102 protein-coding genes (2 of these 102 only partly in view) are annotated in these 115343 nt (G+C 52.2%); 57 read left to right on the top strand and 45 right to left on the bottom strand.

Going from position 1 to position 115343, the window contains the following annotated elements:
- Positions 1-1262, top strand: partial view of a fatty acid--CoA ligase gene (locus tag CPA45_RS10665; RefSeq protein ID WP_096651525.1) — the 3' portion only. The gene continues 391 nt to the left of window position 1, outside the view; only the last 1262 of its 1653 coding nucleotides appear in the window; its start codon lies off the left edge, out of view; it ends in the stop codon at positions 1260-1262.
- Positions 1263-1265: 3 nt separating this feature from the next.
- Here CPA45_RS10665 and CPA45_RS10660 read toward each other — a convergent pair whose 3' ends face one another.
- Positions 1266-2279, bottom strand: coding sequence for an AraC family transcriptional regulator (locus tag CPA45_RS10660; RefSeq protein ID WP_244287582.1), 1014 nt, complete (start codon positions 2277-2279; stop codon positions 1266-1268).
- A 154-nt stretch (positions 2280-2433) separates the two neighbouring features.
- Here CPA45_RS10660 and CPA45_RS10655 point away from each other — a divergent pair, with 154 nt between their 5' ends.
- Positions 2434-4350, top strand: coding sequence for an ATP-binding cassette domain-containing protein (locus CPA45_RS10655; RefSeq protein WP_096651523.1), 1917 nt, complete (start codon positions 2434-2436; stop codon positions 4348-4350).
- Positions 4351-4461: 111 nt separating this feature from the next.
- Here the strand turns inward: CPA45_RS10655 and CPA45_RS10650 are convergent, their stop codons facing one another.
- Positions 4462-4914 carry a universal stress protein gene (locus CPA45_RS10650; protein WP_078088068.1) on the bottom strand — a complete coding sequence of 151 codons (453 nt, stop codon included), beginning with the start codon at positions 4912-4914 and terminating at the stop codon, positions 4462-4464.
- Between the two features lie 147 nt (positions 4915-5061).
- Between CPA45_RS10650 and CPA45_RS10645 the strand changes: the two genes are divergently transcribed.
- The gene (locus tag CPA45_RS10645) at positions 5062-5604 is read left to right on the top strand and encodes a preprotein translocase subunit YajC (RefSeq protein ID WP_096651522.1); all 543 of its coding nucleotides are present in this window, start codon (positions 5062-5064) and stop codon (positions 5602-5604) included.
- Positions 5605-5674: 70 nt separating this feature from the next.
- Here the strand turns inward: CPA45_RS10645 and slyA are convergent, their stop codons facing one another.
- Both slyA and CPA45_RS10635 read right to left on the bottom strand, forming a co-directional pair.
- Positions 5675-6127, bottom strand: coding sequence for a transcriptional regulator SlyA (gene slyA, locus CPA45_RS10640; protein ID WP_096651521.1), 453 nt, complete (start codon positions 6125-6127; stop codon positions 5675-5677).
- 74 nt (positions 6128-6201) lie between these two features.
- A complete protein-coding gene (locus tag CPA45_RS10635; protein WP_096651520.1) occupies positions 6202-7356 on the bottom strand; it encodes a DUF5924 family protein in 1155 nt (384 codons plus the stop codon).
- 262 nt (positions 7357-7618) lie between these two features.
- Between CPA45_RS10635 and fadB the strand changes: the two genes are divergently transcribed.
- Together fadB and fadA are read left to right on the top strand one after the other, a co-directional pair.
- Positions 7619-9793 carry a fatty acid oxidation complex subunit alpha FadB gene (gene fadB, locus CPA45_RS10630; protein ID WP_096651519.1) on the top strand — a complete coding sequence of 725 codons (2175 nt, stop codon included), beginning with the start codon at positions 7619-7621 and terminating at the stop codon, positions 9791-9793.
- A gap of 23 nt (positions 9794-9816) precedes the next feature.
- Complete coding sequence (gene fadA / locus CPA45_RS10625) at positions 9817-10995, top strand: acetyl-CoA C-acyltransferase FadA (RefSeq protein ID WP_096651518.1); 1179 nt, start codon at positions 9817-9819, stop codon at positions 10993-10995.
- A gap of 56 nt (positions 10996-11051) precedes the next feature.
- Here the strand turns inward: fadA and CPA45_RS10620 are convergent, their stop codons facing one another.
- Complete coding sequence (locus CPA45_RS10620) at positions 11052-11513, bottom strand: flavodoxin family protein (protein ID WP_096651517.1); 462 nt, start codon at positions 11511-11513, stop codon at positions 11052-11054.
- A gap of 72 nt (positions 11514-11585) precedes the next feature.
- Here CPA45_RS10620 and CPA45_RS10615 point away from each other — a divergent pair, with 72 nt between their 5' ends.
- From CPA45_RS10615 to CPA45_RS10565, 11 genes are all read left to right on the top strand, one after another.
- Entirely contained in the window at positions 11586-11960 is a 375-nt protein-coding gene (locus CPA45_RS10615; RefSeq protein ID WP_078088058.1) for a thiol-disulfide oxidoreductase DCC family protein, read from the top strand.
- Positions 11961-11984: 24 nt separating this feature from the next.
- Complete coding sequence (locus CPA45_RS10610) at positions 11985-12566, top strand: hypothetical protein (protein WP_244287581.1); 582 nt, start codon at positions 11985-11987, stop codon at positions 12564-12566.
- A gap of 63 nt (positions 12567-12629) precedes the next feature.
- On the top strand, positions 12630-13106 hold the full coding sequence (locus tag CPA45_RS10605) for a YbhB/YbcL family Raf kinase inhibitor-like protein (RefSeq protein ID WP_096651515.1): 477 nt from the start codon (positions 12630-12632) through the stop codon (positions 13104-13106).
- Between the two features lie 78 nt (positions 13107-13184).
- Positions 13185-13526, top strand: coding sequence for a zinc ribbon domain-containing protein YjdM (locus CPA45_RS10600; RefSeq protein ID WP_096651514.1), 342 nt, complete (start codon positions 13185-13187; stop codon positions 13524-13526).
- 427 nt (positions 13527-13953) lie between these two features.
- The gene (locus CPA45_RS10595; protein ID WP_096651513.1) at positions 13954-14418 is read left to right on the top strand and encodes an SUF system Fe-S cluster assembly regulator; all 465 of its coding nucleotides are present in this window, start codon (positions 13954-13956) and stop codon (positions 14416-14418) included.
- Positions 14419-14487: 69 nt separating this feature from the next.
- Positions 14488-15930, top strand: a complete 1443-nt coding sequence (sufB, locus tag CPA45_RS10590; RefSeq protein ID WP_096651512.1) for a Fe-S cluster assembly protein SufB — start codon at positions 14488-14490, stop codon at positions 15928-15930.
- A gap of 74 nt (positions 15931-16004) precedes the next feature.
- Positions 16005-16754, top strand: a complete 750-nt coding sequence (gene sufC, locus CPA45_RS10585; RefSeq protein WP_078088052.1) for a Fe-S cluster assembly ATPase SufC — start codon at positions 16005-16007, stop codon at positions 16752-16754.
- Positions 16751-18091, top strand: coding sequence for a Fe-S cluster assembly protein SufD (gene sufD, locus CPA45_RS10580; protein WP_096651511.1), 1341 nt, complete (start codon positions 16751-16753; stop codon positions 18089-18091). The genes sufC and sufD overlap by 4 nt, the downstream gene beginning before the upstream one ends.
- Before the next feature lie 14 nt (positions 18092-18105).
- On the top strand, positions 18106-19371 hold the full coding sequence (locus CPA45_RS10575) for an aminotransferase class V-fold PLP-dependent enzyme (RefSeq protein WP_096651510.1): 1266 nt from the start codon (positions 18106-18108) through the stop codon (positions 19369-19371).
- A gap of 22 nt (positions 19372-19393) precedes the next feature.
- Positions 19394-19963, top strand: a complete 570-nt coding sequence (gene sufT / locus CPA45_RS10570) for a putative Fe-S cluster assembly protein SufT (RefSeq protein WP_096651509.1) — start codon at positions 19394-19396, stop codon at positions 19961-19963.
- Between the two features lie 18 nt (positions 19964-19981).
- Complete coding sequence (locus tag CPA45_RS10565) at positions 19982-20764, top strand: SanA/YdcF family protein (RefSeq protein WP_096651508.1); 783 nt, start codon at positions 19982-19984, stop codon at positions 20762-20764.
- A gap of 5 nt (positions 20765-20769) precedes the next feature.
- Here the strand turns inward: CPA45_RS10565 and CPA45_RS10560 are convergent, their stop codons facing one another.
- From CPA45_RS10560 to CPA45_RS10545, 4 genes are all read right to left on the bottom strand, one after another.
- Complete coding sequence (locus CPA45_RS10560) at positions 20770-21216, bottom strand: hypothetical protein (RefSeq protein WP_096651507.1); 447 nt, start codon at positions 21214-21216, stop codon at positions 20770-20772.
- An 88-nt stretch (positions 21217-21304) separates the two neighbouring features.
- Positions 21305-22213, bottom strand: a complete 909-nt coding sequence (rimK, locus tag CPA45_RS10555; protein WP_078088046.1) for a 30S ribosomal protein S6--L-glutamate ligase — start codon at positions 22211-22213, stop codon at positions 21305-21307.
- A 41-nt stretch (positions 22214-22254) separates the two neighbouring features.
- Entirely contained in the window at positions 22255-22695 is a 441-nt protein-coding gene (locus CPA45_RS10550; protein WP_078088045.1) for an ATP-dependent zinc protease family protein, read from the bottom strand.
- 42 nt (positions 22696-22737) lie between these two features.
- Positions 22738-23784: a DUF3549 family protein gene (locus tag CPA45_RS10545; RefSeq protein WP_096651506.1), complete on the bottom strand. Its 1047-nt coding sequence runs from the start codon at positions 23782-23784 to the stop codon at positions 22738-22740.
- Between the two features lie 285 nt (positions 23785-24069).
- Between CPA45_RS10545 and CPA45_RS10540 the strand changes: the two genes are divergently transcribed.
- On the top strand, positions 24070-24402 hold the full coding sequence (locus CPA45_RS10540; protein ID WP_078088043.1) for a YqcC family protein: 333 nt from the start codon (positions 24070-24072) through the stop codon (positions 24400-24402).
- A 136-nt stretch (positions 24403-24538) separates the two neighbouring features.
- Here the strand turns inward: CPA45_RS10540 and CPA45_RS10535 are convergent, their stop codons facing one another.
- The 7 genes from CPA45_RS10535 to CPA45_RS10505 all read right to left on the bottom strand — a co-directional run bounded on the left by CPA45_RS10535 (position 24539) and on the right by CPA45_RS10505 (position 36738).
- Complete coding sequence (locus CPA45_RS10535) at positions 24539-25165, bottom strand: OmpW/AlkL family protein (protein WP_096651505.1); 627 nt, start codon at positions 25163-25165, stop codon at positions 24539-24541.
- A gap of 528 nt (positions 25166-25693) precedes the next feature.
- Positions 25694-29359, bottom strand: coding sequence for a bifunctional proline dehydrogenase/L-glutamate gamma-semialdehyde dehydrogenase PutA (putA, locus tag CPA45_RS10530; RefSeq protein ID WP_096651504.1), 3666 nt, complete (start codon positions 29357-29359; stop codon positions 25694-25696).
- A 258-nt stretch (positions 29360-29617) separates the two neighbouring features.
- Positions 29618-31108 carry a sodium/proline symporter PutP gene (gene putP, locus CPA45_RS10525; protein ID WP_096651503.1) on the bottom strand — a complete coding sequence of 497 codons (1491 nt, stop codon included), beginning with the start codon at positions 31106-31108 and terminating at the stop codon, positions 29618-29620.
- A gap of 337 nt (positions 31109-31445) precedes the next feature.
- On the bottom strand, positions 31446-34637 hold the full coding sequence (gene putA, locus CPA45_RS10520) for a bifunctional proline dehydrogenase/L-glutamate gamma-semialdehyde dehydrogenase PutA (RefSeq protein ID WP_096651502.1): 3192 nt from the start codon (positions 34635-34637) through the stop codon (positions 31446-31448).
- A 191-nt stretch (positions 34638-34828) separates the two neighbouring features.
- Entirely contained in the window at positions 34829-35662 is an 834-nt protein-coding gene (locus CPA45_RS10515) for an AraC family transcriptional regulator (protein WP_244287580.1), read from the bottom strand.
- A 36-nt stretch (positions 35663-35698) separates the two neighbouring features.
- Positions 35699-36067: a hypothetical protein gene (locus CPA45_RS10510; RefSeq protein WP_096651501.1), complete on the bottom strand. Its 369-nt coding sequence runs from the start codon at positions 36065-36067 to the stop codon at positions 35699-35701.
- A 263-nt stretch (positions 36068-36330) separates the two neighbouring features.
- Positions 36331-36738: a CBS domain-containing protein gene (locus tag CPA45_RS10505; protein WP_096651500.1), complete on the bottom strand. Its 408-nt coding sequence runs from the start codon at positions 36736-36738 to the stop codon at positions 36331-36333.
- Between the two features lie 178 nt (positions 36739-36916).
- Between CPA45_RS10505 and CPA45_RS10500 the strand changes: the two genes are divergently transcribed.
- From CPA45_RS10500 to CPA45_RS10465, 8 genes are all read left to right on the top strand, one after another.
- Positions 36917-37432, top strand: coding sequence for a YqaE/Pmp3 family membrane protein (locus tag CPA45_RS10500; protein ID WP_096651499.1), 516 nt, complete (start codon positions 36917-36919; stop codon positions 37430-37432).
- 89 nt (positions 37433-37521) lie between these two features.
- On the top strand, positions 37522-38391 hold the full coding sequence (locus CPA45_RS10495; RefSeq protein WP_096651498.1) for a carboxylate/amino acid/amine transporter: 870 nt from the start codon (positions 37522-37524) through the stop codon (positions 38389-38391).
- Positions 38392-38451: 60 nt separating this feature from the next.
- Entirely contained in the window at positions 38452-39384 is a 933-nt protein-coding gene (locus CPA45_RS10490; RefSeq protein WP_078088033.1) for an NAD(+) kinase, read from the top strand.
- Positions 39385-39386: 2 nt separating this feature from the next.
- Complete coding sequence (locus CPA45_RS10485) at positions 39387-40373, top strand: metallophosphoesterase (protein WP_096651497.1); 987 nt, start codon at positions 39387-39389, stop codon at positions 40371-40373.
- A 208-nt stretch (positions 40374-40581) separates the two neighbouring features.
- A complete protein-coding gene (locus tag CPA45_RS10480; RefSeq protein ID WP_096651496.1) occupies positions 40582-41430 on the top strand; it encodes a rhomboid family intramembrane serine protease in 849 nt (282 codons plus the stop codon).
- Positions 41431-41444: 14 nt separating this feature from the next.
- Entirely contained in the window at positions 41445-41729 is a 285-nt protein-coding gene (locus CPA45_RS10475) for a YeaC family protein (RefSeq protein WP_096651495.1), read from the top strand.
- Positions 41713-42594, top strand: a complete 882-nt coding sequence (locus CPA45_RS10470) for a DUF2797 domain-containing protein (RefSeq protein WP_096651494.1) — start codon at positions 41713-41715, stop codon at positions 42592-42594. Before CPA45_RS10475 ends, CPA45_RS10470 begins: the two co-directional genes overlap by 17 nt.
- Before the next feature lie 76 nt (positions 42595-42670).
- Positions 42671-43096, top strand: coding sequence for a CopD family protein (locus CPA45_RS10465; RefSeq protein ID WP_096651493.1), 426 nt, complete (start codon positions 42671-42673; stop codon positions 43094-43096).
- Between the two features lie 36 nt (positions 43097-43132).
- Here the strand turns inward: CPA45_RS10465 and CPA45_RS10460 are convergent, their stop codons facing one another.
- On the bottom strand, positions 43133-43591 hold the full coding sequence (locus CPA45_RS10460; protein ID WP_096651492.1) for a DUF2231 domain-containing protein: 459 nt from the start codon (positions 43589-43591) through the stop codon (positions 43133-43135).
- 36 nt (positions 43592-43627) lie between these two features.
- On the opposite strand from CPA45_RS10460, the gene coxB reads away from it, so the two are divergent.
- From coxB to CPA45_RS10440, 4 genes are read left to right on the top strand one after another with little or no spacing between them, the layout of a single operon-like run.
- On the top strand, positions 43628-44689 hold the full coding sequence (coxB, locus tag CPA45_RS10455) for a cytochrome c oxidase subunit II (protein ID WP_096651491.1): 1062 nt from the start codon (positions 43628-43630) through the stop codon (positions 44687-44689).
- A complete protein-coding gene (gene ctaD, locus CPA45_RS10450; RefSeq protein WP_096651490.1) occupies positions 44686-47226 on the top strand; it encodes a cytochrome c oxidase subunit I in 2541 nt (846 codons plus the stop codon). The genes coxB and ctaD overlap by 4 nt, the downstream gene beginning before the upstream one ends.
- Before the next feature lie 5 nt (positions 47227-47231).
- Positions 47232-47588, top strand: coding sequence for a hypothetical protein (locus CPA45_RS10445; RefSeq protein ID WP_096651489.1), 357 nt, complete (start codon positions 47232-47234; stop codon positions 47586-47588).
- Between the two features lie 15 nt (positions 47589-47603).
- The gene (locus CPA45_RS10440; RefSeq protein WP_165771537.1) at positions 47604-49844 is read left to right on the top strand and encodes a heavy metal translocating P-type ATPase; all 2241 of its coding nucleotides are present in this window, start codon (positions 47604-47606) and stop codon (positions 49842-49844) included.
- On the opposite strand, the gene CPA45_RS10435 is transcribed toward CPA45_RS10440, so the two are convergent.
- Positions 49841-50143: a winged helix-turn-helix domain-containing protein gene (locus CPA45_RS10435; protein WP_096651488.1), complete on the bottom strand. Its 303-nt coding sequence runs from the start codon at positions 50141-50143 to the stop codon at positions 49841-49843. The two genes, CPA45_RS10440 and CPA45_RS10435, sit on opposite strands and share 4 nt — an antisense overlap.
- 71 nt (positions 50144-50214) lie before the next feature.
- On the opposite strand from CPA45_RS10435, the gene CPA45_RS10430 reads away from it, so the two are divergent.
- Positions 50215-51060 carry a LuxR C-terminal-related transcriptional regulator gene (locus CPA45_RS10430; RefSeq protein ID WP_096651487.1) on the top strand — a complete coding sequence of 282 codons (846 nt, stop codon included), beginning with the start codon at positions 50215-50217 and terminating at the stop codon, positions 51058-51060.
- A 90-nt stretch (positions 51061-51150) separates the two neighbouring features.
- Positions 51151-52419: a tyrosine--tRNA ligase gene (tyrS, locus tag CPA45_RS10425; protein WP_096651486.1), complete on the top strand. Its 1269-nt coding sequence runs from the start codon at positions 51151-51153 to the stop codon at positions 52417-52419.
- Between the two features lie 11 nt (positions 52420-52430).
- Here tyrS and CPA45_RS10420 read toward each other — a convergent pair whose 3' ends face one another.
- Positions 52431-53513, bottom strand: coding sequence for a PA0069 family radical SAM protein (locus CPA45_RS10420; protein ID WP_096651485.1), 1083 nt, complete (start codon positions 53511-53513; stop codon positions 52431-52433).
- 171 nt (positions 53514-53684) lie between these two features.
- Here CPA45_RS10420 and CPA45_RS10415 point away from each other — a divergent pair, with 171 nt between their 5' ends.
- Together CPA45_RS10415 and CPA45_RS10410 are read left to right on the top strand one after the other, a co-directional pair.
- A complete protein-coding gene (locus CPA45_RS10415; RefSeq protein WP_096651484.1) occupies positions 53685-54416 on the top strand; it encodes a glucose 1-dehydrogenase in 732 nt (243 codons plus the stop codon).
- A gap of 28 nt (positions 54417-54444) precedes the next feature.
- A complete protein-coding gene (locus CPA45_RS10410) occupies positions 54445-55011 on the top strand; it encodes a cysteine hydrolase family protein (RefSeq protein WP_096651483.1) in 567 nt (188 codons plus the stop codon).
- Between the two features lie 39 nt (positions 55012-55050).
- Here the strand turns inward: CPA45_RS10410 and CPA45_RS10405 are convergent, their stop codons facing one another.
- Positions 55051-55416, bottom strand: a complete 366-nt coding sequence (locus CPA45_RS10405) for an antibiotic biosynthesis monooxygenase family protein (RefSeq protein WP_096651482.1) — start codon at positions 55414-55416, stop codon at positions 55051-55053.
- Between the two features lie 27 nt (positions 55417-55443).
- Positions 55444-55794 carry an NIPSNAP family protein gene (locus CPA45_RS10400; RefSeq protein ID WP_096651481.1) on the bottom strand — a complete coding sequence of 117 codons (351 nt, stop codon included), beginning with the start codon at positions 55792-55794 and terminating at the stop codon, positions 55444-55446.
- A 75-nt stretch (positions 55795-55869) separates the two neighbouring features.
- Here CPA45_RS10400 and CPA45_RS10395 point away from each other — a divergent pair, with 75 nt between their 5' ends.
- The 4 genes from CPA45_RS10395 (at position 55870) to CPA45_RS10380 (ending at position 58801) form a co-directional block, all read left to right on the top strand.
- Positions 55870-56595, top strand: coding sequence for an ArsR/SmtB family transcription factor (locus CPA45_RS10395; protein WP_096651480.1), 726 nt, complete (start codon positions 55870-55872; stop codon positions 56593-56595).
- A 291-nt stretch (positions 56596-56886) separates the two neighbouring features.
- Positions 56887-57147 (top strand): DUF4282 domain-containing protein, encoded by a 261-nt coding sequence (locus CPA45_RS10390; RefSeq protein ID WP_078088013.1) that lies wholly within the window; start codon positions 56887-56889, stop codon positions 57145-57147.
- A gap of 82 nt (positions 57148-57229) precedes the next feature.
- Positions 57230-57466, top strand: a complete 237-nt coding sequence (locus CPA45_RS10385) for a hypothetical protein (protein WP_096651479.1) — start codon at positions 57230-57232, stop codon at positions 57464-57466.
- A 432-nt stretch (positions 57467-57898) separates the two neighbouring features.
- Positions 57899-58801, top strand: coding sequence for a LysR family transcriptional regulator (locus CPA45_RS10380; protein WP_096651478.1), 903 nt, complete (start codon positions 57899-57901; stop codon positions 58799-58801).
- Here CPA45_RS10380 and CPA45_RS10375 read toward each other — a convergent pair.
- The 6 genes from CPA45_RS10375 to CPA45_RS10350 are packed head-to-tail and all read right to left on the bottom strand — an operon-like array spanning position 58794 to position 66197.
- The gene (locus CPA45_RS10375; protein ID WP_096651477.1) at positions 58794-59441 is read right to left on the bottom strand and encodes an HAD family hydrolase; all 648 of its coding nucleotides are present in this window, start codon (positions 59439-59441) and stop codon (positions 58794-58796) included. The two genes, CPA45_RS10380 and CPA45_RS10375, sit on opposite strands and share 8 nt — an antisense overlap.
- Positions 59442-59451: 10 nt before the next feature.
- Entirely contained in the window at positions 59452-60741 is a 1290-nt protein-coding gene (locus CPA45_RS10370) for a DUF1302 domain-containing protein (protein ID WP_096651476.1), read from the bottom strand.
- 54 nt (positions 60742-60795) lie between these two features.
- Complete coding sequence (locus tag CPA45_RS10365) at positions 60796-61614, bottom strand: outer membrane lipoprotein-sorting protein (protein ID WP_096651475.1); 819 nt, start codon at positions 61612-61614, stop codon at positions 60796-60798.
- Positions 61601-63913 carry an efflux RND transporter permease subunit gene (locus CPA45_RS10360; protein WP_096651474.1) on the bottom strand — a complete coding sequence of 771 codons (2313 nt, stop codon included), beginning with the start codon at positions 63911-63913 and terminating at the stop codon, positions 61601-61603. The genes CPA45_RS10365 and CPA45_RS10360 overlap by 14 nt, the downstream gene beginning before the upstream one ends.
- Entirely contained in the window at positions 63910-65472 is a 1563-nt protein-coding gene (locus tag CPA45_RS10355) for an FAD-dependent monooxygenase (protein WP_096651473.1), read from the bottom strand. The genes CPA45_RS10360 and CPA45_RS10355 overlap by 4 nt, the downstream gene beginning before the upstream one ends.
- The gene (locus CPA45_RS10350; protein ID WP_165771536.1) at positions 65469-66197 is read right to left on the bottom strand and encodes an AfsA-related hotdog domain-containing protein; all 729 of its coding nucleotides are present in this window, start codon (positions 66195-66197) and stop codon (positions 65469-65471) included. Before CPA45_RS10350 ends, CPA45_RS10355 begins: the two co-directional genes overlap by 4 nt.
- Positions 66198-66615: 418 nt before the next feature.
- Between CPA45_RS10350 and CPA45_RS10345 the strand changes: the two genes are divergently transcribed.
- The gene (locus CPA45_RS10345; protein WP_096651471.1) at positions 66616-67071 is read left to right on the top strand and encodes a hypothetical protein; all 456 of its coding nucleotides are present in this window, start codon (positions 66616-66618) and stop codon (positions 67069-67071) included.
- Between the two features lie 100 nt (positions 67072-67171).
- Here the strand turns inward: CPA45_RS10345 and CPA45_RS10340 are convergent, their stop codons facing one another.
- Entirely contained in the window at positions 67172-67654 is a 483-nt protein-coding gene (locus CPA45_RS10340) for an HPP family protein (protein WP_096651470.1), read from the bottom strand.
- Between the two features lie 125 nt (positions 67655-67779).
- On the opposite strand from CPA45_RS10340, the gene CPA45_RS10335 reads away from it, so the two are divergent.
- The 3 genes from CPA45_RS10335 to CPA45_RS10325 are packed head-to-tail and all read left to right on the top strand — an operon-like array spanning position 67780 to position 69211.
- The gene (locus CPA45_RS10335) at positions 67780-68379 is read left to right on the top strand and encodes a TetR/AcrR family transcriptional regulator (protein WP_096651469.1); all 600 of its coding nucleotides are present in this window, start codon (positions 67780-67782) and stop codon (positions 68377-68379) included.
- 13 nt (positions 68380-68392) lie between these two features.
- On the top strand, positions 68393-68758 hold the full coding sequence (locus CPA45_RS10330; protein WP_096651468.1) for a glyoxalase superfamily protein: 366 nt from the start codon (positions 68393-68395) through the stop codon (positions 68756-68758).
- 57 nt (positions 68759-68815) lie between these two features.
- Complete coding sequence (locus CPA45_RS10325) at positions 68816-69211, top strand: GFA family protein (RefSeq protein ID WP_096651467.1); 396 nt, start codon at positions 68816-68818, stop codon at positions 69209-69211.
- Positions 69212-69363: 152 nt separating this feature from the next.
- On the opposite strand, the gene pgi is transcribed toward CPA45_RS10325, so the two are convergent.
- The 4 genes from pgi to ptsP all read right to left on the bottom strand — a co-directional run bounded on the left by pgi (position 69364) and on the right by ptsP (position 76879).
- Entirely contained in the window at positions 69364-71028 is a 1665-nt protein-coding gene (gene pgi, locus CPA45_RS10320; protein ID WP_096651466.1) for a glucose-6-phosphate isomerase, read from the bottom strand.
- 261 nt (positions 71029-71289) lie between these two features.
- A complete protein-coding gene (locus CPA45_RS10315) occupies positions 71290-73026 on the bottom strand; it encodes a PTS fructose-like transporter subunit IIB (RefSeq protein WP_096651465.1) in 1737 nt (578 codons plus the stop codon).
- Positions 73023-73994, bottom strand: coding sequence for a 1-phosphofructokinase (pfkB, locus tag CPA45_RS10310; RefSeq protein ID WP_096651464.1), 972 nt, complete (start codon positions 73992-73994; stop codon positions 73023-73025). The genes CPA45_RS10315 and pfkB overlap by 4 nt, the downstream gene beginning before the upstream one ends.
- Positions 73994-76879, bottom strand: a complete 2886-nt coding sequence (gene ptsP, locus CPA45_RS10305) for a phosphoenolpyruvate--protein phosphotransferase (RefSeq protein ID WP_096651463.1) — start codon at positions 76877-76879, stop codon at positions 73994-73996. The genes pfkB and ptsP overlap by 1 nt, the downstream gene beginning before the upstream one ends.
- 237 nt (positions 76880-77116) lie before the next feature.
- Between ptsP and cra the strand changes: the two genes are divergently transcribed.
- Positions 77117-78094: a catabolite repressor/activator gene (cra, locus tag CPA45_RS10300; RefSeq protein WP_096651462.1), complete on the top strand. Its 978-nt coding sequence runs from the start codon at positions 77117-77119 to the stop codon at positions 78092-78094.
- Positions 78095-78253: 159 nt separating this feature from the next.
- Here the strand turns inward: cra and CPA45_RS10295 are convergent, their stop codons facing one another.
- Positions 78254-78730, bottom strand: a complete 477-nt coding sequence (locus CPA45_RS10295) for a methylglyoxal synthase (protein WP_096651461.1) — start codon at positions 78728-78730, stop codon at positions 78254-78256.
- A 45-nt stretch (positions 78731-78775) separates the two neighbouring features.
- Positions 78776-80242, bottom strand: a complete 1467-nt coding sequence (gene pyk / locus CPA45_RS10290) for a pyruvate kinase (protein ID WP_096651460.1) — start codon at positions 80240-80242, stop codon at positions 78776-78778.
- A gap of 234 nt (positions 80243-80476) precedes the next feature.
- Here pyk and gap point away from each other — a divergent pair, with 234 nt between their 5' ends.
- Positions 80477-81481: a type I glyceraldehyde-3-phosphate dehydrogenase gene (gene gap / locus CPA45_RS10285; protein WP_096651459.1), complete on the top strand. Its 1005-nt coding sequence runs from the start codon at positions 80477-80479 to the stop codon at positions 81479-81481.
- A 103-nt stretch (positions 81482-81584) separates the two neighbouring features.
- On the opposite strand, the gene CPA45_RS10280 is transcribed toward gap, so the two are convergent.
- From CPA45_RS10280 to CPA45_RS10255, 6 genes are all read right to left on the bottom strand, one after another.
- The gene (locus tag CPA45_RS10280; protein WP_096651458.1) at positions 81585-82616 is read right to left on the bottom strand and encodes a LacI family DNA-binding transcriptional regulator; all 1032 of its coding nucleotides are present in this window, start codon (positions 82614-82616) and stop codon (positions 81585-81587) included.
- A 205-nt stretch (positions 82617-82821) separates the two neighbouring features.
- Complete coding sequence (locus CPA45_RS10275; RefSeq protein WP_096651457.1) at positions 82822-83928, bottom strand: ABC transporter ATP-binding protein; 1107 nt, start codon at positions 83926-83928, stop codon at positions 82822-82824.
- Between the two features lie 76 nt (positions 83929-84004).
- Positions 84005-85663: an alpha-glucosidase gene (locus tag CPA45_RS10270; RefSeq protein ID WP_244287584.1), complete on the bottom strand. Its 1659-nt coding sequence runs from the start codon at positions 85661-85663 to the stop codon at positions 84005-84007.
- A gap of 19 nt (positions 85664-85682) precedes the next feature.
- Positions 85683-86525: a carbohydrate ABC transporter permease gene (locus CPA45_RS10265; RefSeq protein ID WP_078088000.1), complete on the bottom strand. Its 843-nt coding sequence runs from the start codon at positions 86523-86525 to the stop codon at positions 85683-85685.
- Positions 86525-87508 (bottom strand): carbohydrate ABC transporter permease, encoded by a 984-nt coding sequence (locus tag CPA45_RS10260; RefSeq protein WP_096651456.1) that lies wholly within the window; start codon positions 87506-87508, stop codon positions 86525-86527. The genes CPA45_RS10265 and CPA45_RS10260 overlap by 1 nt, the downstream gene beginning before the upstream one ends.
- A gap of 16 nt (positions 87509-87524) precedes the next feature.
- Positions 87525-88796, bottom strand: coding sequence for an ABC transporter substrate-binding protein (locus tag CPA45_RS10255; protein ID WP_096651455.1), 1272 nt, complete (start codon positions 88794-88796; stop codon positions 87525-87527).
- 552 nt (positions 88797-89348) lie between these two features.
- On the opposite strand from CPA45_RS10255, the gene CPA45_RS10250 reads away from it, so the two are divergent.
- From CPA45_RS10250 to CPA45_RS10220, 7 genes are all read left to right on the top strand, one after another.
- Positions 89349-90896 (top strand): carbohydrate porin, encoded by a 1548-nt coding sequence (locus tag CPA45_RS10250; protein WP_096651454.1) that lies wholly within the window; start codon positions 89349-89351, stop codon positions 90894-90896.
- 131 nt (positions 90897-91027) lie between these two features.
- Positions 91028-93733: an HTH-type transcriptional regulator MalT gene (malT, locus tag CPA45_RS10245; protein ID WP_096651453.1), complete on the top strand. Its 2706-nt coding sequence runs from the start codon at positions 91028-91030 to the stop codon at positions 93731-93733.
- A 120-nt stretch (positions 93734-93853) separates the two neighbouring features.
- Complete coding sequence (locus CPA45_RS10240; RefSeq protein ID WP_096651543.1) at positions 93854-95533, top strand: alpha-amylase family glycosyl hydrolase; 1680 nt, start codon at positions 93854-93856, stop codon at positions 95531-95533.
- A complete protein-coding gene (ugpC, locus tag CPA45_RS10235; RefSeq protein WP_096651452.1) occupies positions 95521-96636 on the top strand; it encodes a sn-glycerol-3-phosphate ABC transporter ATP-binding protein UgpC in 1116 nt (371 codons plus the stop codon). Before CPA45_RS10240 ends, ugpC begins: the two co-directional genes overlap by 13 nt.
- A 159-nt stretch (positions 96637-96795) precedes the next feature.
- Complete coding sequence (locus tag CPA45_RS10230) at positions 96796-97320, top strand: DUF3455 domain-containing protein (RefSeq protein ID WP_096651451.1); 525 nt, start codon at positions 96796-96798, stop codon at positions 97318-97320.
- A gap of 169 nt (positions 97321-97489) precedes the next feature.
- Entirely contained in the window at positions 97490-98071 is a 582-nt protein-coding gene (locus tag CPA45_RS10225; RefSeq protein WP_096651450.1) for a sigma-70 family RNA polymerase sigma factor, read from the top strand.
- Positions 98068-98790, top strand: coding sequence for an anti-sigma factor (locus tag CPA45_RS10220; protein ID WP_096651449.1), 723 nt, complete (start codon positions 98068-98070; stop codon positions 98788-98790). The genes CPA45_RS10225 and CPA45_RS10220 overlap by 4 nt, the downstream gene beginning before the upstream one ends.
- Positions 98791-98842: 52 nt before the next feature.
- On the opposite strand, the gene trkA is transcribed toward CPA45_RS10220, so the two are convergent.
- Positions 98843-100216 carry a Trk system potassium transporter TrkA gene (trkA, locus tag CPA45_RS10215; RefSeq protein WP_096651448.1) on the bottom strand — a complete coding sequence of 458 codons (1374 nt, stop codon included), beginning with the start codon at positions 100214-100216 and terminating at the stop codon, positions 98843-98845.
- Between the two features lie 207 nt (positions 100217-100423).
- Between trkA and kdpF the strand changes: the two genes are divergently transcribed.
- The 6 genes from kdpF to CPA45_RS10185 are packed head-to-tail and all read left to right on the top strand — an operon-like array spanning position 100424 to position 108359.
- On the top strand, positions 100424-100504 hold the full coding sequence (gene kdpF, locus CPA45_RS23265) for a K(+)-transporting ATPase subunit F (protein WP_096651447.1): 81 nt from the start codon (positions 100424-100426) through the stop codon (positions 100502-100504).
- Positions 100505-100513: 9 nt separating this feature from the next.
- Positions 100514-102205: a potassium-transporting ATPase subunit KdpA gene (gene kdpA, locus CPA45_RS10205; protein WP_096651446.1), complete on the top strand. Its 1692-nt coding sequence runs from the start codon at positions 100514-100516 to the stop codon at positions 102203-102205.
- 10 nt (positions 102206-102215) lie between these two features.
- Positions 102216-104252: a potassium-transporting ATPase subunit KdpB gene (gene kdpB, locus CPA45_RS10200; RefSeq protein WP_096651445.1), complete on the top strand. Its 2037-nt coding sequence runs from the start codon at positions 102216-102218 to the stop codon at positions 104250-104252.
- A gap of 10 nt (positions 104253-104262) precedes the next feature.
- Entirely contained in the window at positions 104263-104943 is a 681-nt protein-coding gene (gene kdpC / locus CPA45_RS10195; protein WP_244287578.1) for a potassium-transporting ATPase subunit KdpC, read from the top strand.
- A 4-nt stretch (positions 104944-104947) separates the two neighbouring features.
- Complete coding sequence (locus CPA45_RS10190; RefSeq protein ID WP_096651444.1) at positions 104948-107632, top strand: sensor histidine kinase; 2685 nt, start codon at positions 104948-104950, stop codon at positions 107630-107632.
- Positions 107622-108359 carry a response regulator gene (locus CPA45_RS10185; protein ID WP_096651443.1) on the top strand — a complete coding sequence of 246 codons (738 nt, stop codon included), beginning with the start codon at positions 107622-107624 and terminating at the stop codon, positions 108357-108359. Before CPA45_RS10190 ends, CPA45_RS10185 begins: the two co-directional genes overlap by 11 nt.
- Positions 108360-108375: 16 nt before the next feature.
- Here CPA45_RS10185 and CPA45_RS10180 read toward each other — a convergent pair whose 3' ends face one another.
- From CPA45_RS10180 to malE, 4 genes are all read right to left on the bottom strand, one after another.
- Positions 108376-109863, bottom strand: a complete 1488-nt coding sequence (locus CPA45_RS10180) for a TrkH family potassium uptake protein (protein WP_096651442.1) — start codon at positions 109861-109863, stop codon at positions 108376-108378.
- A gap of 200 nt (positions 109864-110063) precedes the next feature.
- Positions 110064-110954, bottom strand: coding sequence for a maltose ABC transporter permease MalG (malG, locus tag CPA45_RS10175; protein WP_096651441.1), 891 nt, complete (start codon positions 110952-110954; stop codon positions 110064-110066).
- Positions 110955-110964: 10 nt separating this feature from the next.
- Complete coding sequence (malF, locus tag CPA45_RS10170) at positions 110965-112521, bottom strand: maltose ABC transporter permease MalF (protein WP_096651440.1); 1557 nt, start codon at positions 112519-112521, stop codon at positions 110965-110967.
- Positions 112522-112588: 67 nt separating this feature from the next.
- The gene (gene malE, locus CPA45_RS10165; RefSeq protein WP_096651439.1) at positions 112589-113776 is read right to left on the bottom strand and encodes a maltose/maltodextrin ABC transporter substrate-binding protein MalE; all 1188 of its coding nucleotides are present in this window, start codon (positions 113774-113776) and stop codon (positions 112589-112591) included.
- A gap of 345 nt (positions 113777-114121) precedes the next feature.
- Here malE and zwf point away from each other — a divergent pair, with 345 nt between their 5' ends.
- Positions 114122-115343, top strand: partial view of a glucose-6-phosphate dehydrogenase gene (gene zwf, locus CPA45_RS10160; RefSeq protein ID WP_096651438.1) — the 5' portion only. Its footprint extends 272 nt past the window's final position; 1222 of the gene's 1494 nt are visible here — the first part of the coding sequence; the start codon lies at positions 114122-114124; the stop codon falls past the right edge of the window.

Genomic DNA, 115343 nt, shown 5'->3' with positions numbered 1-115343 from the left:
TTGAGCCACTAGCAGACAAATTACCCAACATACGCGGCTACTTGCTGTGCCAGGAAGAGGCGAAAGATGTCAGTACCTCTCTACCTTTGGTTGGAGAATTTGAAGCGTTATTAAGTGAGCAGCCTGATTATTACAATTTCCCCACATTTGATGAAAACGCCGTAGCAACGTTGTTTTACACCACAGGCACCACCGGTAATCCGAAAGGCGTGTTTTTTACCCATCGGCAGTTGGTGCTACATACCCTGGGCGAAGCCAGCACTTTTCAAGCGCCGGGTTGTGAGCTGCTCAATCGCGATAAGGTGTACATGCCCATCACACCGATGTTCCATGTGCATGCCTGGGGAGTGCCCTATACTGCTACGCTTATGGGGGCTACCCAGGTCTATCCTGGCCGTTACGAGCCAGAAATGTTGGTCAAGCTTTTGGTAAGTGAAAAGGTCGACTTTTCCCACTGTGTGCCTACGCTGCTAAATATGGTGGTAAGTGCCGATGCCGTTGCTTCAAAGCAAGTGGATCTAAGCGGTTGGAAGGTGCTGGTAGGTGGGAGTGCGCTTACCCAGGCGCTGGCCAGTCGTGCTTGGTCGCTGGGGATTGATACCCGAAGCGCTTACGGCATGTCGGAAACCTGCCCGCTACTAACGGCGGATATTCTACCGCGGGATGTTGGAAAGGCCGATTTCGATACCCAGCTTCCTTGGCGTTGTAAGGCAGGGTTACCGGTGCCGTTGGTGAAGTTGCAAGTGGTAGATGTCGATGGCAAGCCGCTACCTCATGACGGTAAAAGTGTTGGTGAAGTACGCGCCCAAGCGCCTTGGCTTACCCAGGCTTATTACAAAGAAGAACAGCGTAGCGAAGAGTTATGGCGCGACGGTTGGCTACACACCGGTGATGTAGGTTCCATTGATGAGCATGGCTTCTTGACCATTAGTGATCGCATCAAAGATGTTATTAAAACCGGGGGAGAATGGCTCTCATCGCTTGAGTTGGAAAGTTACATCAGCCAATGTCCAGGAGTCGCTGAAGTAGCTGTGATAGGAATCGCGGATGATAAATGGGGCGAACGGCCAGCAGCGTTGGTAGTGCCCAGTGATCTGAGCAACCCGCCCACGGCAGAGGATGTACAGGCGTTCATGGAGCAGTTCGTTAAGCAGGGAGCTATCAACCGTTGGGGCATCCCATCGCTTATTCGGGTGGTTGATGAAATCCCTAAAACCAGCGTGGGTAAATTAGATAAAAAGCGTATCCGTACTGAGGTATAGCGGCTATCTCCTAGCGCCCGCCGTACGCGCTTTGCGATAGGCGGCGGGCGAGTTTCCTGTCCACTGCTTGAATGCTCGGCTAAAACAGGCTAAGTCTTCAAAGCCGAGCGTGTCGGCAATAGAAGCCAGAGGCTGAGCGCTGCGGGTTAATGCTTGCACCGCATAATCACGCCGAAACTCATCTTTCACTGCTTGGAAATGCGTACCTTCTTGGTTTAAGCGGCGGGACAGCGTGCGGACTGACATATGCAGTGCATCGGCAACATGGGAAACGCTGGCAGCTGTAGGTAAATGGCGCCTTAAGTGCTCGCGTACCCGGTGGGTTAAAAGCTGTTCCTCAAACGAAACATAAAACCAGTCAGCAGGTGCGCGCTGTAAAAACGCACCTAAATGCTGCTTAGTTTGGCGAATAGGGTGGTTCAATAATGATTGATCAAACGACATTGCAGTTTGTGGCTGGTTAAAGAGTACCTTGCCTGGGTAAAAATAGAGGTAGTCAGCATTATAAGAGGGTGGTGCGTAATTACACTCCATTAGTACCGGCGGTATTTTGCGGGCAATCATCCATGATGCAATGCCGTGAAACAGTTTTAGCATCAGCTCGTGAATGAGAATGCGGCTGCCAGGCAACGGGGCATGCTCAACCAACGCCATGCGTGCTACGCCATCATTGACAGAAAAAGCGTAGCTAAAGTCGTCCAGAATGATTCTGAAAAACTGCGTATAGCGGTGCAGGGCGACGTGCAAAGTGGGCGCATCAAGCAAGCTTAAGCAGAGTAGCTTTAAGGTTCCGCAGCGCAGAGGGCGTGAAAAAAAACGTGGCGTTTCATCATCTATTTCAAGCGCAATAAGCCGATAAAGCTCGGCAAACTGCTCAACGGTAACCCGGCCATTGGGCGCGCTAAGCAAAAAGGGAGAAATACTCGCCTGCTCCAGATAGCGATTATGCGATTGAGCGTAATCAGATAAGCCACATAACAGCTCGTTTACGAAGTGCATTGAAACAGTCACGGTCACAGCACACCTGCCCCAATAACGTCCCAGACGCTACATAATGTTTATCGAATTATCCCATGACGTTAGCACGATGTAGCGCAGGCCTCTATAAGGTTGCCCCTCTTGTGCAGTGCATGCGTTACACTGTGCGCCTCACGACGAAGGAGGACACTGCGTGACCTTGTTACGACTCGAACAGCTGCAACTCGCCTATGGCACCCAAGTACTGCTTAACCGCGCCGACCTTACGGTTGAAAAAGGCGAGCGGCTGGCGCTGGTCGGGCGCAACGGCACCGGTAAATCAACGCTATTAAAATTAGTGGTAGGCGATATTCAAGCCGATGATGGCTCAATTTGGCGTGCGCCAGGATTAAAAATCGGCGTGCTGGCCCAGGAGTTGCCAGAGTCCTCAGGTATGACCATTTTTGATATGGTTGCCCAGGGGCTGCCAGAAGCAGGTGAGTTGCTGTCTGAATATCAACATTTGATCAACGATTCAGACCCTGACATGCAGCGCATGGCGACGCTACAAACGCGCATCGAAGCCATCGATGGCTGGTCGTTCCACCAGCGAATTGATGTTGTCCTCACCCGTTTAGGGCTGCCGCCTGAAGCGGAAATGAATGCACTTTCCGGTGGCTGGCGTCGCCGCGTTGCGTTGGCGCGTGCATTGGTGTCAGAACCTGACCTGCTGCTCCTTGACGAACCCACCAACCATCTGGACTTAGACACTATTGCATGGTTGGAGGAGCAGCTGCTAGCGTTCAATGGCGCGGTATTACTGATTACCCACGACCGTGCCTTCTTATCAAAGCTGGCGACCAATATTCTTGAATTGGACCGAGGAAAACTGGGTCGATACCCTGGTAACTACGCCGAGTATCAAGAGCGTAAGCAACATGAGCTGGAAGTAGAAGCCCGTGAGCATGCGCTTTTTGACAAGAAGCTGGCCCAGGAAGAGGTCTGGATTCGTCAAGGTGTTAAGGCGCGGCGTACCCGTAACGAAGGTCGTGTGCGGGAGCTTGAGCAGATGCGCGTGGAGCGCAGCCAGCGCCGTGAGCGCCAAGGTACAGCCAATCTCACCGTAGATAGCGGCGAGCGTACTGGCAAGCGGGTGGTCGAGCTTAAAGGCGTGACTCAGCGCTTCGGGGATGAAGTCATTCTACGTGACGTGAATCTTGAGGTGATGCGCGGTGACCGTATTGGCTTCCTTGGCCGCAACGGTGCAGGTAAAACAACGTTATTGAAAATTTTGCTTGGCGAGCTTGCGCCAACCGAAGGTAGCGTTCAGCTGGGTACCAATTTGAAGGTAGCTTACTTCGATCAGTTGCGTGCTGGCCTGGAGCTGGAAAAAACCGTCTACGATAACGTGGCCCAAGGCAGTGATCGCGTCAGCGTTGGTGGTAAAGATCGCCATGTGATGAGTTATCTTCAGGATTTCCTGTTCACTCCAGACCGCGTACGCCAGCCGGTAAAAGCGCTTTCTGGTGGCGAATCCAACCGGCTACTGTTAGCTAAGCTGTTTACCCAGCCTGCCAATGTGTTGGTGTTGGATGAGCCGACCAATGACTTAGATATGGAAACCCTGGAGCTGCTCGAAGAACTGCTGCTGGACTTCGATGGCACGCTACTGCTGGTTTCCCACGACCGTACCTTTATGGATAACGTTGTCACCAGTATGCTGGCCTTCGAAGGGGAAGGCTGTGTGCGTGAGTATGTAGGTGGCTACACTGACTGGATTCGCCAAGGCGGCAAGTTGCCACCAGCACCCTGGGAAGGAGCTGCGCGTCAGCAAACTGAACCGACTAGCATAGCGGTGGAAAAAAAGCCTGAACCTCCGGCGGAATCTATTAAGAAAACCGTTAAGCTCTCCTACAAACTGCAGCGTGAATTAGATGCGTTGCCAGGTGAAATAGAGCAGTTGGAAAATGAGATTGAGGCGCTAGAGCAAGAGATAGGCGATCCTGCTTTTTATCAGCAAGAGGCCAGCAAGGTGACAGCTAAGCTGCAGCAGTTAGAAGGTGTTCAGCAACGGTTGGAAGTTGCCATGGAGCGCTGGATGGAGCTGGAGGCGATGGCGAACGGCGAATAGTCCTTCTGGATAGTCCTTCTGGATAGCACTTTCGCGAATAGCACTTCCCGCGCCAAGGGCGCCCTTAGTGGGCGCCTGCTTATGCTTTATTAACGACCAAGCGTTAAAAGATCACTCGTCGCTTTTTTCGCCTTTTTTGCCTACTCGCACCGCAAGGACATCGCATTGGGCACCGTGTAAGACGCCGGTAGACGTAGAGCCAAGCAGTAGGGCAAAGCCGTGACGGCCGTGGGAACCTACCACGATCAAGTCAACATTATGCTCTTCTGCAAACCGGTGTATCTCAGTGTCTGGCATGCCTACCAAAACGTGCTGGTCGGTTTGTGCAATATGGGGGGCTGCAATCTCAGCAAGGCGCTTCTTAGCGTGGTCGTCTAGCTGATCTTGGATGCTGGTAAGGTCCATAGGGATATCGCCGCCGTAGGCAAACCCTAATGGTTCAAGTGTATGCATAATAGATAGCTTGGCGCCGTTATTACGTTCGGCGATGGCAACCGCACGCTCTAAGATCTTGTGCGAGTCCTTCGTTAAGTCAACGGCTACCAGAATGTGGTGATAGCTCATGGCTTTTCTCCCTAGTGATAATTAACAAAGAAGAAGCTTTGTTATATGCCCTTTACTTTAGGCTTTACGCGCCACCTTAACAACGATCTATATCATGGTTTTTTCAAGTAGCTAACGCAGTTTGTCCGCAATAGGGTGAGAGACAGAATGGAATGGTTAATCATTGTGTTGATATTGATGTTTGTTATTACGCCAGTGATGTGGCTTAAGCCAAGCCCCCAGCAGAAGCGGCAGATGGCCCTGCGTGAGAGTGCTCGGAAACAAGGGGTAGCCATTAAAATGGATAAGCCCCCGCTGCACCATTTTAGGGGCGCTATGCCCGCGTACCGCTGGTACTATCCGCAGGATGCGCCAGGGCCAACTTTTGTTCTGCTAAGAGAGGGAAGCGCCAGTGCTGCACTTGAGCTTTATCATGCTGGGTGGCGGTGGCGTATCGCGCCGTTACGAGAGCTGCCTGATAACGCTACCGATCCTTTCAAGGCTCTTCTGGAACGTTTGCCTCAAGATGCGTTAGTGATCGAATCCACCCCCCACTCGCTCACCTTGTGGTGGTGGGAGTCCCAAAACGCCGAGCGCTTTACGACTTACCTGGATGATTTTAATCAGCTAAGAAGCGCGCTCGGCGGGTTATCAGATAGACCTGTTAGCAAACCCTTAGGCGCTCAAAACGCAGGGCGCCACATTTTTTAGCTAGGTTTTAACCACGCCTTAGCTAGATTTAACGAGGTTTTAACGGAGCTTTAACTGCGCGGTTAACCCTTCAGGCGCTGGGGCTGTCTTGGTCCCGCGCTTGCATGGCTAGCCCGTTAGCCTCGATTACGCCAAGCCACTTATCCAGTTTGTCGAGCTCATCTTCACTAAGCCCTGCCATCATCTGTTTGCGTGCCTCGAGCACCACGCTGTCTATTTGCTCTAGCAGAGGCATGGCCGCAGGTGTCAGGTAAATGCGTTTGCTGCGGCGATCATTATCGCAGGCTCGGCGCTCGACTAAGCCTTGCTCCTCCAGTTGGCCAAGCGTGCGCACTAGTGAAGGGGCTTCGACCCCAATAGCGCGGGCAAGATCGCACTGAGGATTGCCTTCCCCCAGTTTCCAAAGGTGGTAGAGCGTCACCCAGCGGGTTTGTGTTAACCCCAGAGGGGCCAGTCTACGGTCAATGATAGAGCGCCACAGATGTGGCAAGCGTGCAATTCGAAAACCAATTGATGAAGCCATAGATCTAGCTACCAGTAAGTGTGAGTAAACGAATTGTCATTAGCTGTACCGATGAATGCAAGGCGTTCTAGCATTCAGTTACTGCTTGACGGCTCAGTATCGCTGTTTCTACCAGGAAGAAATCGGCGTAAATTGAGTCCGCTTAGCCCGCTGGAGCTAATGGTGCTGTCGGCAATTGAAGCCTCGATTGGATCGTCTGACACCGTAAAGCGGATTAGTCCTAACCGCTGACCACCATCTGTCATGATGTCGACCCGCCAATCCCCCGAGGGAGCTGCGGGAAAGTTTCGTTTGTAGCTCCACGCCCGGTAGCCTTGCTCTCGTCCACCATGAATTGATAACGCTACGGTATCCACCAGTGTTCCGTTGTGGTGCCACGCATGATAAATCGTTTCGCTTAAACCGCGGGGAGCCCGTATAGCGGTATAGATGTATAGGCCATTAGCTTGTAAGGCCAGTGGGGTGAGCGAAATAGCACCCTGAGGTTCCCGTTGTTGAACGTTGAAAGCAGGTGAAAGTGCGCTGCTGGTCATCCATAAGCTTGCCGGTGGAACCCAAATACGGCCCAGCCAAGCCGCATATGCCAGTATTATCGCTAATCCAAAAAATAGGCACCAACGCTTTAACGAGCGCTTTTTCAGTAAATTCCAAAAGCTAGGCAACGCAACTAGCACGGTTAATACGAGTGCTAGCTGTAGGCTTTGACGCGTGGTGAGATGCAGCATGATTGGTAAGATCACCAGCATGACTAAAAAAACACACTGGGCATGGAAAAAAAAGTAGAGACTACGCCAGCGTCCAGCTAGCTTGTAGTAGAGCGGGTCGATAATTGATAGCGCCGCCATGCCCACTACCAAAGCGGCAAATAGCGTTTGGCCGCTATTCCAAACGGTAGTGATCAAAATAAACGGCAGGGTAAAGAAAAGCGTTTCTTGGTGGATCATCTGGGCGATAAACGTAGCGACACCCCTTGGCAGTGCGGGGTGACCTCGGCTCTCAAGCCAACGACTAATCAGGCCTTCAGATATTAGCAGTAACCAAGCGAAGAGCAGCCCAAGCGCTAACACCGCGCCGAGCCACTGTTGGCGGTCAACCAGGAAAAAACTGCCCAGGCCAGCAGCAAACGCCATCGGCGGCCACATCCAGCTCCACGGTTTAAGGCGCTCGACTAAGCGTTCAATGCGCTTTTGCAGTGATGAAATACGCGAAGGGGTAAGTAGGTCGCTCATGGAAAATAACCCACAATAAAACAACATCATCGTTGGGTTTGAAGCGAAAGTCGATGCATGGCAGTCCATCTCTGTTTAAAAGAGCAGTGTGCTACTGAACGGAGCTTCTTGGGTTTAGTCATAGCCACTAGAGCGTATTAGCCAAAAGTAAGGGGTTGACGTTCTTCAGCAACTCAACCAAGCTTACGCAATCAAACGACCGTATGAAATGCGTGGCGGGTGCAATATAAAGTGCCAGCCCGAACTTGTGGAGAGAGCGCGGATGATCTATCAAGGCAATGCCATCACGGTGGAGCGTCGTGATACCCAAGGTGGCAATGACATCGCAATGCTCACTTTTGATTTGAAAGGTGAGTCCGTCAATAAACTTTCCAGCGCTGTAGTCGCTGAATTGGGTGATGCTGTCAAAGTGCTGCAAGCCGAAAGCGGTTTGCAGGGCTTGGTTATCAGCAGTGGCAAAGAAGCGTTTATCGTCGGTGCCGATATTACTGAGTTTCACTCTCTCTTCGACAAGGGGGAAGAATACTTGGTTGAGATGAATCTCAAGGTACACGATATCTTCAATGCTATTGAAGATCTGTCTTTCCCCACAGTAACGGCTATTAATGGCTTAGCATTAGGCGGTGGCTGTGAAGTGTTGCTGACCACTGATTTTCGTGTGATGAGCGAAAAAGCTAAAATTGGCTTACCTGAAACCAAGCTGGGTATTTTGCCAGGTTGGGGTGGTTGTGTCCGTTTGCCGCGCCTGATTGGTGCTGATAATGCCATTGAGTGGATTGCTGGAGGCACTGAAAACCGTGCTAACGCAGCACTTAAAGTAGGCGCAGTTGATGCTGTTGTAAGCCACGAGCTTCTTGAAGAAGCCGCGCTGGACATGCTTGACCGCGCCAATGCCGGTGAGCTTGATTACCAGGCACGTCGTGAAGAGAAGAAAGCGCCGCTAAACCTCAATGCGATTGAGCAAATGATGGCGTTTGAAACCGCCAAAGGGTTTGTGGCGGGTAAGGCTGGCCCACACTACCCGGCGCCGGTAGAGTCAATCAAGGTGATCCAAAAAGGCGCAGGGGAAACCCGTGCTCGCGCTCAAGCCATTGAGGCAAAAGCATTTGCCAAGTTGGCGCTGAGTAGCGTTGCCTTTAACTTGGTTGGTTTATTCCTCAATGACCAAGTAGTGAAGAAAAAAGGTAGTAAATACGAGAAGCAGTCACAGCCGGTTAAGCAAACCGCTGTACTGGGCGCGGGAATTATGGGTGGTGGTATCGCCTATCAAAGTGCAAGTAAAGGCACGCCCATCGTAATGAAAGATATTAACGATGATGCCATTGAGCTTGGCCTGAAAGAGGCACGCAAGCTCTTCTCTAAGCAGGTCGAGCGTAAAAAGCTGACCACTGAGCAGATGGCCGAAAAACTGACCAATATTCGTCCTACGCTCTCTTACGGTGATTTCGGCAACGTTGATTTAGTCGTCGAAGCGGTGGTGGAAAATCCCAAGGTTAAAGATGCTGTACTTACTGAAGTAGAAGGAATGGTTAGCGAAAACACCATCCTTACCTCTAACACTTCGACAATCTCTATTAACCGTTTGGCACAAAACCTCAAGCGCCCTGAAAACTTCTGCGGTATGCACTTTTTTAACCCGGTACACCGTATGCCGTTGGTGGAAGTTATTCGTGGCGAGAAGACCTCAGATGCTGCAGTGGCTGCGACAGTCGCCTACGCACGCGCTATGGGCAAAACCCCTATCGTAGTAAATGATTGCCCAGGTTTCTTAGTCAACCGTGTACTGTTCCCTTATTTTGGCGGCTTTAGCTTCTTGGTAGAGCAGGGCGCTGATTTTCAGCGTGTTGACAAGGTAATGGAGAAATTTGGCTGGCCTATGGGCCCTGCCTACTTGCTGGACGTAGTGGGTCTAGATACTGCTGTGCATGCGAATGAAGTGATGGCAGAAGGCTTCCCAGATCGTATGGCGCGGGACGGTAAGACTGCTATTCAGGTGATGTACGATAACAAACGCCTGGGCCAGAAGAACGATAAAGGCTTCTATGCCTATGAAGAAGACAAGAAGGGTAAGCCCAAGAAAGTTACCGACGAGCAAGCCTATGCGCTGGTTAAAGAGGTAGTTAAAGAGCAGAAAGAGTTTTCTGACGAAGACATTATTGCTCGCATGATGGTACCGCTTTGCCTGGAAACCGTTCGTTGCCTTGAAGATGGTATCGTTGAGACTCCCGCTGAGGCAGATATGGCGCTGATCTACGGTATTGGTTTCCCTCCCTTCCGCGGTGGTGCACTGCGCTACATTGACGCAATGGGTGTTGCCGAATTTGTGAAACTGGCCGAAAACCTGGCGGATGAGTTAGGCCCGCTTTATGCGCCCACTGAGAAACTGCGTCAGATGGCTCAAAATAACGAGCAGTTTTATTCTGGCTCTCAGGCTTAACCACCACGCATAGGAGATATAAGATGAGTTTGAACCCAAGAGATATCGTGGTGGTTGACGGTGTACGTACCGCCATGGCAAAAGCTAAAAACGGTGCATTCCGCAATGTGCGCGCTGAAAACTTATCTGCTGCGGTGATGCAGGCGCTGTTTGATCGTAATGCTAACCTGGATCCATCCGAAGTAGATGATGTGATCTGGGGATGTGTTAACCAAACCCTTGAGCAGTCAATGAACATCGCCCGTAACGCGGCGATTATGACCGGCATTCCCCGCTCGGTACCTGCGCAAACAGTTAACCGTTTGTGTGGTTCCTCAATGACCGCGTTGCATATTGCTGCGGCCAACATTAAAGCAGGCATGGGTGACTTTTACGTGATCGGTGGGGTCGAGCACATGGAGCATGTACCCATGGCTCACGGCGTTGATGTTAACCCTGCTGCCAGTAAGTACGCCGCCAAAGCGGCGATGATGATGGGGCTTACTGCTGAGCTACTGGGTAAAATGCATGGCATTTCCCGTGAAGACCAGGATAAGTTTGGGGTGCGTTCTCATCAGCGTGCTCAGGCAGCCATGGAGAAAGGCTACTTCGATAACGAAATTATCGGTGTGGAAGGTCACGATCAGCGCGGCTTTAAAATTCTGTTTAAGAACGATGAAGTGATTCGCCCCGAGGCGAGTCTTGAGTCTATGGCAAACCTTAAACCAGTATTTGACCCACGCAACGGCACCGTTACTGCTGGTACCTCGTCCGCACTGTCGGTAGGCGCTTCGGCAATGGCCGTAATGAGCTACGAGCGTGCCCAGGCGCTGGGGCTTGAGCCAATTGCTAAAGTGCTCTCAACGGGTGTTGCGGGCTGTGACGCTTCTATCATGGGTTACGGTCCGGTACCTGCGTCTAAAAAAGCACTGAAAGCTGCTGGCTTATCTGCCGCAGATATCCAAACCGTTGAGCTTAACGAAGCGTTCGCGGCTCAAGGTCTACCGGTGTTAAAAGACCTTGGCTTCCTGGATGCCATGGATGAAAAAGTAAACCTTAATGGTGGTGCTATTGCACTCGGCCACCCGCTGGGTTGTTCGGGGTCGCGCATTTGTACAACGCTACTTAACGTTATGCAGCAGCGCGATACTACTCTTGGCCTTGCCACTATGTGTATCGGTATGGGACAAGGGGTTGCGACGGTGTTTGAGCGGCTTAGATAAACACAGCGCTTACCAACAAAACGGCACCCACGGTGCCGTTTTTTTATCGACTCATTTCAGATAATGCCTGCTTCCAGGCTGGCAGCCATCGATAGTCCTAGCTCTTCACACTGGTCAAGAAACTCGGTTTGAAAATCACCCTTGCAGATAAGTGGGGCTTGTACCAACCTCCAGCGTAATCCCGTAGTGATGCTCTCAATCGCGCGTTGGGTGCCCGTACCATCGTGGCCTGCTCGTACATAAAAAGTGAATGGAAGTCCCTCATTTTTATCCAGACACGGGTAGTAGCATCGGTCGAAGAGGTCCTTCGTCAAACCTGCCATGTATCCCAAATTTTCAGTCGTGCCCACAATGATGGCGTCGGCGGAATTAATGTCTTCTGGGTGTGTTTCAAGTGGGGCAAGAGAGAACACTTCCACATTTTCTATTTCGGGGTGAGAAGCGCCATTAATAATAGCCTGGAGCATTTTTTGGGTGTTGGCGGAAGGCGCGTGGGCAATGATTAATAGACGTTTCATAGTAAAGCCTGCTGAGTTGCGTCGCTTGGCGGAAGTGCCACACTAGTAGGAGCATCCTAAATGAGAGTCTATATGCCTGATAATGCGTCTATCTATGTCTTTTACGATGCGGTTTGCCCTATCTGCCGAAATGACCGTGCCCGATTTGAGCGCTGGGCTGGCAAGCGTGCTGGCGATGTACAGTGGTGTGATGCCACTGAGCATCAGCAGGTACTGCGTGAAAAAGGAGTAGCGCTAGAAGCAGCGCTGCGTTCGCTGCATATTGAAAAGGAGGATGGCCATATTATCGAAGGGATAGAGGCCTACCAGCTGCTGATGATGCGTATTCCTGTATTGCGCCCTGTTGCTTGGTTAATTGGTCTACCTGGCATAAAAAGGGCGCTGCGCTGGTATTATGATCGATGGGTGCAGCGGCGCCTCAAGCGAGAAGGGCGCTGGTCTGATTAAGCTTAGTATTTAACAGGGAATTTAATGATGCAGCGACAGGCCAAAGGGGTGCAGGTTATTGGGGCGTGTCTTTTAGTTGGATGGTTATCAGGGTGTGCGGGACAGTCGACGCCACCTCAGCCGCCTACAGCTACGCCACAGGTTGCACCACAAACCGCGCAGGAGCAGTCTAGTACTGTTACAGGCACAGGCACTATTATAGGTACAGGTACGGTCTCCTCCACAGATTGGGTGCCGCCACTCTTTATTAGTCCCGAAGAAGAAGCCGCCTACTATGTGAGTCGGTTGGCGGACAAACGCTTCGTCTCTAGTTATGGCGGGCACGATAATCCCAGGGTTTGGTACATTGCCGCTGAGCGACTGGGGGAAATTGGTTTACCTGCCGTTCATTTACTACTTGCACGGCTTAATACTCAAGATGAGTATGAGCTGATGCTAACGCTTTATGCTCTTCAGTTAGCTACGCAAGACCCCCTGTTAATGGCTAGAACTCGTGGTGAATATATTCAGCTTACCGCTCCACTAAACCCTGCGATGAACGCACAAAATTTGCGCATTGCCAAGCAGTGGCGGCAACAGCACGCCGCTTTACTGGATTCACTCTAGTACCTTAACTACCTTCAATAAGGCTAGCTAGGTATATGACATTCGCAGATTAGGAGAGCAAAAATGGCTTTTGCACTATCCTCAATGCAGGTCACAAGTAGTGCGTTTGGAAATCACCAGCCAATTCCTGGAAAATATACAGGTGAGGGTGACGATGTTTCGCCTCCGCTTGCTTGGCAGAGCGGGCCAGATGGTACGCAAGGGTATGCCGTGATTTGCCACGACCCTGACGCACCATTGGTAAAAGAGGGCAGCTATGGATTTGTCCATTGGGTGCTTTACAACTTACCAGGGGATTTAGCTGAACTAACTGAAAAAACGGCGCTGGGTACAACGGGTGCCAATGACTTTGGCAAGCAAGGCTATGTTGGGCCGATGCCGCCAGAAGGGCATGGCCCACATTTATATTATTTTTGGGTACTGGCGCTGGATCATCAAACCAACCTGCCTGAAGGTTTAACGCTCGCAGAGTTATTAAAAGAGGTCGAGCCCCACCTGCTAGGTATGAACCGCTTAGTGGGAACTTATCAACGCGCCTGATGATATCTTAGGCTGGACATTTCGTTTTAGCCGTGTAGGCTCCTTCGCTTTCTTTGCCCTGTTGCGTTGGAGCTTTACATGAGTGATTTACCTAACTGTCCTGCCTGTGCCTCAGAATTTACCTACGATGATGGCCTGCAATATGTTTGCCCTGAGTGTGGTAACGAATGGTCGAAGGAAGTAGAGGAGGGTGCAGCACAGGAGAGCTCTGGGATTCGCGACGCCAATGGCAATATGCTTGCTGATGGCGATACGGTTACTGTGATTAAAGATTTAAAAGTCAAAGGGAGCTCGCTGGTCGTAAAAGTGGGTACTAAGGTAAAAAACATTCGTTTAGTCGAGGGTGATCACGATATCGACTGTAAAGTTGACGGCATAGGCCCTATGAAATTGAAATCGGAGTTTGTCAAAAAAGCCTAAAGCTAAAATAGCTAACCTGAGCGCTGCGAGCCTGAAAGTAGATAGCTGGAAAATAGTTACCAAAAAAATAGCCCCTTGACTTCAATGGGCTATTTTTTCGTGCTTCGCTTCTGGCTACCACATGAGAGCCCTGTCCTGCACGTCTTTAAAAACGCTGAGTTATCCTGCTGTGCGACTTGCATCTGCTGCTCGTCGACACTCTCAGACGAATCTTGCCCGTGTAAACCGATGGGTGAAGGTTGCGCATAAGTAATAGTTTTTTTAAATGATAATGATTGTTGTTTTTGATGCTATCGGAGCCGAACGTGCTGTTATTTTGCATAAATTGATAACGATTTTGCTCTAGGGCTTCACATCAAATTTATACAGGACTAAAATGGTACCCAATTAACGGCGAAGCCCAAAATGACGGCAAACGGGAGTTCCCATGCTCAAGCTTTCTCGGCTGACAGACTATGCAGCAGTGGTAATGGCGCAAATTGCCCGCCATCCCAGTGCATCGCATACGGCGGCTGATTTGGCTGGGGCGGTGCAGTTACCCCATCCAACAGTTAGCAAAACGCTCAAAATGTTGGTTAAAGCTGGTTTATTGGATTCCCAGCGCGGTGCACAAGGGGGGTATCGATTAGCGCGCCCGGCATCGCATATTACGGCAGCTGATATTATCTCAGCGATTGAGGGGCCGGTCGCGATGACTGAGTGTAGTCAAGCAGAAGGCGAGTGCGAGCTAGCGGCGACCTGTGGGGTTGCAGATAACTGGCAGCGTGTCTCGCTTGCCATTCGAACCCTACTTGAAAGCGTAACGCTTGCGCATTTGGCGGACACCACGCCCATTAAGCTGCCCGTCCAGCTGCCTATTCAAACTATTAATCTATCGGCTGCCTCTGCTTAAGCAGCGCAGCGATCTATCTAAATTGACGGCGAGCTAGCCTCGCCATCCAACTGCCCGGAGGGTATCACCATGGCAAGCGAAGAAATGGAACAGTTGGTGCGTCGCGATTACAAAGAAGGCTTTGTAACAGATATTGAGAGCGACACCCTGCCACCTGGCCTGGATGAAAACACCATCGCCTTTATCTCAAATAAGAAGGGCGAACCGGAGTGGATGCTTGAGTGGCGTTTGGATGCGTATCGTCAGTGGCTTAAGATGGAGTCACCTTCCTGGGCGCACCTAGATTACCCACCTATTGATTACCAGTCGATTTCCTATTTTAGCGCCCCTAAACGTCCTGAAGATCGCCCTCAAAGCCTAGACGAAGTCGACCCCAAACTGCTTGAAACTTACGAGAAACTGGGGATCCCGCTACATGAGCGTGCTGCCCTTGCGGGGGTTGCAGTAGATGCGGTGTTCGATTCGGTTTCGGTGACGACTACGTTCAAAAAAGAGCTGGCTGAAGCAGGCGTAATTTTCTGCTCTATCTCAGAAGCGATTCGTGACTATCCTGAGCTGATCAAGCAGTACCTGGGTACGGTTGTCCCGGTAGCGGATAACTACTTTGCTGCGTTGAATTCTGCCGTATTCACCGATGGTTCGTTTGTGTTCGTGCCTGAAGGCGTAAAATGCCCGATGGAGCTATCTACCTACTTCCGTATTAATGCTGCCAATACTGGCCAGTTCGAACGCACCTTGATTATCTGCGAGAGCCGCGCCCAGGTTTCTTATCTGGAAGGCTGTACCGCGCCGATGCGCGATGAAAACCAGCTGCACGCGGCGGTGGTAGAATTAGTGGCTCTCGATGATGCCTACATTAAGTACTCCACTGTTCAGAACTGGTACCCCGGTGATGAAGAGGGTAAAGGCGGCATCTATAACTTTGTGACCAAACGTGGCGACTGCCGCGGCGCGCGCTCACGTATCAGTTGGACCCAGGTAGAAACTGGCTCGGCGATCACCTGGAAGTACCCCTCTTGCATACTGCGGGGCAAAGATAGCATTGGCGAGTTTTACTCAGTCGCGGTAACTAATGGCCGCCAGCAGGCGGATACCGGCACCAAAATGATCCACATTGGTGAAGGCACCCGTTCTTACATTGTTTCCAAAGGCATTTCGGCAGGTAAAAGTAACCAGTCCTATCGAGGTCTGGTCAAAATTGGTCCCCGTGCCAAGGGGGCACGTAACTTTACCCAGTGTGATTCGTTGCTGATTGGCGATAAGTGTGGCGCGCACACCTTCCCTTATCAGGAAATTGGGAACAGCACTGCTACCATCGAGCATGAGGCGACCACCTCTAAAATCGGCGAAGATCAGCTGTTTTACTGCCAGAGCCGCGGCATCTCTGAAGAAGACGCAGTCAGCATGATTGTTAACGGTTTCTGTAAAGATGTATTCCAGGAGCTGCCAATGGAATTCGCCGTTGAGGCCGAAGCGCTACTCAATGTAACGCTGGAAGGTGCTGTAGGCTAACCGCATCTGGTTCGTTGCTAATTGTTTTAAGAGCGTCGCATTGGCGACCCGAAAGAATTTAAAAGGCTTTTACTATGTTGCAAGTTAACGATTTACACGTCACCGTCGAAGGCAAAGAAATTCTGAAAGGCCTTACGCTCACCATTAATGCGGGTGAAGTACACGCTATTATGGGGCCTAACGGCGCAGGTAAATCTACGCTATCGGCAGTGATTGCCGGCAAAGATGGCTACGAAGTTACCCAAGGTACGGTTACCTTTGAAGGCCAGGATGTATTGGAAATGGAAATTGAAGAGCGCGCCCAGGCAGGGCTGTTGCTCGGCTTCCAATATCCGGTAGAAATTCCTGGGGTTAAAAATATTTACCTGCTCAAATCTGCGCTTAATGCTCAACGCGTAGCACGCGGTGAAGGCGAGATGCCGGCCCCTGAGTTTATGAAGCTGGTGAAAGAGAAGCTTGGCTTTATGAAGATGGATGCCAGCTTCTTGCAGCGCGCCGTTAATGAAGGTTTCTCCGGCGGCGAAAAAAAGCGTAATGAAATCCTGCAAATGCTAGTGCTGCAGCCAAAACTAGCGATGCTGGACGAAATCGACTCGGGTCTTGATATCGATGCCATGAAAGTCGTCGCCGACGGTGTTAATAGCCTACGCGCCGACGAGCGCGCTATTTTGCTGGTTACCCATTATCAGCGCCTGCTCGACTACATAGTGCCCGACAAAGTGCATGTCCTGGTTGATGGTCGTATTGTTAAAACCGGCGACGCTGAACTTGCCAAAGAGCTTGAGGCCAATGGTTATGAAGGCATTGAGGAGTTTGTGGCATGAGCAATACGCAAACGTTTTTGGACACGCTAAACGCGCGTAGCCAACAGCGCGGCGCAGAGCCCACATGGATTGCGGCGCGTCGCCAAGCGGGTGCTGCACGCTTTGAAGCCATGGGGTTTCCTACTCGCCGTGATGAGGAGTGGAAGTACACCGATGTCCGTGCGATTGCTCAGGGAAACTTTGCTCTTGCCGACAATGCTGATTTTTCCCAGGCTCAAGCGGCAGCCCTTACGTTGCCGCTGGATGCTTACCGGCTAACCTTTGTTGATGGTGTGTTCTCGACGGCATTGTCGGATGTTGATGCACTGCCGAGTAGTGTTCAGGTGTTGCCGCTTTCCAGGGCGCTTAGTGAGAACCATGAAGCTGTTGGAGGCCCGCTGGGGCGTTTAACAGGCGTTGAGTTTTCTCCATTTTCAGCGCTTAACACTGCGTTTATGGAAGAAGGCGTTGTTGTTCGTATTGCGCCGGGCACCGTCGTTGAAAAGCCCATTCTGCTGCAGTTTCTATCCCGTTCAGGCTCACCAGTGATGTGTCATCCGCGCATTTTGGTAGAGGCGGCAGGGCGTAGTGAGGCAACGCTGATCGAGCACTACACCGGTGAAGCTGATGCGGCTAATTTCACTAACGTTGTCGCTGAGTTGATGCTGGATCGCGGGGCGATTTTGCACCACTACAAGCTCCAAGAAGCACCTTTAGGTGATATGCATGTTGCAAGCATTCACGTGGAGCAGAGCCGCGATAGCCGCTATAGCTCTTACAACTTGAACTTGGGTGGCGCACTGGTGCGCAACGATCTTATCAGCGACCTAAATGGCCAGGGAGCGGAAACCAATTTCTACGGCCTGTTCTTTGGCCAGGGCCGCCAGCACGTGGATAACCACACCAAGGTTAACCATAACGCCCCACTGACGTTCTCTAACGAAAACTATAAAGGCATCCTGGACGATCGCGCCCATGGTGTGTTTAACGGCAAAGTGTACGTTAAGCGTGATAGCCAAAAAATTGAAGGCTTCCAAAGCAATCAGAATCTACTGCTTTCAGACCGTGCGCATATTGACGCTAAGCCTGAGCTTGAGATCTATGCCGACGACGTAAAGTGCTCTCACGGCACTACTACCGGCCAACTGGATGAAGAGGCGATCTACGCACTGCGTACGCGTGGTATTGATGAAGCGACAGCCCGTGGCTTGCTAACCTTAGCATTTGCTGGGGAAGTGCTTGAGAAAGTGGCACTGGATGTGATTGCCGAGCGGGTTGAATTAGCTGTGGCAGGTAAGCTTCCAGAGCGCTTCAATTTGGCCGGGTTAGTGGAAGCCGCCGTTTCGCTCAACGACTAATTAAGGAGCTATCGATGTCCCATTCCGTAATTGAGAAGCCGTTAGCTCGTGCAAATGCCCCCTTTGATGTGGTCGCGTTGCGTGAAGAATTCCCGGTGCTAAGTCGAGAAGTACATGGCAAACCGTTGGTTTATTTAGACAATGCAGCGACTAGCCAGACTCCTCGGCAAGTCATCGAGGTCTTTGGCGATTATTACTCACGCTACAACGCCAATATACATCGTGGCCTGCATACCTTAGCGGATGAAGCCACGGCAGCGTTTGAAGGTGCGCGCCACCGGGTGAAGGCATTTCTCAATGCGGAAGATGCGCGTCAGGTTATTTTTACCCGGGGCACGACTGAAGCTATTAATCTGGTAGCGCAAAGCTGGGGGCGTAGCCAATTAGCGGCAGGTGATGAAGTGCTGATTTCAATGTTGGAGCACCACTCCAACATTGTGCCCTGGCAGCTTTTGGCAGCTGAGCGTGGGTTTACAATTAAGGTGATCCCTGTCGATTCTCAGGGAGCGCTGGATATGACAGCGTACCGCGCCCTGCTAAGTGAGCGTACTAAGCTTGTGGCGGTTAATCACGTCTCTAATGCGTTGGGTACCATTAATCCGGTAAAAGAGATGGCTACCCTGGCACATCAGTACGGAGCGCTGATTTTGATTGATGGCGCCCAGGCTGCACCTCACCTAAAGGTAGACGTGCAAGCAATTGATGCTGATTTCTATGCGTTTTCTGGGCACAAAGTGTATGGGCCTACCGGTGTTGGTGTGTTGTACGGTAAAAAGTCTTTACTAGATGCAATGCCACCATGGCAGGGTGGCGGAGAGATGATCAAAACCGTCTCTTTTGATTTAGGTACGACTTACGCAGAGATCCCGCATAAATTTGAAGCGGGTACACCCGCCATCGCGGAAGTAATTGCTTTAGGGCGCGCCATTGAGTGGATGGAATCGGTTGGTGTTGGCGCGATAGGTGCTTGGGAGGGGGTGTTGCTGGACCATGCTACCCAGGCCGTTAGCCAAATAGAAGGCTTGCGTATTTTGGGTACAGCCCCCCATAAAGCGGGCGTGCTCTCCTTTGTAGTCGAGGGGGCTCACTCTCAAGATATTGGTCTGCTAATTGATCAATTGGGAGTCGCTATTCGTACCGGCCATCATTGTGCCCAGCCGCTTTTACACCATTTTGGTGTGGATGCTACCTGCCGTGCATCGTTTGCTGCGTATAATACCCTCGAAGAAGTGGATAGCTTTATTGAAGCACTCCAGCGTGTCATCGGTATGGTGCGTTAAGGGCAGTTATTTAAGGACGGTTATGGATATCGAGCAAGTCGCCAGCCTCGAACGAGGTCAGAAGCTGCCGCTCCAGCGCGATGTTGAAGCTATTGCTATTCCGTTTGGTAAAACGGATATACTAGCGGAAGACAGTATAGTGAGTGTCATGCAAGCCAAAGGCAGCTCGGTGAGTGTTGGCTTTGAGGGTCGCCTCTATCTTATAGAGGGGCGGAACTTAGATGCCCTGGGGCTAGAACCCTTGCCGCGCCCTACGCTGCCTGAAAGTGCCAGCGAAGAGGAGATTGAGCAATTTGTATGGGAGCAGCTTCGTACCTGTTTCGATCCTGAAATACCGGTCAATATTGTCGATCTTGGCTTAGTGTATGGCTGTCGCATAGAGCGATTGATTAGCGGTGAGCGAATGGTCACCATCCGCATGACACTTACCGCCCCAGGATGTGGCATGGGGGATGTCATTGCCGCTGATGCACGCAACAAAATTTTGGGCGCGCCACAAATCAGCAAGGTGCATACTGAGATTGTCTTCAGTCCTCCCTGGAGTCGTGACATGATGAGCGATGAGGCCAAGCTTGAGCTCGGCATGTTCTAACCCCGGCTAGGGAGTAGGATGCATAGCACGTTGTTAGTTTTTCTAAAGCGTTTATTGATGTCGCTAGCCGCATTTTTGCTGCTGGCGACATTACTATTTATGATTGGTAATATTTGGGTGCTGGCCAGTACGGCGCGCTATATTGACAGTCGTGTGGAGGAGTGTCGTCCAAGCAATATAGCGATTGTGTTTGGCACTTCCCACTGGACGCGTAGTGGACTACGCAACCCCCACTTTCACGCCCGTATGCGTACGTCTGCGCGTTTGATCGAAGAGCAGCGGGTAAGCCATCTTCTGCTCTCTGGTGATAATCGTACTCAGGCCTATAATGAACCCCGCGCCATGTGGCGTGAACTTTCTCGTCGTGGTGTTCTGCCTCACCAAATGACAATGGACTTTGCTGGCTTTAGTACCTATGACACTCTGGCTCGCTCCCGTGATGTATTTCAACTCAATGAAGCGCTCTTGGTTACCCAAAGTTGGCACTTGCCACGGGCAGTGTTTATTGCCCGAGAGTTGGGTATGGAAGTAACAGGGTGTGTCGCTGAGGATGAGCGTACTGCAGGGGAGTGGCGATTAATCGTGCGCGAATGGGTGGCACGAGTGGCCACCCTGGGAGATCTATACGTTTGGGGTCGAGAACCCTATTTCCTAGGTCCGGCAGAGCCCATAGAACTGCAGCATGAAGATAATAGCCGCACAGAAGACAGTGATCGTGCCGACATTGTTGCTGAAACTGTCGCTGAGACTGTTGCTGAGATTATACACCGTTACTACCAGCAGCCTCTTAGAGGCCATTAGCCTTGTTAACGGCGGGTCTTGCGCTTCTGCAAGCTATACAGCTCACGAATTAACTTCCGGCAACCTTGCATGCACTCTTCCACAACCGGTTCGATTGGGTCGGGAAGCGGATGTGTGAACAGTGTGGAAAGCGCCTGCATCAGTACGCGTTCTTGCTCCAGCAGCTCATTGATTAATACTTGGCTATCGTTGCCGACAAAGCTTTTTAGGCGGCTCCACAGCCACAAAAAATCATCGCGCTCTACGTCTGCATCTCTGGGCAGCATTTTTAAATGCGCTCGTGCAAGTTCTTGCAGCGTACGCATCTGTTTTAGCCGCGCAGTATAGTGCGGTTTTAATGCGTCGCGCAGCGAGGGGCGCAGGCGTTCGATATTATCCTGGAAATAATCAATACTATCAGCCAGCGCTTCCAGCACGCTGTCCATCGCCACTTGGCGATTGTCGAGAAACATGAGCGTCTACCTCCTTCGGTGACGCAGATTGTGGGGGTGGCAGCACTGATTTGCCACCCCTAAGGACGATTATTTTTGCATTTTACCCTTAGCCTTTAGGCTTGGGCGGTGCTTTACGTGCGGGGGTGGCATTTTTTTCGATATGTTCAATGATCATACCTGCAATATCTTTACCTGTGGCGCTTTCAATACCTTGCAAGCCGGGCGAGGAGTTAACCTCCATAATCACAGGGCCGTGGTTGGAGCGTAACAGATCAACACCGGCAACTCTTAAGCCCATTGCCTTTGCTGCTCGAATGGCAGTTGAGCGCTCCTCCGGGGTAATGCGAATCACGCTAGCGGTGCCACCCCGGTGGAGGTTGGAGCGAAACTCCCCCTCCGCTGCCTGACGCTTCATGGAAGCGACTACCTTATCGCCAATCACAAAGCAGCGAATGTCGGCGCCACGGGCTTCTTTAATATACTCCTGCACCATAATGTTAGCCTTCATACCCATAAAGGCTTGAACCACCGATTCGGCAGCTTGGTTGGTTTCGGCTAATACTACACCGATTCCTTGGGTGCCTTCTAACAGCTTGATAACCAGCGGGGCGCCTTTCACCATAGTGATTAAGTCGGGAATATCATCAGGCGAGTGCGCAAACCCTGTAATTGGTAAGCCTAGCCCTTTGCGGGAGAGTAGCTGCAAGGAGCGCAGTTTATCCCGAGAGCGGGTAATGGCGACCGAGTCATTGATAACATAGGTGCCCATCATTTCAAACTGACGCAGCACAGCGCAGCCATAAAAAGTCACTGAAGCGCCGATACGGGGGATAACCGCATCAAATGGCTCAATTTCAGCGCCTTTATAGTGAATGGATGGATGATGCGAGGTAATGCTCATATAGCAGCGCAGCGTATCAACAACGCGCGCAGTATGCCCCCGCTGCTCGGCAGCCTCGATAAGGCGGCGAGTTGAGTATAGGTTGCGGTTACGCGAAAGCAGGGCAATATGCATGCAGGGCTCCGGGGCAAGAGGGTAGGCTATTCATCATTAGTTTAGGGCTCGCCGTGCAAAAATGCAGCGCCGGGGGCTACTAGTAAGCGACGCATGGCGCGTCTACCTAGCAGCATGGCGTGGCGCATGTTGCTACGGTCGGTTAGCGTTAGCTCAACCGGAAAGTTTAATTCGCCCAGTTGCATTGGCGTGCGGATAACATAGCGCCATTCACTGTGGCCATTAGAGCTTGTTACCCGGCGCCTATCATGTAGGTGAAGGCTATAGCGGTGAGCTGGGGTATCTGGGCCACCGCTGTGAGTAATAAAGCTTACCCATAACTGACCTTGGGCATCTTCGTGAGTTTCGATCTCTTCGGCATGTAGCGCAGAGGTGCGCGCGCCGGTATCGGCTTTGCAGCAGAGGTGAAGCCCTAGCTCAGGTAACGTCACCATTTCTCGGCGGCCGATGACTGCTTTGGCCTGATAGGGTAATTCCTTCACGACTCACTCCTTGCTAGTAATTCTAAAAAAGTTACGCATGCGTTAAGCACGGGGCAGCATGCCAGTTAAGCGCTGCTGAATAGCTGACCCCGCCGGGGCATCACGAAGAGCCATCATTACGGGTAAGCGTAGGCGAGGTATCAAGGCGATATCGCGTACGACCGCTGCAAAGTTGCTGCGCTCATCTTCTGCTAGGCGCCGCAAAAAGAGAGGCAAACGTTCGGCATCTTCTAAAAATGGCCAGCCACGCCCTGCAATTGCCGCCAATAGATCAGGTCCACAGGCCTCTCTGTCTCTGAGTAGGCTGGTGTACCAATCGCCAGCTTTAGTGCTTGAGGTGCTGCCAACGGCACGAACGCAGGCGCATACTGTTTCCAGATCGCCGTCACTCGCCGCCTGCTCGCCGCGCTCATAAAGTGCATTCACCAGCGTCTCGATAAATGGCCGATGTTCCAAGCAATAGCATAGCGAATGAATAACGCTAGCGGGTAAATGAGGGATTCTCTGTGCCAGGGCATTGGCCATGGTGTCGTCGAGGCGCACGCTGAAATCTGCAATGCCTTGGAAGCCCAGTGCTTGCCAGTCAATCTTTTGCTGACCGGTCAGATAGGCTTCTACAGGCTCTAGGTGCTGACTGGCTGGTAAACCCAGCGAGAGCGTGGCTTGAGCGTTTAGCATGGCCTGAAAATTTGTATTAGGCGTGAAGGCGAGGGGATTATCCTTCATTAAATGATCTACGTCTGCCGTTTCTTGATGCTCTGTCTCATCAGCGCCCATATTGGCAACGTTGCGGCCTAAAGTGTCTAGCAATCGGTTAATAAAGCCATCGCGTGGGGCTGGCGAAAGCATGCCTTGTTCATCTAGCGGTAGTGCCAAGAACCAGATAGCTGGCTCCGGCATGTCACCTAACCGGAATACGATTCCAAGTCGCGCCTGGTGTTGCCAGGGTTCAGGCCAGGCATGTTCGCCGCTTTCAAAAGTTCGCAGCGTTTCACGAGGGCAGGGGGCAACACGCCTCCCCATGTGATATAGAGAAACATCTGCACCGCTGCGTGTAAAAAACTCATCAAGGGACTGAATTGGTTGCATAACACCCTTCCGTATTTCAAGCCTGCACTCTACCTTGCTGGTGTAGCAGTGTCAGCCGTAATAGCTGATAAATCACAGCTTTATTCATCGTTTGGTTAAAAAATGATCAACTTCGCTCAGGCCACATGGGAGTAGAGGCTGCGGCACCTTTCCATAGTTTATCCACAGCCTCTTGCAGGTTTTCTGTGAATCTGTGAATAACCTTTTTTCATCACAGTCTGAGTGGCAAGTTGTTCACTGAGTTGGGATAATATGCACATATCCATGACGACTTTTAAGGTGCCTATGAGCGTCCATCAACAGCTACAAACCGCACTTCTTGAACTTGAAGCCGCCATGAAGGCCGCTAATCTATGGCGCACGCCTACGCCTGATGCAGAGGCATTTGCCAGCCAGGAGCCTTTTTGTATCGATACGATGACGCTGCCTCAGTGGATACGCTACGTATTTATCGTTCGTTTAAATGCATTAATTGAAGCCAATGCTGCCATGCCAACTAAATGTGAGATAGCGCCTGCAGTGGCTGCGTATTTAATGCAGGAGAAAGTGCGTGTCAGTGATCAGGTGCTGGTCGTGCGAGCCGTGGAGAGGGTTGATCAACTCGTCACGGATAATTGATTTGAACGTTGGTAATTGGCCTTAAGTGTACGGCCTGCTCAAAGCAAAACGCCCAGCTCACGAAAACGTGGTCTGGGCATTTTTTTACAGCTGTTACATGGCAACTAAGTGACTGCAAGCGCGCTAAATGGCGCCTTTAAAAACGGTAGCTGATCCCTGCCATTACAACAACAGGGTCAATTTCTACAGTGCCAGCAGCTTGGCCATTAATTTTCGCATCTGTATCAATATCGATATACCAAGCAGCAGCGTTAAGCGCCCAATTATCATCAATGAGTAAGTCGACGCCTAGCTGGCCAGCGATGCCCCAGGAGTTGTCTAAGTCTAAGTCGCCAATTGCTAGGCTCTCGTTAGAGAAGCGCGTGTAGTTAATACCTACACCAGCATAAGGCTGTACTCGTGAGTCAGTGCCACCCATTGGATAGTACTGCAGGGTAAGGGTGGGAGGTAAGTGCTTGGTGGAGGCTAGGTTGTCGCCATTTAGCTCGATATCGTGTTTGAACGGTAGAGCCGCCAGTAGCTCGATGCCGACTTTATCGTGAAAGCGGTATCCCAAGGTAAAGGCGAAGTCGGTTTTGTTCTGGACATCGACCGAGAAGGCTCCATCCGCCAATGAACCGTTATTACTTTTCGGGGATACCTGCGCTACACCCACGCGGGTGAAAAAGTCACCGGCGCCATAAGCGAAGGCTTGGCTGCTGGTAGCAAGCGTAGCTGCTGCGAGGCCAGCGGCAAGTAGGGTAGGTACAGTACGATGGCGCATAGCGTTGCTCCTGGCGATTTAAGTCATTTAATTAAAAGGTCAAATCATGATGGGGAGTTTATCGAGTCGTAGAAGAGCAGTTATTGACCTAGGGCAAAGAGCGCTAAGAAGTACTGTAAATAAGGATGGCTAATATATGTTTTTAACCGACTATTGTTAGCAAAGAGCTTGGATGCAACGTAGACAGTTTTTCCAACTGCGAACTGAACTGGGCGAGGCTGCTCGGAGGGGCTAAAGCAAGTGATGATGCCGCAGAAACGAATAAGACCTTCCCGAACAGTCGGGAAGGTCTCATGGCCAACGATTGTTTGACTATGTCGAGTGCGTCAACCGCACGCGTTTACCGATCGATATGCTTATATTCACCCGCGTCAGCAGCCATATTGCTCACCAAATATTGCGCTAGGTAGGCCCAATAGCAACCCAACCAGTCACGTCACTCATATCAGAGGCGCCAGTGCTGGCCGCCTCCCGGCAATATGAGGTCACTGCCTTGGCGAAATTGATACGTCAACAAAGCTGGCGAGCCTATTCGGCCGTTGCCAGTAGGCTGGCGTTACCACCCGCCGCAGTCGTATCGATGCACAGATGGCGTTCCACCACGTAGCGGTCTGGCGAAATAGTCTGGGTCTCGAGCGGTATAATGGCTCCGTCGCGCTTAGCCAGCGCAATTCGCAGCTCACGCGTCCAGTCGCTGGCACCAGCCGCGGCTACCGCCGCAATGCCTTTGATCTCGCTGAGCGTCGAGGCGGAGACACTTCCATCAAGCCCGGCCACTGGTACGCTGGCATCAATCAATGGTTGAACTGCTTGAACCGCGCCTGGCGCGATGACAACCGCTGCACAGCCGGTGCCGAGGGCCTGAGCAGCCTGGGCAATAGCGATATCCAGGGTTGGTCCTAGGCACAAAATCACTCCCTTGGGATACATCGCCAAACGGTTGCTTTCCCCCGTCGGCCCCGGCAATGTCTGGGACGTCATATCCAAGGCTGCTGTTTCGGCAAGCGCCTTGCGGATCACGCCGCCTTTGCCGGAGAGCGCTTTGCGCAGCACCTCGATCCGATTAGGGCGTACCGCCCAGTTACGCGAATCCAAGCCGTCGAAGGCCGACTCCAGCTCTTGGAGTGTCACTGCATTTCCCTGCGGCGCGTCGCTGTGCTCAGCGGTGGCAGTTCGGCGGAAGCGAGTGGTATAGAGTGGTCCGCCAGCTTTGGGCCCGGTGCCAGAGAGGCCTTCGCCGCCGAACGGCTGAGAGCCGACAATGGCACCGATCTGGTTGCGGTTGACGTAGACGTTGCCAACATGAATGCGCTCAACGATCTGCTGCACGCGGTCATCAATGCGGGTATGCAGGCCGAAGGTCAGCCCGTAGCCCTTACCATTGATATCGTCGACGACCTTGTCGATATCTCGCGCCTTGAAGGTGGCCACGTGTAGAACAGGGCCGAAGATTTCACGTTCGAGATCTTCAATTCCCCCAACCTCGATCACCGCCGGGGTAACGAAGGTGCCGGTGGTTGGCGCGGAGAGCTTCTTCAGCACCTTGCCCGCTTTCTCGTGGGTGGCTACGTAGTCGCTAATCTCGGCCTGGGCATCGGCGTCGATTACGGGTGATACGTCGGTGTCGGTGTTCCAGGGGTCGCCAATGGTGAGCGCGTCCATGGCGCCATAGAGCATGTTGAGCAGCCGGTCGCGAGCCTCTTCCTGGACATACAGCATGCGTAGCGCCGAACAGCGCTGGCCAGCCGACTGGAAAGAGGAGATCAGAATATCGCGCACCGCCTGTTCGGTCAGCGCCGTGGAGTCCACAATCATGGAGTTAAGACCACCAGTCTCGGCGATCAGCACCGCGTCGGGACCCGCATTCTCCGCCAGGGCTTTGTGGATGATCTGTGCGACCGGGGTCGAGCCAGTGAAGCAGACACCCGCGATACGCGGATCGCTAGTCAGCGGGCCACCCACCGTTGGACCATCGCCAGGCAGCAACTGTAGTGCTGCTTCCGGCAGGCCCGCTTCACGCATTAGCTCTACCGCACGGGCGGCGATCAGCGGTGTTTGCTCAGCGGGCTTGGCAAGTACCGCATTGCCAGCTACCAAGGCTGCCGCAATTTGGCCGGTAGTAATCGCCAGCGGGAAGTTCCACGGGCTGATACAAACGAAGATGCCGCGGGCGCTGCCGGGCTCTTCTGCTTCCAGACGCTCGCCTTCGTTAGCGTAGTAGCGCAGGAAATCCACAGCCTCACGCACTTCAGCGATGCCGTCAAACATCATCTTGCCAGCTTCTCGCGTGGTGATCACGGTCAGCTCGGCGATGTGCTCCTCGTAGAGGTCGGCAGTACGACGCAATACCTCTGCACGCTCGGCCACGGGGCGCGCCGACCATTCGCGGAAACCTGCCTCGGCGGCGTCAAGGGCAGTGGCTACCTCCTCTGGGGTGGCCTCATGTACCTTGCCAATCACGCGCTTGCCGTCGGCGGGGGACAGGGCATCACGCGCCGGGCCTTGGGGGGCGGGGTTACCCACCAACATGGGGCCTGCTGTCCAGGTAGTATCTGCAAACGCTTCGCGGGCGTTGAGCAGCGGCAGGATAGAGGCCGGTTCGTTGATGCGGTAACCCTTGGAGTTCTTGCGGTCGGGTGCGAACAGTTCGCCGGGTTGGCGGATCAGTGGGCTTGATACGTCGTTGCCGAGCTGCTTGAATCCTTCAATCGGATCCTTTGAGACTTCACTGGGCGGAATAGAGCTATCCACCACCTGGTTGACGAACGAAGAATTTGCACCGTTCTCTAGCAGGCGGCGTACCAAGTAGGCCAGCAGGTCGCGGTGTGCACCAACCGGGGCGTAAATGCGGCAGTGCGTGCCTTCTGTCTCTTTAACGATGTGGTGCAGCGACTCGCCCATGCCATGCAGGCGCTGAAACTCGTAGCTGTCCTTGTCGCTGCCCGCCATCTCAACGATAGAGGCACAGGTATGGGCGTTGTGAGTGGCGAACTGCGGGTAGATGCGGTCGCGACGGTCGAGCAGCATCTGGGCGCAGGCCATGTAGCTGACGTCAGTATTAACCTTGCGCGTGAAGACCGGGAACGTCTTCACACCCATCTCTTGAGACAGCTTGATCTCGGTATCCCAGTAAGCGCCTTTCACCAGACGCACCATGATCTTGCGGTTAAAGCGCTCGGCCAGTTCGTAGAGTGCTTCAATCACTGGCGCGGCGCGGCGACCATAGGCCTGCACCACGACGCCAAAGCCGTCCCATCCATCCAAGCTGGGGTCGGACATCAGTGCCTCAATCACGTCGAGGGAGAGATCCAGACGGTCTTGCTCTTCGGCGTCGATATTGAAACCGATATTGGCCTTGGCTGCTTGCTGCACCAACTCTTTGGCGCGCGGCACCAGCTCTGCCATCACCGTTTCGCGGTGGGTGTACTCATAGCGCGGATGCAGCGCGGAGAGCTTCACCGAGATGCCGGGGCTGCCACGCACATCACCTCTGGCCTGCTCGGCAATTGCAGTGATCGCTTTGGCATAGGCCTGGTGATAGCGGACGGCGTCCTCATCGGTACGTGCTGCTTCGCCTAGCATATCGTAGGAATAGGTATAGCCCTGTTTCTCCAATTCGCGGGCATTCTTCATGCCTTCTTCGATGGTTTGACCTAGCACGAATTGGCGGCCAAGGATTTTCATCGACTGACCAACGGCTTTACGCACCACTGGCTCGCCCATGCGGCGTACCAGGCCGCGTAGCGCCCGCGTCGGACCTTTAGGGTCTTCTGCTAGTACCTTGCCGGTGAGTAGCAACGCCCAGGTCGAGGCGTTGACCATCGATGAGGAGGACTTGCCCAAGTGCGCGCCCCAGTCAGAGGGCTCAATCTTGTCGTGGATCAGGTCGTCGATGGTTTCTGCGTCGGGCACGCGCAGCAGCGCTTCTGCAAGACACATGAGGCCGACGCCCTCGGTGGTCGAGAGTCCGTACTCGGCCAGGAATGCCTCCATCATTGAGGGAGACCTTTCCTTGCGCACGCGCTCTACGTACTTGGCACCAATGGCAGCAACCTTTTTGCGGTCATCCTCCGAGAGCTTGATACGCTCGATAAGCCCGTGCAGCACATCTGCCTCATTGGCGTCGTAGTTGCTGCGAATACGTAAGCGTAGTTCACTCACGTCGCTATGCAGATGAGGATTGGCTTCGTTCATATTGAGTCTCTCCTTGCTAGTCGACACGTAGCGTTGGTGCGTCGATTTAGATGCCGTCTTTCCATGACCTTGAATAGCCACATTCTGGGGTGGCCTATGGTCATGGGCGATGAATATTGGATGACACAGAGGGTTAATAGTGGATAGTAAAGTGGACTATTACCCCGTTAAGCGATCCCACCGTTGGTTAGGTCTGTTCTTCATGTCGCATGCATAAGGGCTCCCTCGGGAGCCCTTCAATGCTTTTAATGCATGTTACTAGCGAGTGATGTGCTGATATTCACCAGAATCGGCAGTCGCATTACTCACCACCATGATGGCGATGAAGGAGGCGATGAAGCCAGGAATGATCTCGTAGATACCAGGGCCACCCATAAATTCACCGTTCCAGCCTAACGCAATCCAGATCATGACGGTGGCCGCACCTACTATCATGCCCGCGATGGCGCCATTACCGTTCGTACGCGGCCACATCAGCGACAGAATAATCAGCGGACCGAACGCAGCACCGAAGCCTGCCCAGGCATTACTAACCAGCCCAAGCACTTGGGAATCTTCGTTAGATGCAATTACCGCGGCAACGACACCTACCAGCACTACACAGACACGGCCTACTGCCACACACTGCTGTTCGGTTGCGTTCTTGTGCAGGAACAGACGGTAGAAGTCTTCAGTAAGTGATGACGATGCCACCAGAAGCTGACTGGAAACGGTGCTCATAACCGCTGCAAGCAGGGCGGCATAGAGGAAACCCGTGATCAGCGGATGGAACAGCAAATTAGCGAGGACAATAAAGATCGTTTCCGGATCCTGAATATCCAGGCCGTTACGGATTGCATAGGCGCGGCCAAAGATGCCCAGCGAAACGGCACCGATCAGGGAAATAAGCATCCAACCCATGCCAATGTTGCGGGCAATAGGTACATCCTTCAGCGTTCTGATAGCCATGAAGCGCACAATAATGTGCGGCTGGCCGAAATAGCCCAAGCCCCAGGTAACCGCAGACAGCCAGCCGATAAAGGTCAGTCCCGATGTCCAGGATAGTAGCGTGGGATCGACGCTATTGAGTGTCTCTGACGCTTGGGAGAAGCCACCACCACCTTCACCAAATAGCACGACCGCTGGCATGATGACCAATGCTAGCATCATGATGCAGCCTTGCACGAAGTCAGTCATGCTCACCGCTAGGAAACCGCCGACAACGGTGTAAATAAGCACTACACCGAGGGTGATCATCACGCCCATGGCGTAGTTGCTCATATCACCGAAGTTGTAAATGCCGGAAAACGCGCTTTCAAACAGCTTACCGCCGGCCACTAGGCCTGATGCCGTATAAACCGCGAAAAAGATAACGATAACAATCGCGGAGACGGTTCTCAGCGACATAGACCGGGTCGGAAACCGGTTGGCCAGAAACGCTGGAATGGTAATCGCGTTACCATAGTGAACGGTTTGTTCACGAAGGCGCGGTGCAACGAGAAGCCAGTTGAAGAAAGCACCTACAAGCAGGCCGATACCAATCCAGGCTGAGCCTAAGCCAGATACAAACATTGCACCGGGTAAACCTAGCAGCAACCAACCGCTCATGTCCGAAGCGCCCGCCGACAGGGCTGCGACTTTTGGGCTGAGGGTACGGCCACCCAGCATATAATCTTCAGATGAAGAGGTGGATTTGCGCATCGCATAAATACCAATGGCGATCATGAGCGCAAAGTACGCGATTAGACTGATCCAAACACCTATAGCCATGAAACTTCTCCAGTTCGTCAGAACGGGGCTAGATTTTGTACGAAAAATGCCTGCATTAGCCGACTTTTCGTACAACCCTAACTCCGACAGGTTCAGCGCACTTACCGTGCATAATCGGATCGTATGCAGACTTCGGTAGAGACGCGGCTTTTTTTGTTAGCCCTTTATCTTCACGTTACTGGCTCCGGAGAGCGCCCGCTAAGAAGGCAGCTAGAAAGGTGGCTGCCACGTATTCGCAGCCGATCAGCTGCGAAGGTAATGGCAATCCCTGTATTATTTTCCGCCATAAGGTAGTTTCCTGTTCAGAACTTCAGGTTAGTAATGCTCGATGAGCTGATTACTCATCGCCAAGCGCCAACAGTGACGCATTCCCGCCTAACGCTGCGGTGTTATTAGTAATCGTTTTCTCTGTCACAAAGCGCGTCAAGTAATGAGGGCCACCGGCTTTAGGGCCTGTGCCTGAAAGACCTTGGCCACCAAACGGCTGAACGCCCACCACCGCACCGATAATGTTGCGGTTAATGTATACATTGCCCACCCGCATCTTCTGTGCTATTTCAGCGGCAAAGGATTCGTTGCGGCTGTGTACCCCAAACGTCAGGCCGTAGTTGCGACCGTTGATGTCATTAATGACTTTATCGAGCTCTTTGGCTTTGTAGCGCACTATGTGCAGTACCGGACCGAATTGCTCGCGGGTAAGTGCGTCAATGCTGTCGATCGTAAAGGCGACAGGGGCAACAAAAGTACCGTTTTGAGTGTGCTCTGCGGCCATGGCGGTTTCTGCCACTAAGCGGTTTTCACCCTTTAATGTGTCGATATGAGCCAATAGACCTTTACGAGCATCTTCGTCGATAACGGGCCCCACATCGGTACCTAGGTCGCGCGGGTCGCCAACGCGTAGTTCATTCATGGCGCCTTTGAGGATTGCAATGACGCGATCAGCAACATCATCCTGAAGGTAAAGAACTCGCAGCGCGGAACAGCGCTGCCCGGCGCTCTGGAATGCAGATTGAATTACATCCACGACGACTTGTTCTGGCAGGGCAGTCGAGTCCACAATCATGGCGTTCATGCCGCCCGTTTCAGCGATGAGCGTGGGAAGAGGAGCATTTTCCCGCGCCGCCAATGCGCGGTTAATAATCTGCGCAGTATCGGTGCCGCCGGTAAATACCACGCCGGTAATCCGCGGGTCAGAGGTCAGTACACTGCCCACGGTAGGGCCATCACCTGGTAACAGCTGAACAACATCGCGGGGCATGCCTGCTTCGTAGAGCAGTTCAATGACGCGATGAGCAACAATTGAAGTCTGTTCTGCAGGCTTAGCTAGCACCGTGTTGCCAGCGACGGCGGCTGCAACTACCTGACCGCAGAAAATGGCAACGGGGAAGTTCCAGGGGCTAATCGCAGCGAATACGCCTTTGCCGCCAAAGATCAAGCGATTAGACTCCCCAGTAGGGCCAGGAAGCGTCACAGCTTCGCCAAAATCTTCTTCCGCGCGCATGGCATAGAAACGGCAGAAATCAACCGCTTCTTTGATCTCATCAACGCCATCGGTGAGCAGCTTGCCGCCTTCCCGGGAGCATAATGCCATCAGTTCTGGCATGTGCTCTTCCATCAAATCACCAAGACGACGCACGATCGCGGCACGTTCGGCCACAGGCGTCGCATCCCAGCGGGGAAACGCTGCCCAGGCGGCGTCCAGTGCTTTGGTCGCTTGCTCTTTGCTGGTCCACTGCACGCTGCCCACGATTTGACGGCGATCAAATGGGCTAGTCACGCTATGGGTAGTGGCAGCGTCGTCAGCCACATCAAAGGCGAGTAGCGGTTTAGCGGGGTATTGCTTATCCATAAACGCGGCCATCTTTTCCATCAGCGGATAGTAGTGGCTGCGAATATTGAGATTCACCCCGCGGGAATTACGTCGTTTTGGCCCGTAAATGTCTTTAGGCAATGGAATGTTCTGGTTAGCCAGGTTTTTCTGCTGGCGAAGCGTTTCTATTGGGTGCTTGCACAGCCACTCTACCGGCACGTCCGGATCTACTAGCTGGTGAACGAACGATGAATTTGCGCCGTTTTCCAGTAGGCGGCGAACCAAGTAGGGCAGCAGATCTTTATGAGCGCCCACTGGGGCGTAAATGCGGCAGTAGGTGCCTTTAGGTGCACGTTCAAGTGCGGCGTCGTATAGGGCTTCACCCATGCCGTGCAGACGCTGGAACTCAAACGGACGGCTGTCACGGTTGGCAAATTCTAGAATCGTAGTGATCGTGTGGGCGTTGTGGGTAGCGAACTGTGGAAAAATGCGCCCTTTGGTATCGTCAGAAAGTAGGAATTGCGCGCAGGCAAGGTAAGCCACATCGGTGCCCGCTTTGCGGGTAAATACCGGGTAGCCGTCAACGCCAAGCTGCTGAGACTCTTTAATTTCGGTATCCCAATAGGCACCTTTCACCAGGCGTAGGGGAATTTCGTCTCCCTGCTGGTCGGCTAGCCGGTTAATGTAATGCAATACTGGTAGTGCACGTTTTGAATAGGCCTGGATGACTAAACCGAAATGCCCCCAGCCTTTGGCTGCCGTACTTTCGTAGATGGCCCGGAATACTTCCAATGAAAGCTCAAGCCGATCCACTTCTTCGGCGTCAATAGTCACTGCCACACCCAGTGCACGGGCCTGGGTGACAAGTTTGATAACGGTGTCGACCAGTTCAGCAAGTACCTGTTCACGGCGACCAAACTCATAGCGAGGGTGCAACGCAGATAGCTTGATGGAAACAGACGGCGCAGGTGTCTTATCGCCAAGGGTTTTGCAGGTTTTGCCTACTTGTTCGATAGCGCGCGCGTAATCATCAAAATAGCGCTTAGCATCGTCACGGGTGCGGGCCGCTTCACCCAGCATATCGTAGGAGTAGGTGTAGCCTTTATTAAACAGTGGCTTTGAGCGTTTGAGTGCTTCGTTAATGTCGCGCCCTAATACAAACTGCTTACCCATGATCTTCATCGCTTCGTACATGGCGCGGCGAATAACCGGTTCGCCCATGCGGTTAACCATGCGATTAATGAAGCTGGCAGGCTGCCCCTCTTTGGGGTGATCCATCTTGAGTACGCGGCCGGTCATCAATAAACCCCAGGTAGAGGCATTGACCAACCAGGACTCGCTTTTACCCACGTGGGACTGCCAGTCGGCGGGCCCGAGTTTATCTTCAATCAGCGCGTCGGCGGTTTCTTTGTCGGGAATGCGCAGCATAGCTTCTGCTAAACACATCAGCATTAGCCCTTCATGGGTATCCAGGCTGTATTGCTGCAGCAGTTCGTCGATAGTGTCGACGGCGGTGTCCATTTTGCGTACGTCGCGTACCAGGGCAGCAGTATTTGCCTCAATGCGAGCGAAGTCTTCGCGATCAGCATCCAGCAGCTTGATTAGTTCGCTTACGTAGGTGTGTTCGTCCACGATGTAGTGGTCACTAACACGCTGCATAAGTGCATCAAGGTCGGCTTGCCAGATGGCAGAGTCACGCATTTTCTTGGCATTGAGCATTGAGGCCCCCGCGAGTCTGAGCTAATACAGTTAATGGCAGGGCATAGTGCCCAAGCTAGCGCTCGAATGTAGAGCGCTCCGCTCTCAAGTGCATGTCGTTTTCATGGCAAAACGTGTCAATTTCACGGCAAGATTAGTCACATTAAGACTTTAGTTTAATTTTTTTCGGCTTTCCAACTGGTTCTGGCACGTTAATGTGCAGAGGTTGGTAAGTTGACTGAGTATGATGACGGAGTGTTTTTAGGGGTTATTGTGGCGGTGGAACCCTGGCGCAATTTTCGTGGCGACAGGCCGTAACTACGACGGATGGCGTGGGAGAGAGCGCTTTGGTTGGCAAAGCCTGTTTGAATGGCAATGTCAGTGAGTGGGAGACGGCTTTGTAAAATAAGCTGTCGGGCGGCATGTAAGCGCTGTCGTCTGACATACTGCCATGGTGATAAGCCTGTCTGGGCGCGAAAGCGCTCTGAAAAATGAGCTTCGCTGAGGCAGGCAATCTTGGCCAGATCTCCGACACGGAATTCATCAGCCAAGTGCCGACGAATAAAACGATCAATTTGATCAAGATCAAGGCGCCGTTGAGCTGCGGTAGGTAATGTGCCTAGACGTGCTTTTAGAGAACCCAGCAACGTTGCTGCTAAGCGGTCTTGCTGGAAAGAGGTTGCTGCCGTGTCAAATCCTTGGGTCAGTTCGCTCTCCACGAAGGCCAAATAGTGACGAAGCGGATTGTCTAGTGCAAAAAAACGCGGAGCATCGAACAGGGCAACAAGTTCACGATGCTCGCCAGTAAGGGCAGGAGCATCTTCGGGTAAATCAAGAATTAGCTGACGGTTATGGCCATTGCCAGAGTAATAATGTTCATGGTTAGCAGGCACTATGCAGCCAGAGAATGCGTTAACCCGCCCACCTAGCCCTTCAATTTCAAACTCAGAGGAGCCGCATAGCGTAATCACTATTTGATGGAAATCATGGGCATGGTGCTGTGTGGCACTTTCCAAAGGAATATGACGAATAGTGCTACTAGGCATAGTGATCTCCTCATCGGTGTTGCGTGGAGGCCTACATCAGCGTTGTTGAGTCTGGCGCAACGCTGTATGGGCTGCCAGATGGTCACGCAACACACTGAGCTCTGCATGGCCTTCCTGATTAAGCAGCGGTTTACCCTGGGCAATCTGCCAGCGCCGTCCATGTGCGTCCATCAAATGCATGGCTCGGCGTCGGATGCTGTCCAAATACTCATCATGACGTATCGGGTAACCAATTATAGTGTTCCACTCCGTTTCGCTGACTTGGCTGTTGAGAGCTTTATCGAATAGCGCGATTAAATCGTTAGCCTCGGTGCGATAACGAGGTGTGCCTGCAGTGACAAGCGCTAGAAAAACGCAGCCTATTACCAGTAAGCAGACTCCCAGTACCAGCAAATAAAGCGCCATGTGTAGTTCCCTATGCATTCGGGTGGCATGAGCTAATTAGTATACGCCCGTGCTTGGGAAGACGAAAATTTTGCTGTTTTGCGAACTTTTCATGATCAGAGTGTCAGAGTGTGTACAGGCAACATAGTGATAGCAGTCGCTAATAGTGTTGCTCTGGCTATTGTTTTCGATCCCTTGCTTCCGCTGCTTATTAAATTAAGCAGCGGTTTTTTTTGTTTTGCACTCCCATGCAGCCAGGGCGTTTGTCCTGGATTATCCAGCGTTTAATGGCGCCGAATGGTCAGTAAAGCGATCAAAATATCTCGACGGGTAACAATACCAACCAAACGCTGCTGCTCTACTACCGGGTAAATTTTAGGCTTTGCGCCTAGCATTTCCTGGGCTAGGTCAGTGATGCTTTTGTTAGGTGTAGTGGTTAAAACTTCCTGGCGCATTAGCTCGCGAACCAGAGGCGCTTCATCATCATGGTAAACGCTATCTAGCACGCGGCCTAGCACATCCTGCTCCGAGATAAAGCCAATCAAACGGTCAGAGGCATCGACAACCGGGGCGCCGGGCAGACGATGAAGGGCTAACCCCTGTGCCAGGGTAGTAATGGAGGTCTCGGGCGAGACACGGTAGCAGTCACGGGACATAATATCGCGTACGGTATCCGGGATTTTATTGTTCATGGGAGCACTCCATAGCGTAATGCGCACAGTTATTCTGAAATAAAACGAAAATCGACGACTATTGTCGATTCTATTAATGTAGAAGATTTAACTAGACCTGCGCTGCTCTCATTCTTTGTACATTCAACGCTTTGTCCTCTTTCCCAGCCTTGTCTTTTAAAACATGTGAGGAGTCTTTATGGACGCACGTGAATATCTAAATCGCCAAGGTGTTGGTCTTGATCGTGATCAAGAGCGGCCTAATACGCTAGAAGAGAAAGCGTGGGAGCGTGCGCGTGGCTCGGGTAATCAGCGGCCCAACTCAGGCACGCCCCACGACTGGGAGGATTGGGAGCACTACCATGCTGATTTAGCGGAGGGTGCTGAAACACTTGAGCAAAAAATCGATAAAGAGGCTCATCGGAAAGCGCTTGCCCATGAAAAAGAGCAAGCTGAACACGCTCAAACAGCGGTAGGGCACTTTACTCCTCCGGCCCATAATGAGCCATCAGGACAGTCGCCCCCATCGTCTGCAACTGTCACGGAGTCAAGTACTCTACTGTTTGCCTACCGTGCCCTTGCAGTGTTGTTGCCTCCAATGGCAGTGGGCTTAACGGAAGGGGGGGCAGTTCGAGTAGCCATTAGTTCTGTTTTAACCTTAATGGGCTGGCTGCCAGGCGTGGTTTACGCCTTTATATGGCTAAATAAGCGTTAAACGTTGTGTCATCCCTTTATTAGACCATTGGCAGGCGTCGCGAAGCGCGTATAATCGCCGTTAACCACTCTTTAATCTAAGGTTTACTAATGGGCTATCTTCTCGGGGTGACGGCGCTTTGGGCGTTCTCGTTTTCGTTGATTGGTGTTTACCTAGCTGGTCAGGTAGACAGCTATTTTGCCGTATTGGTAAGAGTCACTCTGGCCATGCTGGTATTTCTTCCCTTTCTGCGCCCCAGTTTGCTGCGTGGCAAGCAGCGCTTGGCGCTAATGGCACTTGGTGCCGTGCAGTTGGGCGTTATGTATGTTTTCTTTTATCAATCGTTTCTGTTGCTTTCGGTACCTGAGGTGCTGCTATTTACGATTTTTACACCCATTTATATCGCGCTACTAGACGATTTAATGTTTGGGCGTTTCACGCCCATTTATTTAGTTACCGCCCTGTTAGCTGTGATTGGTGCAGGGGTAATTCGTTACGATGGTGTAGACAGCGGTTTTTGGTTAGGGTTTTTAGTAGTACAGGGCGCTAACCTCTGTTTTGCGATTGGCCAAGTCGGCTATCGCCGTCTAGCCGCTGACCTGCCTCCAACACTGCCATGGCATAGTGTGTTTGGCTGGTTCTTTGTGGGCGCTATGGCGGTTGCGCTACCGGCGTTTCTGCTGTTTGGCAATACTGCTGGTTTGCCGACTACCTCCGTGCAGTGGGGCGTGCTGGCTTGGCTTGGTTTAGTAGCCTCTGGAGTGGGCTATTTCGCTTGGAACCAGGGAGCCACTAAAGTTGATGCTGGGACCTTGGCGATTATGAATAACGCGCTGGTGCCTGCTGGTTTGGTGGTCAATCTTGTGATCTGGAACCGCGATGCGGATATTACCCGGCTGATATTAGGAGCGGTGATTATGGTTGCTTCATTATGGCTTAACCAGTCGTGGTTAAAGCGCCGTGCTATAGCTACTGTGTGATTATTTGCTCGATACTACGCGACTCTCCATAATGTCGGCTGATGCTTGCGAGAGGCGCCCATGCCTAACACCCCGACAATAAATACTGCACCAATAGCGCCTGCACATAGTGATAAACCGTTTAACACCATTGGTTTAATCGGGCGCTTGGGAAGCGATAAGGTAGTTGACTCGCTAAGGCGCTTAGTTAATTACTTGGTGTCAAACGGCTACAAAGTAATCGTTGAAGATCGTACGGCAACGGTAGTGCCTGATCATGGTCAGCCAGAAGCTAGCCGCCGTATGTTGGGTGAGCTTTGTGATTTGGTCATCGTAATTGGCGGTGATGGCAGCCTGTTAGGCGCCGCCCGAACACTTTGTCGCAGCGGCACACTGATTTTAGGTGTAAATAGAGGGCGCTTGGGCTTTCTGACTGATATTTCACCTGCCGAGCTTGAAACCCGAGTAGGCGAGGTGCTAGCTGGAGAATTTGAGATTGAAGAGCGCTTTTTGCTTGATGCTGTGCTCTATCGTAACGGTGTGGCGGTGGGTAATGGGGATGCGCTAAACGAAGTGGTTGTGCACCCTGGCAAGGCAGTGCGCATGATTGAGTTTGAGCTGTTTATTGATGGTCAGTTTGTCTATAGCCAGCGCAGTGATGGCCTGATAATCGCTACTCCTACCGGCTCCACTGCTTATGCGCTCTCTGGTGGTGGGCCTATTATGCACCCTAAGCTGGATGTGGTTACGCTGGTGCCGATGTTCCCTCATACGCTTTCCAGCCGCCCGATTGTGATTGATGCCGCAAGCGAAATACGCATCCATATTGGTGAAACCAATCACTCCTACCCGCATATTAGCTGCGATGGGCAAACCCGTGCTGTTGCAAAGCCCGATGATGTGCTGGTGATCAAGCGCAAGCCTGAGCGTGTTCAGCTGGTGCACCCCATTGGGCACAACTTCTATGAAGTACTGCGCAGCAAACTTGGCTGGAGCCACCGGTTAGGGGATTAGGCATGGAGGGATACGACTTAATAGGCGATGTGCATGGCTGTGGAGCTACCCTGGCAGCTTTGTTAGAGAAGTTAGGTTATCACCAGCGTGGCGGTGTATACCGGCACTCACGCCGTAAGGTCATTTTCCTGGGCGACTTGATTGATCGCGGGCCGCGTATTCGTTTAGCAGTAACAATCGCTAGGCGGATGGTAGAGGAGGGTGAAGCGCATATCGTGATGGGGAATCATGAGTACAACGCTCTTGCCTACACCTGCCCCGCGCCGCTTGGCAGCAATAAACGGTGGCTGCGTGAACATACCCCAAGGCATAACCGTATTATTGAAGATACTTTGGCCCAGTACCGTGATTACACTAACGAGTGGGAAGATACCCTGGCGTGGTTTAGAACCATTCCTTTATGCCTTGAACTAGATGGTATTCGCGTAGTGCATGCCTGTTGGGATGAAACGTTAATCCGCGAGTTAAGGAGCCGTGCGCCCGATGCTTGTATGGATAACCGCTTCTTAATTGAATCCACTGATCCTTCTACTCAAGCGTTTCGTATTCTTGATCGCCTGACCCGTGGCACCTATATCCCGCTACCACCGGGGATTGCTATCCACTCTGGAGACGGTTTCACGCGGCAGAGCTTCCGCACCCACTTTTGGTCAGCTAATCCGCAGCAGTGGGGAGATGTGGTTTTCCAGCCGGATAATTTGCCCGGCAATTTGGAGGCTCGAAGCTTGACGCCCCAAGAGCGACAGCGCCTGAGCTACTATAGCCCCGAGCAACCCCCTCTATTTATTGGCCACTACTGGTGTGAGGGAATTCCAGCGCTACCGACTAATAACATCGCCTGCCTAGACTATAGCGCAGTAAAATATGGTCGTTTAGTCGCTTACCGTTGGAGTGGTGAAGAAAAACTGAATGCTGATCATTTTGTTTGGATTCAAGTGCCTAGAGAAGAACGATCGCAGCTAAAGCCATGGGAAATCGATTTTGATTAAACAAAATTACATTAATATGCATTTGGTTACATAATTTTTGCAAAACTGCTGAACTAACCTAGTTGCCGGCTATCAGAGTAAGTGTTCCCTTGAATGATCCCTTGCTTTTACCCGGCGGCCCCCTCCGCCGGTTTTTTTTGTTTACACGCTGGCTAAACCGACGACTGCAGACGCTTGGAATAAGTAATATGCAAATAAGGAAGACGCCATGCATCCAGTAACGCTTTTACCGATTGATGCAGACACCAGTGAGCTGCGCAAAGCGTTATGGCATTACCGCATTGGGCACCGCATTACCAATGAAGCCGATGGGCAGCTACTCTGGGTGGCTGATCCACGTCAACACGCCGAGCTCTCTAGGCTTTTAGCTCGTTGGGAGCGAGGAGAACCGCTGATTATTGATCCCCCTAAGGCACGCCTGCCAGCATCGCGCAGTGTTTTCGCCATTGCCCGACAGCTGCCAGTTACCGCGTTGATGATTGGTGTAAGCTTAATCATCTTTGCTTTAATGGGTGTTTTTGGCGACCTACTCGTGGTGGCATTGACTATCGTGCCGATTGGCATCGCGGGTGGGCAGCTGGTCTATGGCTCCCTTGGCGATACACTGGCATCAGGTCAGGTTTGGCGTCTACTGTCTCCTGCATTTCTTCATTTTGGTTGGATGCATCTGATATTTAACCTGATGTGGGTATGGTATTTCGGTCGCCAAGTTGAGCAACTGCAAGGCAGCCGCACTATGTTGTGGTTGCTCCTGTTTGCCGGTATCGGAGCCAATTTGGCGCAATATGCTACAGGTACCGTCCTATTTGGCGGAATGTCAGGTGTTGTCTATGCACTGCTAGCCCACGTATGGCTGATGTCTCGGCGTGTTCCACAAAGTGGTTTTTTTGTCCCCCAAATGCTGGTGGTTTTTATGCTGGGGTGGATGGTGTTCACTATGACTGATGTCGCTGGTAGCGTTGGTTTTGGCAACGTGGCCAATGAAGCACACCTGGGCGGGCTGCTCGTGGGGCTAGCAACAGGATGGTATTATTCATCTAAACGAAGCAAGCGCTGAGCGAGGAGCTTACGATGAGCGATATGACCTTTGATCGAATGATCAATCAAATGACCCCAGCGATCTATGAAAGCCTCAAGCAAGCGGTATCGCTGCGCAAATGGCCTGATGGGCGTCGGCTAACACCTGAGCAAACAGAACTCTGTTTAGAGGCGGTAATACGCTACGAAGTTGAAAATAACGTGCCTGAGGAGAACCGCGTAGGCTACCTGGAACAGCGTACCTGTGGTGCTAGTGCTACGGGCGTTGGCGTGACACCAGAAATGGCGGGCTTGGCTCGGGATGCCACTCGTGACTGATAGTCTGTTTGCTGACCAGTCTCCGATTACCCCGTCATCAACTGCCCAGGGCTGTTTAAGCAAAATGGCAGCAGCATTGCCAGCTAACCCTGATGAGGCGGTGATTTACCATCTGCGCGCAGGTGAGCAGCGTATTTTACTTAACGAGCGTATTGGTGACCGATTTAGCCTTGCTTGGAGCGGAGCTATTGCTTGTACGCACTGTGGTCGGGCAACTAAAAAAAGCTTTGCCCAAGGTTATTGCTACCCCTGTTTTAAGCGCTTAGCCCAGTGCGACACTTGTATCATGAAGCCAGAAACTTGCCACTACCACCTGGGGACCTGTCGCGAACCTGAGTGGGGCGAAAAACACTGCTTTCAGCCGCATATTGTCTATTTGGCGAACTCATCAGGGCTGAAGGTTGGTATTACACGGAAAAAACAGATGCCAACCCGCTGGCTTGACCAGGGTGCTATTCAGGCTCTTCCTATTCTGGAGGTGGATACTCGCCAACAGTCTGGCCTTGTAGAGATGCTGTTTAAAGAGCGAGTAGCTGATCGCACCAACTGGCGCACCATGCTTAAAGGTGAAGTGGAATTGTTGGACTTAGCTGCAGAGCGCGACCGGCTTTTCACAGAACTAGCCGATGGATTAGCTCAGCTGCGAGAGGCACATGGCGCTGACGCCATTCGTACGTTGCATGATCAGCCATTCTATTTTAACTATCCCGTCGAGACGTTCCCAAGCAAGGTAGTCTCGCATAACTTTGATAAAAACCCCCAAGTCGAAGGCGTTTTACAAGGTGTTAAAGGGCAATACCTCATGTTTGATACAGGTGTTATTAACCTTCGTAAATTCACAGGTTACGAGGTTTTGGTAAGTTAAACGGCTAGCCAGAGCGATGTACGTTGACTAAGGTTAAGGGGAGTAGACCACCCCAACGCAACGCAAGGAAGCCGCAATGCCCTGGCTAAAACTGCTCCATATAGCCGCGCTAGTGATCTGGTGCGGTGCCTTGCTGTATTTACCAGCTCTGCTTAGTCATGCCTTGCAGCTTCGCAAAGACTCTGGCTTTGCCCAGGGCACGCCACCCATGCCGCGCTTCTTCTACAACTCGATTGCCACTCCCGCAGCGCTCGCAGCGATTGCATCGGGTACCTTACTATTTTTGTTAAACGGTCTTTTAGGTGGCTGGTTAATTTTCAAGCTTGTTGCCGTGGTGTTGATGGTGGCTGCTCACGGTTGCTTTGGCTGGTTAATTTTGCGTTTGGAAATGGGCATTTATAAAGGTGTGAAAGCTGCCATGTTGCTTGCTTTATTGTTGGCTGTGGCGGGTATTTTAGGCGTGCTGGGGTTTGTGCTAGCCAAACCACTGGACTGGAGCTAAATGGTTATGAAGAGCTTCGTTTACCAAGTGGCGCCATTAATCCACATCTACCCCTACAGCGTGCTCATAAACCAACTGTCCGCCGAGCCAGCCCGCCAGCGCGATAAGCGCAGCAGTGAGCAACGATATTGCAAACCCCCAGGGCAGAATGGCACTTGGCTCATTAAGGCGCAGCAGCCAGTTAAGCGACGCCAGCGAGAGCATTACAACGGCCACAATCGCATGGCTCCAACCAGTGATCAGGCGGCGGATACGCGAGACGGTGACCAGGTCAATGATCCCGGCGATGGACGCAATCCAGCCACCAAAAGCCCCCACACCAGCCAACCAAAGGCCGCTGCGCAGCCAGAAGGGGTCGCTGGTGTACCAGTAAGCCAAGTCACTGGCAACCAGCGCCATCAAGGCGGCCACAGGAAAGTGGATCATTACTGGATGCAGTGGATGGCCAGCCAGAGAGGCTCGGCTTTTGATTGATCGTTGGGGAGTAGGTGTCATAGTCACTTCCTGTGGGCAGACAAAGGGAAATAGCAAATGAGGGAACGCAACAGCTACACGATCTTGTCGAATATTCAACGCGTATCGAGCCGGAGGGTCAACCTAATCGCCCTTATAGCGGTGATTGTCATTGCCGGGTTTACCGCAGGGTGCTCGGGTGATAAGTCTATTTTAGACCCTGCTGGGCAAGCTGCGCGTGATGTGACGTTAATTTGGTGGATCATGCTCAGTTTTAGTGCGGTTGTACTTATCGTGGTCACCGTATTATGGCTGTATGCCTTTAAGCCAAGAGAGGTCACACGAACAGCTGCTCAGGAGCGCGGTATTGCTCGCCGTTGGATTATAGGCGGTGGCATTGTGTTGCCTGTAGCCAGCATCACTGCATTATTAGCTTTTGGTGTACCTGCTGGACAGCGCATGTTGCCGCTGGGGGAGCCAGCGGAAGTCATTGAGGTAATTGGCCACCAGTGGTGGTTTGAGGTGCGCTACCCCAACGCCGAAGGGGGAGAAGTGGTGACCGCAAATCATTTGGTCATGCCCGTGGGCGAGCCGGTTGATTTTAATGTTAGTGGTGCAGATGTGATTCATGGATTCTGGATACCACGCTTAGGAGGGAAAATCGATATGATCCCTGGGCGTGTCAACAGGATTCGTTTAGAAGCAGATATACCTGCTGTTTTTGGTGCGCAGTGTGCGGAGCTTTGCGGTGTTGGTCATGCCCACATGCATCTGCATGTTGAGTCGCTCCCCAGAGAGGAGTACGACGCTTGGCTAGGTGCTCGGCAAGATGAGCAGCTGAGCGCTCTAGCCACGGCTGATGCCGACCAGGAGGAGGTGCGTGACGCCTTCAGGACGCACTGTGCCAGCTGTCATCAAGTGGCAGGAGTAAGTAGTGGCAATATTGGCCCAGATTTATCCGATATCGGTAGCCGTGCCACTTTAGGAGCAGGGGTGATGGTGATGGAGGAGGGTGCTGTGAGTCAGTGGCTTAAGCACCATCAAACGCTCAAGCCTGGGAATAGAATGCCATCGCATGGCGATATGGACACGGACACCCTGGATGCCCTGGGTGCTTGGTTGGAGACTTTGAGCCCATGAGTACAGACTCCACAAATACAGTAAATCAAGCCGCTGCCAAGCAAGATCCTCAACAGTTGCATGATGATCTGCATGAGATTTGGGGGAATCCAAAAGGACTTAAAGCCCTTACGATTGTCAATCACACCACGCTGGGCCTGCGCTTTATGGTCACTGGGATGGTGTTTTTCTTGATTGGCGGCATTCTTGCCATGCTGGTGCGCACCCAACTGGCGATGCCCGATCAAGACTTCATGTCGCCGGACATCTATAACCAAGTTACCACCATGCATGGCACGGTGATGATGTTTCTATTCGCGATACCCATGTTGGAAGGGTTAGCGATCTACATGATCCCCAAGATGATCGGCGCTCGAGATTTGGTCTGCCCCAGACTGACCTCGCTGGGCTATTGGTGCTACCTATTTGGCGGCATCATTCTGACCTCTAGTCTGATTTTAGAAATGGCGCCGTCCAGCGGTTGGTTTATGTATACGCCGCTAAGTAGCAGTGAATTTTCACCCGATTTGGGCTCAGACTTCTGGCTACTGGGCATTACCTTTGTGGAAATCTCTGCACTATCGGCAGGCGTTGAAATTGTAGTCTCTATCTTACGTACTCGCACCCAGGGCATGGCACTGCATAAGATGCCTCTATTTGCCTGGTACATCCTCGCTATGGCGCTAATGATTGTGGTGGGGTTTCCTCCTTTGATTTTGGGCAGCATTTTGCTCGAACTCGAGCGTGCTGTTGGGATGCCATTTTTTGAGGTGGCCGGCGGCGGTGACCCTATCTTATGGCAACACTTGTTTTGGCTTTTTGGCCACCCAGAGGTGTACATCATTTTCCTGCCTGCTGCGGGCATTATTTCTACGCTGATACCCGTATTTGCTGGGCGTCCCATTGTTGGCTATGGCTGGGTGGTATTCGCCATTATAGTGACGGGATTTATTAGCTTCGGCTTATGGGTGCACCATATGTTCACCGTTGGCATACCCCAGCTTGCTCAAGCATTTTTCTCAGCAGCCAGTATGTTGGTGGCTGTGCCTACTGCTATTCAAGTATTCGTTTGGCTTGCCACACTATGGCTTGGCAAGCCAAAAATGAAGCTGCCAATGCTCTGGGTAATGGGCTTTTTAATTATCTTCGTGTGTGGCGGTTTAACCGGCGTGATGCTGGCGCTGGTACCGTTTAATTGGCAAGTGCATGATACCCATTTTGTTGTAGCGCACATGCATTACGTGTTGGTCGGCGGTATGTTCTTCCCGCTAATTGCCGGGCTTTACTACTGGCTGCCGCTATTCTCTGGGCGTATGCCATCCGAAAATTTAGGCCGCTGGGGGTTTTGGCTTACCTTCCTAGGATTCAATGGCACCTTCCTGATCATGCACTGGACAGGGCTGTTGGGCATGCCACGCCGCATTTATACCTACGATACCGGTATGGGGTGGGATATTTATAATTTGCTCTCATCGGTAAGCAGCTTCGTTATGTCGGCAGGTATAGCGATGGTTTTGCTGGATATAGCGCTGCACTTCCGCTTTGGCAAGCCTGCCAAACAGAACCCTTGGAATGCCGATACGCTTGAATGGGCAAATAGCATGCCGCCAAGTGCTTATAACTTTGTCAGCCTGCCGAAAGTTGAGACACGTCACCCCCTCTGGGATGACCCGAATCTTCCCTACACTATGGCTGAGGGCAAACATTCGTTGGCGGTTGCCTCTCATGGCCGGAGGGAAATGTGGGGAACTGATCCAATTACTGGCAAGGTGCGCGAAATTATTCACCTGCCGGGTAACTCATGGTGGCCACTGTTTGCTGCTTTAGCCTTGGCCGTGGTGTGTATTAGCCTCCTTGTGCGTGTATATGCATTGGCAGGTATCTTTGTCCTGATTGCGGGTGTTTTTCTACTGCGTTGGTCGTGGGAAAATGGCACGCATCCCAAAGCTGCGCCGGAAGCGGCTGTAACCCCTGGCGATCCGCCGCTGCACTCACGCACAATGGATGGCCCTGGGGTATGGGCGATGGCCATCTTCTTGATTGCCAACGGCTCGTTTTTCCTCTCCTACCTCTTTGGCTGGTTCTATCTCTGGACCGTGTCGCCCGAGTGGCGTATGCCCGATATTTCACCGCTCTCCTTAAGCTTGTTGGTGGCGGCAGGACTTGCCGTATCGGCAGGGTGCGGTGTGATGGAAAAGCTGATACGTGGCCTTCGCCATAAAAGTGATGTGGGCTTGGGGGCTGGTTTGTACTTGGTTGGTGGACTAGGCGCTGTGCAGGTAGTGTTCACTGGCTGGGCGCTCTATGGAGCCAACTTATCACCCACTGAAACCAGCCATGATGCAGTAATGTTGTTCGGGCTTATATACGCCCTGTTTCACGGTGGTTTGGCAGTTATTCTGACGGTACTGCAAGGGCTACGCGTAGGCTATGGTTACGTGGGTGCCTATGCGCCTTTTGAACCAGTGGTAGTAGCACAACTATGGCGCTATAACGTGGTTACTTTCTGGGTACTGGTGGGTGCGCTAGCTGTGCTGCCCCGTGTAATAGGAAGCTGAACACTATGGTATCAATGATGGAGCGTTTGCGTTTAACTCACCCCTTCCACTTTGTGATTGGTTTAACACTATGGTGTATCTGGTTTGTCGCGGTTTATGGCGGGCATGCGGTAGCCTGTGAAGCTGCGGCGCCCGCGTCTGAACAGGGCGTATTTACCCTACTGAGTGGGGGATTGCTGCTGGTTAGCGTTTTGACCATTGCCTTGCTGGCAGCACTCGCCTTGTGGTGTTGTCAGGCAGCGAAACAGCACCAGGGACGACGGCGGTTCAATGCGGCAATTTCAGCGGGGTTATATCTATTTTCCGCACTTGGCGTTGTGTTCGTCGCGCTGCCTATTATTGGAGTGCCCCCTTGCCTGTAAAGGTATTGTTGCACCATGCATAAAGAAGTCGCTGAGCACGAAAGGGGGAGTGAGGCACCGCTCTATACCCTCCACGGTATGTGGTGTACCAGCTGCGCGTTGGCTGTGGAGGGAGTGCTTAAACGTCTTTCAGGAGTTATAGAGGTTAGCGTTCACTACCCAACCGCCACGGTATGGGTGAAAGGCGATCCTGACGCCATCCAGCTAGTTGCGCTGGCCCCTCATGTAGCTAGTATCGGCTACCAATTAACCGAGCTTGAAGCCGTTAGCGATGCCCATGCACGCCTTGAGCAAGAGAGTCGCTACCTTACGCTCCGGTTAGTTGTAGGAGCAGTGTTTGGTATGTGGACCATGCTGGCATCGCTGTTGATATATGCCGGTGCGCTGCCTAGCCATCAGGTGGAAAGTGTAGTGGCGTGGGCCTCTGGGGCGTTTTCATTACCCGTGGTGCTTTACTCAGGATTGCCGTTTTACCGTGCGGGTTGGCGTACGCTTCACGCCAAGCGCCCAGGTATGGACGTGCTCGTAAGTTTAGGCGTTATTGGTGCGGTGGTAGTTTCTGTTGGGCTGCTATGGCGTGGTTCGGCGGAGGTCTACTTCGACACTGCCGTGATGCTGATTGTGCTGCTACTCGTTGGCCGTCTAGTAGAAACCCTGTGCAGACAGCGGGGCTTGAGAGCCTTTGATTCGCTGGCGCTACCCAGCGTCGATGTGGTTGTTTGCCAACACAGTCAGCGAGAAACTTTGCCCGTTGAAAAGATTCCCCTGGGTGCACAAATAGAAGTGGCATCAGGTGAAACTATACCGCTGGATGGCACGCTGGAAACACCAGGATGGATAGATAGTGCGATGCTATCCGGAGAAAGTGTGCCGCGCTTTTATGCTAGTGGGCAGAAAGTATATGCAGGCTGCCGCTATTTAGGTGTGGAAACTCCCCTTATGCTTCGGGTCACTGCACCCGCTGGGCAGCGGCGACTCGATAAGCTGTGTGAGCAAATGCGCCGCTTTCAGGCACAAAAGGGCGAATTGCAAACCATGGCTGAGCGGTTCGCTGCGTGGTTAAGCCCCGCTGCGCTTGTGCTGGGGGGATTAACGCTGCCTGTTGCGATATTGTTCGGCGTAGGTTGGGAAGATGCCATAGTGCGCGCACTGTCGGTGTTAGTAGTGGCTTGCCCCTGTGCGGTGGGGCTTGCGGTACCCTTGGCCAGTCTGGCAGGCAGCGGCCAAGCTATGCAACAAGGGATTGCCCTACGTGACCCCGCAGCACTGGAAACCCTCGCCAAAGTGCATGTGATCGTATTCGATAAAACCGGCACATTAACTCGTGGGCAGCACCGCATGCTGCATGTCGCCCTGCGCAATTCCAAAGACAAGGCCGTTTTTCGGCAAATGCTATATAGCGCTGTGGGACATAGCGAGCATCCGCTAGCGTATGGACTACTGCACTGGGCAAAACCATCAGGGGAGCATGGGGGGCAACCTGACCCTGCCGAGATAGTAGAGATCCCGGGAGAAGGCCAGCGTATTACCTTCAGCAACGGTGAGCAGTGGTGGCTAGGCAGTGCCGTTTGGGTTGAGCACCAGCTGCAACAACAGGGTCAAGTATTGCCTATAAACGCCCAGGATCCAGCTTACGGTTTTGCTTCTCAAGTAGTGGTGGCCGATGGTCAGGGGTGGTTAGCCACTCTCTATCTGGCCGATCAGCCGGTAACCGATGCCCAAGTAACAATACGGCAGCTGCAAATGTCGGGCTATGGGCTGGCGATGATTAGCGGGGACCGTCAAGGGCCAGTGAACTGGGTGAGCCAGCAGGTGGGCTTGCCGAAAGAAGCGTGCTACTCACAGCGCTCGCCAGAAGCCAAGGCAAAACTGCTAGCCGCGCTACCATCTCCCACGCTTTATGTTGGGGATGGTGTCAACGATACACTCAGCTTAGCCGCAGCAGGGGTTGGCGTTGTTCCTATGCAGGCAAGCGAAGCCGCTAGGGAGGGCGCAGCAGCTCAGCTGCTAACCCCTGGGGTCAGTGGCGTGGTGCGGCTGCTTGGAATTGCTAAACGCACGCGCCGAGTGATGGTGCAAAATCTTATTTTCTCAGCACTTTATAACACCCTGGCCCTGGGGTTGGTGGTGGTGATGGCGATACCACCGCTGGTGGCTGTGCTGGCCATGGCGGCAAGCTCATTAAGCGTAACGCTTAACGCTGCGCGATTGGCATGGTCTGAGCCGGAAGGCAATGGTTCAGATAAGTTGAATTAAGGCGAATAGCCAAGCGTTTGTTTAAGTCGTTCAGCATTTGTAGCGACCCAGCGAGGATCTATCGCACCCCAGTCACGTATCTGGTAGTGACCAATATTATGGCGTTCGCCTTCGTCTTTCTCGAAAACGCACTCGATATCCAGCTCCGCAAGCGAGGAGATAGTGTCTTGCGCTGTACGGCGAGGCATGCCGGTGGCTTCAATTAATGCGGGCACGTTCGCGATACCTTGCTCAATTAAGTACGCTATATATAGACGGCGGTAAAAACTCGACTTGGTTTTGCTTAAAGCGGTGGTCATGCAATCTCCTGTTGAAGCGCAAAATAGCGGTAAAACGATGAAGCCAGCATAGCGGCGGGGTGGAGATGGTAATGGCAAATGATAGCTCGGTGCGTAGTCAGGAAATAACGTTTTCGAACGAACTTAACCAAGCGCTCGCAGGTGCCATCAGTACGTTGCGCACTATCCACTTTACCTCACATTTTACCAAGCTTCTGCGTACATTAGTTACCTTCGACTGTACTGTTATAGTGGGCTACCGGCCCGCTAAACACCCTATTTATCTGTTCGACTCCCTACAGGAGCAGCGCGAACTACTGTTCCAGCGTTATTTGATGGATGCTTATCAGGAAGACCCATTTTTGCTACTGCTTGCCCAGCAACAAGAGCAAGGCGTTTTTAGCATCGAAGACACCTCTCCATTTAAGCGCGTTAGCGATACTTATCAGCAGGGTTTTAATCAGCAAACGGGCTGGCAGGATGAGGTATGCATTATCTTGCAACTGGGTGGTGAGGATTGGTTGGTGATATACCTGGGGAAATTAAGTGGTCCGGAAACTCAGCACGCAGGTTTTACATGTGCCGATCGTGATCGGCTAACCGGTTACCTGGGTGTACTCTCCGCACTTTGCAAGCAGCATTGGCAAGTACCGTTTCATCTTGCTAGCACGACAGTAAATAGTGACATAGCGGCAACGCTGCGCCAATCCGCCGAAAGCTTTGGGAAAGCACTATTAACTCCAAGGGAGCAGCAGGTTGCCGCACTTTTAGTGCAGGGTATGGATAGCCATGAAATAGCCGAGCATTTAGCAATAGGCCACGGCACAGTGAAAAACCATCGCAAGCGTATTTATGCGCAATTAGGTATTACGTCTCTGAGTGAGCTATTTGGTCTGTTTCTTAACCATACCGTTGCAGCGTCAACACCGCCACGCTAATCGATGCCTTTATCCCTTTAGGGATATCGTGCTAATTCAAAATGTCTCTTAGCCTTAGTGTACGGATGAAACAACCTAAAGGGCGACAACGTGGGCACCTCATTACTACTAAGCGATTTACATAGGCGTGGTTTAATTGCTCAAGCAACCCATGAGCAAGCGCTAAGCGAACTACTGAGTTCGCCGCAAACGGTTTACTGCGGTTTTGACCCCACTGCGGGCAGTTTGCACATTGGTCATCTGGTGCCGCTATTAATGCTAAAGCGGTTTCAGGATGCTGGTCATCATGGTGTAGCGCTGGTAGGCGGTGCCACAGGCATGATTGGTGATCCCAGTTTTAAGGCTACCGAGCGCTCACTTAATTCCCCTGAAACGGTGAAGGGGTGGGTAAAGGCGCTAAATGAGCAGATTTACTGGCTGATGGCACCCCATCTGGAAGCACCGTTTAAGGTGGTAGATAACGCCGAGTGGATTGGCGAGATCAACGTGATTGATTTCTTTCGTGATGTGGGCAAACACTTTTCGATGAATGCCATGATCAATCGAGAGTCTGTCAGACAGCGCCTTGAGCGGCCAGATCAAGGGATGTCTTTTACTGAATTTAGCTACGCATTGTTGCAATCCTACGATTTTGCCCATTTAAATCGCACACTAGGTTGCCGTTTGCAGATAGGTGGTAACGACCAGTGGGGGAATATTGTTAGTGGTGTTGATTTAACCCGGCGCTTGAACAGTGAGCAGGTAATGGGGATGACGCTACCACTCATCACCAAAGCCGATGGTACCAAGTTTGGCAAAACGGAATCAGGTACGGTTTGGCTCGACCCTAAGCAAACATCTCCTTACCACTTCTACCAGTTTTGGTTAGGCACCGACGACCGCGACGTGTACCGCTTCTTACGTTACTACACCTTTTTAAGCTGTGATGCGATTGATGAAATTGAGGCCAATGATCGACTAGCGGCAGGAAAGCCCCAAGCACAGCGAATCCTGGCTGAAACAGTGACCCGCTTTGTGCATGGTGAGGAAGGGCTTGAGACTGCTCGGCGTATTTCCCTGGCACTATTTAGCGGTGACGTTGCAACGCTGGCGTTACATGAGCTTGAGCAGTTAGCACTGGATGGCTTGCCTTGTTTTCAAGTATCACCGGAAGAGCCACTAGAGAGCGCATTGGTAAAAGGTGGCCTAGCAAGCTCTAAACGTCAGGCTAGAGAGCTAATTGAACAAGGTGCCGTGCGCATAAACGGAGAGCGTGCTGGCAAAGCTTGCCTGGGCGAGAATTTCGCACTGTTTGATACCTATTGGGTGGTACAAAAAGGTAAAAAGCATTTCTGTTTATTGACCCGTGCTATTCAGTAAAACAAGTCTCCTCAATAAAACAAGTCTCCTTGTGCCTGCGGTGGCCGAAAATCGCGGGTGTTTAGGCCTTGTTCGGTGCGAGGCTGTAACTTCCACTGGCGGCTGGCACGATTAAATCGCTGCGCTATCAAATCGGCAAACACCCCTTCACCGCGAAAGCGTTTGCCAAACTGTGCATCGTAGGTTTGGCCGCCACGGCACTGACGCATTAGGCTCATTACTTTCGCTGCACGCTCTGGGTAATGAGCTTCCAGCCATGCTTCAAACAGTGGGGCAACTTCATGGGGCAAGCGCAGTAGCATCCACGTTGCCGTGCGGGCACCTGCACGGCTAGCAGCTTCCAGCAGCCTTTCAATTTCATGATCGGTTAGGCCCGGTATAACCGGCGAAATTAGTGTGCCTACTGGAATACCAGCGGTATTCAGCTCGCGAATTGTCCGTAAGCGAGCCTGAGGTGATGCAGCCCGTGGTTCTAAAGTACGTTTTAGCTTGGTATCCAGGCTCGTCAGGCTGACAAACACCCTTACTAGGCGGTACTCTGCCATTTCCGCGAGAAGCTCTAAATCACGTAGCACTAAGGTGCTTTTCGTCACTAGCGTGACTGGGTGGCGGCATTCTAATAGCAGTTCCAGCAAGCGCCGTGTGGTTTGATAAGTTGCCTCTAATGGCTGGTAGCAGTCAGTGTTGCCGGATAGGTTGAGGGGGCGACACACGTAGCTTGGGTGGCAAAGCTCCTCCGTTAAACGCTCCACCAAACCACTGCGGGCGATTAGCTTGGTTTCAAAATCTAGCCCAGGTGACAAATCCCAGTAGGCGTGAGAAGGGCGCGCATAGCAGTAAACACAACCGTGCTCACAGCCACGATATGGGTTCAGTGAGCGATCAAAAGGTAAATCCGGTGAGCGATTCCACGACAACGCGCTTTTGCTCACTTCCTCACGCACCTCTGTGGCGATAGTGGTGGATACTTCTTCTCGCCACCAACCGTCGTCTCCCGCCACGCTACGGTTAGGCGAAAAGCGGTTGTGCGGGTTGTAGGTCGCTCCGCGCCCTTTGTAAAACGTTGTTTGATCCGGCTGGCCAAGAGATGCCATGAAACCACCTCTTTTATATGATTTTATATACAGTAGTTGCAAAGCTAAAAGAAATCAACTGTAGGTAAATGACTGAGCCTGACTGGTGGTTAAAAGGAAGCTACCCAAGTAACTGCCTCGGGTTTAATCTGCTCAGTGGGGTTGTGACCAAAGCGCTAGCGAGGAGGGGTTATGTCGAAAGTGGTTATTGTGACAGGGGGAGGTAGAGGTATCGGAGCAGCAACGGCAAAATTACTGGGCGCTAAAGGCTATGCCGTGTGTGTTAACTATCTTGCCAATAGAGAACGGGCGGATGAGGTGGTTGAGTGCATTATCCGTGATGGTGGTCGAGCGTTTGCCCACCAAGCGGATGTTAGTAGTGAAGCTGATGCGATCCGCCTGTTTGATTCAACAGAGGAGCGCTTTGGCAGTGTGACGCATTTGGTTAATAATGCAGGCATTCTGTTCACTCAATCTAAACTGGTTGATATCGACCTTGAGCGCTTTAATCAAGTACTGAAGAGCAATGTGGTGAGCTGTTTTCTATGTTCAAGAGAAGCCGTCAGGCGCTTTAAATCAGGTGGTGCCATTGTTAACGTCTCCTCGCTTGCCTCTCAAACAGGTTCGCCATTTGAGTATGTTGATTACGCTGCATCGAAAGGTGCCATGGATACCCTGACCAAGGGGCTATCTCGCGAAGTTGCCGCCTCGGGGATTCGTGTTAATGCCGTTCGTCCCGGCTTTATCTACACTGATATGCATGCCGATGGTGGTGAGCCGAAGCGGGTGGATCGTTTAGCACCGCAAATTCCTATGCAGCGTGGTGGTTCCGTTGAGGAAGTGGCCAATACCATCGTTTGGTTGCTTTCGGATGAAGCTTCATACGTCACGGGGTCATTTATTGATGTAGCAGGGGGGCGGTAATACTGTTAGCTAAAAGGAATACAATCGCGTGAGTTGCTCAGCACTAATTATTATCGATATGCAGCGTGGCATGAGTGAAACTTCTGTGGGTGAGCGCAACAACCCTGATGCCGAAGGTAATATTTATCGTCTACTAACCGTATGGCGTAAAGTGCGCTGGCCGGTAGTGCATGTACGGCATATTTCTCGCACGCCCGGCTCACCTTTTTGGCCAGGGCAGAGCGGTTCTGAGTTCCAACCCGCGCTGGCGCCGTTACCTTCAGAGCATGTGGTAGAGAAAAATGTACCAGATGCGTTTGTTCACTCTGGCTTAGAGCGCTGGCTACAGGTGCGCGGTATCCAGCAATTAGTCATCGTGGGCGTAAGCACCAGCAACTCTGTTGAAGCTAGCGCACGTATGGCAGGCAACTTAGGGTTTGCTACCCAAGTAATAAGCGATGCCACCTTTACCTTTGCCAAACACGATTACGCTGGTACTTACCGCACCGCAGATGAGGTACACGCTATGTCGCTAGCGAATTTAGCAGGGGAGTACGCCACTATCCTCACAACCTGCGATGCGTTGTCTTTGATTGATTTTTCACCACAAGTTTAAGTCCTGACCCACTCCATAAGTCAAAAGTTGGGGCTTGTGTTAGATCCCAAGTTTTCTATTGGGCTGATGTACTTGACGTGAATCCTCTGGTGCCTCGCGCCGATCATTTAGCCCGTAGTCTCGGATGACGGCGGCAACGCGGAGTCGGTAGTCAGCAAAAATACCCTGCCGACCATCTTTCTGGGCAGACCGGTGAGGTCTTAACGTTCTCCACTGTCTCACAGCTTCTTCATCCTGCCAGAAGGATAGCGAGAGAATTTTTCCAGGATGCGTGAGACTTTCGAAGCGCTCTATAGATATAAAGCCGTCGATGCCTTCCAAATGGCGGTGCAATGCGCTAGCAGTATCCAGGTAGTCTTGTTTCCGCTCAGCATGTGGGAGAACCTCAAAAATTACGGCAATCATGCAGTGCTCCTTGTATTGATAGGTTTATTACACTGATATGTTCATTGTATTGATAGGTTTTACAGCCAGGGTGCCAGACACTGCTTCGACGAAACTGCGCTCCTCCTTGAGAATAAAGCGGTGTTTTTGGGCCATGGCAAAATTTGCGAGGGCTCCTTCGTCAGACTGCAGCCGAATGCGGTAGGCCTCATAGGATGCCAAGTCGGCGAACGCGATCAGGCCCCAGGCGACATTATTCGTACCCTCATGGGGAAGGAAGTAGCCGATGAGATGGCCGCCGCACCAAGGTATTATTTTCCCCCAGTTTTCAGCGTACGTTTTGAATGCATTACGCTGGAAGGGATCAATCTCGTAACGGATGACGCAGGTAATGCTCATGTGGCTATCTCCTTTGAATGCTAGTGGGAACAATAGCGTATTGCCGACCCTTAATGGTTCGACTAGGATCGAACTATGAGTGAAGGCCCTAACATTGTGCGCGTCGCCGCACTTATCGCAGATAACGCTCGGGTAGAGGTTCTCAGCGCCCTAATGTCAGGTCGTGCCCTGACCGCTACCGAGTTGGCAACCATGGCGGGTGTCACTAAGCAGACCATGAGCTTTCACCTTGGGAAACTACGAGACGAAGGCCTTATCACGGTCGATAAACAGGGTCGCCATCGCTATTTCAGGCTTGCGGGGCCACAGGTTGCTAATCTTTTAGAGTCGCTGATGGGCCTCGCTTTTCAAGGCGCAGGAGCTCACATCTCTACCGGCCCACGCGACCCAGCCCTGCGTAAGGCTCGCGTCTGTTACGACCACCTTGCTGGGGAATTGGGTGTTTTCGTATATGAGCAGATGCTCCATACGGGTGTCCTGCAGCAGCACCCAGGAGGGCTAAGGCTTACTGAGCATGGGCGAGAGTGGTTTAACCACTTGGGCATCGATACAGATGTGCTTACTTCTTCAAGACGATCGTTTTGCCGAGCGTGTCTCGATTGGAGCGAGCGTAGGCATCATCTAGCTGGCGCACTCGGGACCGCGCTGCTTGCCCGGATTCAGGAGCTAGGCTGGGCGAAGCAGGAGAATGGTTCCCGTGTCATGGTGTTTAGCTCCCAGGGGGAGAGGGCGTTGCGAGCAATGTTAGTAGCGCAAAGTGAACCATCAGCCACTGCCCAACAAGCTGCGGTCGCGTTCTAAGGCAGTGTGGCTACCAGAGTGAGGTGAGCTTCCCACTCCCACGATTGACTTGGCTTGGCCAGGCAACATTCATATCAAACTACATAGCAGCATCGTTTCACAGCAACATAGTTTCACAGCAACATAGTTTCTGGCTATTTTTCCAAACTATGCTTTGCCTGCAATGGGGGCAATAGGGTAGAGTTAAAACGGGTGGCTGCTTAGTCATGATGAATGTACGGAATGTTTATTGGATTCTGTAGTTGGCCGTGTAATCACTGTTATTTATTAATGAAAAACCAAGGACGTCATATGAAAGAGGTTTTCTTTTTTAATTCGATGCTCACCCCAAAGATCATCACGTTTGTATATTGGCTGCTTCTGTTTTTTGCTGTTGTATCAGGTCTAAGCGCTATGTTTGCAGGATATGGTGGCATTACTTTTAGCAAGTTTCTTGTCGGGCTTGGAATAATTATCGGTGGTGGAGTAGGCGCCAGAATATGGTGCGAGCTATTGATGGTGTTGTTCAAAATTCACGAAAACATCAAAAAAATCGCTGATAAGCCGCTATAAATAGTGTTATCAATGCAACCAGCCAAAGGTGCTACTTTTGGTTGGTTGTTATGGTGACTAAATACACGAGAGGAGATACATAGTGGCATTTTCTGAGGCTGAAAAGGCTGCCTTGTTAGAGCTGAAAGGTGTCGGTCCCACGGTTGTTAAGCGATTCGAGGACATTGGCATCGACTCTTTTAGTAAACTATCTACTTACGATGCCAAAGATATTGCTGAAACGGTAGCCTCAATGCTGAGGACCACTTGTTGGAAGAATAGCCCCCAAGCCTTGTCAGCAGTTGAGACTGCTATCCTCAGAGCCAAAAAAGGACTTTAAAATTAGTAGTGTTACGGTCAAGGTAAAGCCGTTAGCATCAAAGTATGTGTGCTGGGGCACCTCGCTACTTGTGGTGGCGGCACTTCAACGACTTGGCGTCGTGAAGATGAGTGCCTTGCTTTTCGAGTTGGCGTAAAATTTGACCATAGCAGCAAAGACGTCAACGTTGCACCCCTCGGCACACAACGTTATTTGGGGCGTGTTAATCCAGCTACGATGCAAGCCAGCCGCGCCCATTTCGAGCGGGTGGTCCACCGGCTTCTCTTCTACTTCGCTAAACTGGCTGAAGTCTGCATACGATATGGCAGGAATGCTAGCGCCCCGCTCGCTACAGGGGCAAAAGTACCTGCAACCTTATAAAAAAACCGACAGGCTGCTAGTAGCGAGCATACCGTTGTAGCAAACAATTAACTTGCCACTTAAAGAAGAAGCATGCGAAATCTCGAAAACCTAAAATCATTCATCGCTATTTATGAAAGCAATAGCATCACTAAAGCCGCTAGGCAGCTGAACGTGTCACCAGCGTCCATCAGTAAGCGGCTCTCTAAACTTGAAAGCGAGCTTGATGTTCAGCTGATTGAGCGCTCGACCCATAGCTTGTGCCCCACAAGTATGGGGAGAGTTTTTTATCAGAAGATAAAAATTATAATGAGGGATCTGGAAGACTGCGAATCCTGGATTCAAAGTGTTAATAAAGAAGCGGCAGGGGCCGTCCGCATTTCTCTACCTGAGATGCTTGTGACGCAGCGAACTTTCGCTTTCTTACAGTGCTTTGCAGAAAGCTACGAGAATATTATGCTTGAGTTCGATGTATCCAACGATGTGAAGGACCTGATTGCCGCTAATGTGGACTTTAGCTTCCGCACTGGGAAGTTGGATGATTCCCGACTTGTGGCTATACCCTTCACCAGCACTGAACATGTTTTTTGTGCTAGTCAGAGCTATATTGATAACCACAAGCTTCCCGAGAGCCACGAACATTTGTTGGAAGTTAGCAAGCTGATCACGCCGAGCTTTATCAACATTTCACAAACGGCGCGCATTCTGCTGCCAGAGCCAGAGGTAAAGTCAACCAAGCATTCACAGGGACTCTTTGCTGGCCATAAAGCGAATAGTTTGGCCGCGATCAAAGCGATGACGCTCTCCGGTATCGGCATCGCCTTGCTACCCGAGGTCTTTGTTAAAGATGAAATAGAAAGTGGCCAGCTTAAGAAGCTATACCCCGACTACCGTTCGCCGTCCATGCCGGTCTCTTTGGTGTATCAAAAGAAGCTGTGCATGACGAAGCCGCTTGAGTTGTTCAAGGAGTACGTGAAGTTCCGCGCAATTATATGATCGGCCAACCATGGGAATGAGCAATATCCATCAACGTACTGTTACTTGATGTAACAGCAATGGGGTGCCCGACAGATTTCATCATATCGATATCGGATATGTCATCGCCATAAGCGTAACAATTATCGAGTTGCAGTGCTTGTTCGCTGGCGAAGCGCTCGATGATGGCTCTTTTGCCCGCCCCAATGGCTTGCTGCTTAATATTGCCCGTCAGTACATTCTCTACAGTCTCAAGGTCTGTGCACAATAGCCAGTGACCACCTATGTGTTCAAGTATCGGGGCGAGGCAGGGTTGAAAAGAGCCAGATACCAACGCGATGCTGTTTCCCTTTTGCTTATGCTCGTTGATGGCTTTGATCACCGGCGTCTTGAACAGGGTGTCATGATCCAAGGACTCAAACCAACGTCTACCCATGTTCATCATGTCTGAAAAGACTGCTCCCTTGAATTGCTTGTAGTACAACTCGTTTAGCTTTTGTCGCGAAGCTCCGTCGAACTTCATGGACTCAAGAATGCTGTATCGGCGCACATACTCATCAGGATTACCTATCGTATGGTGGTAGAACTTCATAAAGCTGACCAACGTCGTTATATTGACAATGGTGTTATCAACATCGAAAAATGCAACCGTCTTATCCATCAGTGCTTCTCTAAAACGTGTAGTGGGCGGCAAAAGTCAGCCTGTCTTTATCCGAAAACTGGCCAAACAAGCCATCAGTATCACCGAAAAAGTAATCGAACCCTGCCTTTAGCGTTACTGAGTCCGAGAAGTTATGTCGGATATTGAAAGACGTAAAGCCATCCTGGCGATTTAAGTTCTGCATGATCATGGCCTCGACAACATATCGTTGATTCAACAGGTCTTTTGACAGGTTAAGGCTCCACGTAGTTTCGGTTTTGTCCTGGTAAAGGTTATTCGCAGACTCCAGTATGATGTCTTGGAAAAGCTGGAAGGTAATGACACTGTCGCTGGCACCGTACCAGTCTAATGCGACGCCATAGTTCGCTGTTCGCGCGAGCTCAATACCATTACCGTCGTTTGATTGGGTAAAGTAGGCTTTGTCAGTTGAGTAAGCCAATTCTGACCGGAGCACGTAGTCACCCATGGCTGTTGAATAGGATGCTCCGTAAATGTTGCTACGAGGCGCATAAGGTCGGTAGGTCACACCTTCGGAAGTTACCTCTCGGCGATAGACGTAATCCTTGTCCGTTTGGCGTGCAATCACAAGGTTCACGTCGTGACCTGAGAATGACCTTCCGATCCTCAAGGCAACATCCGTCTCGCCGCGTAGCTCGTCGGGGTGTTCATTTTCAAACGTTGCCGCACGAGAATGATTAATAGTAGGGGAGACCAGGGGGCTGGTGGGCATGAAAGCACCATTGGGCACGAATGACAGCGTCTGATCTGGAATTATCAGTAACTGTGCTGTGTACTGATCGAAACGATGGCTGTAATTGATCATCCACGTGGGAATGCGAGATTCCTCGAAGGGGGCTAGTACAAACTCTTTGTAGTCCACCGGGTTAACAATATCGAGCACCCTTAGACCGTCTGTAGCCCCCCAGGCCACGTGCTGTTTACCCAGCCGCAGAAAATGGCCGTTAAGAGGTATATCAACGTAGAGTTCGCGTAGATCTGCCCAGCCATTGTCGAAATAGTATGGCTTCGATGCGTCAGAGTATGTGAAAACGCTGTCGTAGTCGCGGTGAAGCCTGTTATCGATATCATAGTTCAGGTTCACTCTAGCGCTAACACTAGCGCCTCCATTGAAATAATAGTCGACGTCGTTGATCGACAAAAGCTGCTGCTTCTGTATCTCGCTATCGTCGACCTGAAAAGCCGCGTCGTATACCAGTTCGCCCGAAAAGCTGAGTTCCCCAGCACTCGCGCTAGCCGATATGACAGACAACAGCAACAGAAGCAGTAGCCTAAATTTCATCGTAACAACAATCCCTCTTAACAGTTTCCAAATTCAGCTAGGGCTGCACGGCTTCTAGCCGCGTGATAAGTACTCACGCGTAAACATCTGCGAGCTAAGCGGGTTGTTGAGTACAAAATCATAGAAGTTGATCACGGTCTGGTGGCCGGTTTTAAGCGTTTCCATTGTCAGCCTGTGAGGTCGGTATTCATTCTCGTCCCCGCCTTCAACAAAGCCAAAGTTATCCGCCGTCATGACTTTGAAGAGCACGTCATCATGGTCATAGAATTCGGTGTAAACGGCGTGGAAATGTTCTTGCGAGATCCATATAACCCTTCTGCCATACCCCGTAACTGCACGTTCTTCATCGGTCGCCGGTATGGCCTCAATAACCCAGGTTTCATGCCCCATTTTTTCTTCGACGCGTAATATCTCGTAGTCTCGGTTCGTGCCTGCAACTGTACCGTCGAGTATCTCGAAGTCCTCGAAGCTGAAGTCCGTACCGACAAAACTGTCCGTTTTAGTGTTGCCAGATATGCGACGGGTACGCCGTAGCGAAGGCAGATACAACCAGCGGTCATTATCTTCGGCAGCATGCTCGATCTGAACAAAGGAAATTCCCTCTACGTTTCGTGGGGACAGGAACTTCATATACGATTTACGAAGCGTAGGATCGGTATCATCTAGGATAAATAACACGCGCCGTGTTCGTGACCGACCATCTCTATCAATCAGGGTCATTTCCAGCTCAGCAGTCTCGCTGATATCCGCTTTGCGAGCTGCTTCGTTAAGGATCATGATCTCACGGGCTGTGTATTGTTCTGAGTAGGCGGTGTTGCCACCTAAGATGCCAGCCAGAGCCACACCGGCCAGTAGAATTTTACGCAGGTTCATATGCACTCCTTTGAATAGTTTCCTGATGTGTAAATATGAATTTGGGGCGAACGATATTGATAAGTGCTGGGTACAGAATGATGGCACTAGCCCCCATCAGCAGCATGGTTAGAGACACCAAGTAGCCGAAAATCTGAACAGGCAGAAACTGGGATAGCGTTAGCATTGAAAACCCCAGCATGTTGGTAAAAGTATCGAACAGCACTGCTTTAGAAGAGGTCGTCGAAGTGGCCGCCAGTGATCTCTCGTAGTCGTTGGTGGCTGACATTTCTTTCTTCAGCCTTGTCAGGTAGTGAATGGAAAAATCAATCCCAATGCCTACCGCCAAGCCAGTAATGATGGACGTGGGCATATCCAGACGCAGACCGAAGAAACCCATGATGGCAAAAGTGACAGTGACGCCGAATGCGACCGGCACAATGGCAAGTAAACCAGCGGCAATGGATTTAAAGGAAAACGCTACGATGACGACAATGATCGCGATAGCCATCAGAATGTTTAAGATCTTACCCTTGACGACATAGCCATCCTGAGCCAACCAAAGAATGACATCGCCACCGAAGTCCGCACGTAGCGACGGGCCTAAATGCTCATCCGTGTACTGCTTGGCGAGGTCATAGAGGTGTTTGTGGTCGTCCGGCGAAGATGTGGTCAGCATCAGCTGGATTTTGGCTCTGCGATAGTCATAATCGACCAGATCAGAGAAATCCCCCGGGCTTCCCGACATTTCGTAGAGCATCAAGTATTCTGCCACTTGCTTGTCATTGTCGATGACGACTTCTGCCCCTCGTTCACCCTCGACAGACTCGGCAATTTGCTCAAGAACATCGGCAATCGAGTTGGTGTAGCCTACTCCCGGTTGACGTTCCATATAGTTCTGGAATTCGCGCATCTGCCGTAGTGTTTCTGCACGCTGAACGGCACCCTGCTCATCGCCTTCTACCATCACATTGATAAATCGGGCTCCGCCGATTTTTTCGTTAAAAACGTTGAAAGCCACTTTTGCCTGATTGTCTGCTTCAAACAGGTTAAGAAAGTCCAGCCCCGTTTTCACCTTGCTCACGCCAATAAAAGCAATGACCAAGATGCCTAGATAGACCAAAACAACCTTTTTGCTGTTTTTGAATGAGTACATGCTGACTGCGATCAACCGCCGGTCCAACCAGGTCGGCTTGGAAGGACCGCTATCTTGCGAGGGCTTTTTCCGTCGACTAATAATTTGCAGAATGGCTGGAATGATGGTGAGGTTAATAATCAATGCAGAGAAGACGCCGATAGTTGCGGCAATGGCAAACTCTCTAATCATCAATATTTCGAATACGTAAAGGGAGAAAGCCCCAAGTGCCGAAGTGACGCCTACCATAATGAGAGAAGGCATTATCCTCGAGAGCGCGGATCGTGTTCTATCATCACCGGAACGCTCGTTATTGTGATATATCAGCAAATGTATAGTGTAGGAGCTGGCAATAGTAACCAGCAGAAGAGGGAGTGCTGACGAAACCGCTGTTTGCGGAAGTGACAAGTGACCCATCATGCCCATGGCCCAGACGATACTTAATACCACCGCCAACATCGGTAGTAGTACGCCGGTCACACTTCGGAAGCAAATCAGCAGACCCGCCATGATCAGTAACAGTGCGAGAGGAATAAGTACGGCTGTATCTTTCTGAATGCCGCCGTCGATTTCTTGAGTGAATATAGGCTCGCCGGTTACATAAAACCTCTCTGGGCCCTCGTACTGTTCCACGATTTCATAAATGGCGTTGTACAGCGTTGCTTGGTCGTAGCCTTCCTCGACTTTAGCGCTGATGACGGTAAAATCTCCCGACTCGGAGACTAAGCGGCCTTGGACTAGCTTGTTGTCACGCACCGCTTGGTTTAGGGTTTCCGCCTCCTCGGCTGTTTTGGGAACTGATTTCATGAACTCGCCGACTTGCAGTCCCCATTCATTGGGTACCACATTGTTCACCGTGGAGAGACTGCGTATTTGATCAGGCACTACATAACTGACGTGGCGCAGGTCATTGGAGATATCAGCAACCTTCTGTAGCGTCGACGGCCTGAAAATCGTGTCACTCTGTATGCCTATCATGATCTCTGTTTTATCGCCGAACACACCATCAATGCGGTCCTTGGTCTGCACCATGGGGTCGGATTTTGGAAGATCCCCGTCTTGATTAGTCCTCACGGTAAGATCGCCCAAACCAGAGCCAATAATCAGCGTGATGATGATCATTGAAATGATGACCTTAATGGGGTGCCCGGTTATCGCACTGGCGTAGCTATCTCTGAAACTCATGCTCTTACCTCCATGTTGTACTGCGTAAGCATGGTCTCGAGGGACTGTTTGAGGTCACTGTGGTTTGTCACCATCCCTGCAATATAGGCGTCGGGCCTTACCAGAAGATAATTACTGAATCCAGGTGTCGATGCTTTCTGGGGCCCTGTGTAGAGAGAGAGTTTTTCGTAGAAATCACTCGCAATAAGCACCTTGACCCAATTCGATAGGTGGCCAAGGCTCTTTTCGATAGCGGTCTTGTCGAGTTCTTTCGTTCCTGGCATCACCAAAACAAATTTTCCTTCCCGCAGCGCGTTGTATAGGTTTTGCGTGCGGGGACCGGTGCAAAAGCTGATATTTCCAATCCGTTTGCCCGCGTATTTAATACCGTTGCTAAGATTTTTTGGGGGCTGATAGGCAATGGCATAGCCCGAGAGTTGCTCTATCCGTTTATTGTTAACCGATGTCCTGGCCTGGACTTTTCGAATGATAAAATCGCGGACAAATGCCCGCGCTTTACTCTTTGTAACGAACATGTTGTGCATACTGTTTGTCATTTTAAGAACACGCTTAGCGACAGCACGTCGCTCGTACTCGTAGTCGCGAAGTAGCGCTGAACTACCTTGACTCTTGATTAGAAATGCCAACCGCCACGCTAAATTAAACGCATCCTGAATCCCCGTATTGAGACCTTGCCCACCCACCGGGCTGTGGATGTGGCAAGCATCGCCCGCCAGAATGATATTGTCGACGCTGTACTTGGATACCAGCGAAGAGCGCACATTAGCCACTGAGATCCATTTGACGTTGTCGATATGCGCCGAAAAGCCACGCGCCTCAAGCTCACTGTTCAAATAGGCGAGGTTTTCCGACTCAGACTCACCTATGTACTGCCTATCGGTATCGATCACTATCCGGGTGTAGTCTTGGCCAATGGGGAACAACATGGCATAGCCTTTAGAAGACAAGAATGTATGGCCATGTTTTTGATAATCGAAACTATGGGACATGCTTTCTATTTTGCAGTCCGCTACCAGGAAGTTCTCGCTATAAGCGCACCCTAAGGAGTTGATATTGACCAACTGCCTGACAATACTGTTAGCCCCGTCGCAGCCAACAACATAATCGAAACATTGGCTCTTAACTTCGTCTTGGTATTTGTAGTGCACTAGGTAGCCGTGAGGCTGGTGATCGATTTGGAACACCTTCGTGCCTTTTTCGATCAATCCTCCATGGCTGCAGAAAGCAGTTTCCAGCTCCGATTCCAGAAGATTCTGGGGGTAGCTGTGTATCGCACGACATTCGGTGTTGCTAGATTTCCCAAAACGCATTTTGCTAAGCAAGTTATGTCGTGAGTAAAGCCGCATTTCTTCGACCTTAACCGCTTTCGCATCTACGCCTATATCGGCGTTAAGTAGCTTTAACATTTCTACTGTTCTTGCATGGAGACTAAAGGCCTTAGACGCTGATAAGCGCGATTTCCCCTTTTCCATAACGACGCACTCTACACCGTACTGACATAGTAAGGTGCCCAGCGTTAGGCCAACAGGTCCTGCACCTACAATCAGAACCTGCTTCATGCCACAGTTTCCTCTAGGTCTTGCTCTAGGTAGCGTTTGTGATTATTGAGGATTTTCTTTGAATAGATACGCTCGAGTTTTCGCAGCTTTTTGTTTTCGATTACACGGAATGTGCCATAAGAGTTCGAGAACATATTGCCATTCTGGATAAACTCCACATTTAAGCGGTAGTTGTTGTCTTTCTCTACTCGATCAATCGAGATGTCAATATTGATGCAGAACGGAAATGCAAAGTCATGGAAGTGACAGTGAATATCATTGATCACCATTGCCATCCCGGAAGTATCACGCTGCTCAAATTGAGACCAAGTGGCTATTGCAAGTTGTCGGGTAGCCTCAAGTAACACCATGCCGGGTATATGCGAGCCATCGAAGTGATCCAGAAGAAGTTCGTTGTCTTGGTGGAGGTACAAACACGACCGGTATTTTCCGTGCGTGATAGTTGAGAGCTCCGAAATAAGAATATTGTAGTCGTTGCACTTATGAGTTTTATCACTATTTAATAACTTTCCATTATTAAGAAAATATTTTTTTATAGCGGGTACTCGGACAGTATCGATTACATCCTGCCGTTCGCTTTCGCTTAGCCCTTGTCCGGGCACATATATGTTGTCAACAGCGTAAGGGTGATTCTCAATAATGGTTCTAAACGTGTCTATAGAAGTATAGACGTCATTGACTTCTGGATTCCAAAACTTACTTCCCACAACGAACTTAACACTCACGATCTTGCCCCCTTGTGTATCTTTCTTTTTAATGTATTGCAATATTACTGCCTTTTATTGCTGGCTCGTATTTCGATTTTGGAAAAACGGACTTTTGCTATTGAGCGTGGTAAATGACAGATTATTGATCGGGTCATTATCCGTTGGACTAAGTGGGAGTTATATGGATTTGGTGCCGAAACCCGTTTTTATCTGTCCCTATGGTCTAATTAAGAGCAGGGATAGGTAGGCTCCTAGCCAATAAAAAAAACGCCTAGAAGGGCGGTAAGAAAGCTATTTGGAAGAGGCTCACTTGACGAGAGAGGCTACTTTTAAGTGAAATAAAGGTAGTAAATAGCTGGGGCAATGTCGTCAGCTGACGATATTCATAATATGGCTATTATGTTGACGTAAACCACAGGGGGCATGTCCATATCCTATGAAAGCTTTCTCTATCATCTTAATCCGAGTTTTAGCGCTGTATATTGCTCTTAAGCCTCTACTTGCCCTAGCTCCGATGCTGTTTGGCCCTGGCTCAACGTCATCATATGACGAATGGATGGTTACCCTGATAGCAATGATTGCCATGCCTATTATTGTCGGAGTCGTACTTTGGTTTGTGGCAAAACCGTTGGCTAATAAAGTTCACCCAACGGATAAGGCAGAGGTCAAGCTACCGCTGACCGAGTTAGGTTTAGTACGTGCTGGTAGTTTTCTGATAGGTGTTTATCTCACGCTACAACATATTGGCATAGCAATTAGCCAGTGGATCTGGTCAGGTAGTATTGCCTATGGCCCTCTAGCCGTTATTGCACTTGGTGTGGGCTTGATAGTGGGAGCCAATTTTATGGGTAAACTATACAAGAAGATAAGGTGTTCAGGGGGGGAGTTGTGAGTGCTCAATAAAAGCACTCACAAACACTGCCAAGCATGCCACGAGCAAATGGACCCTTTTGACCAGAGCATCGGTGCTGTGTAGCTAGCATCTTCTTCTACTAAAACCATTGTTTGGGATACTGTTGCCCTGAAATAAATCGATGATACACGTATCCAAAACCCACAATCAGAATGGCACCAGATGCTACAGGAGTGAGTATAAAGTGCCAGTTCTCACCCGCCAGCATAATCAGTAAGGGGTTAGCACCAGCAGGAGGGTGGGCCGTATTGGTAAGCATCATAGCCGCTATTGATAAGCCAACCGCCAGACCTAGCGTCCATTCGTGCACCCCCAATAGATGAGCTATAGCAAGACCCAAAGCCGCCGTTATTAAGTGGCCTGCCACAATATTACGTGGTTGGGCTAATGGGCTTGCGGGCAATCCAAACAGTATCACCATTGTTGCGCCAAATGGTGCCATTAGCCACAGCGCATGGCTGTGTGAACTTAGAAGGCTAAGCACTGTTATGCAGCCGGTAGCACCGATACCTGCTAGTAGAGCCGTTTTTTGTTGGGTAGGTAAAAACAGCATAATCTTCATGCAAGAAGTAACCTCATATTTAGCATAAAAACGAAGGAGACCGATCTGTCTACATTGACTATGGTAGACAGATCGGTCTCCTGGCGTCAATATGTTGCTCATAACATCAACGTGAGGTTTTAGCCATGGAGAGGAGAGAGCAGTTAGTCTCGGTCGCCTTTGGGCTATTTTATCGCTATGGGGTGCATGCGATTGGCATCAACCGCGTTATTGCTGAATCAGGTGTGGCGAAGAAAACGCTATACAATCATTTTCCCAGCAAAGAAGCACTGGTCGCTGCAACGGTTGAGTATCGTGATCGACAGTTTTCTTCCTGGATCGAAGGGCGTACACAGCTTGCACCTGATGGGCAAAGCGCGATTTTGGCTTTGTTCGATGCGTTGGATGATTGGTTTAATGAGAGAGAAAAGCTGATTCATCCTTTCCATGGGTGTTATTTCATTAATGTCAGTGCTGAATTCAGTGACTTAAATCATCCCGTGCATCAGCAGTGCGCTAGCCATAAAAGATCCATGCTTGGCTTGATAAGCGGGTATATTTCACAAATATTCTCTGATGAAAAAACGGTGGTTACGTTATCCGAAGCGGTAGCCACTTTAAAAGAAGGGGCAACTGTTCAGGCACACGTGATGGGGGACTTAAAAGCTGCCGTAAAAGCCAAAGCAATCGCTGAGGAGTTGCTGAAGGCAAGGTTTGCGGATCATGCGACAGCAGTTTTGCTTTAAGAGGAGCGCGCAAATGCAGTTTCAAGTCATTCCGGTTATCCGAATTTTTGATGAATCTAAAGCCAAGGCGTTCTATCTTGAGTTCTTGGGTATGTCGCTTGATTGGGAACATCGCTTTGAGGCAGGCTTTCCTGTCTATATGCAGGTATCTAGAGGTGATCTTGTTTTTCATCTCAGTGAGCATTCTGGAGACTGTTCTCCCGGCGCTAAAACGTTTGTGAATACTGATGATCTTGAAGGTTTGTACCGCGAGGTGTTATCCCGGGATTACAAATTTAGCCGCCCGGAAATAACGATAGCCCCGTGGGGTGACAGAGTATTCGAAGTGGTAGATCCGTTTTCTAACAGAATATTGTTCAATGAACTGATATCCCCTTAATCTCGTCGACACGACGATGGCTTCTATAATGGGGGCTAACGGTTAAAGGAGGTTGTGATGAAAGGCACGTGCCTTTGCGGTTCCATTCAGGTGACTGCTCCAGATCATGAGCACGTCAGTATTTGTCATTGCTCACTATGTCGGCGTTGGTCGGGTGGGCCCATGTTCGCCGTGCACTGCGGTGATCCAGTGCAGTTCTCTGGCGCTGAGCCAGTCGCTTACCGATCATCTGAGTGGGCGGAGCGCGGGTTCTGTGCAACCTGTGGTACTCATCTCTTTTATCATCTACTACCTAGCAATGAATATATTCTCCCAGCAGGCCTGTTCCAGGATCAGGCATTCCAACTTGCCAGCGAAATATTCATTGATGAGAAGCCTGATTATTACGAGCTTAACAACCAAACAGAGAAAATGACCGGAAAGCAGGTTTTTGAGCAATTTGCGCCGGATTAATCTAGATGGCTTGGGGCTTATGATTACTTTCAACCAGGGCCGATATTTGTATCAGATAAACACCCCGAAGGTTGGATTGGGTGTCCAACTTTCGGGGTACAGTTCATTTCAGCCAAGGCGTTTGTTTATCTAATGTTTACCAAACTCTCCGCTTAACGCTTTTTCCTGGCTGGCTTTTTGTCAGCACTGGCTGGCGCGCTTTGCTTTGCGTTGCCGTCACTGGGAAAATGCGCGCGCACCAATTCCAACAAGCCTTGGGTGGAGGCGTCGAAGTCAGCGGCATTGGTGTCGATGCGCTCGCTGATTTCACCGGCAATGCGTTTGCCAAGCTGCACACCCCACTGATCAAACGAGTTGATGTTCCAAATGACGCCCTGCACAAACACCTTGTGCTCGTAGAGGGCAATCAGCGCGCCTAGATTTTTTGGTGTTAGCTCGTCCAGTAGTAGCGTGCTGGAAGGGCGGTTGCCAGGGCAGCTGTAGGGGTCATGCTGGCTAAGTTCTTTACTGTCTCCTTGGCTGCCTTCCATAAAGGCGTTGGCCTGGGCAAGCATGTTGGTGAGCAAGGCGAAATGGTGATCTTCCACGCCGGGCTCGGGTTTCAGCGAGGCGATAAAGTCAATCGGTACATAGCGGGTGCCCTGGTGCAGTAGCTGAAAGAAGGCGTGCTGACCGTTGGAACCGGTTTGCCCCCATACTATCGGGCCGGTTTTGTAATTCACCGGATGGCCGAAGATATCCACCGATTTACCGTTAGACTCCATATCCAGCTGCTGCAGGAAGGAGGGCAGTTGGTTAAGTGCTTGGTCGTAGGGCACGATGGCCTGGGTTTCAGCGCCGATAAAGTTGATATACCAAATGCCGATCAGTGCCATCAGCACTGGCATGTTTTGTGAGAAGGGCGCTTCGATAAAGTGGCGGTCCATCTCATGGGCGCCTTCAAGCAGCTCGATAAAGCCATCAAAGCCAATCGACAGTGCGATCGGTAGACCGATAGACGACCACATAGAGTAGCGACCGCCCACCCAGGCCCAGAATTCGAATACGTTCTCTTCGCGAATGCCAAAATCCATTGCTGCTTTGCGGTTGGTGGAAGCGGCAATAAAATGCGCGCCCACGTCAGCGTCTTCGCCAGCGTTCTCCAGGAACCAGCGCCGCGCGGTTTTGGCGTTGAGCAGTGTCTCCTGGGTAGAGAAGGTCTTGGTGGAGACGATAAACAGCGTGGTGGCTGGGTCAAGCCGTGAAAGCACCTTCTGAATATGGGTGCCGTCCACGTTGGAAACGAAGTGGAAGTGCAGCTCCGGGTGGCGGTACTTAAGCAGCGCACGCACCGCCATATTAGGGCCAAGGTCAGAGCCGCCGATGCCAATGTTGACCACATCTTTAATGCGCTGGCCGTTGTAGCCTTTCCATTCACCGCTTCTTACTGCTTCCGAAAACTGCTTGATCTGCTCACGGGTACGATTAATTTCCGGCATCACATCATTGCCGTCTACATGTACTGGTTCATCGCTTAAGTTACGAAGAGCGGTGTGCAGTACCGGGCGGTTTTCGGTGACATTAATAATATCGCCAGAGAACATCTGCGCACGGCGTTGTACCAGGGCTGAGTGGTCGGCTAGCTCCAGCAGTTTGGAGAGCACCTCATCAGAGACATGGTGCTTGGAGTAATCCAAGAACAGACCGCCCACCCGCAGGCTCATTTTTTCAAAGCGCTGCGGGTCATTGGTGAAGTAATCACGAATGCGGTCGTTGGCGGTTTTGTCACGTAGGCGTTCGAGTGCCTGCCAGGTAACGCTGCGGGTGAGTTGAAACATAGAAGGCGGTCCTGTTGTTTTCGATCATTATTAAGTGACGAGGGCGGTTCGCTAGCCCATGCCTCATTCTATTTATGTAAAAATACTACATAAAGCTTCGTTTGAGGCAGGCAATAAGAAATTTATACAAAAAAATAAGTAATAAAACAGTGAAAAGAGCGATGTAAGGTAGCTGGTAAAAGTGCCGTGAGCTGAGGCCCATTTGCAGAAGAGGTGCTGGGTAGGCATTTGCCTAGCCTACCCAGCGTTATTTGCCAGCAGTTAACTGGCAACCGCTACTTGAGCAGCTCCGCGCTTGATAAAGGCATAGCCTAACCCGGTCACCAGTGAGCCAGCTACTATCGCGCCAAGGTAGAGCAGTGCAGGGGTAATGGCATTGGGAATTAGTAGTACAAAGATACCACCGTGAGGCGCCATTAACTGGGCACCGATAAGCATAGAAAGTGCGCCAGTTAATGCGCCACCTGCGATACAGGCTGGAATTACACGCAGCGGGTCTTTAGCGGCAAAGGGAATTGCCCCTTCGCTGATAAAGCACAGGCCAAGCACAAATGACGCTTTGCCCGCTTCGCGCTCTGGCGCTGAGAACTTGTTACGCGCTACAAAGCTAGCAATGCCCATGCCAATGGCAGGCACCATGCCCGCTGCCATAATAGCGGCCATTGGGGCGTAGGTTTGCGATGCCAATAAACCTACGCCAAAGGTATAAGCGGCTTTATTAACCGGCCCACCTAGGTCGAAACACATCATCGCGCCCAGCAGAATGCCCAGCAGAACGGCATTGGTGGAGTCCATGGCGGCCAGGAAGTTGGTTAAGGCTGCCATGATGGCGGCAACTGGTTCACCAATCACATAGATCATGATTAGGCCAGTGACCAAGCTCGCAACAAACGGAATAATCAGTATTGGCTTGAGCGACTCAACACTTGAGGGCAGCTTAACGTAGCGGGTAACTGCCAGTGCCACATAACCGGCCAAGAAGCCCGCCAGAATCCCACCGATAAAACCTGCTTCAATATTCGCTGCGAGCATGCCGCCAATCATACCTGGGGCGATGCCTGGCCGGTCGGCGATGGAGTAAGCGATATAACCAGCTAGCACCGGAATCATTAGTGCAAAGGCAGTGCCTCCGCCAATTTGCATGAGCGCTGCGGCTAAGGTGCCTTCCTGTTCAAAGGCCTCAATGCCAAACATAAAAGAGAGTGCAATCAATAAACCGCCTGCCACCACCATTGGCAGCATGAATGAAACACCGGTCAGGAGGTGTTTATAAACACCTTTCTCTTTAATACTTTTATTGTCACTGGTTGTAGTTGCTGAACCGCTACTCTCCAGCGCAGCATTTTCTAGGGCCGCTTCAATAGTAGGGCGAGGTTTTTTAAGTGCATTGCTGGTAGACGTGCGGTAGATGCGTTTGCCTGCAAAGCGTGATGGGTCAACCTCGATATCACAGGCCAGCAACACTATGTCAGCCTGGGCAATTTCTTCTTCGGTTAGGTGATTCTGCGCGCCTACTGAGCCCTGGGTTTCTACACGAATATTGTGCCCCATGGCTTTGCCCGCTTCGGCTAGCGCTTCTGCGGCCATAAAGGTATGGGCTACGCCGGTTGGGCAGGCGGTGACAGCAACGATTTTTTTGCCGCCTGAGGTATCTGTAGTAAGCGGCGTGGGTGAAGCAGCAGGGGCGCTGAAAATAGGCGCTTCACGTTTGGCTTGGGCAAGAAAGGTGCTCGGGTCGGGGAGGGCACTGGCAATTGGCGCTCGGAAGAGGCGTTTGCCCTCGAAGCGTTCTGGGGCAGGCACGTGGTCGGCGGCAACCACAATTAAATCAGCGTTGGCGATTTGCTCTGCGGAGGCAGCTTGTAGGGGAGCAATTTCACCATGCATTTCAACATGCACGCCCCAGCCCATCCGGGTGGCGGCCTGTTCAAGGCGCTTGGCGGCTAGGAAGGTGGTCGCCATGCCGCTGGGGCAGGCGGTAATCAGAATAATATTCATAGCGTGGCTCCCTCGGTGATGGTGTCATCAAGACGCCGTACCCGGGTATGTTGTTGGAGTGAGTCAAAATCATCGGCATGAGGGGTGCCCACGCCAACATGGCGAACCGCTTCAGCAGAAAGTGCCGTAGCGAAGCGAAGGGTGTCTTGCGGGAGGAATCCGCTGAGCAGTCCGTGAAGCATGCCAGCAACAAAGGTATCGCCTGCACAAACGGTATTCGTAGCGGTAACACTGGGTGGAATGGAGTGCCAAATGCCTTGCTGGCTTACCCATAAAACGCCCTCTGCTCCAGCAGAAATCAGCGCGTGCTCGATACCGCTGGCGTACAGTTGTTCGGCGGCTGCTTGGCGTTTCTGGTCAGAATCGAGCTTGCTACCTGCCCATTCGGCGAGTTCCATTTCGTTAGGTTTTACGGCGGCAGGCTGAGCGGCAATGGCGGTCAGCAGTGCGGGGCCACTGGTGTCTATCCATAGCGGCACACCATAGCCTTTTAGTGTGGCTAACAGTTCAGCAAAGAGGTGCTGATCAATACCTGGTGGGAGGCTGCCTGCTACTACCACCGCTTGAGGTGCGGGGGTATGTTGGAACATGCCATTCAGCGTATCCCGCAGGGCAGTGATGTGAGCAGGCGTAATGGGCATGCCGGGGCTGTTTATGTCTGTGACCCGGCCGCTTTTCTCGGCCAGTTTGGCGTTGATGCGGGTGCTGCCGGGTACGCGCACAAAAGCGTCGGTCAAACCCAGTTGCCGAAAAGCAAGTGCAAAGGGGGCATCATTCTCACTGCCTAAGAAACCGCTAACGGTTACTTCGTGACCTAGACTTGCCAGCACCCTCGCCACGTTAACGCCCTTGCCAGCGGCTTCTAAGTGGGCGCTGTCAGGACGGTTTACGTGCCCAAGCGTTAGCGTTTCAAGGTTGAAAGCTAAATCCAGCGCTGGGTTGAGCGTAATGCAAACTACCCTGGCCATTAGCGGGCCTCCAAGGCGTCACGCACCTCATCGCTGGTGGCTTTGCTCAGTGCTAACTCGGCGCAGGCTTTGGCATCGGCAAGGTCAAACTCACGTAGCCGGGCTTTGACCAGCGGGATTTGTCGTGCACTGACAGAAAGCTCATCCACGCCCAGGCCTACCAGTACTGGCACGGCCATGGCATCCGAGGCTAGCTCGCCGCATACGCCTACCCATTTGCCTTGGGCGTGGGCGGCATCAACCGTCATTTGAATTAAGCGCAGCACCGCGGGATGAAGGCCGTCGGCCTGGGCGGAAAGCTCCGGGTGACCTCGGTCAATCGCCAGTGTGTACTGGGTTAGATCGTTGGTACCAATTGAGAAGAAGTCCACTTCTTTAGCCAATGTGGGGGCTAATAGCGCACTGGAGGGGACTTCGATCATTACACCCAGTTGTACATCGGTAGCACGCTCGTGTGATGGTATTTCACTAAGCAAGCGGTCGTAAATGGTTTTGGCGGCGCGGAATTCGGCCACGTCTTTAACCATTGGCAGCATAATGCGTAAGGGCCTATTGACAGCGGCCATTAATAAAGCCCGCAACTGGGTTTCCAGCACATCAGGCTGGGTCAGTGCTAAGCGAATGCCACGCAGACCTAGGAAGGGGTTGTCTTCCTGCGGCACGGGCCAGTAGGGCAGCGGTTTATCGCCACCGACATCTAGGGTGCGAGCAACCAGTGGGCGACCATCAAGGGCATCGGTGGCTTCGCGGTACTCGGCTATTTGGGTCGCTAAGTCTGGCGCGCTGGAGTAGGCCATAAACAGGAATTCAGTACGCAGCAAACCAACGCCTTCAGCACCTCGTTCTACAGCATCGGCAGCATGGGCTGTGTTACCTAAGTTGGCTGCTACTTCGACTCGATGACCATCGCGGGTTTGGGCCTGTTCAAAGCGCAGCTCCCAAGCATCTGCTTCACGCTGCTGCTGCTCGAGTAGCTGTTGTTCGGCCCGTTGCAGGCGCTCTTCGGAAGGCTGAGGTGTTATACGGCCACGCTCACCATCCAAAACCATCATACTACCGTTGTGCAGTGCCATTACTGCTTCTCCTGCACCCACTACGGCAGGAATGCCTAAGGCGCGGGCCAGAATGGCACTGTGAGCGGTGGCACCGCCGCGTACAGTAAGTAGGCCGCGCACCCGGGAGGTGTCCAGGCGGGCAACATCGGAAGGGCCAATATCGTCCATCACCAGAATATAGGGGTGGTCGGGCGGCTCGGGTAGTTGCACATCGCACAGTACGCCCAGTACGCGGCGACCGACATCACGCAGGTCGGCGGCGCGCTCTGCCAACAATCGGTCGGCGAGCATTTCCTGGGCATGGGCGGCAGTCTCAATAGCATCCCACCAGCCAGCCTCCGCCGAACGACCTTCCCGAATAGCATCAATGGCAGCATGGTGTAGCTCGGGGTCGTCAAGCATCTCCTCGTGCATCGAGAGAATGTCAGCTACTTCGCCACCTGGCGCGTTGTGTACTAGCGTTTGTAACTGAGCTGCCCCCTCTTTGAGGGCTACTTTCAAGCGACTAATTTCATGTTCGGGGTCGCTGGCATGCTCGAGGTAGTCGAACTGAAGTGGACGAATCACGAAGACTGGCGCAATGGCCAAGCCAGGCGAGGCAGCAACCCCGGTGTGTGGCGTATCTGCAGCTAACGGCTCGATAGCTGGTTTGCTTGTATTAGCAGCGGCGCTGGTGTCAAAACCGATAGTGTCAAAGCCGCCGTCAAACGGCGTTACTTTTTCGCCTAAGCCGTCTTCCACTGCGGCAGCAACCGCTTCTAGTGCAGCGCTTGCCTGCTCACCTTCGGCAGAAAACACCAGCCACTGGCCGCGCCGTGCGCCTAAGCCTATCACTTTGGTCAGACTGGCAGCAGAAACATTGGTAGCGCTGCCTTCTTCCAAGCGTACATTGACCGGCATGGGTTGAGCTCGGGCAGTCTGCACTAGTTGTTTTGCCGGTCGTGCGTGTAAACCATGTGGGTTCAGTACTCGCACTCGGCGAGTCTGAGTATTACTAGTCTCACCCGCTAAGATGGCCAACAGCTGAGCACTGCTTTTGCCTACTAGGCTTTCGCTTTCTCCGTTATCCAGCACTGCTATTATTTGCTCAAGCAGAGGGCGGTGGGCATCACCGCTGGCGGCTAGGCAGAATAGCGCATGCACAGGGTGGCCACTGTGCTCTAGGCTGGTGTCAGCTGGGGTGGCAACACCTAAGGCTGGTTGAGTGACGCCCCGTGCATAGCTGGTGAGCCATAGGCCTTTGCCTAGCCACTGGGGTTGGGTGCCAGCAATTGCGCTGATAAACGCATTATCGACACAGCCGCTTTGGCGTAGGCGCGCTGATGCTGCCAGGGCTAGCTCTTGAGGATCACGGGCAGGGAAGTTAATGCATAAGGTATCGGCATCCAGTCGCGCTGTTAACGGAGGTTTGGAGAGCAGTCGCGCAACTTCCGCAGCTGAGCTGGCGTGGGCTAGCTCAGTGGCAACACCCTCTCGATCTAGCACATGGGTAAGTTGGCGTAAAATATCCAGGTGTTCGTCGTTTTGCGCAGCAATGGTAACCAGTACGTGAACTGTTTGACCATCGTGCCATTGGACGCCCTTAGGAAACTGTAGTACTCGGACGCCGGTGTGTTTTACGTGCTGACGGCTCTCCTGCGTGCCGTGGGGGATCGCAATGGCGTTACCGAGGTAGGTGGATGACTGCGCCTCGCGGGCGTGAAGGCCATCGCGATACTCGGCCTCAACTAAGCCAGCATCCGCTAGCGCCTTGGCGGCAATGTCGAGTGCAGCTTGCCAGTCGCCCGCATGGCGGTCGAGCAAGATGTCATCTGGGCCGAGAGTTAACATAGGGTTCTCCTTTAAACGCTGTAAGGTAACGATAACGTCTGCAATGGGTAGCAATAGGCTAGTGCATAAAACGTTAGTCGTAGAGCGTTGAGCTTAGCTGGATGAATCGTGTCATCTGTGGTTAGTTGGCTATGCTGAATCGATTCACTTTTAGACACAAGGGTTGTCTTTCTAGACTTTAGTCTGAGTAGAGTGAAACGGCTGATAAACTACACCGGCAACCAGAGGGAGAATTGCATGACACTTGCCGACATTGCCCGGCTTGCGGGCGTATCGCGCACGACGGCGAGCTATGTAATTAATGGCCAAGCCGAGCAGCGTAGGATCAGTACGGCTACCATTGAGAAGGTGATGGCCGTGGTGCGTCAGCACCGCTACCACATTGACCCGCAGGCAGCGGCATTACGCCGTGGAGCTAGCCGGCTGATTGGTTTGATCGTGCCTGACTTGGAAAATATCAGTTATGCACGATTGGCCAAACGTTTAGAGCGCGGTGCGCGGGAGCGTGGCTATCAACTGCTGGTGGTCAGCTCAGATGATTGTGCAGAGAGCGAGCGGACCTTGGCGCTGGCGCTGCGCGCCCAACGTTGTGAGGTATTAATTACCGCCAGCTGTCTAGCAGAAGACGACTCCTTTTATTCTGACCTGGTGGATGAAGGTTGGTGTGTCGTGGGGATGGACCGGGGGCTTGCTCCGAAGCGCTTTGCCAGTGTAGTAAGTAACGATCAAGAAGCGGCTTATGCACTAACACGCTCGGTCATTACGGGCGATACGCGGCGAGTCGCATGGTTAGAGGCGATGCCAACCCTATCGATCAGTCGCGAGCGGCGGGCGGGCTTTCAGGCAGCGCTACAGGACACTCATATCGAGCCGATTTTGCTAAGCGGTACGCACTATGAGCGCAGCGAGGGCTCACGCCTTGCAGCGCAGTTGCTGGATGAAGAGGGTGGGGCTGATGCGCTGGTTACTGCGTCTTATGTCCTACTGGAAGGTGTGTTTGATGTGTTTTTAGAGCGAGGAGGATTGCCGGAGAATATTCGGCTCGCCACCTTTGGCGACCATCGGCTATTGGATTTCCTGCCTCAACCTGTGAACTCAGCGTTACAGGATTACGATCGCATTGCCGAGCTAACCTTAAGTTGCGCGATGGCAGCGATGAACGGCGATTATCAGTGCGGGCAGCAGGTGGTGGCACGCCACCTGCGTACTCGATAAGTACTGGCTCAGTCAGCTAAGTGTTGGCTGAGCAAGTACTGGATGAACAGATGCTCGGTTCAGGCGGTGCTTGCATCGCCCAGTGAATAGCCCTGTGAGTCGCGCGGTGCATAGCCTTGTGCATCTAGCCCTGTGTATCTAGCGTTGTGCATCGTGCAGTTAAACAGAGCGGGCCTGTGCCCAGGCATTGGCATCCGGAATTGCCATCTCATAGCGTTCGCTAAGGTAGGGCGAAGATAAGAGGAAGTCGGCGCTGGCAGCGTTGCATGCTACCGGCACGTTCCATAGTGCGGCCAGGCGTAGCAGCGCTTTAACATCAGGGTCGTGGGGCTGCGGTGCGAATGGGTCCCAGAAGAAAATCAGCACATCCAGCTGCTGTTCGGCAATGCGCGCACCTATCTGCTGGTCGCCGCCCAGTGGCCCGCTCATCAGCCCTTCAACTTCCAGTCCTAAGGCACTCTTCAGCCGGCCGGAGGTAGTGCCCGTTCCGATTAGCGTGTGCTGGCCAAGCGTATGCTGCCAGCGCGTCGCCCATTCCAGCATTTCGGTTTTCTTACCATCGTGGGCAATGAGTGCGATGCGTTTTCGTGCTTCCAGTGTGCGCACAACTTGGCGGGGTGGCAGGGCGTCGGTCATAGCATGGCTCTCCGGGATGGTTGCGTTTATTTTTAGTGGTTATAGTTACTCTGCATCAACGGCCAGTACTTTCATGGTGTTGGTGCCACCGTGGGCATTCATATGATCGCCGCGGGTAAGAATGACATGCTCACCCGAACGTGCCAATCCATGCTTTTTCAGCAATTGGATGGCTGCCTTGTTTACCTCGGCGGCATCCAAATGAGTAGTGTCGAAGGGGATCGATACGACCCCTCGATACAAGGCCATGCGGCGTTGAGCAATAGGGCTATGGGCCAGGCCAATAATGGGTAGGCCGGAACGAATGCGCGAGGCGATAAGCGGTGTGTAGCCAGTGGAGGTCATGCAGGCAATTGCACGTACGCCGGTTAAGTGGTTGGCAGCATACATAGCAGACAGCGCTATGGTTTCATCAATACGCTCAAAGCCCTCGTGAATGCGGTGGCCGGAGGCCTGGGCAACGCGCTCGCGTTCGGCGCCCAAACACACGCGGTCCATTGCCTCGATAGTTTCAACGGGATAGTCGCCAGCAGCGGTTTCCGCGGAAAGCATAACTGCGTCGGTGGCATCGAGGACTGCGTTAGCCACGTCGAATACTTCAGCGCGAGTTGGCAGTGGCGACTCAATCATTGATTCCATCATTTGTGTAGCGGTAATCACGGCCCGGTTTAGCGTTCGGGCATGCTTGATAATACGCTTTTGGGTGCCAATGAGTGCTTCATCGCCAATTTCTACGCCTAGGTCACCGCGGGCTACCATTACCGCTTCCGAGGCTTCAATAATGGCATCCAGGGTTTCATCGTTGGCCACTGCCTCGGCGCGTTCTATCTTGGCGACTAGGCCAATCTCTTTACCAGCTTCGCCGAGCAGCGCACGGGCTTCCTGCATATCCGCTGCGCTACGGGGAAAGGATACCGCGAGGTAATCAACACCAATTTCAATTGCGGTCTTTAAGTCTTGTTTGTCTTTTTCCGTTAGCGCTGGGGCAGACAGGCCGCCTCCCTGCTTGTTGATGCCCTTGTTGTTCGAAAGCTTGCCACCTACGTGAACTCGAGTGTGAACTTCTTGCCCAATAATTGAGGTGACATCGAGTACTACGCGGCCATCGTCCAGCAGTAGGCGATCACCGGGTACGACGTCATCAATTAACGTTTTGTAGTCGCAGCCGACGCGCTCGGCGTTTCCGCTGTTGGCATCTAGATCCATGTCTAGCACGAAGTCTTGGCCAACTTTCAGATGAACGGAGCCTTCGGCAAAGCGTGCAATACGAATTTTTGGGCCTTGCAGGTCCCCCAGCGCGGCCACGCTGCGGTTAAGGCGCTGGGCGATCTCACGGACATCGTTAAGGCGTCGGCGATGGTCATCTGCTGCGCCATGGGAGAAATTTAGCCGTACCACATCAACACCCGCTTTCAACATGGCTTCCAACACCCCAGGGCGGTCGCTGGCGGGTCCAAGTGTCGCGACAATTTTTGTGCGACGAAGAGGGGTGGGGAGTGTTGAGGTCGTCATGGCTGTTGCTCCTGTAGAAAGCGTTTTCGCGTAAGGCCGCGCCATCGATTGGCAGCGATTTAGTATTGGACTACGATAGTCTTTATATAGTAATTTTACTACATATTGGGTGGCTGTTAATCATTTGGAGTGTTTTTTACAGCTCGGGAAAGCCATCAAGGGTATTAAATACGTACTTTTAGTAATTTTTTCTCAAAACGCCATCTAAGCTCACTGCCTAATTGAGGTGCCGCCATGACAATAAGAGTAGCTATTAACGGATTTGGTCGAATTGGCCGCAATGTGCTGCGTGCACTGTATGAAAATGGTTACCGTGATCGTGTTCAGGTAGTTGCGATTAACGATCTGGGCGACCCTTCACTGAACTCACACTTGCTGCGCCACGACACTGTGCATGGTCACTTTCCCTTTAAGGTAGAGCACGATGCGGAGAGCATCACGGTTGATGGTGATCGTATTGCGATTTCATCGGAACGTGACCCGGCGCAGCTTCCCTGGGCATTAATGAACATCGATTTGGTCATGGAGTGTACGGGGCTGTTCACGAAGCGTGAGGCGGCTGCCAAGCACATTGAAGCAGGGGCGAAACGTGTGCTTATTTCTGCACCCAGCCCTGATGCGGATGCAACCGTTGTGTATGGGGTAAACGAAGACGTACTGACCGCAGAGCATACAGTTGTTTCTAACGCGTCTTGCACCACGAACTGTTTGGCACCGGTGGCAAAAGCGTTAAACGACGCGGTCGGTATTGAAAACGGGCTAATGACGACTATTCATGCCTATACCAATGACCAGAATCTGTCGGATGTCTACCACTCAGACCCTTACCGTGCCCGCAGCGCGACGCACTCGATGATCCCGACCAAAACGGGTGCTGCAGCGGCGGTTGGCTTGGTATTGCCGGAGCTGGCGGGTAAGTTTGATGGTTTAGCGGTGCGTGTGCCGGTTATCAACGTCTCTCTGGTGGATCTGACCTTTACCGCAAGCCGTGAGACCAGCAAAGAAGAGATTAACGCCATCATCGAGAAGGCGGCAGCGAACTCACCGGTGCTTGCAGTTAACGCTGAGCCACTGGTCTCTATCGACTTCAATCACGATGCTAATTCATCGACCTTTGATGCCAATCACACCCGTGTAAATGGGCGGTTGGTAAAAATCATGGCGTGGTACGACAACGAGTGGGGCTTCTCCAACCGTATGTTGGATACTACGCTGGCGATGCAGGCGACTGCTAAGTAACGTACCAGGCTTCAGATGTGCCTGAAAAGCCAGCGAGCGCCGCTGCTTTTCAGGCACAATTTCCTGTTAGGCTCAACTTCATTCCCTCAAGGGCAAGATTTCCTCAAGGGCAAGTACCACCGAGTAGTAACTCGGTTTTGAGCAGTTGCGGGGTTTTTGGTAAACGCCCCAGAATCATCTGTGCAGCTACTCTGCCTTTACCTGCGCTATCCTGGCGCACTGTGGTCAAACGTGGCGCCCGGTATTGCCCTTCCGCAATGCCATCAAACCCGGTAATTCTTAGCTCTTCCGGCACTCGTATGTTGCGCTGCTCTGCCAGCGTGAGCGCGGTAAGCGCAATACGATCCGACATGCATAGCAGTAAATCTGGCCGCTGATGTGCGGGCACATCTAATATTTCGGTGATTACCGGTGAGCACACATCAAACACGTTTTCTTCAATGTTCCAGAGCGGTATCTGCTCTGTATCAAAGCCGTGTTCTGTTAATGCGGCGTGAAAACCTGCTAAACGCGCTCGACTGATGGTACTGCTATCCGGTAGCAGAGTGTGCTCAGGGGTCACGCGACCATTGCAGTGCTCTTTGGTTAACCTCAGGTTGACGATGGCAGGCCTTTTTGGACGCTGGATAAGAGCATGTTGAGCTATCTGATAACTGGCGTCGCGGTCATCAATATGCACTGTAGGGCAGCCGTCGATATCAAAGTCTACTGAAACCAGCGGATGCTGAGCGGGCAGTTCGCTGAGCAACTGATTATTGGGCATTAGGCCGTAGACAATAAAGCCATCGGCGATATTGGCTGAGCCAGGGGGCTGAGAGGCATGTCCTCGGCCTGCTAGCAGTAGCATGGTGTGCCCGTGGGCATCAAGCACCTCTGCAACGCCGGAAAGAAACTCACTGGCCACGGCGTCGTTCAGGCTGTAGGTCAGGCTTTCCGCCAAAATTACCGCCACAATGCTAGAGCGCCCGGTACGCAGGCTCCGGGCTTTGGCGTCTGGGCCGTTATAACCCAGTCGCTTAGCTTCATTTAGGATCCGCTCTCTTAACAGGGGGGAGAGTTGGTCGGGGCGGTTAAAGGCGTTGGAAATCGTCGCAGTGGAAACGCCAAGTTCAAACGCCAGGTCCTTTAGTGTCATTCGGCGAGGAGCAATCACGGTGCTTCCTAAGCAAGTTAAGTGCGTCACGTCGTATTACAACAACTACAACGCAGGCTAATTATTAGGTGGTTGCGCACAAGAATAACGGCCTTGGTGGTATGTCGACTACCCTCTTATATAAAGAAAGGTGCGGATCATTCATCCAAGGCCGTATTCGTCACGCTGTAATGTATAACGCAGCTTGTTAAGCGGCTGAGCGGGTTTGGGCAAGTTTAAGCGCTGTACCGCTTTCATCAAACAGATGAACATGCTCAGTGTTGGGTACAAGCGAAACCTGCTGGCCCTCTTTCCACTGGCTGGGTGCTTCACTGCGATGAATCAGCAGCGTATCACCCTCTTTGGGATCCAGGTAAACGTAGACCTCGTTTCCAAGATATTCAACGTTAACGATATCAAAACAGTTATCGGCCGTTGGTGCTTCCAAGCGCAGGTGCTCGGGCCGCACACCTAGCGTTAGTGACGTGCCTTTGGGGTAGTCATGCGCGGCCTGGGGAAGGGGAACTTCACTCAGCCCTGCAGCTTTCACTCGGCAGCCATCGGCTCCTCCGCTGATCAGCTCAGCGGGCATAAAATTCATCGTTGGTGAGCCAATAAAACCAGCTACAAACTTGGTTGCTGGCCGTTGATAAAGTTCGTGAGGGTTGCCTACCTGCTCCACATTGCCACGGTTGAGTACCACGATTTTATCCGCCAAGGTCATGGCTTCTACCTGGTCGTGGGTAACATAAATCATGGTTGAGCCAAGGCGGTTATGCAGCCTTGCGATCTCATTTCGCATCTGAACTCTTAGTGAGGCATCCAGGTTGGAGAGCGGCTCATCGAAGAGCAGAATGCGTGGCTCCCGCGCCATCGCTCGGCCCATGGCTACCCGCTGGCGCTGGCCACCCGAAAGGGCTTTGGGTTTACGGTGTAGCAGCTCTTCAAGCTGAAGAATTTTTGCGGTGCTCATCACCCGCTCATGCACCGTTTCTTTGGCGGTTTTGGCAAGCTTTAGGCCAAATGCCATGTTGTCGTAAACAGTCATATGAGGGTATAGCGCGTATGACTGAAACACCATGCCGACGCCGCGCTCCCGTGGGGGGAGATCGTTGACAAGTGTTTCGCCGATGATGAGATCACCATCAGTAATTGACTCGAGTCCGGCAATTAAACGCAATAGTGTGGATTTGCCGCAGCCAGAAGGCCCAACAAAAACAACGAACTCACCATCGCCAATGGATAAGTCGACATCTTTAATAATGTGGTCGCGGCCAAATGTTTTATTGACCTTTTCAAGCTTGACACTTGCCATGGGTAACTCCTCGCCGACCTCGATCCTGCTTTTTTTGGGTCGTCTGTCATTGTTGACTATTCTAGTTGGCGCCGGTTTAAGCGACGCGCATAAAAGCGGCTTGGTAAGCAGGCAGGGTGAGCGCGTTAGCTTCCCGCATAGTCGTAAACGTTGCTATCTCCAAATCGCTGGCGATGTTAAGTGATAGCTTGGTGCGTTGCTCATCGCCGGTCAGGTTAAATACGCACAAAATTGTCTCGTTGCCTTTTTGGCGGGTGAAGCCTAAAAGCTCTTCGCCTACATCAACCAGCGCTAGGTCGCCATCAAACAGTGCTGGATACTGGCGGCGGAAGGCCAGAATGCTGCGCAGGGCATTCAAGGTGGAGTTGGCATCATCCTGCTGACGGCTTACGGCAAGATCCCGATGTTTGTCCGCCATGGGGAGCCAAGGCTCTACGCTGGAAAAGCCACCTTGTTCACCGTCGTTCCATGGTATCGGCGTACGGCAACCGTCGCGGCCTTTAAATTCTGGCCAAAGTACTTTGCCGTAAGGATCTTGGATGCGCTCAAAGGGTACATCGGCTTCTGGTAGGCCAAGCTCTTCGCCTTGGTACAGGCATACGCTGCCACGCAGTGACAGTAGCATTGCCAGCATCACTTTGGGGTAGGCATGGGGGTCTTCGCCTGCACCCCAACGGGTTGCGCTGCGTACCACATCATGGTTTGAGGTTGCCCAGCATGGCCAAGCGTCGCCTGCTAGGCGCTGGAAGCGCTCAAGAACCTCATGAATATAGCGCGCTGAGTGGGGCTTGTTGAGCAGGTCAAAGGTGTAAGCCATATGTAGCTTGTTACCACCAGCGGTGTATTCTGCCATTCGCTCTAGCGGATTATCGTCACCAATTTCACCCACGGTGGTGGTGCCTGGGTATTCGTCCATTAGTGCCCGCAGGTCTTTCAGGAAGCCGAGGTTTTCTGGGCGGCTTAGGTCGTAAACGTGGCGCTGCCAAGTATAGGGGTTGGCTTCCGGTGCGCCCAAGGTTTTGGCTTCTCCTTTCGGAACTGGAGGATTGTCGCGCAGTTCGGCGTCGTGGAAATAGAAGTTGACGGTATCCAGTCGGAAGCCATCTACTCCCAGGTCTAGCCAAAAACGCATATTATCCAGCTGAGCCTGCCGTGCCTCTGGGTTGTGGAAGTTAATGTCCGGCTGGCTGGTTAAGAAGTTGTGTAGATAATACTGCTTGCGCCGTGAATCAAAGGTCCAGGCGGCACCACCAAAAATTGATAACCAGTTGTTAGGCGGCGTGCCATCGGGTTTAGGGTCTGCCCATACAAACCAATCTGCTTTGGGGTTGCTGCGGTCCTGGCGGCTCTCTTTAAACCAGGGGTGTTGGTCAGAGGTGTGGCTAATCACCTGATCGATCATCACCTTTAAGTCAAGCGAATGGGCTTTTTCAAGCAGCGTCTTAAAGTCCTCCAAGGTGCCGAACATCGGGTCGACATCACGGTAGTCGCTAATGTCGTAACCGAAATCAAGCATTGGAGAAGTGAAAAACGGCGATAGCCAGATACCATCAACGTTGAGTGAGGCAACATAATCAAGCTTTTCAGTAATGCCCTTGAGATCACCAACACCATCGCCTCGGCTGTCCATAAAGCTGCGTGGATAGATCTGATAGATAACCCCGCCGCGCCACCAGAACGTGTTTTGCAGAGCGTTAGCCTGGGCTGTTGTGTTGTCCTGCATAGTAGAATCCATAGCTGACATAAAAAATTCCTTATCCTTTAACAGCGCCGGCGGTAAGGCCTGAGACAATTCGGCGTTGGAAAATAATCACTAATACGACCAGCGGAACCGTCACAACGACGGATGCAGCCATGATGGGGCCCCAGGGCAGTTCATAGGCGCTGCCGCCAGAAAGTAATGCGATAGCGACGGGTACGGTGCGCTGAGCGTCGGTAAGAGTGAAGGTGAGAGCAAACAGGAACTCGTTCCAGGCAGCGATAAATGCCAGCAGACCGGTGGTCGCCATGGCAGGCCACATGAGCGGCAAAAACACTTTGGTGAGCGTTACCCAGGGCGTTGCACCGTCCATAATGGCCGCTTCTTCCAGCTCCATGGGTAATTGCTTCATAAAAGTGGTCAGCACCCAAACAGTGAAGGGCAAGGTGAATATGGTGTAGCTCAAGATCAGGCCAGCAGGATTGTTATAGAGGTTTAAAGAGCGAATCACCTCAAACAGCCCCGAAAGCACCGCTACCTGAGGGAACATGGATACACCCAGAATCACCAGTAGTACCGTAGAGCGACCGCGAAAGCGCACACGGCCTAGGGCGTAGGAAGCAGTAAGGCCGAACAGAAGAGCGATAAAGACCACACTAAATGCCACCACAATCGAGTTGAAAATGGCGCGTAGGAAGCTGGTCTGGCTGAAAATATGGGCGTAGTTATCGAGGTTCCAGCTCGAAGGCCAAAGTTCAACGCGGAACAGGTCGCTAGAGGGTTTTAATGAGGTGACGACGGCGTAGTAGAACGGGAAAACGGCATACACCATGATCAATGCAATCAGCGCCCAAAACCCGATGCGCTTGGCAACTTTGGCTAACTGACGAGTATTCATCAGTCACCTCCCAATTGGATTTGTTTACGCCCCAGGTAGAGGTAGGCGATGGTGGCGAGAGCAATGATGAGGAACAGCAGAGTAGAAGCTGCGCTGCCGTACCCAACATCCTGGAATTCAACCAGCTGCTGGCGAGCATAGACCGACATCGACATCGTGCTGGTGGAGTTGGAGGTCAGTACATAGATCACATCGAAAACGCGCAGTGCATCCAGTAGGCGGAAAATAACCGCTACCATTAGCGCTGGGGTGATCAACGGTAGGGTGACCTTAAAGAACACCCGCAGCGGGTGAATGCCATCTACCTCAGCAGCTTCGTAGCAATCTTTAGGCAGCATCTGTAGAGCAGCGAGTACCAGCAGTGCGACGAAGGGAATGGTTTTCCAAACATCGACCATAATTACCGCCCACATGGAGTAGGTGGCGCTGGCGGTCCAGGCGATGGGGTTATCGATGATGCCCACATTCATCAGCAGATGATTGATGATGCCGAATTGGTCGTTGAGCATCCACGCCCACATCTGCGCGGAAACAATCGTCGGAATTGCCCATGGAATAAGCACCGCTGCGCGAACAATCACGCGCCCTTTAAACTCGGCATTCAGAATCAGCGCAACAATCACGCCGAAAATCACTTCCAGCGATACTGATACCACTGAGAAGTAGACCGTGTTCCAAACCGAGCGCCACCAAATAGGATCAGCTAGCACGCCATACCAGCGCCCATCTTCGTATATTAAGTAGTTCTCAAAACCGATTAAGTTAGCTGCACCTAGATCCGAGAGTGAGGCATCGGTAAAGCTGAGAAAAAAGGTACGCACCAATGGCCAGCCAGCCACAAGAGTTAGTGCAACCAGCATTGGTGCTAAAAATAACCACGCGGCTTTAACCCGCTGGCGCCGCACCTTGGTACCGCGGCGCGGTTTGGTAATTATAGAACGCGCCTCAAGGGGCGCGTCGTTATGCTTAATGGAGGTCGACATAGCTCAGGCTCCGGGGTTACCAGTTGCGACGCTTCAGGCGAGCCAGTTCGGCTTCAAGATCGGCGACTGCTTGGGTGCCATCCTTAGTGCCGGAAAGCACATCGTGAGAGGTGCTGAAAAATGCGTTGCTAACACGGCCATAGGCACTGCCAGTAGGCGCAGAAGGACGGGCTACAGCGTTAACGAAGGTTTCGTAAAGCGTGCCAAAGAAGGGCACTGCCTCAAGGATTTCTTCATCCTGGTAGAGCGCGTCGATGGTGGGGTTATAGGAAGATTGAATTGCGCGGCGTTTCTGCTCCTCATTCCCGGTTAAAAAGGCAACGAGGTCGGCGGCAAGCTCAGGGTTATCACTATAGCGAGAAACAGCTAAGTTCCAGCCGCCTAAGCCAGCAGCGCTTTGGCCATTTTCACCGCCAGCAGGTAATTGGGTAACCCCAACGTTATCCCGTACGTCGCTATCTTCGCTTTGAGCGAGAGACCATGCGTAAGGCCAGTTACGCATAAATACTGCATTGCCACCTTGGAAAACGCCGCGTGCTTCTTCTTCGGTGTAATTAAGCACTCCATCTGGTGCAATATCGCCAATCCAGGATGCTGCGAGGTCAAGTGCCGCAGCAGCACGTTCGTTATTGATAGTGACTTCACCTTCATTATCAACCACAGTGCCGCCACCAAAACTTGCCACCCACTCAAGGGCATTAACGGTTAGGCCTTCGTAAGCACGGCCTTGGAAGACAAAACCCTGCATCCGGTTGTTGCCCTCGCTCCGCTCTGCATCTTTGATGGTGCGGGCGATCTCGGTAAGCTCTTGCCAAGTCGAGGGAGCATCGAAACCATGTTTTTCAAGTAAGTCTTTACGGTAATAGAGCACGCCTGCGTCAGTAAACCAGGGCATGGCTACCAGGCGGCCATCAATGGTGTTGTTGGTAACAATGGTTTCAAAGTGACCGTCGGCAGCATCCTCTCCTAACACCTCACTTAGGTCGAGTAGGTGATTAGCTAGCAGGCCAGGCCAAACTACGTCGATTTGCATCACATCGATATCGCTAGAGTTAGCAGAAAGAATTTGCTGGTAAAGCGATAAACGCTCGGTAGAGGAGTTCGGTGTGGAAACAACGTCGACGCTGTGGCCGGTTCTCTCTTCCCAAGCGCGCACACCTTCCTGGCAGAGTGTTAGTTCTGCACCGACTGCACCGCAAGAAATCGTTAGATCAGCGGCGTGTGCCGCGCTGGTGGTGCTTGTAATGCTGGCTAAAGCAATAGCCGACATGAGTAGGGTTTTGTTCATAATGGCGTTCCTCGGCGTTTATTGTTGTGAATGATTTATTTTGGGTGATGGCTCTTCAGAGCGCTCAGGACTGTTACTTAAACGATTAAGTATTGTGCCAGTTAGCCGCCTCTTGACGTGAAGTTCAATAGCGACTTTTGTCTAATCTCTCTAATAAGCCTTTTCTAATCTAACTGATGCTTTAGACATTGGTCGATTATTAGCAAAATCTTGTTGGTTTACGTGCCCTTAATCGATTAAGTTTTAATCTCCACTCTGAAATGAACTGAAAGGTTGTTGCTTTTCAACATTGGTGAGGTTTTGCGACGTGAGGAGCTGCCCTGAACTGCTGGATTCAAAGCGCTAGTTTTCAAAAATCTGGTTTTCAAAACAGTCCGGTTTTCAAAACGGTCTGATTTTTACAGCAACCCCTAGCGCCCAAAACCATCTGGTTCTCACAACAACTTTTCAAGGCAATTTCTCAAAGGGCTGTCTCAAAGGACTGTCTCAAAGCACTTTCTAAAAGCCATTTCTCAAAACAATAAAGCTTGATAGCAATAGGATTTAACAACAATGAATAACGTGACATTTAAGACACCACTGGCAATTGCTGTCGCGGCCGCTAGCTTAGCGTTAAGCGGTGCGGCCAGTGCCAATATGACGATGGAAGAGCGGTTCGCTGAGCTGGAGGCTCGAATTATCGCCGCTGAACAGCGTGCAGAGTCTGCGGAGCGTCGCGCCGAGCTAGCAGAACAAGGGCAGGGGACATCAACGGCAAGTACGCCTTCCTCCAGCGTACCTGCAACCGCTATATCTGATGCTGACATTGAAGAGCGTCTTGCCCGTGTGGAGCGCCAAACCAGCGGTGAAGAGGGTTTCTCTTTTAATGTATATGCCCGTTCTGGCCTGTTGATTGGCGAAGACGGTAAAAGTGCGCCAGGTGGCCCTTTCTTAACACCCGCTGGTGGAGGTGGTGGTGCTGTTGGTCGTTTGGGCAATGAGTCGGATACTTATTCCGAAGCCATTCTTAACTACCGCATGCAGTTTGATAACGGTGCAAAAGCCCGTTACACCACCATGCTGGCTGCGGGTACTAATTCCAGTAACGACTGGGTCGGTGATGATACCAACTTGAATGTGCGTCAGGTGTATGCCGAGTTTAGTGACTTGCCAAGTTTCACCGGTGCGTTTGAAAACGCCTCCATTTGGGCTGGTAAACGTTTTGACCGCGATAACTTCGATATTCACTGGCTTGACAGTGATGTGGTCTTCCTTGCCGGTACCGGTGGCGGTATTTATGACGTTCAGCTAGCCGATAACTGGAAGAGCAACTTCTCAATTTACGGCCGCAGCTTTAGCGATTACCCAGTCGTGGACCGTGAAAACCCAGGTTTAGATGGTGATGGCAGCGATACCGACAGCCTAATACTCACCTCCAATAACTATTTTGGTAACTGGCAGGTAATGGTTAACGGGATGTCTGCTGCTGATAACGATGAGCGTGACATCGGCGTTGGTCAAACAGCAGCCGACACTGGTTGGCACACGGTGGTGGCCTACCATGGCGACAGCTTCTTCGGCTTGGGAGAGGGTAACTTTAAGGCTGCCTTGCTGCATGGCCAAGGGCTAGGTGCTGAGCTCAAGGGAGTGGGAAGCAACGGGGATCTGACAGACGAGGCTACTTCAACTCGGTTAGCCGTATACGGAACGACCTACATTGCTCCCAAGTGGCGTATTGCTCCTTCCATTTTGGCTGAAACCAGTAGAGATCGTTTTGCTGATGGTGACAGCTACGATTGGGCAACATTGAACGTGCGTCTGGCGAATGAAATTAACCAGAACTTCGAGATGCAATATGAGGCCAGCTACCAGTGGATGGATTTAGATCCCCAGGGCTATAGTGACCGAAACAAGGTTGATGGCGACTATATGAAATTCACGATTGCACCGACTTTCAAACCGGATGTTGGTGGTTTCTGGAAGCGACCTGAGATCCGTCTGTTCACTACTTATAGCGACTGGGATGAAAGTCTCAATAGTTACGGTGCCAGCTCCTTGGGTAACGATGGTTTTACTGGCGGCCAATGGACCTTTGGCGTGCAAACAGAGGTGTGGTTCTAAGCCATTAAGGTTAATTGTTCCTTTAACTGTTTCTTCTCCAATGTACGTTGCCCGCGACATGTCGCGGGCTTTTTTGTAGTGCTTTAATAGTGTTTGAGGGGCGATTAGCTGAGCTACCCAGGAGAGATTTTATGCCACTACTGCAAGAGAAACTAAAAGCGCCATCGCTGCCGCTTAGCGTGGTGGCTCGGCCACGCCTGAATGACCACTTCATGTTAAACGAACGCGTCCGTTTACTGATAGTGCAAGCTCCTCCTGGGTATGGCAAAACCACGCTACTGGCTGAACGGCTTCCCGCCCTAGAGCAAGATGCGGCGTGGTTACGCCTGGACCAGCGTGATAACCAGCCCACACGGTTTTTAATCTACTGGCAGGCAGCACTAAATACGCTGTTCAGTGAGCAAGTATTGCTTTCCCCTGTGGTAGACGATTGTGATTGTGTTGAGCAGCTAGAACGCTGGCTGGGCGAGCTGCCACCCCAGCGTGGGCCGTGTCGCTTGGTAGTGGATGAATTTGAGCACTTAAACCACCCAGCTATTTTAGCCGGGATAGCCCACTGGCTACGTCACCAGCCTTCCTGGTTAACCTTAACCCTCACCAGCCGCTCTCGGCCAGCACTGGGTTTGGCTAGCCTGCGGCTAAGAGGCGAATTAGAAGAGATTGACCTGCACGCGTTGGCCTTTGACAGCGAAGAAGCGCAAACCCTGTGTGCCGAGCAGCTGAGCTTTCCTCCTACTCGGGTAAGCCTGGAGCGAGCGCTGCGCAGAAGCGGTGGTTGGGTGATGGCGTTGGGCTGGCTTGTTGAGCGCACCACCACGCGGGCAGGGTTTGATGCCTTGGTAGATCGACTAAGCGGTGCCCACCCAGACTTTGTTGCTTGGTTTGACGAACTGCTCTGTGCTGCGCTGCCCCTAGAAGAGCGCGAGTTAATGTTGCAACTGGGGGTGCTTGAGCGCTTTTCCCCTGAGTTAATGGCTCGCCTATTGGAAGGTGAACGGTTAACCCAACGCCTGGAAGCGTTTGAACAAGCTGGGTTGTTTATTGAGCGTCCAGACCCTCATGATCAGTGGTACCGCTTTCAACGGCTGTTTGGCGAGTACCTCCGCCACCGGCGTCATGAGCTGAGCTTAGCCACGCAACGGATATTGCATCAACGCGCAAGTCAGGCATGGTTAGCCCTGAACGATCCGGTTATGGCATTGCGTCAAGCGATTCTCGCCGAAGTGCCTGAGGATGTGGCCAGCATATTGACTGCGCAAGGGCCAGCCCTATTGGCAAGCGGTGCCTACGCACTATTGGCTCAGGGGTTTGCGCTGTTAGGAGAGCCGAGGCTTTCCACTAGCCCCGAACATACGCTGCTCTATGGCTGGGTCTCCCATGCTCAATTTCAGTTTGATATTACCGCGCGAGTGATTGACTGGATTGAAGCACAGTTGGACGTGCCTGAGTGGCAAGCGCTTAGTGCTGAATTCGCCACCCTGCGTGCCCAGTTGGCGATTAACCAAGGCGATGCCGAACGGGCGGCACCGTTGGCTGAGCAGGCGCTAGCCTTGCCAGCCCGTTACTTAGCGTCAACCCCACTAACCGCAACGGCTATCCTGAGCGAGGCGCGTTTTGTACAAGGCTATTTAGACGAGTCGCTTCAGCGAGTTCGTGAAGTAGAACGTCAGGCGCGGCAGCATAACGATAACCAACTACTGCTATGGTCGTTCTGCCATCAGTCAGAAGTATTGGTTGCCCAAGGACGTCTGCAGGCCGCCTACGATATTCAAGAGCGTGCCCTTGCTCATTTGGAGTGGGCCGAGCTTGAACATTTACCCGTTGCGGAGTTTCTATACCGCATTCGCAGCCAAGTATTGTGGGAGTGGCACCGCCTGGATGAAGCTGAACAGGCTGCTTTGAAAGGCATTGCAGTGCTGGATAATCAGGGCGAGCGGTGGACCTTGCAGTGCCATATTCAGCTAGCCAAAGTCGCCCAGAGCCGTGGTGATCAGGCCCAGTGTGCCGACCATATGCGACGGCTGCGAAAAATTCTCGCAGAAGGAGATTATCATATTGACTGGGTTGCGAATGCCCATGCCACACTGCTGGCTTGGTGGCACTCTACCCATGACATGGACGCTGTAGAGCGCTGGCGTCAGGAAGCTCCGGCACCACTGGTTGATAGTGCCACCAACCATTTTTCCCAGTGCAATGTGCGCAACCATGCGCGTGCGTTAACGTTACTGGGCCGCTATAACGAGGCCCATGCACTTCTGAGTGCTCTTGAAGAGCATACCCAGCGCTTGGGGTTGGTGACTGATGCCAACCGCAACCAACTTTGCCTAGCAGCGCTGGCTTGGTACCAGGGTCACGTCACCCAAGCGAGCAAGCATATACAGCTGGCGCTGAGCCTAGCCTCGCGTACCGCACTGGTAGGTAGCTTTTTACGCTTAGGCAAGCCACTGTATGAACTGCTGGGAAGTCTTTCAGCGAGCGGCGTGCTATCTCCGCTTGAGCAAGCCCGTGCAGAGCGATTGCAAGCCTTAGCAAGCCGGCAGAAAGATTTTGGCAGCGCCGTGCGCTTAATGTTGGATGAGACGGTGATTGCCGATATCGTAGCTCGCCCGGATGTGCCTGAACTAATTCGCACGTCGCCGCTGACTCGTCGAGAGTGGCAGATCCTAGGTCTGATCCATGCAGGGCTGTCCAATGAGCAGATTGCCGAGCAGTTATCGGTAGCACCTACCACTATCAAAACTCATATCCGAAGCCTCTATCAAAAACAGAATATTCGAAGGCGCGACGAAGCGATAGCGCTTGCGGGACAGCTACTGGCCAATATTCAGGGAGAGTAGCACAGCTACTGGCTACTCCTGACGCCTACGCCTAGAGTCCCCTAAGGGGGAGGAGTTTATCTTGTGAGCAACCCTGCATCATGCCAAGTAACCAGCAATAGCAAAGGCAAGGACAAAATAATGATGCAGACAACTTCTACTTCCCACTATGTAGGCAGTCAGGGGGCTGATTGGTGGCGTGGTGCAGTGATTTACCAAGTTTATCCGCGCAGCTTTATGGATAGTCGGGGCGATGGTATTGGTGACTTAAAAGGGGTGATCGATAAACTTGATTACATTGCCTCGCTAAACGTCGATGCCATCTGGTTATCGCCGTTTTTCACCTCGCCTATGAAGGACTTCGGCTACGATATTAGCGATTATCGTGGTGTTGACCCGATGTTTGGTACCTTGGAAGATTTTGATCGCCTAGTAGAGGCTGCTCATGCCAGAGGGCTGAAGGTGACGATTGACCAGGTGATGTCGCATACCTCTGACCAGCACGCCTGGTTTGAAGAGAGCCGCAAAAGTCGTGATAACCCGAAAGCAGACTGGTATGTCTGGGCCGATCCCAAACCTGATGGTGCGCCGCCGACCAACTGGCAATCGGTGTTTGGTGGTAGCGCCTGGCAGTGGGATACGCGCCGCTGCCAGTACTACCTGCATAACTTCCTAGCGAGCCAGCCGGATCTTAATTTCCGCACTCCCGCCGTGGTAGACGCCATGCTAGAAGAAGTGCGCTTCTGGCTGGAGAGGGGGGTAGATGGATTCCGGCTCGACGCGGTGAACTTCTGCACCCACGGCGAATTAAAAGATAATCCACCGCGCGAAGAAGTGATTGAAAGCTTTTTAGGCGTTCGTCCAGACAACCCCTATGGCTATCAGCTACATCAATACGATAAAACCCAGCCGGAAAACTTAGTGTTTTTAGAGCGTCTACGCGGTTTGTTAGACGAGTACCCAGGCACGACCAGCGTCGGTGAAGTTGGTGATGACGACGCCTTGGGTGTGATGGCTGAATATTCCCAGGGTGGCAAGCGCTTGCACATGTGCTACTCCTTTAACCTGCTAACCGACAAAGCCGACCCTGGTTATTTGCATAAAACGCTCACCGAAATGGAAGCGCGGATTGGCGACGGTTGGCCCTGCTGGGCGCTAGGTAACCACGATGTTACCCGTCTTGCCACCCGCTGGCAGGCCGAAGGGCAATTGGATAAGCTGCGTTTGTATATGGCATTTTTGCTTACTCAGCGCGGCAGTGTGTGCCTCTATCAAGGTGAAGAACTGGGCTTGCCAGAAGCGGAGCTTACGTTTGAGCAGTTAGTTGACCCTGCTGGCATTACCTTTTGGCCTGCCTATAAAGGCCGAGATGGCTGTCGAACGCCGCAGCCCTGGCAAGCTGATGTGCAGCACGCTGGCTTTAGCAGTGCCACACCATGGCTGCCGGTGCCTGAGTCTCACGCCAGTCTCGCCGTTGACCAGCAAGAGAACGATGCCAGTTCATTGCTCAATACCTACCGTGAGTTTTTAGCGTTCCGCCGCACCCAGCCCGCGTTAGTAAAAGGCGATGTACGCTATCACGCTGTGCGTGACGATGTGCTCTGTTTAGAGCGCACCTACCAGCAAACACGGTTGCTGATTGCGCTAAACTTTAGTGATCAAACCATCACTCACTCGGCTTCTGAGAGCGCAGCATCTCTCCAGAATGCTCCTGCATGGCTAAGCGGCGAGTGGCAGGGTGGCCAACTGATGCTGCCACCATACGGCGTGGCGATTGCCCGTTGCCCACAAACCGAGGAGAACGCACCATGGGACGTTTAACGCTTAGTGGCATCGGGAAATCCTTTGGCGGCGTGGAAATCTCTCGGGATATCGACCTAACGATTGAGGATGGCGAGTTTGTGGTGTTCGTTGGCCCCTCTGGCTGCGGAAAATCCACCTTGCTGCGTATGATTGCCGGCCTGGAAGATATCACTGAAGGCGATATGCAGCTTGATGGTCAGCGGATCAATGAGATTCCGCCCCAGGAGCGCGATATCGGTATGGTGTTCCAATCCTATGCGCTTTACCCGCATATGAGTGTGGCGGAAAATATGGCGTTTGGCTTAAAGCTGGCGCGTACTGATAAAGCCGAAATTCATCGCCGCGTGCAGCATGCCGCTGAAATGCTGCACTTAACTGAACTGCTTGAGCGCAAGCCCAAAGACCTTTCCGGTGGCCAGCGTCAGAGGGTCGCTATTGGCCGAACCTTGGTAAAAGAGCCAGCGGTGTTTCTGTTCGATGAGCCGCTCTCTAATCTGGATGCCGCCCTGCGGGTGGATATGCGAGTGCAGATTGCGGCGCTGCATAAGCGCCTGAACGCCACCATGATCTACGTGACCCACGACCAAGTGGAAGCGATGACTCTGGCTGACCGTATTGTGCTGCTTTCCCGTGGCCGTATCGCCCAGGTCGGCGCGCCGCTCTCGCTCTATCACTTCCCTAAAACCCTTGAAGTGGCCGAGTTCATCGGCTCGCCGCGCATTAATACCTTCCCCGTGACGGTGGTAGATCCAGGCGAGCGACGAACGGTGGTGCGTCTACATAGCGGTGACACGCTGGCAGTGGCGGTCAATGGCAAGCATCTTCAGCCAGGGGATAGCGCAACGCTTGGTCTGCGGGCGGAAGATTTTGTGGCAGCCGAGGAGGCGGAAGCCACGTTGAGTGCGACCTTAATGGTGGCGGAGAAGCTGGGTTACGAAACGCTGGCGCATTGGCGGGTAGTAGGCATCGACGTTCCGCTAACCCAGCGCTTAGACGGTTTGACCCACCTGGAGGAGGGCCAAACGGTGCATTTAGGGCTAGCGGGCCAGCACTGCCACCTATTTGATCAGCACGGCAAGGCATGTCCCCGGCAGGTTGAAGTAGACGGCGTTAGCCAATAATCAATAAGCTGATTTATATAGCAATAAAGCGCCTCAAATTTTTTTGGGGCGTTTTTTTAATTTTTTCTATAGCTAAAGTGCATCCAAAACGTCTCCTCGTGTGTATCCCCTATACAGCCACACTTTGCAGTGGTTGATACAAAACCCAAGGAGACTGAAATGACTATCCAACCTCTTACGCGTGCAGCACTCGCCGCTACCTTGATTGTATCCTTCAGTCACGTTGCGCTGGCCGATATGACGCCTGCCGACGTTCAAGTGCCCGAGGGCAATACCGTTGCTCTGGAAACAGTAGGTGTTGGTGCGATTACCTACATGTGTGAAGCCAAAGACGACGGGGCTATGGGCTGGGTATTTAAAAGCCCGCACGCTGCACTGAACGACAGTGACGGCACTCAAGTAGGTAGCTACTACGGCCCGCCTGCCACTTGGGAAGCGTTGGATGGCTCCAAGATTACGGGCACTCAGCTGGCAATTGCCACGAATGGTGATGGCAACATTCCTTTGCAACTCGTTGAAGCGAATCCTACGGAAGGCGAAGGTGCAATGGCTGGCGTTAGCTATATTCAACGCCTGAACACTCAAGGTGGTGTCGCACCTGATGTGGCCTGCGATGACGGTCATGACGGCGCTACCGCGGTCGTGACTTATCAGGCAGATTATATTTTCTGGACAGCCAACTAAGCCCTCTAATGGCTTAGTTTTTTAGCAACATCTTTGCTAAGTAATACTTTTCTCAAGAAACACATCTAAGTAAGGCTAGAGGCTCGTCTCACGAGTCTCTAGCAGCTATGCTAGCCAAGAGAGCGTCAGTATTGGTGATAGTATCGGCGCGTCACCAGGGAGCTAGCATGTGTCTGATATAGGTGGGTCTACGATAGCCAACGACTTCGATTATACCGATACACTTGCCCGCTGCGCGCGCGGTGAACAAGTGGCGTTACAGCAGCTCTATCGTCAAGAGGGTGCCAGACTGCTTGGCGTTGTTATGCGCATTGTGAAAGACCGCGGTATGGCCGAAGACATTGTCCACGATGCCTGCCTGAATATCTGGCAGCGTGCCGATAGTTTCGACCCCGAACGGGGCTCTGCCCGTACCTGGATATTCAGTATTGCCCGCCACTTAGCATTAAATGCTATTCGCCAGCGCGACCGTGAAATCAGTGTAGACGTTAACGACCCTGGTGAACTAGCCGATGATGATACCTACCAGCAGTCGCTATCGACGACGGCAGAGGCCTTTGACTGGCAGACTGGCCAGCAGATGGATGAGTGTTTGCAGCAGTTGGAAACCGAGCGCCGAAACTGTGTGCTACATGCTTACGTGGATGGGTTAAGTCATGCCGAAATTTCTGCACACACCGGCGCGCCGCTAGGCACTGTCAAAGCCTGGATTAAGCGAAGTTTGCTTCGCCTGCGGGAGTGTATGTCATGACGCGTTCAAACGAAAACGATGACCTTCAGGCACTTGCAGGGGAGTACGTATTAGGTTCATTACCCATCGCTGAGCGAGAAGCCTTTGAGGCACGCTTGGTCAACGACCCAGAATTACAAACCATCGTCGCTGCCTGGGAAGAGCAGTTTTTCCCCTACACTGCGATAGTTGATCCTGTTACCCCATCAGATTATTTATGGCCGCGCATAGAGCGCAGCATGCAAGCCGCATCGAAAAGATCAGCGCGTGTTCCAAGGGCGGTGCCAACGCCTCGCCGCTTGGTGCACAGCCTGCCATTTTGGCGTGCTGCTACTGGTCTTGGTTTGGCTGCCGCGGTGACGATGGGTGTGATGCTAACTAAGGTCACCACCGCACCAATTACACCGGAATACATAGTGGTGCTATTAGCGCCGCAAACTCAATCAGCAGGGTGGGTCGTGCAGGCCGCCAACCGTCAAGAGATTCAGCTGATCCCGTTGGGCACTTTTGAAGTGCCCGAAGGAAAAGCGCTGGAGTTCTGGACCAAGGCAGATGATTGGCAGGCGCCGGTTTCACTTGGCCTAGTCGAGCCAGGGCAACCGCTGCGCCTGCGTTTAGACCAGTTACCGCCGCTTGAGGATAATCAGCTCTTCGAGCTCACGCTAGAAGATGACACCGGTTCGCCCACCGGATTACCGACTGGCCCGATTGAGTTTATTGGCCGCGCGGTGGAAATTTAACGCATAGCGCTATTAACGATGTTAACGACATCAGAGGCTAGTTCCGAGTGGCTTAAAAGAACGTTAAACCCACTTGGAATAGCCGCTCCACATCACGAATGCGCCGCTTATCGATCACGAATAGAATGACGTGGTCACCGCTCTCTACCATCACATCTCCATGGCCAATGATGACCTCTTTGCCTCGCACAATGGCTCCTATGGTGGTGCCTTCAGGCAGATTTATCTCAGCAATGGTACGGCCCACAACCTTGGAGGACTGTTTATCACCGTGGGCGATAGCCTCGATGGCTTCCGCCGCGCCACGGCGCAGCGAGTGTACGTTGACAATATCGCCTCGGCGGACGTGAGTAAGCAGGCTGCCGATGGTTGCTTGCTGGGGGGAAATGGCAATATCGATTTCCCCCCCCTGAACCAAGTCCACGTAGGCAGCATTGTTAATCAGCGTCAGTACCTTCTTGGCTCCCAAGCGTTTGGCCAGCAGCGACGACATAATATTCACCTCGTCGTCGTTGGTCAGGGCACAAAAGATATCGCACTCTTCGATATTCTCTTCTTCCAGCAGCCGCTTGCTGGTGGCGCTGCCGTGAAGTACCACCGTACGGTCAAGCCGCTCTGAAAGCGCAGTGCAGCGCTCTAAATTGTGCTCGATAATCTTGACCTGATGGCTATGCTCCAGGTGTTCGGCCAAGCGCTCACCAATATTGCCGCCTCCGGCAATCACTACCCGGCGGAAATCCCGCTCAACACGGCGTAGCTCGCTCATTACCGCACGAATATCGCGCCGTGCCGCCAGGAAAAACACCTCGTCGTCGGCTTCAATTACTGTGTCGCCACGGGGAATAATCGGCCGGTTGCGGCGGTAGATTGCCGCCACACGCGTTTCCACATTGGGCATGTGCTTGGCTAAAAAGGCTAAATCCTGCCCCACCAGTGGGCCACCGTAGAATGCCTTTACTGCTACCAGTTGCACCAAGCCACCGGCAAACTCCAAGACCTGCAGCGCGCCGGGGTGCTCAATTAGACGGCGCACATGATCCGTGACCACCTGCTCGGGGCTGATCAGTACATCAATAGGAATTGCTTCGTGGGCAAACAGCCCTTTTCGAGTTAGGTAAGCCGTTGAGCGAACGCGGGCAATTTTGGTGGGGGTGCGAAACAGCGTATGTGCTACTTGGCAAGCGATCATATTGACTTCGTCGCTATTGGTCACCGCGATTAGCATATCTGCGTCTTCACAGCCCGCCTGACGTAGCACAATCGGATACGAAGCGGCACCTGTGACGGTACGAATATCCAGCTTGGTGTGCAGTCCGCGCAGTTTCGAGCCGTCGGTATCGACAACGGTGATGTCATTCTCTTCGCGGGCGAGGTGCTCCGCCAGGGTGGCACCGACTTGGCCGGCACCTAAAATAATAATCTTCATCGGTGGTTGGGGCACTCTGGAGGCATGTCTCTGAAGATAGTCACCTATCTATAGGGAAGCTGTCGAGAGCTACAGCGCTAGGAAGCCCCCTTAATAAGCGAAAAACCCATTTTTTTACGCCTTTTTGACGGCTAACGCCTTAAACGTCATCGATTTTTTACGCAGGCAATCTCTAAGCTCTGGGTGCCAATCCAAGGAGGCACTTCGATGAATTTTGTATTGTTGATAATCGCGACCGGCACAGCAGCGTACTTGTTTTACGCGCTAGTTTGCCCCGAGCGTTTTTAGGAGATTGCCATGCACGACATGATCGCCATTTATGCCATCGTGGCATTACTTGGTGTGCCATTGGGGATATACATCGCCCGCGCGCTAAGTACTCAGCCCAGCCGAATCGACACGCTATTCAGAGTGATAGAAACGCCTATCTACCGGTTAGCAGGCGTTAATAGTCAAAGCGTAATGACGTGGCAAGTCTATGCGCTCGCCATTCTGAAATTGCATGTAGGCTTGATACTGCTGGCATGGTTGGTGTTTATGTGTCAGGGCTTACTGCCCCTGAATCCTGACGGCATACCCGGCATGAAGTGGGATACAGCGCTCCATACGGCGGTGTCGTTTGCCACCAATACCAACCAGCAGCACTACTCAGGCCAAGCGCAGCTTTCCCACCTCAGCCAAACCTTTGCCATTGTAACGCTGCAGTTTTTAACTCCCGCTACGGGGCTCGCTGTACTTGTCGCAATAGCGCGCACCTTACTAGTGGCCCGGCCTGTGGGAACGTTAACAGGGGTTGGCAATTACTATCATGATCTGACCCGCACGGTAGTGCGCGTTATGTTACCGCTGGCAGCGGTGGTGGCGCTATTACTGACCTCGCAAGGAGTGCCCTCTAGCTATCAGGCGGCGCACCAAATTGAAATGCTGGATTCGCAAGTGGAAGAAGTGCAGTCAATCCCTTTGGGGCCAGTTGCATCCATGGTCGCGATCAAGCAGCTGGGTACCAATGGGGGGGGCTGGTATGGGCCAAACTCTAGCGTTCCGCTTGAGAACCCAACGCCGTTGGCCAATGTGATTGAAACTGCCTCGCTGACAATCATTCCCTTTGCCTTACTGATTGCCATCGCGCTGATTAGTGGCCGACGCCGGTTAATGATGGGCATTGGTGCTGTGATGCTAACGTTCTCGCTGATTTCCACTTCTGTTGTGGTTTCCTCGGAACGTATGCCGAATGCTGCTCTTGCTGAGCTTTCTCAACCTGGCGCTAATCTGGAAGGCAAAGAGCTGCGATTTGGTACTGATCTTTCTGCTCTATGGGGCAGCTGGACGACACAAACATCGAACGGCTCCGTTAACGCCATGCACGATAGCTTCAACCCCATGGGCGGTATGATGGTGTTGATGGATATGTTTGTGAACGTCACCTTTGGCGGCGTGGGCGTTGGGCTTATTGGTTTCTTTCTCTATCTGATGTTGGCGGCTTTTGTTGGCTCATTGATGGTCGGTAGAGCGCCAGAGCTGTTTGGTAAGCCGCTAGAAACCCGTGAAATGCGCTGGATCTCTCTAGCGATTCTGGCGCAGCCGTTAGTTATTCTTGGTCTCTCCGCGCTTACCGTGGCGATTCCTGGCGCTGCTGGAACCTCAAACCCTGGTTTCCACGGCCTATCCCAAGTGCTTTATGAATACACCTCTGCATTTGCCAATAACGGCTCTGGTTTTGAAGGGCTTGGCGATGATACGACGTGGTGGAACCTCGCCTGTGTTATTGCACTGATGGTCGGTCGATTCCTGCCCATGTTGGTGCCATTAGCGGTGGCCGGATGGCTGGCAGCGAAGCGCACTGCACCCGCGGGACGCGGCACTCTGCCGATGGATAGCCCCGCATTTATGGGATTGACCGCCGGTGTGATTGTGATTGTTAACCTGCTTGGCTTCTTGCCAGCGTTAGTGCTTGGCCCGATTGCTGAAGCCGTGACGCAAGGCTTCTAGGAGAAACGAGATGTCACATACTGAGCTTGCTAAACAGCCGCGTCGTTCGCTACCCATTAGCCAGGTCGTCGCCGGGGCTGTAAAAGGACTTGCGCCTCATCAACTAGCGCGCAACCCCGTGATGGCGGTGGTCGCCATTGGTACCGTAGTGTGCTTTGGGCTGACGCCCATTGCCTTTGCCCAGGGAGAAAACGGCGGCTTTGCGTTGGCCATAGCGTTGTTGTTGCTGGCCACCGTACTATTTGCCACCGGTGCCGAGTCGCTGGCAGAGTCACGTGGTAAAGCCCATGCCGGGGCGCTGCGTAAAACCAAGGGAGAACTGAAGGCAGCTAAGCTGAATGCTGATGGTACGACCAGCAATGTTACGGCTGACTCCCTACGCAAAGGCGATCGTGTGAAGGTTGTTGCGGGAGAGCTGATTCCTGCCGATGGCGATATCATTAAAGGTGCTGCCTCGATCAATGAGTCGGCTGTTACCGGTGAGTCTGCGCCCGTACTGCGTGAAGCGGGCACCGATAACAGTGGTGTCAGTGCCGGGACCAAAGTGTTGTCGGATCATCTGATTATTGAAGTTAGTGCTAACCCTGGCGAATCGTTGTTAGATCGCATGATTGCCCTGGTGGAAGGTGCTAACCGACAGAAGACACCTTCCGAGCTGGCGCTATCGGTACTCTTGGCCATGCTAACGCTGGTGTTTTTGATCGTGGTCGTCACGTTGGTGCCCATGGCGGCTTTCGTAGGCGTTGAAACCTCCACGGTCATGCTTGTGGCGTTACTGGTGTGTTTGATTCCCACCACCATAGGTGGCCTCTTACCCGCTATTGGTATTGCGGGTATGGAGCGCGCTATGCGGGCTAACCTGGTGGCTAAATCCGGTAAAGCCGTCGAGATTGCTGGTAGCATCGACACCTTACTACTGGATAAAACCGGCACGATAACGCTTGGCGATCGTCGTGCAACGGAGTTTGCTCCCTGCCAACAGGTCCCGCGTCAGCGAGTTCGTGACGTGGCATTTTTGGCCTCACTCGACGACCCCACGCCAGAAGGCCGTTCCATTGTGGCGCTGGCCACTGAGCAGGGCGTCGATGTCCAGCTTAGTGAAGAAGCTGATGGCGCAACTTTTGAAGCATTCAGTGCGGAAACACGCCTGTCAGGCGTTGATCTGACCAATGGTAAAAAGCTGCGCAAGGGGGCTCCTAATGCCATTGCTGAATGGGTAAAGGCCCAAGGCGGCGATCTACCCAGCGATTATGAGCAGGTCATTGCGCGTATTTCTCGGGATGGTGCAACCCCCATTGCGGTAGCAGAAGGTAAGCAGATTTTGGGCGTGGTGGCGCTGTCTGATGTGATTAAAAGCGGTATCGCGGAGAAGTTTGCTGAACTGCGTGCCATGGGTATCAAAACCGTAATGATCACGGGTGACAACCCGATTACTGCTTCGGCTATTGCCGCTACGGCGGGGGTGGATGACTACATTGCCGAAGCCACTCCAGAGCGCAAGCTAGCGTTGATTCGCGAAGAGCAGGCCAGTGGCCGTTTGGTTGCCATGGTGGGGGACGGCACTAACGATGCGCCTGCTCTCGCTCAGGCTGACCTGGGGTTAGCAATGAATTCAGGTACTCAGGCAGCCCGTGAAGCGGCCAATATGGTGGATCTGGACTCTGACCCCGGCAAGCTGATTAGTGCGGTGGAAATTGGCAAACAGTTGCTGGTTACCCGTGGCGCGCTGACGACGTTCTCGCTGGCTAATGATGTGGCTAAATACTTCGTTATTTTGCCAGCGCTATTTGCCGCCAGTTTCCCTGCGCTTGGTGTGCTCGACGTCATGAATCTGCATTCGCCGACTACAGCGGTGCTAGCAGCGGTGCTATTCAACGCGTTAATCATTCCTGCACTGATTCCCTTTGCCTTACGCGGTGTGTCTGTAAAGGCGGCGTCGGCGACGGAGTTGTTGCGTCGAAATCTGCTGATTTACGGCCTGGGTGGGCTGCTGCTGCCATTCCCTGCCATCAAGCTTCTCGACATGCTGATTGCGTTATTTATCTAGGAGAAACGTCATGAATGTAGATATGAAACGCCAGATCGCTGCGAATGACGATGTGCTGCAGGCAAAGGCTTCCTGGGGTAATGCACTTCGCTTTATGGTGGTAATGGCAGTTCTTTTGGGGCTGATTTACCCGCTGGTTACCACAACACTGGGTGGCTGGTTATTCCCCGAGCAAGCCCAAGGTAGTTTAGTTCGAGACGTCTCAGGTCGGGTGGTCGGGTCAAGCTTAGTGTCCCAAACGTTTGTCAGCGATGAGTACTTTATTGGTCGCCCGTCAGCGGCGGGCAATGATGCAGGTGACGTCTCGGGCTCTAACCTGGCACCGAGTAATGTATCGCTGCGCGAGCGTGCCCAGGCAGATGCAAATGCCATTGCTCAACGTGAAAACGTGAGTGTTGATCAAATCCCGGTAGATCTGATAACCGCGTCTGGATCAGGTATCGACCCACATATCTCGCCTGAAGCGGCTGAGCTACAGGTTGCGAGAGTAGCGCAAGCGCGCGGAATCGACGAAGCTAGTGTGGTGGAGCTAATTGACCAAGCACTTGAAAACACAGGCTGGCTGGGGGCGCCGGTGGTGAATGTGTTGCGGTTGAATGTCAGTCTGGATGATCGCTTTCCAGTATCATCAAGCACCGTAGCCTTAACCCCAGCGTCCGTTACCCCGACGGTTTCAGACACCATGGAGTAAACCAATGTATTCAGCGGATCAGCGACCCGATCCCAATACATTGCTAAAAGCCGCGCGCCGAGAGGCGCGCGGCTGTTTGCGTGTATTTCTGGGAGCCGCGCCCGGTGTCGGTAAAACCTACACCATGCTTCGCACCGCCCGTGAACGGGCAGAGGAAGGTGAGGATATTGTGATTGGCGTGGTGGAGTCACACGGACGTGCCGATACCGAAGCCTTGTGTGATGGGTTGGCGCGGCTTCCATTAGCGCCTTTACAGCACCATGGCCAAACATTCTATGAATTTGATATTGATGCGGCCCTGGCGCGGCGTCCTAGTATTTTGCTGGTAGATGAACTGGCCCACCGTAACATTCCCGGCAGTCGGCATGCTCGTCGTTACCAGGATATTGAAGAACTACTGGATGCAGGGATCGACGTGTGGACAACGGTTAACGTCCAGCATCTCGAAAGCCTGAATGATGATGTCGCTCGGATTACCGGGATTCGCATGCGCGAAACGGTCCCCGATGCGCTGTTAGAGCACGCCCGAGATGTGTCGCTGGTTGATTTAACACCAGACGAACTCCTTGAGCGCTTAAGGCGTGGAAAAGTCTATATTCCCGAGCAAGCCCGTGCTGCCATGGAAGGCTACTTTAATGAATCCAATCTCAACGCGCTGCGTGAGCTGGCGATTCAAACCATGGCCGAGCGAGTGGATACTGATGTAAAGGTGGCAATGGGCGCTGGTGGCAGGGCAGGCCCCTGGCCGGTAAGGCCGCACCTGTTGGTGGTCATTAATGGAAGTGAAGACGACGTATCGCTGGTTCGCGCGGCTCATCGAATGGCAGAGCGGCGTTTGGCGGCATGGCGAGCAGTCTACGTCGATAAAGGAATTGTCTCCCCGGAGCAGCAGCTAGTCGTTGAACAAGTATTCAGCTTGGTCACGCGGCTGGGTGGCGATTCAGTACGTTTACAAGGGCACAGCCAGCTAAGCGAAGTCCTCAACTACGCACGCTCAATTAATGTGACCACCATTGTGGTGGGTCGCGAAGCAAAGCGTCGTTGGTGGCGTTGGTCGCGGCCACTGGCCCATCGTTTAATGGCCCATGCCGAGGCATTTGATATCGTTGTGGTGGCTAAAGGAGCCGTGAAAAAGCGCACCGATAAATGGCGGCGTGGCTGGAAACTGCAGCCTCCCCAATTACTGGGCACGAGCTTGGCGGTATCGGCGTCCCTGGGGGTAGCCCTCATGCTGGAACCCTGGCTTGAACTGGCCAACCTATCATTAGTGTTTCTAGTGGCTGTACTGTTTAGTGCCGTATGGGCGGGCACTACCATGGCGATGTTCAGTGCCATTGCAAGCTTTTTAGCATTTAACTTCTTCTTTACCGAGCCGCGTCTAACCTTTGCCATGGTGGAGCGTGGGCAACTGCTGACCGCAGTGTTCTTCTTGCTCGTGGCCGTGGTGGTCGGGCAGCTTGCGGGTAGGGGGCGTCGGCGTTTGATTGCACTGCGTGCTAGCCGCGACCAGACCCAGCTTTTATTGCGTTATGCCGAACAGCTATCGACCGCGACAGACAGTGCCAGTGCAGCAAAAATTGGCGTTGATACATTGGTGCAGTGTTTCGCGGTACCCACGCTATTTATTGAAACTGCCGAAAGCGCGAATGAAGTGCGTGTTGTTCACGCGCTGCCGGATTCGGAACGATTGAACATGGCGGCTAAGCAAGCCGCGGTGTGGAGCTGGCAGCATCAAAAACCCAGTGGCCAAGGCACCGGCACCCTGAGCCAACAGGCTTGGCGTTTAATACCACTGGCAGTGCAGGGAGAAAAAGTAGGGATGCTGGCGCTTAAGCTATCGGAAAGCCCAAAAGCACTCAATCACGAGCAAGAGTCGTTAATGGATACGTTGGTGCGTCAGCTTAGTATGGCGCTAGAGCGCACTCGGCTAGTGGCAGAGCTGAACACAACTCGTGTCTCCGAAGAAAACGAACGTCTGCGCTCCGCATTACTCTCGTCGGTGTCCCATGATCTGCGTACGCCACTCTCTTCTATTATTGGCTCGGCCAGCTCGTTGATCGAACTCAAACCGCAGCTAAGCGATAGCGACCAACGTGAGCTGCTCGATGGCATCTTGTCCGAGAGTGAGCGCCTCAATCGGTACATACAAAATTTGTTGGATATGACCCGGCTAGGGCACGGCACGTTAAAAATTGAGCGAGACTGGGTAGCGTTTGACGACGTCATTAACTCAGCGCTCAAGCGCTTAGGACAGTCCCTCAAGCATGTTATCGTGCGTAAATCTTGGCCTCCTTCGTTACCGCTACTTTATGTTCACCCTGCGCTGGTAGAACAAGCGCTGGTTAATGTCTTGGATAATGCTCAACGTTTCTCGCCACCAGGGGGCGAATTGAGCATCAAAGCGCATCTTAACGAAGGCGACCCCGCAACGCTGGTGATTACTGTTGAAGATCAAGGCCCGGGTATTTCTCCTGAACTGCGTGAACAGGTATTCGATATGTTTTATAGCGGTGGAGACGGCGACAGAAGTGCCCACGGCAGTGGCCTTGGTTTAGCCATATGCCGTGGCATGATTGGTGCCCACGGCGGCACGATTATGGCTGAGCCGGGCGAAAGTGGGCGAGGCACCGCGATTATTATAACGCTGCCATTATTAGGTACAGATATCAGGAGGGGTGATGAAGAGTGAAGGCAGCGGTCGCATTTTGATTGTTGACGATGAGCAGCAGATTCGGCGTTTTCTGCGTATCAGCCTAGCCTCCCAGGGTTATGGCGTCCTGGAGGCGGAGAACGGCAAGCAGGCGTTAGCAATGGTATATACCCAAGCCCCCGACGTCGTGCTGCTCGATTTAGGTTTGCCTGATATGGGGGGCCATGAAGTACTGCAGGGAATACGTGAGCACAGCACCGTACCGGTCATTGTTGTATCTGTGCGCGACCGGGAGGAAGAAAAAGTCTTTTCGTTAGATAACGGTGCCAATGATTACGTGACCAAGCCCTTTGGTATTCAAGAGTTACTTGCGCGTATAAGAGCGGTATTGCGCTTGGCACAGAAGGCACGGGGAGAGCAAACATCAAGCTACTATGTCAGTCAGGGGCTAGTGATTGATCTGGATCTAAGGCGGGTGACGCTGCAACAAGAAGATGTCCATTTAACCCGAAAAGAGTTCGCTGTCTTGGCTCGTCTGTGTCGCTACGCTGGGCGTGTCGTCACACAAACCCAGCTGCTAAAAGAGATATGGGGGCCAACACATGTAGACGACACGCACTATTTGCGTATCGTGATTAGTCGCCTACGGCAGAAGCTGGGGGATGACCCACAAACACCAACCCTGCTTCAAACAGAAGCAGGGGTCGGGTATCGGTTGCTAGTAGAAACAGCGCTGCGCCCTGAAACACTGCGCCCTGAAACGTAGTATTGTGCAGAGCATATTAACGTCGCCAGAACATTGGTGTGAGCAGTACCACGACCGTTAAAATTTCCAGGCGACCCATTAACATACCGATGCACAGTAGCCATTTAGCTGCATCGGGAAGCGTTGCAAAGTTGCCTGCCGGGCCAATGGTATCACCGAGGCCAGGGCCTACATTCGCCACCGCAGTAGCTGCGCCGGAAAGGGCGGTGACTAAATCCAACCCCAATGCTGAGAGGCCTAGGGCAAGCACCGCAATCGTAATAAAGAAGAAGAATGAAAAGGCCACCACGCTGCGGGAAATATCACTGGTAACCGGCTGATGATTATAGCGAGAGGTGAATACACCATTAGCGTGGATGAGGTAGCGAAGCTGGTTGAGCAGCATCATCATGGCAATCTGAAAGCGGAAAACCTTCATACCTCCGCTGGTAGATCCACTGCACCCGCCTACAAAGGTAAGGTAGAAAAACGCAACCACTGGCAGTGAACCCCATAGTGTGTAGTCATCTGAAGCGTAGCCAGTGGTGGTGACCACCGAAATCACATTAAACGTCACATGAGTTAGCGAAACAAACCAGTCATCGCCCTGGAGCACTCGCCATGCGCTCAGCATGACAATGGCTGCTAGCAGAAGCTTTAACAGGCCACGTACCTGCTGGTCTTTCCACAGCGCACTACGAGATGTACGAATAAAGCGAATATATAAAACAAACGGTAGCGCGCCACACAGCATAAAAAAGCTACCCATCCACAGTAGCCACGGCTGCTCAGCGTAGGCACCAAACGAGGCGTCAGAGTTAGCAAAGCCACCGGTCGCCAGTGAAGTCATTCCGTGAACCACGGCATCTAGTGGCAGCATTCCACCTGCCCAGTAACTCAGCATGGCCACAAGTGTCAGCCCCACATAAATACTTAGCGTCGCTTTCGCAATGCCGCCGGTGCGGGGCATCACTTTATCCGACCAGTCTGAAGATTCAGTGTGGAATAACCGCATACCGCCCACTTTAAGAAACGGCAGAATGGCGATGCCCATTACGATGATGCCGATACCGCCCATCCACTGCATTAAGCCTCGCCATAGCTTCAAGCCATCGGATAGCTCGTCAATCCCCGATAAAATGGTTGAACCGGTGGTAGTGATAGCGGAGACCGACTCAAACACTGCATTAGTGACACTGAGTTGTGGTGCACCCAAGATAAGCGGAAGACTGGCAAAGCAGCTAATACTGGTCCAACTGCCTGCCGTCAATATAAACATTTGCCAGGGCTTCAGCTCCAGCGATACGCGACGGGTGAGCAACCAAGTAATAAGAGTGGCGCTCAGAATAATTAGCAGGGACATCCCGAAAGCGGGGGCGTCAGGATCTTTTTCAATAACAAGAACCATCCAAGGCAGTGCCATAAACATGGCAAGAACTAACCATAACACTGCCATAATTTTAAAAATTTGCGCCCAATTGCGGTAAGCGTCTCGATAGTAAATCCCGGTGGGAAAGATGGTCATAGATCCGCTCTTAAATTGCCCTAATGTTTAGCGCGATATCACACCATGGCAATCGCAAAAAGTCCGTAAAATTTTTCTAAAAAAATACGCAAGTAATGAAAACAGTAATAGTAATGAGCGAAGTAATGAAAAAACCGGCCCTATTAATAGGGCCGGTTACGAGCAAGCTGCTCAAGCGAGGAAACGGGTATTGATTAAGGCTAGCCTTTGACGCCCCCCGCGGTTAATCCGCCAATAATCCAGCGCTGGCAGATCAAAAACGCGACGGTAATGGGCAGGCCGGAAAGCACTGCGGCGGCGGCAAAGTTGCCCCAGCGCTGGTTGTGGTCGGCAAGGTATTGCTGAGCACCTACTGCCAGAGTGAGCTTGTGTTCATCCACCAGCAGTACTGAGGCCATGGGGTATTCCATAATGCTCATGACGAAAGCCAGAATGAAAACCACCATCAAAATGGGAATCGACAGCGGCAGCAGGATGTAGCGGAACGCCTGCCAAGTGCTGGCGCCGTCCACCATGGCGGCTTCTTCCAGCGAGCCATCAATCGACTCAAAGTAGCCTTTAATGGTCCAGATATGCAGGGCGACCGCGCCCAGTGATGCCACGATCAGTGCGCCGTGGGTGTTGATGCCCAGCCAGCCAACAAACTGTCCCAGCCGGTCAAACAGGGCGTACAGTGCCACAAGCGACAAGACTGCAGGAAACATCTGGAAAATCAGCATGCCTTTCAAAAGCGGCTCTTTGCCTTTAAAGCGCATACGTGCAAAGGCGTAGGCGCTGGTAGTGGCCAGCATCAGAATTAGCACTGAAGATACCACTGCCACTTTGATGGAGTTCCATAGCCACAGCAGCACGGGAAAGGGCGGTTGAACAATACTGCCGTCCGGACGTTCCCAGGGTATGCCCAAGGCTAGTGACCAGTGTTCTAACGAGAAACGTTCGGGAATCAAGCTGCCGGTAGCGAAGTTGCCCTCGCGAAATGAAATCGAAATCACCAGCAGCAGTGGGAAGACGATCAGCGAAACAAAGCAGATCAGTGCAAGGTGAGCGCCTAAGCGGCGCGCACCAACTGAACGGGGTTGAACCATGGCCATGAGTAACCTCCTAAACCTTAACCTTGGAAAGGCGCAAATTAAGCAGTGACATACCTGCGACCAAGAGGAAAATGAGCGTTGCGATGGCGGCTGCCAGCCCAAAGTTCTGTCCGGCATCCTGGAAGGCAATGCGGTAGGTGTAGCTGACCAATAGATCTGTGGTACCTGCCGGGGTACTTGCGCCCAAAATGTCAGGGTTGCCTCCCGTTAATAGTGCAATCAGGACGAAGTTATTGAAGTTAAACGCAAAGGCGGCAATTAACAGTGGTGTTAGCGGTTTAATAATCAGCGGCAGGGTAATCTTGAACAGATTAGTAATTGGGCCTCCACCATCTACCGCTGAGGCTTCATAGAGATCTTGGGGGATGGCTTGGATTAGTCCCATGCACAGCAGCAGCATATAGGGGTAGCCCAGCCATGTATTGACAACCAGTAGCATGGAACGCGCCAGCCACGGGTCGGTGAACCACTCTGGCCGAACGCCAAAAAGTGTGTCCAGAATCATATTCACTTCACCGAAGTGCTGGTTAAACATGCCTTTAAAAATCAGGATGGAGATAAAGGCGGGCACGGCGTAAGGCAGAATTAACAGCGTGCGATAAATGGCTTTGCCCTTGAGCTGGTCCCACTGCAGCAGTGATGCCAGCACAAAGCCTACCGCAAGGGTAAAAACGACGGTAAGTGCAGCAAACACAAAGGTCCATACAAATATCTGCATGAATGGGCCGCGAATATCGGGGTCAGTAAAGATCTGTGTGTAGTTGGCAAATCCAACATTCACTGGCCAGCCAGGTGTAATACGCTCTCCGGTATCAGCGACGAAAAAACCAATAGTGTGATCTGGTGTCAGCAGCCGGTCATCGCGGCGGTCAAAAAGCGTGCCGTTTTCACGCGGCTCATAGCGGTCGAGCATCGGTGCAAACTGACGAATGCCCGCCATGCGCAGCTCAGTACCATCCGGCGTTATTAAACGCAGCGCTTGAAGAGCACTACGGGCCTGGATCATTTCGCGCATTGGCAGTGTTTCACTAGTAGGTAGTGCGTCAGCTGCTTGTATACCTATTTGGCGGATTTCCTGGTTCTCTAAGTTAAGCGGCGACGAAACAAACTGCTGTGTGCCGCTATCCAGCAGTAGCCGAGTTAAATCGCCCTCACGATAAAGCGCAAGGTCAAACGCGGCGTCATCTTCTTGGTAGGTCTGGCGCAGCAGCTGACTGCGCACGCGCTCTTCAGAAAGTAAATTACTTGAGCTGTAATTACTAAAGCTGATGCCAATGGTGTAAAGCAGCGGAAAAATAACAAACACCCCAAGTCCTGCCACCGCTGGGAAAATATAGCGGTGGCTCATCAGCGTGCGTTTGGTAAACACCACTGCCAGCGAGCCACCTAGCACTGAAAAGAGCAGTGCAAACATCCACTGGCCATTAAGGTGAAATGCCAGTACTAGCCATAAAAGTGCGATCACTAATACAGCGATTAGGCAGCGTAGTGTCCAGCGTGTGTAACGTTCGGCGAGGTGGCGAGAACGGTGGCGGGGGAGGCCACGAGACGCATTGGTGGTATACATAGAGATTTCCTAAAGGCTGCTTGCTACCCAGTAGCAAGCACCGCCGGGCAGCAGGGGCAAAAAAGTGCTACTGGCGCATACGCCGAGCTGCTGCATCTAGTGCTTCTTGAGGCGATTGGCGCCCGCTGCCGATGTTTTGCAGCGCAGGCTCCATGGCTGCCCAGAAAGCCCCCATTTCAGGAATGTTCGGCATAGGCGTGCCCGCTTCCGCGTTTTCAAGTGTTGCGGCGATGTTAGGGTTATCAGCAAGTTCTGCCTGGTAACTGATATGTGCTACCGCACCCAGTGAGCCATCGCTATTGAAGGTGCGTATGCCATCTTCACTTAGCAGGTAACTTTCCAAAAACTCAATAGCTAAAAAGTCGTTCGGTGTTGCCGTGTTGATCATCGCGGTCATCACACCGAACATCGGTTTGGCTCGTTCATCACCTACTTTGGGCAGCAGTGCGACGCCATAATCTATCCCGCTGCGCTCCAGATTAGGCCATGCCCAGGGGCCGCTGATCATGGTGGCTACTTCGCCTCGGTTGAAGCGGGTGTCCATTAAGTTGTAATCGGTTCCCCGGGGCAGTACGCCGCTTTCAATCAGTTGTACTAGCAGCTCAGCCCCTTGCAGGGCTCCTTCGTTATTCACGCCTATATCGCTGACATTAAAACCGTTCTCTGTCTGCTTGAAAGGGTAGCCTCCGTTGGCAGCAAGCAGTGTCCAGCCGTAATAGGGTTCACTGTAATCAAACAGGATGGCTTTTTTGCTTTCTTGAGATAGCGTTGTATCAAGTTCCATCAGTTCGGCAAAGCTTTCTGGCGGTGTTTCTACTAACGCCTTGTTATAAATGAGCCCCACTGATTCAACCGATATCGGATAGCCGTAGGTTTCGCCATTCCACAACGCGGCTTCCCAGGTAAAGTCATAAAATTCCTCACGGAAGGCGTTACTGGGAGCGACCCGTTGTAGTAACCCGCTTTGCGCCCATTCGCCTATCCTGTCGTGTGCCCAGATCACGATATCCGGGCCTTGGCCGCTGCCAGCTGCCTGCTGGAAGCGGTCGGTAAGGTTGTCAGGGAAGACCACTTCTACCTTTATTCCCGTGTCTTCAAAAAACTGCTCGGCAACAACGCGAATTCCTTCCTGGCCTTTATTGTCACCCATCCAGATAGTTAGACGGTCATCCTCGAATGCAAAGGCAGGTAAGGTGGCGCAGGTAGCTAGCGTAGCGGTCAGCAGTGGCGTGAAAAATGCTCGAGACATTGCCATGATGTGATTACCTCGTTTTTTTAACATTATTGTTATTGCGCATATGCACGAAGGCGATTAGACGTGCTTTGTTCATTACCAGCGTCGCTAATTCAGCGCAAAGCTACCTCCTCCCTGTGGCAAGGCCGGGTGGCGTATCTAAGGGGCGTAGGGCGGAAAGTACTTGCTGGAGTGGATAAGTGCGCTGTGAATGCTGGCTGGGTGACTAAGTAAAAAGCATTAATAGGAGGTAGGAAACAATATTTGTAGTAAAATTACACGAAATGTTGCGTATAATGCCCATTATCAGATAGATTTTAGGTAATCTAACTACATTAGATCATCTAATTACAAATAGGAGCTGAGATGAGCCAGTCACATGCCCCGCTGGGCGATCCAAAGCATGCGATTGATTTAGCGCTTTTTGGTGCGTTAGGCGATCTTGCTATGCGCAAGTTGTTTCCCGCGCTTTATCATTTAGACCGCGAAGGCTTGATGCCTGAAAGTACGCGGATTATGGGGCTGGCACGCCAGGAACACGATGTTGATGCATTTCGCCAACTGGTAAGCCGGGCGTTGCAAAAGCGTCTCAAAAAAGGTGAGCAGGACCCAGAGAGCCTTGAGCGTTTCCTTAACCGCCTAGACTACCTCAAGCTGGATTTCAAAGAAGCAGGTGGTTTTGAACAGATACGCCAGTGGCGTGAAGGTTCCAGCCAGCCCATGGTGGTGTACCTCTCTGTGGCAGCACGTATTTATGGCGATATTTGCTATAACCTTCAGGCCAGCGGCAGCCTGGATGATGAAAGCCGTGTGGTAGTTGAGAAGCCAATTGGCTATGACCTGGCCTCTTCAGAACAGATCAATGATGCCATCGGTGCGGTGTTCCCCGAGTCGCGAATCTATCGTATCGATCACTACCTAGGTAAAGAAACAGTACAGAACCTGATTGCCTTGCGCTTTGCTAATCCGCTATTTGGCACTCAGTGGAACCAGAATCATATTTCCCACGTTGAAATCACCGTCGCGGAAAAGGTGGGCATTGAAGGCCGCTGGGGTTACTTCGATGACGCTGGTCAGCTGCGAGATATGGTGCAGAACCACTTGCTGCAGCTGCTCTGTTTGATCGCCATGGATCCACCTTCCAACCTGGATGCAGATGCTATCCGAGATGAGAAGGTGAAAGTGCTGAAGGCTCTGAAGCCGTTTACTGGCGAGGCCTTAGGCCGTGATGTGGTGCGGGGCCAATATATTGCGGGAACCAGCGATGGCCAGCCGGTACCTGGTTACCTGGAGGAAGAGGGGGCTAATACTCAAAGCCATACTGAGACCTTTGTGGCGATGAAGACCGAAGTGGCCAACTGGCGTTGGGCAGGCGTGCCGTTTTACCTGCGTACCGGTAAGCGCATGCCAGAAAAACTGTCGCAAATTGTTATTCACTTCCGTCAGCAGCCGCACTACATCTTTGACCCCGATCAGCGTGGTATTGCGTCTAATAAACTGATTATCCGTCTGCAGCCGGAAGAGGGTATTGCTCTACAGGTGCTTACCAAAGATAGCGGCTTAGACAAAGGCATGCGCTTGCGTCCTG

Origin of the sequence: Vreelandella nigrificans, from assembly GCF_002374315.1 — a bacterium.
In the GTDB taxonomy this organism is placed as follows: Bacteria; Pseudomonadota; Gammaproteobacteria; order Pseudomonadales; family Halomonadaceae; genus Vreelandella; species Vreelandella nigrificans.
This window is presented reverse-complemented; position numbering and strand designations above follow the sequence as displayed.

Coding starts and splice junctions, on each gene's coding strand:
- ctaD (WP_096651490.1), top strand. CDS start 44,686: ATGAGTACAGACTCCACAAATACAGTAAATCAAGCCGCTGCCAAGCAA.
- CPA45_RS10280 (WP_096651458.1), bottom strand. CDS start 82,616: ATGACACTAAAGGACCTGGCGTTTGAACTTGGCGTTTCCACTGCGACG.
- CPA45_RS10475 (WP_096651495.1), top strand. CDS start 41,445: ATGAGCGATATGACCTTTGATCGAATGATCAATCAAATGACCCCAGCG.
- CPA45_RS10460 (WP_096651492.1), bottom strand. CDS start 43,591: ATGACACCTACTCCCCAACGATCAATCAAAAGCCGAGCCTCTCTGGCT.
- CPA45_RS10610 (WP_244287581.1), top strand. CDS start 11,985: ATGATGCAGCGACAGGCCAAAGGGGTGCAGGTTATTGGGGCGTGTCTT.
- CPA45_RS10545 (WP_096651506.1), bottom strand. CDS start 23,784: ATGCAACCAATTCAGTCCCTTGATGAGTTTTTTACACGCAGCGGTGCA.
- CPA45_RS10535 (WP_096651505.1), bottom strand. CDS start 25,165: ATGCGCCATCGTACTGTACCTACCCTACTTGCCGCTGGCCTCGCAGCA.
- CPA45_RS10190 (WP_096651444.1), top strand. CDS start 104,948: ATGTATTCAGCGGATCAGCGACCCGATCCCAATACATTGCTAAAAGCC.
- sufC (WP_078088052.1), top strand. CDS start 16,005: ATGTTGCAAGTTAACGATTTACACGTCACCGTCGAAGGCAAAGAAATT.
- kdpC (WP_244287578.1), top strand. CDS start 104,263: ATGAATGTAGATATGAAACGCCAGATCGCTGCGAATGACGATGTGCTG.
- fadB (WP_096651519.1), top strand. CDS start 7,619: ATGATCTATCAAGGCAATGCCATCACGGTGGAGCGTCGTGATACCCAA.
- CPA45_RS10185 (WP_096651443.1), top strand. CDS start 107,622: ATGAAGAGTGAAGGCAGCGGTCGCATTTTGATTGTTGACGATGAGCAG.
- CPA45_RS10465 (WP_096651493.1), top strand. CDS start 42,671: ATGCCCTGGCTAAAACTGCTCCATATAGCCGCGCTAGTGATCTGGTGC.
- CPA45_RS10650 (WP_078088068.1), bottom strand. CDS start 4,914: ATGAGCTATCACCACATTCTGGTAGCCGTTGACTTAACGAAGGACTCG.
- CPA45_RS10440 (WP_165771537.1), top strand. CDS start 47,604: ATGCATAAAGAAGTCGCTGAGCACGAAAGGGGGAGTGAGGCACCGCTC.
- cra (WP_096651462.1), top strand. CDS start 77,117: ATGACACTTGCCGACATTGCCCGGCTTGCGGGCGTATCGCGCACGACG.
- gap (WP_096651459.1), top strand. CDS start 80,477: ATGACAATAAGAGTAGCTATTAACGGATTTGGTCGAATTGGCCGCAAT.
- CPA45_RS10325 (WP_096651467.1), top strand. CDS start 68,816: ATGAAAGGCACGTGCCTTTGCGGTTCCATTCAGGTGACTGCTCCAGAT.
- ugpC (WP_096651452.1), top strand. CDS start 95,521: ATGGGACGTTTAACGCTTAGTGGCATCGGGAAATCCTTTGGCGGCGTG.
- CPA45_RS10445 (WP_096651489.1), top strand. CDS start 47,232: ATGGTATCAATGATGGAGCGTTTGCGTTTAACTCACCCCTTCCACTTT.
- CPA45_RS10295 (WP_096651461.1), bottom strand. CDS start 78,730: ATGACCGACGCCCTGCCACCCCGCCAAGTTGTGCGCACACTGGAAGCA.
- CPA45_RS10575 (WP_096651510.1), top strand. CDS start 18,106: ATGTCCCATTCCGTAATTGAGAAGCCGTTAGCTCGTGCAAATGCCCCC.
- CPA45_RS10430 (WP_096651487.1), top strand. CDS start 50,215: ATGGCAAATGATAGCTCGGTGCGTAGTCAGGAAATAACGTTTTCGAAC.
- CPA45_RS10365 (WP_096651475.1), bottom strand. CDS start 61,614: ATGAACCTGCGTAAAATTCTACTGGCCGGTGTGGCTCTGGCTGGCATC.
- CPA45_RS10390 (WP_078088013.1), top strand. CDS start 56,887: ATGAAAGAGGTTTTCTTTTTTAATTCGATGCTCACCCCAAAGATCATC.
- putA (WP_096651504.1), bottom strand. CDS start 29,359: ATGAACGAAGCCAATCCTCATCTGCATAGCGACGTGAGTGAACTACGC.
- kdpA (WP_096651446.1), top strand. CDS start 100,514: ATGCACGACATGATCGCCATTTATGCCATCGTGGCATTACTTGGTGTG.
- rimK (WP_078088046.1), bottom strand. CDS start 22,213: ATGCATATTGCCCTGCTTTCGCGTAACCGCAACCTATACTCAACTCGC.
- malT (WP_096651453.1), top strand. CDS start 91,028: ATGCCACTACTGCAAGAGAAACTAAAAGCGCCATCGCTGCCGCTTAGC.
- CPA45_RS10415 (WP_096651484.1), top strand. CDS start 53,685: ATGTCGAAAGTGGTTATTGTGACAGGGGGAGGTAGAGGTATCGGAGCA.
- slyA (WP_096651521.1), bottom strand. CDS start 6,127: ATGGCTTCATCAATTGGTTTTCGAATTGCACGCTTGCCACATCTGTGG.
- pgi (WP_096651466.1), bottom strand. CDS start 71,028: ATGTTTCAACTCACCCGCAGCGTTACCTGGCAGGCACTCGAACGCCTA.
- CPA45_RS10355 (WP_096651473.1), bottom strand. CDS start 65,472: ATGAAGCAGGTTCTGATTGTAGGTGCAGGACCTGTTGGCCTAACGCTG.
- CPA45_RS10510 (WP_096651501.1), bottom strand. CDS start 36,067: ATGGCGCTTTATTTGCTGGTACTGGGAGTCTGCTTACTGGTAATAGGC.
- putA (WP_096651502.1), bottom strand. CDS start 34,637: ATGCTCAATGCCAAGAAAATGCGTGACTCTGCCATCTGGCAAGCCGAC.
- trkA (WP_096651448.1), bottom strand. CDS start 100,216: ATGAAGATTATTATTTTAGGTGCCGGCCAAGTCGGTGCCACCCTGGCG.
- CPA45_RS10335 (WP_096651469.1), top strand. CDS start 67,780: ATGGAGAGGAGAGAGCAGTTAGTCTCGGTCGCCTTTGGGCTATTTTAT.
- CPA45_RS10265 (WP_078088000.1), bottom strand. CDS start 86,525: ATGAATACTCGTCAGTTAGCCAAAGTTGCCAAGCGCATCGGGTTTTGG.
- ptsP (WP_096651463.1), bottom strand. CDS start 76,879: ATGTTAACTCTCGGCCCAGATGACATCTTGCTCGACCGCCATGCGGGC.
- CPA45_RS10595 (WP_096651513.1), top strand. CDS start 13,954: ATGCTCAAGCTTTCTCGGCTGACAGACTATGCAGCAGTGGTAATGGCG.
- CPA45_RS10315 (WP_096651465.1), bottom strand. CDS start 73,026: ATGAATATTATTCTGATTACCGCCTGCCCCAGCGGCATGGCGACCACC.
- CPA45_RS10560 (WP_096651507.1), bottom strand. CDS start 21,216: ATGTTTCTCGACAATCGCCAAGTGGCGATGGACAGCGTGCTGGAAGCG.
- CPA45_RS10345 (WP_096651471.1), top strand. CDS start 66,616: ATGAAAGCTTTCTCTATCATCTTAATCCGAGTTTTAGCGCTGTATATT.
- malE (WP_096651439.1), bottom strand. CDS start 113,776: ATGGCAATGTCTCGAGCATTTTTCACGCCACTGCTGACCGCTACGCTA.
- CPA45_RS10180 (WP_096651442.1), bottom strand. CDS start 109,863: ATGACCATCTTTCCCACCGGGATTTACTATCGAGACGCTTACCGCAAT.
- sufB (WP_096651512.1), top strand. CDS start 14,488: ATGGCAAGCGAAGAAATGGAACAGTTGGTGCGTCGCGATTACAAAGAA.
- CPA45_RS10250 (WP_096651454.1), top strand. CDS start 89,349: ATGAATAACGTGACATTTAAGACACCACTGGCAATTGCTGTCGCGGCC.
- CPA45_RS10615 (WP_078088058.1), top strand. CDS start 11,586: ATGCCTGATAATGCGTCTATCTATGTCTTTTACGATGCGGTTTGCCCT.
- CPA45_RS10395 (WP_096651480.1), top strand. CDS start 55,870: ATGAGTGAAGGCCCTAACATTGTGCGCGTCGCCGCACTTATCGCAGAT.
- CPA45_RS10500 (WP_096651499.1), top strand. CDS start 36,917: ATGGACGCACGTGAATATCTAAATCGCCAAGGTGTTGGTCTTGATCGT.
- CPA45_RS10645 (WP_096651522.1), top strand. CDS start 5,062: ATGGAATGGTTAATCATTGTGTTGATATTGATGTTTGTTATTACGCCA.
- CPA45_RS10565 (WP_096651508.1), top strand. CDS start 19,982: ATGCATAGCACGTTGTTAGTTTTTCTAAAGCGTTTATTGATGTCGCTA.
- pyk (WP_096651460.1), bottom strand. CDS start 80,242: ATGACGACCTCAACACTCCCCACCCCTCTTCGTCGCACAAAAATTGTC.
- coxB (WP_096651491.1), top strand. CDS start 43,628: ATGAGGGAACGCAACAGCTACACGATCTTGTCGAATATTCAACGCGTA.
- CPA45_RS10275 (WP_096651457.1), bottom strand. CDS start 83,928: ATGGCAAGTGTCAAGCTTGAAAAGGTCAATAAAACATTTGGCCGCGAC.
- CPA45_RS10255 (WP_096651455.1), bottom strand. CDS start 88,796: ATGAACAAAACCCTACTCATGTCGGCTATTGCTTTAGCCAGCATTACA.
- malG (WP_096651441.1), bottom strand. CDS start 110,954: ATGGCCATGGTTCAACCCCGTTCAGTTGGTGCGCGCCGCTTAGGCGCT.
- fadA (WP_096651518.1), top strand. CDS start 9,817: ATGAGTTTGAACCCAAGAGATATCGTGGTGGTTGACGGTGTACGTACC.
- CPA45_RS10240 (WP_096651543.1), top strand. CDS start 93,854: ATGATGCAGACAACTTCTACTTCCCACTATGTAGGCAGTCAGGGGGCT.
- CPA45_RS10620 (WP_096651517.1), bottom strand. CDS start 11,513: ATGAAACGTCTATTAATCATTGCCCACGCGCCTTCCGCCAACACCCAA.
- CPA45_RS10635 (WP_096651520.1), bottom strand. CDS start 7,356: ATGAGCGACCTACTTACCCCTTCGCGTATTTCATCACTGCAAAAGCGC.
- CPA45_RS10485 (WP_096651497.1), top strand. CDS start 39,387: ATGGAGGGATACGACTTAATAGGCGATGTGCATGGCTGTGGAGCTACC.
- CPA45_RS10505 (WP_096651500.1), bottom strand. CDS start 36,738: ATGAACAATAAAATCCCGGATACCGTACGCGATATTATGTCCCGTGAC.
- CPA45_RS10480 (WP_096651496.1), top strand. CDS start 40,582: ATGCATCCAGTAACGCTTTTACCGATTGATGCAGACACCAGTGAGCTG.
- CPA45_RS10420 (WP_096651485.1), bottom strand. CDS start 53,513: ATGGCATCTCTTGGCCAGCCGGATCAAACAACGTTTTACAAAGGGCGC.
- kdpB (WP_096651445.1), top strand. CDS start 102,216: ATGTCACATACTGAGCTTGCTAAACAGCCGCGTCGTTCGCTACCCATT.
- sufD (WP_096651511.1), top strand. CDS start 16,751: ATGAGCAATACGCAAACGTTTTTGGACACGCTAAACGCGCGTAGCCAA.
- CPA45_RS10435 (WP_096651488.1), bottom strand. CDS start 50,143: ATGACCACCGCTTTAAGCAAAACCAAGTCGAGTTTTTACCGCCGTCTA.
- CPA45_RS10600 (WP_096651514.1), top strand. CDS start 13,185: ATGAGTGATTTACCTAACTGTCCTGCCTGTGCCTCAGAATTTACCTAC.
- CPA45_RS10470 (WP_096651494.1), top strand. CDS start 41,713: ATGCCACTCGTGACTGATAGTCTGTTTGCTGACCAGTCTCCGATTACC.
- sufT (WP_096651509.1), top strand. CDS start 19,394: ATGGATATCGAGCAAGTCGCCAGCCTCGAACGAGGTCAGAAGCTGCCG.
- CPA45_RS10400 (WP_096651481.1), bottom strand. CDS start 55,794: ATGAGCATTACCTGCGTCATCCGTTACGAGATTGATCCCTTCCAGCGT.
- CPA45_RS10490 (WP_078088033.1), top strand. CDS start 38,452: ATGCCTAACACCCCGACAATAAATACTGCACCAATAGCGCCTGCACAT.
- CPA45_RS10605 (WP_096651515.1), top strand. CDS start 12,630: ATGGCTTTTGCACTATCCTCAATGCAGGTCACAAGTAGTGCGTTTGGA.
- CPA45_RS10260 (WP_096651456.1), bottom strand. CDS start 87,508: ATGTCGACCTCCATTAAGCATAACGACGCGCCCCTTGAGGCGCGTTCT.
- malF (WP_096651440.1), bottom strand. CDS start 112,521: ATGTATACCACCAATGCGTCTCGTGGCCTCCCCCGCCACCGTTCTCGC.
- CPA45_RS10330 (WP_096651468.1), top strand. CDS start 68,393: ATGCAGTTTCAAGTCATTCCGGTTATCCGAATTTTTGATGAATCTAAA.
- putP (WP_096651503.1), bottom strand. CDS start 31,108: ATGGCTATAGGTGTTTGGATCAGTCTAATCGCGTACTTTGCGCTCATG.
- CPA45_RS10405 (WP_096651482.1), bottom strand. CDS start 55,416: ATGATTGCCGTAATTTTTGAGGTTCTCCCACATGCTGAGCGGAAACAA.
- CPA45_RS10360 (WP_096651474.1), bottom strand. CDS start 63,913: ATGAGTTTCAGAGATAGCTACGCCAGTGCGATAACCGGGCACCCCATT.
- CPA45_RS10220 (WP_096651449.1), top strand. CDS start 98,068: ATGACGCGTTCAAACGAAAACGATGACCTTCAGGCACTTGCAGGGGAG.
- CPA45_RS10540 (WP_078088043.1), top strand. CDS start 24,070: ATGAGCGTCCATCAACAGCTACAAACCGCACTTCTTGAACTTGAAGCC.
- CPA45_RS10270 (WP_244287584.1), bottom strand. CDS start 85,663: ATGGATTCTACTATGCAGGACAACACAACAGCCCAGGCTAACGCTCTG.
- CPA45_RS10495 (WP_096651498.1), top strand. CDS start 37,522: ATGGGCTATCTTCTCGGGGTGACGGCGCTTTGGGCGTTCTCGTTTTCG.
- CPA45_RS10340 (WP_096651470.1), bottom strand. CDS start 67,654: ATGAAGATTATGCTGTTTTTACCTACCCAACAAAAAACGGCTCTACTA.
- CPA45_RS10380 (WP_096651478.1), top strand. CDS start 57,899: ATGCGAAATCTCGAAAACCTAAAATCATTCATCGCTATTTATGAAAGC.
- kdpF (WP_096651447.1), top strand. CDS start 100,424: ATGAATTTTGTATTGTTGATAATCGCGACCGGCACAGCAGCGTACTTG.
- CPA45_RS10375 (WP_096651477.1), bottom strand. CDS start 59,441: ATGGATAAGACGGTTGCATTTTTCGATGTTGATAACACCATTGTCAAT.
- CPA45_RS10230 (WP_096651451.1), top strand. CDS start 96,796: ATGACTATCCAACCTCTTACGCGTGCAGCACTCGCCGCTACCTTGATT.
- CPA45_RS10515 (WP_244287580.1), bottom strand. CDS start 35,662: ATGCCTAGTAGCACTATTCGTCATATTCCTTTGGAAAGTGCCACACAG.
- pfkB (WP_096651464.1), bottom strand. CDS start 73,994: ATGGCCAGGGTAGTTTGCATTACGCTCAACCCAGCGCTGGATTTAGCT.
- CPA45_RS10370 (WP_096651476.1), bottom strand. CDS start 60,741: ATGAAATTTAGGCTACTGCTTCTGTTGCTGTTGTCTGTCATATCGGCT.